This is a genomic window from Xylophilus rhododendri (assembly GCF_009906855.1).
Lineage (GTDB): Bacteria > Pseudomonadota > Gammaproteobacteria > Burkholderiales > Burkholderiaceae_C > Xylophilus > Xylophilus rhododendri.
Map to the genome: position 1 here is coordinate 4,382,741 of NZ_CP047650.1, position 112,184 is coordinate 4,494,924.

Annotated in this window: 107 protein-coding genes, 1 tRNA gene and 4 pseudogenes (2 of these 112 running past the window's edge); 74 read left to right on the forward strand and 38 right to left on the reverse strand. The window is 65.9% G+C overall.

All coding sequences use genetic code 11. The features are described from left to right. From GT347_RS20265 to GT347_RS27650, 25 genes are all read left to right on the forward strand, one after another. Window positions 1-182, forward strand: partial view of a DUF6651 domain-containing protein gene (locus GT347_RS20265; RefSeq protein ID WP_229722404.1) — the final stretch only. 622 nt of this gene lie to the left of the window's left edge; 182 of the gene's 804 nt are visible here — the last part of the coding sequence; the start codon falls outside the window, past its left edge; the stop codon is at window positions 180-182. A gap of 63 nt (window positions 183-245) precedes the next feature. After that, entirely contained in the window at window positions 246-1,568 is a 1,323-nt protein-coding gene (locus tag GT347_RS20270) for a P22 phage major capsid protein family protein (protein ID WP_160553918.1), read from the forward strand. A gap of 61 nt (window positions 1,569-1,629) precedes the next feature. Next, window positions 1,630-2,082, forward strand: coding sequence for a hypothetical protein (locus GT347_RS20275; RefSeq protein ID WP_160553919.1), 453 nt, complete (start codon window positions 1,630-1,632; stop codon window positions 2,080-2,082). Between the two features lie 70 nt (window positions 2,083-2,152). Then, the gene (locus tag GT347_RS20280) at window positions 2,153-2,575 is read left to right on the forward strand and encodes a hypothetical protein (protein WP_160553920.1); all 423 of its coding nucleotides are present in this window, start codon (window positions 2,153-2,155) and stop codon (window positions 2,573-2,575) included. Between the two features lie 35 nt (window positions 2,576-2,610). After that, the gene (locus GT347_RS20285) at window positions 2,611-4,347 is read left to right on the forward strand and encodes a hypothetical protein (RefSeq protein WP_160553921.1); all 1,737 of its coding nucleotides are present in this window, start codon (window positions 2,611-2,613) and stop codon (window positions 4,345-4,347) included. Between the two features lie 5 nt (window positions 4,348-4,352). Next, complete coding sequence (locus GT347_RS20290; protein ID WP_160553922.1) at window positions 4,353-4,880, forward strand: DnaT-like ssDNA-binding protein; 528 nt, start codon at window positions 4,353-4,355, stop codon at window positions 4,878-4,880. Further along, the gene (locus tag GT347_RS20295; RefSeq protein WP_160553923.1) at window positions 4,877-5,260 is read left to right on the forward strand and encodes a hypothetical protein; all 384 of its coding nucleotides are present in this window, start codon (window positions 4,877-4,879) and stop codon (window positions 5,258-5,260) included. Before GT347_RS20290 ends, GT347_RS20295 begins: the two co-directional genes overlap by 4 nt. Next, window positions 5,257-5,577: a hypothetical protein gene (locus GT347_RS20300; RefSeq protein ID WP_160553924.1), complete on the forward strand. Its 321-nt coding sequence runs from the start codon at window positions 5,257-5,259 to the stop codon at window positions 5,575-5,577. Before GT347_RS20295 ends, GT347_RS20300 begins: the two co-directional genes overlap by 4 nt. Next, the gene (locus GT347_RS20305) at window positions 5,577-5,966 is read left to right on the forward strand and encodes an HK97 gp10 family phage protein (RefSeq protein ID WP_160553925.1); all 390 of its coding nucleotides are present in this window, start codon (window positions 5,577-5,579) and stop codon (window positions 5,964-5,966) included. Before GT347_RS20300 ends, GT347_RS20305 begins: the two co-directional genes overlap by 1 nt. After that, complete coding sequence (locus GT347_RS20310) at window positions 5,963-6,397, forward strand: phage tail terminator-like protein (RefSeq protein WP_160553926.1); 435 nt, start codon at window positions 5,963-5,965, stop codon at window positions 6,395-6,397. Before GT347_RS20305 ends, GT347_RS20310 begins: the two co-directional genes overlap by 4 nt. A gap of 11 nt (window positions 6,398-6,408) precedes the next feature. Continuing rightward, the gene (locus tag GT347_RS20315) at window positions 6,409-6,594 is read left to right on the forward strand and encodes a hypothetical protein (RefSeq protein WP_160553927.1); all 186 of its coding nucleotides are present in this window, start codon (window positions 6,409-6,411) and stop codon (window positions 6,592-6,594) included. A gap of 96 nt (window positions 6,595-6,690) precedes the next feature. Then, window positions 6,691-7,158, forward strand: a complete 468-nt coding sequence (locus GT347_RS20320) for a phage tail tube protein (RefSeq protein ID WP_160553928.1) — start codon at window positions 6,691-6,693, stop codon at window positions 7,156-7,158. 106 nt (window positions 7,159-7,264) lie between these two features. Next, a complete protein-coding gene (locus GT347_RS20325) occupies window positions 7,265-7,681 on the forward strand; it encodes a hypothetical protein (protein WP_160553929.1) in 417 nt (138 codons plus the stop codon). A 77-nt stretch (window positions 7,682-7,758) separates the two neighbouring features. Further along, window positions 7,759-8,109: a hypothetical protein gene (locus GT347_RS20330; protein ID WP_160553930.1), complete on the forward strand. Its 351-nt coding sequence runs from the start codon at window positions 7,759-7,761 to the stop codon at window positions 8,107-8,109. Window positions 8,110-8,118: 9 nt separating this feature from the next. Next, complete coding sequence (locus tag GT347_RS20335) at window positions 8,119-10,995, forward strand: phage tail tape measure protein (protein WP_160553931.1); 2,877 nt, start codon at window positions 8,119-8,121, stop codon at window positions 10,993-10,995. After that, complete coding sequence (locus tag GT347_RS20340) at window positions 10,992-11,627, forward strand: hypothetical protein (RefSeq protein WP_160553932.1); 636 nt, start codon at window positions 10,992-10,994, stop codon at window positions 11,625-11,627. The genes GT347_RS20335 and GT347_RS20340 overlap by 4 nt, the downstream gene beginning before the upstream one ends. After that, a complete protein-coding gene (locus GT347_RS20345) occupies window positions 11,624-12,232 on the forward strand; it encodes a hypothetical protein (RefSeq protein WP_160553933.1) in 609 nt (202 codons plus the stop codon). The genes GT347_RS20340 and GT347_RS20345 overlap by 4 nt, the downstream gene beginning before the upstream one ends. Next, complete coding sequence (locus tag GT347_RS20350) at window positions 12,229-12,624, forward strand: DUF6950 family protein (RefSeq protein ID WP_160553934.1); 396 nt, start codon at window positions 12,229-12,231, stop codon at window positions 12,622-12,624. Before GT347_RS20345 ends, GT347_RS20350 begins: the two co-directional genes overlap by 4 nt. After that, window positions 12,612-15,707 (forward strand): phage tail protein, encoded by a 3,096-nt coding sequence (locus tag GT347_RS20355; RefSeq protein WP_160553935.1) that lies wholly within the window; start codon window positions 12,612-12,614, stop codon window positions 15,705-15,707. Before GT347_RS20350 ends, GT347_RS20355 begins: the two co-directional genes overlap by 13 nt. A 14-nt stretch (window positions 15,708-15,721) precedes the next feature. Continuing rightward, window positions 15,722-16,570: a hypothetical protein gene (locus tag GT347_RS20360; RefSeq protein WP_160553936.1), complete on the forward strand. Its 849-nt coding sequence runs from the start codon at window positions 15,722-15,724 to the stop codon at window positions 16,568-16,570. Window positions 16,571-16,573: 3 nt separating this feature from the next. Continuing rightward, window positions 16,574-16,969 (forward strand): hypothetical protein, encoded by a 396-nt coding sequence (locus GT347_RS20365; protein WP_160553937.1) that lies wholly within the window; start codon window positions 16,574-16,576, stop codon window positions 16,967-16,969. Next, on the forward strand, window positions 16,969-17,553 hold the full coding sequence (locus GT347_RS20370; protein ID WP_160553938.1) for a hypothetical protein: 585 nt from the start codon (window positions 16,969-16,971) through the stop codon (window positions 17,551-17,553). The genes GT347_RS20365 and GT347_RS20370 overlap by 1 nt, the downstream gene beginning before the upstream one ends. After that, entirely contained in the window at window positions 17,537-18,034 is a 498-nt protein-coding gene (locus tag GT347_RS20375; protein ID WP_160553939.1) for a hypothetical protein, read from the forward strand. Before GT347_RS20370 ends, GT347_RS20375 begins: the two co-directional genes overlap by 17 nt. Continuing rightward, window positions 18,031-18,516: a lysozyme gene (locus GT347_RS20380; protein WP_160553940.1), complete on the forward strand. Its 486-nt coding sequence runs from the start codon at window positions 18,031-18,033 to the stop codon at window positions 18,514-18,516. The genes GT347_RS20375 and GT347_RS20380 overlap by 4 nt, the downstream gene beginning before the upstream one ends. Then, window positions 18,513-19,013, forward strand: coding sequence for a lysis system i-spanin subunit Rz (locus GT347_RS27650; protein WP_229722405.1), 501 nt, complete (start codon window positions 18,513-18,515; stop codon window positions 19,011-19,013). The genes GT347_RS20380 and GT347_RS27650 overlap by 4 nt, the downstream gene beginning before the upstream one ends. 299 nt (window positions 19,014-19,312) lie before the next feature. On the opposite strand, the gene GT347_RS20390 is transcribed toward GT347_RS27650, so the two are convergent. From GT347_RS20390 to GT347_RS20410, 5 genes are all read right to left on the reverse strand, one after another. Further along, window positions 19,313-19,780, reverse strand: a complete 468-nt coding sequence (locus GT347_RS20390; RefSeq protein WP_160553942.1) for a hypothetical protein — start codon at window positions 19,778-19,780, stop codon at window positions 19,313-19,315. A gap of 1 nt (window position 19,781) precedes the next feature. Next, entirely contained in the window at window positions 19,782-20,609 is an 828-nt protein-coding gene (locus GT347_RS20395; protein ID WP_160553943.1) for a hypothetical protein, read from the reverse strand. A gap of 450 nt (window positions 20,610-21,059) precedes the next feature. Beyond that, the gene (locus GT347_RS20400; protein WP_160553944.1) at window positions 21,060-21,548 is read right to left on the reverse strand and encodes a hypothetical protein; all 489 of its coding nucleotides are present in this window, start codon (window positions 21,546-21,548) and stop codon (window positions 21,060-21,062) included. A gap of 744 nt (window positions 21,549-22,292) precedes the next feature. After that, window positions 22,293-22,553, reverse strand: coding sequence for a hypothetical protein (locus GT347_RS20405; protein WP_160553945.1), 261 nt, complete (start codon window positions 22,551-22,553; stop codon window positions 22,293-22,295). Between the two features lie 52 nt (window positions 22,554-22,605). Further along, the gene (locus GT347_RS20410) at window positions 22,606-22,956 is read right to left on the reverse strand and encodes a hypothetical protein (RefSeq protein ID WP_160553946.1); all 351 of its coding nucleotides are present in this window, start codon (window positions 22,954-22,956) and stop codon (window positions 22,606-22,608) included. 166 nt (window positions 22,957-23,122) lie between these two features. Between GT347_RS20410 and GT347_RS20415 the strand changes: the two genes are divergently transcribed. Then, window positions 23,123-23,302 carry a DUF3606 domain-containing protein gene (locus tag GT347_RS20415; RefSeq protein ID WP_160553947.1) on the forward strand — a complete coding sequence of 60 codons (180 nt, stop codon included), beginning with the start codon at window positions 23,123-23,125 and terminating at the stop codon, window positions 23,300-23,302. Further along, window positions 23,299-23,547, forward strand: a complete 249-nt coding sequence (locus tag GT347_RS20420; RefSeq protein ID WP_160553948.1) for a hypothetical protein — start codon at window positions 23,299-23,301, stop codon at window positions 23,545-23,547. Before GT347_RS20415 ends, GT347_RS20420 begins: the two co-directional genes overlap by 4 nt. Window positions 23,548-23,937: 390 nt before the next feature. Here the strand turns inward: GT347_RS20420 and GT347_RS20425 are convergent. Beyond that, window positions 23,938-24,022: transfer RNA gene (locus GT347_RS20425), tRNA-Leu, on the reverse strand. 41 nt (window positions 24,023-24,063) lie between these two features. Between GT347_RS20425 and cysM the strand changes: the two genes are divergently transcribed. The 3 genes from cysM to GT347_RS20440 are packed head-to-tail and all read left to right on the forward strand — an operon-like array spanning window position 24,064 to window position 25,793. Further along, window positions 24,064-24,966: a cysteine synthase CysM gene (cysM, locus tag GT347_RS20430; protein ID WP_160553949.1), complete on the forward strand. Its 903-nt coding sequence runs from the start codon at window positions 24,064-24,066 to the stop codon at window positions 24,964-24,966. A gap of 8 nt (window positions 24,967-24,974) precedes the next feature. Beyond that, window positions 24,975-25,538 (forward strand): NUDIX domain-containing protein, encoded by a 564-nt coding sequence (locus GT347_RS20435; RefSeq protein WP_160553950.1) that lies wholly within the window; start codon window positions 24,975-24,977, stop codon window positions 25,536-25,538. Between the two features lie 27 nt (window positions 25,539-25,565). Then, window positions 25,566-25,793, forward strand: coding sequence for a sulfurtransferase TusA family protein (locus tag GT347_RS20440; protein ID WP_160553951.1), 228 nt, complete (start codon window positions 25,566-25,568; stop codon window positions 25,791-25,793). Between the two features lie 80 nt (window positions 25,794-25,873). Here the strand turns inward: GT347_RS20440 and galU are convergent, their stop codons facing one another. The 6 genes and pseudogenes from galU to hemC all read right to left on the reverse strand — a co-directional run bounded on the left by galU (window position 25,874) and on the right by hemC (window position 34,025). Beyond that, entirely contained in the window at window positions 25,874-26,755 is an 882-nt protein-coding gene (galU, locus tag GT347_RS20445) for a UTP--glucose-1-phosphate uridylyltransferase GalU (protein ID WP_160553952.1), read from the reverse strand. A gap of 125 nt (window positions 26,756-26,880) precedes the next feature. Then, window positions 26,881-29,780: pseudogene (locus GT347_RS20450) on the reverse strand (valine--tRNA ligase). An 87-nt stretch (window positions 29,781-29,867) separates the two neighbouring features. Continuing rightward, a pseudogene (locus GT347_RS20455) lies at window positions 29,868-31,147 on the reverse strand (heme biosynthesis HemY N-terminal domain-containing protein). Window positions 31,148-31,153: 6 nt separating this feature from the next. After that, window positions 31,154-32,218, reverse strand: coding sequence for a uroporphyrinogen-III C-methyltransferase (locus GT347_RS20460; RefSeq protein WP_160553953.1), 1,065 nt, complete (start codon window positions 32,216-32,218; stop codon window positions 31,154-31,156). Further along, a complete protein-coding gene (locus GT347_RS20465; RefSeq protein ID WP_229722406.1) occupies window positions 32,215-33,018 on the reverse strand; it encodes a uroporphyrinogen-III synthase in 804 nt (267 codons plus the stop codon). Before GT347_RS20465 ends, GT347_RS20460 begins: the two co-directional genes overlap by 4 nt. 12 nt (window positions 33,019-33,030) lie before the next feature. Then, window positions 33,031-34,025 (reverse strand): annotated as a pseudogene (gene hemC, locus GT347_RS20470) (hydroxymethylbilane synthase). On the opposite strand from hemC, the gene ppc reads away from it, so the two are divergent. Beyond that, complete coding sequence (ppc, locus tag GT347_RS20475; protein ID WP_160553955.1) at window positions 34,000-36,954, forward strand: phosphoenolpyruvate carboxylase; 2,955 nt, start codon at window positions 34,000-34,002, stop codon at window positions 36,952-36,954. The pseudogene hemC and the gene ppc overlap by 26 nt on opposite strands. Window positions 36,955-36,960: 6 nt before the next feature. On the opposite strand, the gene GT347_RS20480 is transcribed toward ppc, so the two are convergent. Both GT347_RS20480 and GT347_RS20485 read right to left on the reverse strand, forming a co-directional pair. After that, window positions 36,961-37,455, reverse strand: a complete 495-nt coding sequence (locus GT347_RS20480) for a hypothetical protein (RefSeq protein WP_229722407.1) — start codon at window positions 37,453-37,455, stop codon at window positions 36,961-36,963. Next, a complete protein-coding gene (locus tag GT347_RS20485) occupies window positions 37,452-40,151 on the reverse strand; it encodes a GAF domain-containing protein (protein ID WP_160553956.1) in 2,700 nt (899 codons plus the stop codon). Before GT347_RS20485 ends, GT347_RS20480 begins: the two co-directional genes overlap by 4 nt. A gap of 211 nt (window positions 40,152-40,362) precedes the next feature. On the opposite strand from GT347_RS20485, the gene GT347_RS20490 reads away from it, so the two are divergent. Together GT347_RS20490 and GT347_RS20495 are read left to right on the forward strand one after the other, a co-directional pair. Next, on the forward strand, window positions 40,363-41,676 hold the full coding sequence (locus GT347_RS20490; RefSeq protein ID WP_160553957.1) for an MFS family transporter: 1,314 nt from the start codon (window positions 40,363-40,365) through the stop codon (window positions 41,674-41,676). A 111-nt stretch (window positions 41,677-41,787) separates the two neighbouring features. Next, on the forward strand, window positions 41,788-43,197 hold the full coding sequence (locus GT347_RS20495) for a mannose-1-phosphate guanylyltransferase/mannose-6-phosphate isomerase (protein WP_160553958.1): 1,410 nt from the start codon (window positions 41,788-41,790) through the stop codon (window positions 43,195-43,197). Between the two features lie 78 nt (window positions 43,198-43,275). Here GT347_RS20495 and rpoD read toward each other — a convergent pair whose 3' ends face one another. Together rpoD and dnaG are read right to left on the reverse strand one after the other, a co-directional pair. Then, window positions 43,276-45,678, reverse strand: a complete 2,403-nt coding sequence (rpoD, locus tag GT347_RS20500; RefSeq protein ID WP_160553959.1) for an RNA polymerase sigma factor RpoD — start codon at window positions 45,676-45,678, stop codon at window positions 43,276-43,278. Between the two features lie 282 nt (window positions 45,679-45,960). Beyond that, on the reverse strand, window positions 45,961-47,997 hold the full coding sequence (gene dnaG / locus GT347_RS20505; protein WP_160553960.1) for a DNA primase: 2,037 nt from the start codon (window positions 47,995-47,997) through the stop codon (window positions 45,961-45,963). Window positions 47,998-48,276: 279 nt separating this feature from the next. On the opposite strand from dnaG, the gene uppS reads away from it, so the two are divergent. From uppS to GT347_RS20620, 23 genes are all read left to right on the forward strand, one after another. Beyond that, window positions 48,277-48,981, forward strand: coding sequence for a polyprenyl diphosphate synthase (gene uppS, locus GT347_RS20510; RefSeq protein WP_229722932.1), 705 nt, complete (start codon window positions 48,277-48,279; stop codon window positions 48,979-48,981). A gap of 116 nt (window positions 48,982-49,097) precedes the next feature. Next, window positions 49,098-51,578: an SLBB domain-containing protein gene (locus GT347_RS20515; protein ID WP_229722408.1), complete on the forward strand. Its 2,481-nt coding sequence runs from the start codon at window positions 49,098-49,100 to the stop codon at window positions 51,576-51,578. Window position 51,579: 1 nt separating this feature from the next. Beyond that, window positions 51,580-52,782, forward strand: a complete 1,203-nt coding sequence (locus GT347_RS20520) for a Wzz/FepE/Etk N-terminal domain-containing protein (protein ID WP_229722409.1) — start codon at window positions 51,580-51,582, stop codon at window positions 52,780-52,782. A 4-nt stretch (window positions 52,783-52,786) separates the two neighbouring features. Further along, the gene (locus GT347_RS20525) at window positions 52,787-53,476 is read left to right on the forward strand and encodes a sugar transferase (RefSeq protein ID WP_160553962.1); all 690 of its coding nucleotides are present in this window, start codon (window positions 52,787-52,789) and stop codon (window positions 53,474-53,476) included. A gap of 36 nt (window positions 53,477-53,512) precedes the next feature. Then, window positions 53,513-54,508: a 2Fe-2S iron-sulfur cluster-binding protein gene (locus GT347_RS20530; RefSeq protein ID WP_160553963.1), complete on the forward strand. Its 996-nt coding sequence runs from the start codon at window positions 53,513-53,515 to the stop codon at window positions 54,506-54,508. Window positions 54,509-54,528: 20 nt separating this feature from the next. After that, window positions 54,529-55,302, forward strand: coding sequence for a glucose-1-phosphate cytidylyltransferase (gene rfbF / locus GT347_RS20535; protein ID WP_160553964.1), 774 nt, complete (start codon window positions 54,529-54,531; stop codon window positions 55,300-55,302). A gap of 1 nt (window position 55,303) precedes the next feature. Next, window positions 55,304-56,389 carry a CDP-glucose 4,6-dehydratase gene (gene rfbG, locus GT347_RS20540; protein WP_160553965.1) on the forward strand — a complete coding sequence of 362 codons (1,086 nt, stop codon included), beginning with the start codon at window positions 55,304-55,306 and terminating at the stop codon, window positions 56,387-56,389. An 83-nt stretch (window positions 56,390-56,472) separates the two neighbouring features. Next, the gene (gene rfbH, locus GT347_RS20545) at window positions 56,473-57,771 is read left to right on the forward strand and encodes a lipopolysaccharide biosynthesis protein RfbH (RefSeq protein ID WP_160555456.1); all 1,299 of its coding nucleotides are present in this window, start codon (window positions 56,473-56,475) and stop codon (window positions 57,769-57,771) included. Between the two features lie 5 nt (window positions 57,772-57,776). Then, on the forward strand, window positions 57,777-58,838 hold the full coding sequence (locus GT347_RS20550; RefSeq protein ID WP_160553966.1) for an NAD-dependent epimerase/dehydratase family protein: 1,062 nt from the start codon (window positions 57,777-57,779) through the stop codon (window positions 58,836-58,838). 34 nt (window positions 58,839-58,872) lie between these two features. Next, a complete protein-coding gene (locus GT347_RS20555) occupies window positions 58,873-59,712 on the forward strand; it encodes a transketolase (protein WP_160553967.1) in 840 nt (279 codons plus the stop codon). Further along, complete coding sequence (locus GT347_RS20560) at window positions 59,709-60,629, forward strand: transketolase family protein (RefSeq protein WP_160553968.1); 921 nt, start codon at window positions 59,709-59,711, stop codon at window positions 60,627-60,629. The genes GT347_RS20555 and GT347_RS20560 overlap by 4 nt, the downstream gene beginning before the upstream one ends. Window positions 60,630-60,715: 86 nt before the next feature. After that, the gene (locus tag GT347_RS20565; protein ID WP_160553969.1) at window positions 60,716-62,107 is read left to right on the forward strand and encodes a lipopolysaccharide biosynthesis protein; all 1,392 of its coding nucleotides are present in this window, start codon (window positions 60,716-60,718) and stop codon (window positions 62,105-62,107) included. 6 nt (window positions 62,108-62,113) lie between these two features. Continuing rightward, window positions 62,114-63,154, forward strand: a complete 1,041-nt coding sequence (locus GT347_RS20570; protein WP_160553970.1) for a glycosyltransferase family 10 domain-containing protein — start codon at window positions 62,114-62,116, stop codon at window positions 63,152-63,154. Window positions 63,155-63,213: 59 nt separating this feature from the next. Continuing rightward, on the forward strand, window positions 63,214-64,191 hold the full coding sequence (locus GT347_RS20575) for a glycosyltransferase family 2 protein (protein WP_160553971.1): 978 nt from the start codon (window positions 63,214-63,216) through the stop codon (window positions 64,189-64,191). Further along, entirely contained in the window at window positions 64,164-64,985 is an 822-nt protein-coding gene (locus GT347_RS20580; RefSeq protein ID WP_160553972.1) for a glycosyltransferase family 2 protein, read from the forward strand. Before GT347_RS20575 ends, GT347_RS20580 begins: the two co-directional genes overlap by 28 nt. Further along, entirely contained in the window at window positions 64,918-66,264 is a 1,347-nt protein-coding gene (locus GT347_RS20585; protein WP_160553973.1) for a hypothetical protein, read from the forward strand. Before GT347_RS20580 ends, GT347_RS20585 begins: the two co-directional genes overlap by 68 nt. Then, window positions 66,251-67,177: a glycosyltransferase gene (locus GT347_RS20590; RefSeq protein WP_160553974.1), complete on the forward strand. Its 927-nt coding sequence runs from the start codon at window positions 66,251-66,253 to the stop codon at window positions 67,175-67,177. Before GT347_RS20585 ends, GT347_RS20590 begins: the two co-directional genes overlap by 14 nt. A 47-nt stretch (window positions 67,178-67,224) precedes the next feature. Then, complete coding sequence (gmd, locus tag GT347_RS20595) at window positions 67,225-68,325, forward strand: GDP-mannose 4,6-dehydratase (RefSeq protein WP_160553975.1); 1,101 nt, start codon at window positions 67,225-67,227, stop codon at window positions 68,323-68,325. Further along, window positions 68,325-69,248: a GDP-L-fucose synthase family protein gene (locus GT347_RS20600; protein ID WP_160553976.1), complete on the forward strand. Its 924-nt coding sequence runs from the start codon at window positions 68,325-68,327 to the stop codon at window positions 69,246-69,248. The genes gmd and GT347_RS20600 overlap by 1 nt, the downstream gene beginning before the upstream one ends. Beyond that, the gene (locus GT347_RS20605) at window positions 69,245-70,408 is read left to right on the forward strand and encodes a DegT/DnrJ/EryC1/StrS family aminotransferase (RefSeq protein ID WP_160553977.1); all 1,164 of its coding nucleotides are present in this window, start codon (window positions 69,245-69,247) and stop codon (window positions 70,406-70,408) included. The genes GT347_RS20600 and GT347_RS20605 overlap by 4 nt, the downstream gene beginning before the upstream one ends. A gap of 14 nt (window positions 70,409-70,422) precedes the next feature. Then, a complete protein-coding gene (locus GT347_RS28090; RefSeq protein ID WP_160553978.1) occupies window positions 70,423-70,605 on the forward strand; it encodes a glycosyltransferase in 183 nt (60 codons plus the stop codon). 29 nt (window positions 70,606-70,634) lie between these two features. Continuing rightward, on the forward strand, window positions 70,635-70,886 hold the full coding sequence (locus GT347_RS20615; protein ID WP_160553979.1) for a hypothetical protein: 252 nt from the start codon (window positions 70,635-70,637) through the stop codon (window positions 70,884-70,886). A 207-nt stretch (window positions 70,887-71,093) separates the two neighbouring features. Further along, window positions 71,094-71,339, forward strand: a complete 246-nt coding sequence (locus GT347_RS20620; protein WP_160553980.1) for a glycosyltransferase — start codon at window positions 71,094-71,096, stop codon at window positions 71,337-71,339. Between the two features lie 477 nt (window positions 71,340-71,816). Here the strand turns inward: GT347_RS20620 and GT347_RS20625 are convergent, their stop codons facing one another. From GT347_RS20625 to GT347_RS20635, 3 genes are all read right to left on the reverse strand, one after another. Then, a complete protein-coding gene (locus tag GT347_RS20625; RefSeq protein WP_160553981.1) occupies window positions 71,817-74,669 on the reverse strand; it encodes a YjbH domain-containing protein in 2,853 nt (950 codons plus the stop codon). 31 nt (window positions 74,670-74,700) lie between these two features. Further along, complete coding sequence (locus GT347_RS20630; protein WP_229722410.1) at window positions 74,701-75,351, reverse strand: YjbF family lipoprotein; 651 nt, start codon at window positions 75,349-75,351, stop codon at window positions 74,701-74,703. A gap of 83 nt (window positions 75,352-75,434) precedes the next feature. Further along, window positions 75,435-75,698 (reverse strand): hypothetical protein, encoded by a 264-nt coding sequence (locus GT347_RS20635; protein ID WP_160553982.1) that lies wholly within the window; start codon window positions 75,696-75,698, stop codon window positions 75,435-75,437. A 230-nt stretch (window positions 75,699-75,928) separates the two neighbouring features. Between GT347_RS20635 and galE the strand changes: the two genes are divergently transcribed. Both galE and GT347_RS20645 read left to right on the forward strand, forming a co-directional pair. After that, window positions 75,929-76,948: a UDP-glucose 4-epimerase GalE gene (gene galE / locus GT347_RS20640; protein WP_160553983.1), complete on the forward strand. Its 1,020-nt coding sequence runs from the start codon at window positions 75,929-75,931 to the stop codon at window positions 76,946-76,948. Between the two features lie 9 nt (window positions 76,949-76,957). Continuing rightward, window positions 76,958-77,740: a YdcF family protein gene (locus GT347_RS20645; protein WP_160553984.1), complete on the forward strand. Its 783-nt coding sequence runs from the start codon at window positions 76,958-76,960 to the stop codon at window positions 77,738-77,740. On the opposite strand, the gene GT347_RS20650 is transcribed toward GT347_RS20645, so the two are convergent. Together GT347_RS20650 and GT347_RS20655 are read right to left on the reverse strand one after the other, a co-directional pair. Further along, window positions 77,734-78,033 (reverse strand): hypothetical protein, encoded by a 300-nt coding sequence (locus GT347_RS20650; RefSeq protein WP_160553985.1) that lies wholly within the window; start codon window positions 78,031-78,033, stop codon window positions 77,734-77,736. The two genes, GT347_RS20645 and GT347_RS20650, sit on opposite strands and share 7 nt — an antisense overlap. A gap of 83 nt (window positions 78,034-78,116) precedes the next feature. Next, window positions 78,117-79,694: an alkaline phosphatase D family protein gene (locus tag GT347_RS20655; protein WP_160553986.1), complete on the reverse strand. Its 1,578-nt coding sequence runs from the start codon at window positions 79,692-79,694 to the stop codon at window positions 78,117-78,119. A gap of 361 nt (window positions 79,695-80,055) precedes the next feature. Between GT347_RS20655 and rfbB the strand changes: the two genes are divergently transcribed. Genes rfbB through rfbC form a run of 4 tightly spaced genes read left to right on the forward strand, consistent with a single transcriptional unit; the run spans window position 80,056 to window position 83,451 of the window. Then, complete coding sequence (gene rfbB / locus GT347_RS20660) at window positions 80,056-81,120, forward strand: dTDP-glucose 4,6-dehydratase (protein WP_160553987.1); 1,065 nt, start codon at window positions 80,056-80,058, stop codon at window positions 81,118-81,120. Further along, a complete protein-coding gene (rfbD, locus tag GT347_RS20665) occupies window positions 81,117-82,004 on the forward strand; it encodes a dTDP-4-dehydrorhamnose reductase (protein WP_160553988.1) in 888 nt (295 codons plus the stop codon). The genes rfbB and rfbD overlap by 4 nt, the downstream gene beginning before the upstream one ends. A gap of 14 nt (window positions 82,005-82,018) precedes the next feature. Continuing rightward, window positions 82,019-82,906, forward strand: coding sequence for a glucose-1-phosphate thymidylyltransferase RfbA (gene rfbA / locus GT347_RS20670; protein ID WP_160553989.1), 888 nt, complete (start codon window positions 82,019-82,021; stop codon window positions 82,904-82,906). Then, window positions 82,903-83,451, forward strand: a complete 549-nt coding sequence (rfbC, locus tag GT347_RS20675; protein ID WP_160553990.1) for a dTDP-4-dehydrorhamnose 3,5-epimerase — start codon at window positions 82,903-82,905, stop codon at window positions 83,449-83,451. The genes rfbA and rfbC overlap by 4 nt, the downstream gene beginning before the upstream one ends. A gap of 19 nt (window positions 83,452-83,470) precedes the next feature. On the opposite strand, the gene fnr is transcribed toward rfbC, so the two are convergent. Further along, complete coding sequence (gene fnr, locus GT347_RS20680) at window positions 83,471-84,223, reverse strand: fumarate/nitrate reduction transcriptional regulator Fnr (protein WP_160553991.1); 753 nt, start codon at window positions 84,221-84,223, stop codon at window positions 83,471-83,473. A gap of 84 nt (window positions 84,224-84,307) precedes the next feature. On the opposite strand from fnr, the gene hemN reads away from it, so the two are divergent. Continuing rightward, window positions 84,308-85,741 (forward strand): oxygen-independent coproporphyrinogen III oxidase, encoded by a 1,434-nt coding sequence (gene hemN, locus GT347_RS20685; protein WP_160553992.1) that lies wholly within the window; start codon window positions 84,308-84,310, stop codon window positions 85,739-85,741. Between the two features lie 19 nt (window positions 85,742-85,760). Here hemN and GT347_RS20690 read toward each other — a convergent pair whose 3' ends face one another. Beyond that, the gene (locus GT347_RS20690) at window positions 85,761-87,518 is read right to left on the reverse strand and encodes an amino acid ABC transporter ATP-binding/permease protein (RefSeq protein ID WP_229722411.1); all 1,758 of its coding nucleotides are present in this window, start codon (window positions 87,516-87,518) and stop codon (window positions 85,761-85,763) included. After that, window positions 87,515-89,215, reverse strand: a complete 1,701-nt coding sequence (gene cydD, locus GT347_RS20695; RefSeq protein WP_160553993.1) for a thiol reductant ABC exporter subunit CydD — start codon at window positions 89,213-89,215, stop codon at window positions 87,515-87,517. Before cydD ends, GT347_RS20690 begins: the two co-directional genes overlap by 4 nt. A 122-nt stretch (window positions 89,216-89,337) precedes the next feature. Here cydD and GT347_RS20700 point away from each other — a divergent pair, with 122 nt between their 5' ends. From GT347_RS20700 to GT347_RS20720, 5 genes are all read left to right on the forward strand, one after another. Then, window positions 89,338-90,906: a cytochrome ubiquinol oxidase subunit I gene (locus GT347_RS20700; protein WP_160553994.1), complete on the forward strand. Its 1,569-nt coding sequence runs from the start codon at window positions 89,338-89,340 to the stop codon at window positions 90,904-90,906. 12 nt (window positions 90,907-90,918) lie between these two features. After that, window positions 90,919-92,064, forward strand: coding sequence for a cytochrome d ubiquinol oxidase subunit II (gene cydB / locus GT347_RS20705; RefSeq protein ID WP_160553995.1), 1,146 nt, complete (start codon window positions 90,919-90,921; stop codon window positions 92,062-92,064). A gap of 32 nt (window positions 92,065-92,096) precedes the next feature. Beyond that, entirely contained in the window at window positions 92,097-92,195 is a 99-nt protein-coding gene (gene cydX / locus GT347_RS20710) for a cytochrome bd-I oxidase subunit CydX (protein WP_160553996.1), read from the forward strand. 99 nt (window positions 92,196-92,294) lie between these two features. Continuing rightward, window positions 92,295-92,921, forward strand: coding sequence for an OmpW/AlkL family protein (locus GT347_RS20715; protein ID WP_160553997.1), 627 nt, complete (start codon window positions 92,295-92,297; stop codon window positions 92,919-92,921). Then, on the forward strand, window positions 92,921-93,994 hold the full coding sequence (locus GT347_RS20720; RefSeq protein WP_160553998.1) for a fatty acid desaturase: 1,074 nt from the start codon (window positions 92,921-92,923) through the stop codon (window positions 93,992-93,994). Before GT347_RS20715 ends, GT347_RS20720 begins: the two co-directional genes overlap by 1 nt. Here the strand turns inward: GT347_RS20720 and GT347_RS20725 are convergent. Together GT347_RS20725 and GT347_RS20730 are read right to left on the reverse strand one after the other, a co-directional pair. Continuing rightward, window positions 93,963-94,766 (reverse strand): VOC family protein, encoded by an 804-nt coding sequence (locus tag GT347_RS20725; protein WP_160553999.1) that lies wholly within the window; start codon window positions 94,764-94,766, stop codon window positions 93,963-93,965. The genes GT347_RS20720 and GT347_RS20725 overlap by 32 nt on opposite strands. A gap of 56 nt (window positions 94,767-94,822) precedes the next feature. Then, the gene (locus GT347_RS20730; protein ID WP_160554000.1) at window positions 94,823-95,761 is read right to left on the reverse strand and encodes a LysR substrate-binding domain-containing protein; all 939 of its coding nucleotides are present in this window, start codon (window positions 95,759-95,761) and stop codon (window positions 94,823-94,825) included. A 164-nt stretch (window positions 95,762-95,925) separates the two neighbouring features. On the opposite strand from GT347_RS20730, the gene GT347_RS20735 reads away from it, so the two are divergent. Next, window positions 95,926-96,717, forward strand: a complete 792-nt coding sequence (locus tag GT347_RS20735) for a transporter substrate-binding domain-containing protein (RefSeq protein WP_160554001.1) — start codon at window positions 95,926-95,928, stop codon at window positions 96,715-96,717. Window positions 96,718-96,724: 7 nt separating this feature from the next. On the opposite strand, the gene maiA is transcribed toward GT347_RS20735, so the two are convergent. Beyond that, window positions 96,725-97,402 (reverse strand): maleylacetoacetate isomerase, encoded by a 678-nt coding sequence (gene maiA / locus GT347_RS20740; RefSeq protein WP_160554002.1) that lies wholly within the window; start codon window positions 97,400-97,402, stop codon window positions 96,725-96,727. A gap of 240 nt (window positions 97,403-97,642) precedes the next feature. Between maiA and GT347_RS20745 the strand changes: the two genes are divergently transcribed. Then, on the forward strand, window positions 97,643-100,237 hold the full coding sequence (locus GT347_RS20745; protein ID WP_229722934.1) for a PepSY domain-containing protein: 2,595 nt from the start codon (window positions 97,643-97,645) through the stop codon (window positions 100,235-100,237). Here the strand turns inward: GT347_RS20745 and GT347_RS27655 are convergent. The 4 genes and pseudogenes from GT347_RS27655 to GT347_RS20760 form a co-directional block, all read right to left on the reverse strand. Beyond that, on the reverse strand, window positions 100,231-100,647 hold the full coding sequence (locus tag GT347_RS27655) for a winged helix-turn-helix domain-containing protein (RefSeq protein ID WP_229722935.1): 417 nt from the start codon (window positions 100,645-100,647) through the stop codon (window positions 100,231-100,233). The genes GT347_RS20745 and GT347_RS27655 overlap by 7 nt on opposite strands. Before the next feature lie 27 nt (window positions 100,648-100,674). Continuing rightward, window positions 100,675-100,962, reverse strand: a pseudogene (locus tag GT347_RS27660) (response regulator); the annotation flags it as partial. Window positions 100,963-101,074: 112 nt separating this feature from the next. Further along, complete coding sequence (locus GT347_RS20755; protein ID WP_229722412.1) at window positions 101,075-102,319, reverse strand: CoA transferase; 1,245 nt, start codon at window positions 102,317-102,319, stop codon at window positions 101,075-101,077. Further along, window positions 102,312-104,012 carry an acyl-CoA dehydrogenase family protein gene (locus tag GT347_RS20760; protein WP_160554005.1) on the reverse strand — a complete coding sequence of 567 codons (1,701 nt, stop codon included), beginning with the start codon at window positions 104,010-104,012 and terminating at the stop codon, window positions 102,312-102,314. The genes GT347_RS20755 and GT347_RS20760 overlap by 8 nt, the downstream gene beginning before the upstream one ends. A 161-nt stretch (window positions 104,013-104,173) precedes the next feature. On the opposite strand from GT347_RS20760, the gene GT347_RS20765 reads away from it, so the two are divergent. Next, window positions 104,174-104,494 carry a c-type cytochrome gene (locus tag GT347_RS20765; protein WP_229722413.1) on the forward strand — a complete coding sequence of 107 codons (321 nt, stop codon included), beginning with the start codon at window positions 104,174-104,176 and terminating at the stop codon, window positions 104,492-104,494. A gap of 22 nt (window positions 104,495-104,516) precedes the next feature. Here the strand turns inward: GT347_RS20765 and GT347_RS20770 are convergent, their stop codons facing one another. The 7 genes from GT347_RS20770 to GT347_RS20800 all read right to left on the reverse strand — a co-directional run bounded on the left by GT347_RS20770 (window position 104,517) and on the right by GT347_RS20800 (window position 110,027). Further along, window positions 104,517-104,840 carry a type II toxin-antitoxin system RelE/ParE family toxin gene (locus GT347_RS20770; RefSeq protein WP_160554006.1) on the reverse strand — a complete coding sequence of 108 codons (324 nt, stop codon included), beginning with the start codon at window positions 104,838-104,840 and terminating at the stop codon, window positions 104,517-104,519. Beyond that, complete coding sequence (locus GT347_RS20775) at window positions 104,837-105,109, reverse strand: type II toxin-antitoxin system Phd/YefM family antitoxin (protein ID WP_160554007.1); 273 nt, start codon at window positions 105,107-105,109, stop codon at window positions 104,837-104,839. The genes GT347_RS20770 and GT347_RS20775 overlap by 4 nt, the downstream gene beginning before the upstream one ends. A 126-nt stretch (window positions 105,110-105,235) precedes the next feature. Next, a complete protein-coding gene (locus GT347_RS20780) occupies window positions 105,236-106,576 on the reverse strand; it encodes a dicarboxylate/amino acid:cation symporter (RefSeq protein WP_160554008.1) in 1,341 nt (446 codons plus the stop codon). A 66-nt stretch (window positions 106,577-106,642) separates the two neighbouring features. After that, window positions 106,643-106,936, reverse strand: coding sequence for a hypothetical protein (locus GT347_RS20785; RefSeq protein ID WP_160554009.1), 294 nt, complete (start codon window positions 106,934-106,936; stop codon window positions 106,643-106,645). 711 nt (window positions 106,937-107,647) lie between these two features. Beyond that, window positions 107,648-107,998 carry a DUF3325 domain-containing protein gene (locus GT347_RS20790; protein ID WP_160554010.1) on the reverse strand — a complete coding sequence of 117 codons (351 nt, stop codon included), beginning with the start codon at window positions 107,996-107,998 and terminating at the stop codon, window positions 107,648-107,650. Next, complete coding sequence (locus tag GT347_RS20795; RefSeq protein ID WP_160554011.1) at window positions 107,995-109,644, reverse strand: PepSY-associated TM helix domain-containing protein; 1,650 nt, start codon at window positions 109,642-109,644, stop codon at window positions 107,995-107,997. Before GT347_RS20795 ends, GT347_RS20790 begins: the two co-directional genes overlap by 4 nt. Further along, window positions 109,641-110,027, reverse strand: coding sequence for a DUF3649 domain-containing protein (locus GT347_RS20800; protein ID WP_160554012.1), 387 nt, complete (start codon window positions 110,025-110,027; stop codon window positions 109,641-109,643). The genes GT347_RS20795 and GT347_RS20800 overlap by 4 nt, the downstream gene beginning before the upstream one ends. Window positions 110,028-110,304: 277 nt before the next feature. On the opposite strand from GT347_RS20800, the gene GT347_RS20805 reads away from it, so the two are divergent. The 3 genes in view from GT347_RS20805 to GT347_RS20815 are tightly spaced (at most 58 nt apart) and all read left to right on the forward strand, a layout consistent with a single transcriptional unit that may run on beyond the window. Beyond that, complete coding sequence (locus tag GT347_RS20805) at window positions 110,305-111,186, forward strand: isocitrate lyase/PEP mutase family protein (RefSeq protein ID WP_160554013.1); 882 nt, start codon at window positions 110,305-110,307, stop codon at window positions 111,184-111,186. Next, the gene (locus tag GT347_RS20810) at window positions 111,173-112,033 is read left to right on the forward strand and encodes an amidohydrolase family protein (RefSeq protein WP_160554014.1); all 861 of its coding nucleotides are present in this window, start codon (window positions 111,173-111,175) and stop codon (window positions 112,031-112,033) included. Before GT347_RS20805 ends, GT347_RS20810 begins: the two co-directional genes overlap by 14 nt. 58 nt (window positions 112,034-112,091) lie before the next feature. Next, window positions 112,092-112,184: the start of a tripartite tricarboxylate transporter substrate binding protein gene (locus GT347_RS20815; protein WP_160554015.1), read on the forward strand. Its footprint extends 885 nt past the window's final position; the window shows 93 of its 978 coding nt (coding positions 1-93); its start codon is at window positions 112,092-112,094; its stop codon lies off the right edge, out of view.

Here is a 112,184-nt window from a genome sequence, read left to right on the forward strand (position 1 = left end):
CCCACAAGGATCGGATCCTCAAGGGCTCGGGCGCCTCTGGCGGCGGCGCGCAAGGCAGCAATGGCCAAGGTGCTGGCGGCAAGAAGAGCATCACCCGAGCTCAGTTCAATGCCATGCCTCCGGAAGCCCAGCGGGCTGCGGCGGCCGAGGCGAACAAGGGCACCACAGTCATCACCGACTGACCTTTCCGTTTCTCAACCTCCCGGCCCGCCATGTGCGGGCTTTTTTGTTCCCGAAAGTCCGACATGAAAAACACGCTTTCCAAGCTGCGCTTCGGCGCCCTGGCACTAGCCGCATCCATCGCGGCCGTGCTACCCATGACCACCTACGCAGCCGCGGTGGGCCGGGTCTACAACGCGCTGGTCCTGCAGGTCACCGAGGCCAAGCAGAGCTTCGCGCTCGGCTCCAACACCCTGACGGGCCTGATCCCCACGCTATACGCGGCGCTGGACACCGTGGCGCGCGAGTTCGTCGGGTTCATCCCAGCGGTGGCGCGCGACAACCAGCTGGCGCGGGCGGCCAAGGGTCAGCAGGTCACCTCGTTCATTGCGCCGCCGGCCACCGCCGCCGACGTGGTGCCGGGGGTGACCGCGCCCAACGACGGCGACCAGGTCTTCGGCGCCTTCAACCTCACCATCAGCAAGTCCCGCTACGTGCCGGTCCGCTGGAACGGCGAGGAGCAGCTGGCGCTGAACAACGGTAACGGCGTCGGCCAGCAAGCCATGATCGTCCAGCAGTTTGCCCAGGCGTTCCGCACGCTGACCAACGAGATGGAAGCCGACATGGCCATGACCGCCTACAAGGCGGCTTCGCGCTCGACCGGCACTCCGGGCACCGCGCCGTTCGGCGTGGCCGGCGACCTGACCGACTTCTCCAACCCCGCCCAGATCCTGGACGTGAACGGTGCACCGATCGGCGACCGCGCCATGATCGTCAGCGCGCCGGCCATGAACAACCTGCGCGGCAAGCAGTCGGTGCTGTTCAAGGTCAACGAAGCCGGCACCGACGACCTGCTGCGCCGCGGCTCCATCGGCGAGGCCGAAGGCTTCCGCATCGGCTATGCGCCGGCCATCAAGCAGGTGGTCAAGGGCACGGGCGCCAGCTATGTGACCAGCGGCACCTACGCCGCTGGCGCGACCGCCATCACCCTGGCCACCGGTACCGGCACCGTCCTGCAAGGCGACCAGGTCACCTTCGCCGGCGACCCGAACGTCTACGGCGTCAACACCGGCCTCTCGGCTCCCGGCACTCTGGTGCTGAACAGCCCCGGCCTCCAGCAGGCGCTGGCCAACGGCGTGGCGATGACGGTGGGCAACAGCTTTATGCCGAACATCGCATTCCAGCGCAACGGCCTGATCCTGGCCACCCGTCTGCCCGCCGTGCCGGTCGACATCAACGGCGTGGCCAACGACATGGCCGACGACCGCATGGCGATCACCGACCCCTTCTCGGGCATCACGTTCGAGGTCTCGCTGTACCGCCAGTACCGCCAGATCAAGTACGAGATCGCGCTCGCCTGGGGCACGGGCGCAACCAAGTCCGACTTCGTCGCGCTGCTGCGCGGCTGAGCCCCACAGGCCTGTCGGGAGCCTCGCGCTCCCGATCGATTCTCACGTTCAAGGAATTCCGATGACCGACACCACCAAAGACGCCGACAAGGCCAACGAACAGGCGCTGAAAGCCCAAGCCGAAGCCGCCGAGCTGCAGCGCAAGGCTGACGAAGTCGCCGCGGGCACCACGCCGGAACAGAAGAAGGCCGATGCCGCTGCGCAGAGAGCCGACGACCTGCTGGCCAAGGCTGCTGAAGCCGGCGTCGTCGACGAGGCCGCCAAGGCTGTGCCCACCACCGCAGTCGATGCGGGTGTACTGGCGATCGTCCCGGCTGGAACCATGGCCGGCGACCACCGCGCCCAGAAGTTCGGCAACGACCCATCCAACCCCAAACCCGCCCCTGGCGTGGACATGGAGGCCGCCAAGGTCAAGCTGGTGATCCAGAAGCCGGAGCCCGAGGGCAAGGTCTTTTGCGAAGTGCCCGAGGCGATGGTCGGCGACTACGAGCGCGCCGGCTGGAACCGCGCCTGAGCGAAAGCCTGGGTTCGAGCGTCCTGGTGCGCCAGGGCGTTTTTGCACAGCCTTTTCATCGGAGGATCCCATGAGCGAGACCATCATCGAACAGCCCGCCGCCGGCTGCATCTTCATGTACCGCGGCGGCCAGCGCGCCGAGGTGAACGAGAACTCCATCGGGATCATGTCCGGCCTCGGCTGGGCGGAAACCGATGGGCCGGCCGCGCCGACGCGCGCCGAGTTGGATGTGGCGCTGGCTGCGCTGCCCGGCAACTACACAGACCCGGAATACGTGGTGAAGGGCATGCGTCAACACTTCGGCGAGCTCTTCACCGGCGAGGACGAAGCCAAGGTGCGGGAGCTCGTCACGGCGCCCGAGAAGAAGGCTTCCGACGGCCTCAAGGTCGACGAACTGAAGGCCGCCCTGGCCGCCCGCGGCGTCGAAATCCCCGATGGCGTCACTCTGAAGGCTGACCTGGCCGTGCTGCTCGACAACGCACCCGCAGCTTAAGCCGCCTGGCGGCAACCGAATCCGAAAGTCCACCCATGCCCACGATCAATACCGGCTCCCCCTTCACCAATACGCTGCGCGCGGGCGCAACGCTCATGGTGGCCGCGCCCGCTGGCGGCCTGGCGTTGATCGAGCGCACCACTGGTCCCGGTGTGGTCGAGAAGACGACCGTTTCGGCGGGGGCCAGCACGACCCTCGGCCCTTACCTGGGCACCTGCCAATTTAAGGTCACGTCGCTCGTGGGCGCCGTCGAGGTCACGCAGGGACAAGCTGATGCGGGCGGGGGCGGCGCTGGCTACACCGACGCCCAGGCCCTGGCAGCGGCAAGGGCGGGGATTGCCGCCAGTGTGCTCACTCAGGCGGATGTGGCAGTGGCGGCCCGAATTACCAAGGCGGCGCGCCAGGGCGGCCTGCGCCAAGGCAATCCGGTCATCACGGAATACGCCGAAGACGGCACAACCTTCGCGCGGTACATGGCGCCCAACGACAAGATCATCCAGCGCGGTCAATGCGTCTGGATTCCCGCGCCGACCGGCAGCTCTGGCGCTCCCGCCGCATCCGGCAACTACACCAATCTGGCGTACACCGGAGACGCCCAGTGCATCGTCGGCGAGATCGGCAGCCAGTCCGGCCCCGTGTGCCGCCTGACGGCCACGGTTGCCGGCGGCATCGACTGCCTCTACACCCTGCCCACCCCGATTGCGCCGCCCACTTATCGGGGAAATTTCTTCCTGGATGTCGTGCTGCGCGTGCCGCCGGAAGCGGTGGGCAACGGCATCGACATCGTGGTCGGCGGCGCTGATGGTGGCCGCCGGCGCTTCAAGTTCAATGCATCTGCCTTCAAGGGCGGGATTACCACGCTCCGCCTGTGGAACCCGAACCACGCCCCGAGTGATCTGGCTCAGCGCTACAGCTCCATCTCGTCCACCGACGAGTCGGCTACGCCTTTCTGGGATTTCACGTCGAACATCACCTACATCCGCATCTGGGGCCAGAACACTCCCATCAACACGTCGATTGATGTGATCGGCGCATGGACCCCGACCATCGTCAAGCCGCAAATCTGCCTCGAATTCGAGCTGGCCGAATTCGCCGAGTCTCCGGCCAACGTGCTGCGCTGGCTCAATGCTGGCCTGGGCGCATCGGTGCGCGCCACCTCGCTTCCGTCTGCGCGGACCACAAGCATCGTCGCTACTCTCAAGTCGTTGTATGACGCCGGAGCCGACATCTACAACGGCTCGCAATCCCGCACGTCGCTGAACGGCTCTAGCACCGAGGCCCTGCTGCGCTCTGAGATGGGCTTGGCCGCCGCCTGGATCGCCAGCAAGGGCTGGATTCGTGGCGCCGACACGTTCAGCACCATCGGTAAGAGTTCCGGCCCCGCTGCCCTGATGCGCAAGGTGGCGGCTCAGTTCAATATCCGGCGCGGCGACGATGGCAATTCGCGTGCGAACGTCTTCACGGCTGGTCCTGCTGGCTTCGACACTCCGATGCACATGCCGGCGCGGGGATACAACGGCCCGACCGTCTATATCAACTACGTCGAGGCTGCGAAGGCCACCGGCGGCATCCTGAAGAATTTCGTGCATGGCGTCACGGCTTACACGGGGGCGCTGCCGGTGCCCGATGCCGCCAACCCTATTGGCGGCGGCGGTATGTGGGCGCAAGACATGGACATTCTCATCCCGTATCTGCAAGCGCAAGTCGCTGCGGGCGAGATCGACGTCGTTGGCTGCGGTCAACTTAGCGCTTTCCTGGATGGCCTGGGTTGACCGCCATGCCCCTCACCGTCGATACCGGCGCCGGCAATCCGGCTGCAGACTCCTTCGTCAGCCTGGCTGACGCCACGGCCTACCACTCCTCGATAGGCAATACAGCCTGGGCCGATCTCGCCCCCGATGTGCAGGAGCAGCGCCTGCGCCGCGCCACTGCCTTCATGGAGCAGGCCTACCGCATGCGCTGGGCCGGCACCCGCGTCACGTCCACCCAGGCGCTGTCCTGGCCGCGAGCATGGGTGCCCATGCCCGACGCGCCGGGCGGCTACGGTTCCCTGCCGGCCTACTACCCGATCGACAGCGTGCCGGTGGCGGTGCAGCGGGCCTGTGCTGAGTTGGCGCTGAAGGCTGCGACCAGCAGCAGCCTGGCGCCGGACGTGAAGCCGCTGGCCACCCGCGTGAAGGTCGGCCCCATCGAGAAGGAGTACGCCGCCGGCAGCCGGCAGACGACACGCTACGGCGCGGTCGAGGGCATGCTAGCGCCGTTCTTTGCCACGTCGGGCGGCATGGTGCGGGTGGTGCGAGCGTGAAGGGCTGGCTCGATCGAAGCCTGATCGTCGGGCCGTACCTGACGTTGTGCCTGTCGGAGGTCGAGTTCCGGCGCGCAATGAAGCGTTGCACCGTCGCCGTTGCCGACCAGCCAGCCTGGATCCGCAACGACCAGTCGGACGCGACCGTGCACTGGCTGACCAACCCGAAAGGGTGCCTAGTCTGCATCGTGTGCGTCCGCCCGCGGGCTGACACGACCGGCATCCAAGTCGCCGCCATGCTGGTCCATGAGGCAGTCCACATCTGGCAGCGGTTCCTGCTGGACATCGGTGAGGACCAGCCCTCTGCCGAGTTCGAGGCCTATTCGATCCAGGCCATCTCGCAGCGCCTGATGGAAGCCTACGCGGAGCGCACGTCATGAGCGACTTCTACGATGACCTGGCGGCAACGGCGGTAGAGCTGTTGGAAGAACTCGGCCAGGAGATCGCCCTGGCGCGCGGCGGCCTGCGCTTCTCCGCTGCCGGCGTGGCCCTCGACTACGCCCAGCGCGACATCGACGGCAGCCGCATCAAGTGGGGTGATCGCCGCGTCTACGTGGCGCCGGACCTGGGTACGGCTCCCGTGTCGGGCGACCAGCTGCGGCTCGCCGACGGCACGGTGCTGCTGGTGATCGCTTCGCGGCCGCTGGCGCCGGACGGAACCATAGTGCTGCACGACGTGCAGGTCCGGGGCGCCTGATGACCTTCGCCGCGCAGATCGCCTTGTTTGCTTCGAAAACGAAACTGGGCATGGACACTGTCGTCCGCAAGGTCGCCTTCGACCTTGGCTCCGCGCTGGTCATCAAGTCGCCCGTCGATAGCGGGCGCTTCAAGAACAACTGGCAGATTGGAGTTGGGTCCGTGAATCTGGCCATCGATTCGGCCAACGACCCCAGCGGTGCGGCCGCGCTGACCCGCTTGGCGGCTTCCATCGCCACGGTGAAGGCTGGAGGCGTGCTCTACCTCACCAACTCGCTTCCCTATGCTCAGCGCCTGGAATATGGCTGGTCCAAGCAGGCTCCGGCCGGCATGGTGCGCACCACGACGGCCGAGTACGGCACCTACCTTCGGAAGGCCATCGCCTCATGAGCAATGCCGTCATCCGCGCCGAGTTCGAAGCGCGCCTTGCAGCATGGGCCGCCACCCAGGTGCCGCCGCTGGCCATCGCTTTCCAGAACCAGGCTTTCACACCGCCTGCGGCCGTATTCGGCAGCCCCGCCCCGACATACCTGCGCTGCTTCCTGATCCCGGCCATGACCGACAGCCTCACGCTGGCCGGCAATCACCGGCAGTACCGCGGCGTGTTCCAGGTCTCCATCGTGCTGGCGCGCGACGTCGAATCCACCGCGGCCGAAGCCTTTATCCCTGCGCTCGACGCGCTGTTTTCAGTGGCAGTGCCGGCCGTGCGCGCCGGGCTGCGGATCCTGGTGATGAAGCCCATGAGCGCCGCTGCCGCCATTTCCGAGGACGACCGCCAGGTCATCCCTGTTTCCTGCCGCTACCAAGTCGACACCGTTTGAGGACCACCACCATGACCACCCAGCTCCAAGCTCTGCACGCATTCACCAGCCCCGAGGGCGACTTTGCCGCCGGCGCCACGTTCGAAGTCGAAGACAAAGACCGCGTCAAATTCCTGATCGACGGCTGCTACGCCAAGCAGATCACCAAGACCGAGGCCAAGGCCATCGCCGAGGCTTCGACCGGCTCCGACGCCTGAAAGAACCCTGCCCGCGAGGGCAGCCACAGCCCGCTCGGCATCGTGCCCGGCGGGCTTTTTTATGCCCTCGCGGGCCTCCTTTGAAAGGCAAGCACCATGCCCTCCGCAGTTGAAACCGTCGCCGGCACCAAGATCGGCATTTCGGCGGCCGCGCCCGCAACCTTCGACGCCGCCGGCTACACCGCTCTGACGTTCTCCAACATCGGCGAGATCACCGATGGCGGCTCCCACGGGCGTACCTACGCCGAAGTGACCCACAAGCCGATCGGCAATCGCTCGACCCAGAAGTTCAAGGGCTCCTTCGACGAAGGGACCAAGACGATCCAGCTGGCCATCAGCCCCGCGGATCCTGGCCAGGTCCTGCTCAAGACGGCGCTGGCTTCCGATGCGCCGTTCTCCTTCCAGGTCATGTACCAGGGGGGCGACATCGACTACTTCCAGGCGCGCGTGCTGAGCTTCAGCAAGTCGGCGCCGAACGTGGATTCGATCCGCGCCGCCACCGTGCAGCTCTCGCTGACCACGTCGTCCACCGGCGTCGGCATCGTCGAAAAGCTGGCCACCTGATCACCGGGCATTCGCCCGCACCCCTACACCGGCCCGGCTGCTGTCGCTCTTCGCGGAGCGCGGTGGCTAGGCACGGGCATTTCCACTTCTCCGTGAAAGAATTCCCATGGATAGCTACGACATCGCCCTGCTGAACGGCGCCGAAACCACGTTCCGCGTCCCATTCCTTCAGTCCGCGCTGGGCGAGCCGAAGGTCGGCTTCATCATCGTCGGCAAGGACAGCCCGCAGTTCATCGAGTGCGAGAAGCGCATGCGCATCGAGAGCGTCAAGCGCCGCGCGCTGGCCGGCAAGCTTATCGACACCCGCACCGATGAAGGCGCGGCGGAGCTGGTCGGCATCAGCATCGAGAACGAGATCAGGCTGGCGGCCGCCGTGACAGTTGGCTGGTTCGGCTTCACCGACCAGAGCACCGAGGCGCCGTTCGACCCGGCACTAGCCCGCAAGGCGCTGGAGAAGCGCGCGGCCTGGCGCACGGCGATCATGCAGGCGCTGGAGAACGAGTCCAATTTTTTGCCCTCGTAGAGCGCGACCTGGCGCTCCACGTCAGGCAGCTCGCCTGGCTGCGCGCCGCGCTCGAGATCAAGAACGCGCCCAAAGGGTTGGAGCCCGAAAGCCGGCTCTCTCGAATCCTCGCCAAGGGCGACCAGCCGGAACTCCCGCCCGACCCGCTACCGGAGCTCACGGCCATCCTGATGGACGCCGGCCCGACGCAGCCGTCCGGCATGGGGCCTGTGCCGCTCACGGCCACCGAACTTCGCGCCTGGCAGCAGGGCACGGCCACCTACCTGACCCGGTGGGAGTTCCGGCTGGTGTTGCGCCTATCCGCCGAATACCTCGCAGAGCTGCAGCGGGCATCTGACCCCCTGCGGCCACCACCCTGGATCAACAAGCCAACGCCTGAGCGCCGCGTGAGCGTCGCAAAGCACATCCGCAACCTGCTGCGAGATTGAAGGACCGGGATGGACATCGCAACCCTGGGCTTGGCCGTCGACAGCCGGCCTGTCACCACCGCCTCCAGCGAACTCGACAAGCTGACCGCCGCCGCCTCGCGCGCCGAGCAGTCCGCCAACAAGTTCGCCGACGCTATCGACAAGGCTGGCGACAAAGCCGCCACCGGCACCAAACGTGCGAGCGCTGGCGCAAACGAGACCTCGGACTCCTTCCGCAACCTGATGGCCACCGGCGTGGCCAGCTATCTCGGCGGCTCGGTGGTGCAGGGCGCAATCGCTGCCGGGGAGGCACTGTTCAAGGCCAGTGTCTCGGCCCAAAACCTGCGGGTCAATCTCGACTTCGCCTCGGGCGGGAGGTCTGCCACTGAGATCGAGTACCTCCGCAAGGTCACCAACGGCCTGGGCCTCGAGTTCGCCTCGACTGCCGACGCCTATGGCAAGTTCGCCGCTGCGGCGCGCGGTACGACGCTCGAAGGCAAAGCCGCGCGCGACGTCTTCGAGTCCGTCGCCAAGTCGGCCGCGGTGATGGGCCTCAGTGCGGACCAATCCAGCGGTGTGCTGCTGGCGCTCCAGCAGATGATCAGCAAGGGCACCGTCCAGTCGGAGGAGCTGCGTGGCCAGCTCGGCGAACGCTTGCCGGGCGCGTTCCAGATCGCCGCCAAGGCGATGAATGTCACTACCGGCGAACTCGGGAAGATGCTCGAGCAGGGCCAGGTGGTCGCCGGCGACTTCTTGCCAAAGTTCGCAGCCGCGCTGAACGACAACATCGGCACCGCGTCCGAAAGCGCCGCCCAGAGGCTGGAGGCTTCCAGCAACCGGATGAGCAACGCCTGGGATCGACTCAAGCAGAACGTCGGAGATTCCGGCATCAGCAGCGCGCTCGCTTCGGGCATGGCCAAGGGCGCGGCATCGATCGATTACATCTCCATTTCGATGGAGAAGGCTCGGGCCAACGGCGCCGGCTTTGTCGGTCAGCTCTTCGCCATGGTCGGCGCCTACAACGACATGACCGACCCGGGGGAGCGCCTGACGAAGAACATGGCGGTCAACTCGGAAGCCATCAAGCTGAACGAGCAGCGGCTGAAAGACCTGCAGGCGCAGGCCGCCCAGGGCATCGACGTCAAGGTCAAGATGGACGATCTGCAGAAGTGGATCGACAAGCTGAAGCAGGCCCGCGTCGAGTTTGCCGCCTTCTCGCAGATGGGGCCCATCGAGGCTCAGTACCCGAGCCGCGGCAGCCAGGCGTCCTATGACCGCGACCAAAAGGCGATCGCCGACGAAACCAAGGCCTACCTCCAGCAGGATGCCCGGCAGACCCAAGCCCAGAAACGCGCTGAGGAAATCGAGAAGGCTGAAATCCGAGCCGGCGTGCTCATCAAAAAGCAGCTCGACGACCAGAAGGCCGTCAAGGCTATCCAGGATGCCCTGGTCGTCGAAGTCGCCAACATAAACGACAAGTACAAGGACAAGAAGCCATCGACGGCCGGCGCTGCTTCCCTGGAGCGCCAAGAGGTCGGCATCGACATCGACTCCTTCAAGCGGTCGATGGACAAGTACCTGGCAGAGTACGCCCGCGGCGAGCAGCTGCTCGACGCCCAGCGTTCGGCCGGCCTGATCGGCGAGAAGGACTACTACGACCAGAAGCGGCACTACATCGACCTGACCACCGAGGCCAAGGTCGACGAGATGGAGTCGGAGAACGGCCGATACGAGAAGGAAAAGGCCACCGGTGCGCGCCGCGTCGAGCTGCAGCGCGACATCCAGAACAACCTGCTCAAAATCGAAACGGTTCAGGCCGACGCGGCAGGCCGGAAGAAGGTGCTCGACCTGCAGGAGACGGCGTCCCTGGCCGCCAAGGCATCGGCCTATCTCTCGCTGCGCCAGGCTTCCGAGGGCTACCTGGCCACTCAGGAGCGCTCGCAGAACCGGACGCTGCAGGGCCTCACGCAGGGCGACACCACCGCGGCTTATCTTTCGGGCCGCAACCAGATCGACGACAAGTACGACCAGCAGCGGCGCGACGCACAAAACGCCCGTGCGATCGCGACGTCGGCCGGCGGCGGCGTGCTGACGTCCGATCAGACCAAGCAGTTCCAGGATCAACTCGACCTGATCGACGAGTTCCAGAAAAAGTCGATCCAGTCCTTCGACCGGTACTGGGGGACGCTGCAAGACCGGCAGGGCGACTGGGCCACGGGCGCCGAGCGGGCCTTCAACCGGTACTCCGAAGCCGGCGCGAACGTAGCGGGTCTCACCGAGACGGCATTCTCCAACGCCTTTACTGGCCTGGAAGACGCTCTGGTGACCTTCGCCACCACCGGCAAGCTGTCGTTCACCGGCTTGGCCAATTCGATCATCGCGGACCTTGTGCGGATCCAACTGCGCACCGAGGCCACATCGCTCATGAAAGGAGCTGGCGGGTTCGCCGGCCTGCTGAAGATGCTGGGCCTCGGCGGCAGCACGGTGGATTCGAACCCAGGCGGCGCGGCCAACATGATCGAGTTCGCCGACTACGGATATGCCGAGGGCGGCCCGACGCCACCGGGCGGCAAGTACAAAGCCGTCGGCATCGTGCACGCTGGCGAGAATGTCTGGAGCCAGGCCGACGTAGCGCGTGCCGGCGGTATGCAGGTCGTAGAGGCCATGCGCCTCGGCCGTCGTGGCTATGCGGACGGAGGCGCGGTCGATACCTCGTTTGCGTCTACTTCGGTTATTTCGGCACCTCCTTCCGGAACCGCATCAGCAGCAATCACGTATGCGCCGGTGATCAACATCGACAGCCGAACGGATCGAGCAGCCGTAGAGGCTTCAACCCAAAGGGCGCTGGCCGAGAACAACAAGCAATTCATGAAGCAGTTGCAGCGCATGGGAGTGGTCGCGGGATGAGCATCATCACTTTTCCGTCCGAATTCGGTCTGCAGGTGATGGGCCAGCAGTTCGGTGAACAACGGTTCGACCTCTCGTTCGGTTCTGGCGACACAGGCGCGCAGCAGCACCGGGTACTTGCGCCGCCGCGTTGGACGTGCGGACTCACGGCCGAGCAGCTCTTGGAGGCGCCGGCCGCCGCAGCGTGGCGCCGCCTTGTGCTGTCGCTGCAGGGCCGGGTCAACCAACTCGCGGTGAGCGATCTGCTCAATCATGTTCCTCGGGGCACGGCGCGTGGGAACTGGGTCGCTCAGTCCGGCGCTCTCCCAGGCGCTATGGGGATGTGGGTCGCGATGGGTGGCGATCAGGTCTACCGCACTCTGTTGGAGGGGGATTGGATCGGCGTAGGGCAAGACGCTGCAGGTCCTGCCCGTCAGCTGCTGCATGTCCAGGCTGACACGGCAGCCGATGGGGCTGGCAATGCGTACGTTCAGTTCGTGCAGCCTTTGCGCATTGCAGTCCAAGCCGGTGCTGCGGTTGTGTGGGACCGCCCAACCTGTCTCATGCGGCAGACCGGCACTGCCCGCGGGTGGAGCTCCTCCCAGGGCTTCCAGGGCGGTTTCTCGCTGGACCTCATGGAGTCCTGGGAATGACGGCCATCACCACCCCCGAATGGGACGCTACCGCGGCTGGCCCGACGCATGGCCTGCTCAACCTGGTGGAGATGCAATTCGTCTCTGGCACCCTGCGCCTCACCACATTCCCGGTCGATGTCCCGGCGATGGGCCAGACGTGGAAGGGCCTGGGCTTCCTCGGCGAGGTGGGCCAGCTGCATGAGTCCGAGGACGGTGCAGCAGAAAAACTGGACTTGACCCTCTCGCATGTCGCCGAAGCAAACCTCGCGCTTGCCCTTGGCAACACCAGCAACTACCAGGACCGCCCCGTGCGCGTCTGGGTCGCGCTGCTGGATGCCTCCACGCTCCAGATCGTCGGCGCGCCCATCCTGCGCTTCGCTGGCGTGATGGACCGCCCACGCATTGAGCGCGGCGACGGCAGCGCTGATGCCACCGGCAAGGTGGTGATGGAGTGCCTGACCGCCTCCTACAACCCGCGGCTGAACCCCGCCGCCCTGCGCATGAATAACGCGCAACACCAGGCCCGGCACCCGGGCGAGCGCGGCTTCGAACAGGTCGCGTCGCTAATCGGCACGCCGTTCGTGTGGCTCACCAAGGCCCAGCAGCAATACCTCGCGGGATGAGCATGCTCGATACCTTCCTCCATGAGCGCCGGGGTCGTGTGTTCGCCTGGGGCTCGCACGACTGCTGCACGTTCGCGGCGGACTGGGTGCTGGCCGCCACCGGCCGCGATCCGATGGCGGATCTGCGCGGCCTCGACTCGCCCCTGCAGGCCATGCGCCGGCTGCGCGACCTGGGCGGCTTCGTCGAGGCTGGCGTCAAAGCCATGGGCCCGGCGCTGCCCGGCCTGATGGCCCAGCGCGGCGACGTGGTGCTGGTGCGATCCGGCCGCCGGTTCGGCAGGGCCTCCGGCTATGCATTTGCCATCTGCACCGGCGGCCACCTGGCAGCGGCCGGTACGGACCGACTTCTGTTCCTAGCGATCACAGACGCGGAGGCGGCATGGCGCGTGTGATGCTTTTGCTGGGCCTGTCTGTACTGCCCATTGCTGCGCATGCAGACCCGATCACGCTGGTGGCAACGCTGGCGCCGGTCATTGGCGGCACCGCCGCCGCTTGGGTGGTTTCGAACGCCGCCCTGATCGCGGTGACGGGTTACGGCCTCTTCAATGCCGTAACCAGCCGCCGCAAGGCGCGACAGCTCGCCTCCGCGCAGCGGCAGGCCGCGCTGGATGGGCTGTCGGACCGGACCACCAATATCCTGAGCGCCGAGGCCCCGTGGCGCGTCGTCTACGGCCGGCCCGCGCCCGTGGGCTGCGCGATCGTCGCGGTGCTGACCTCGGGCGCGAACCAGGACCTTCGACACATGGTGTGCGTCTTCGCCGCCCATGAGTGCGACGCCATCGAGGAGGTCTACCTGAACGGTGTAGCGGTCGGCCCACTGCGCAGCGACGGCTGGGCCACCACTGGGACTTTCGTCGGGAACGCGACCGACGTGACCGGCACGGTCCCGCTGACCTTCAACGCCGACGGCTATGCCTACATGGCCGGCATCGAGGTGCTGGAGATCCTGGCCGTGTCGGCCTCGCTGAACCTCGTGGTGAGCGTTGTATCGGCTGCGCCGGAGGGCTCCATGCTGCTGTCCAGCATCCCCGGCTACACCGCCGCGGTGACCTATCGAGCCCGCACCGTGCGGCCCTATGTCAACATCCAGAAGCACCTGTCTCCCGGCGGCGTGGACACGGCCGATGCCTTGCTGATGTCGCTCCTGCCCACCCAGTGGACGGCGCAGCACCGGCTCAGCGGCTTCACCTACATCGTGCTGAGCCTGGACCTGTCCTTCCAGCAGTTCCAGAGCGGCCCGCCGACGGTGACCGCCCGCCTGCGCGGCAAGAAGCTCTACGACTACCGCACCGGCGAGACGGCCTTTCGGCGCAACCCCGCTCTGTGCCTGGCGGACTTCCTGCGCGCGGACTACGGCTACGGCTCCACGCCTGAGCAGATCGATATCGCGCAGGCCGTTGCATCGGCGAATGCCTGCGATGTCGCCGGCTATGCCGTGGACAACTACGCGGACGAGTACCTCTTCGGTGCAAGCCCGGCCTTCTACCTCTGCGACGGCAGCTTCACCACCGACCAGGACCGCGAAACCACCCGCCAGCAGATCGAAGACACGATGGCCGGCAGCAGCCACGAGTCGGGCGGCGTGTGGCGGATCGACGCCGGCGCCTGGAGCACGCCGGTCATGACCCTGACCGATGACGACATGCTCGCCCCACTGGAGGTATCGCAGGCCTGCAATACCGGCGCCCAGCGCTACAACGGCGCCCGCGGCACCTACATCAATGCGTCCGGCCTCGGCGTCTCGGAGGACTTCCCGCCGTACCAGAACGGTTCCTACCTGGCTGCCGATGGCCGGGACAAGTTCCAGGACCTGAGCCTGGCTTTTGTCGGCAGCAGCATCCGCGCCCAGGTTCTCGGATGCATCAAGACCGAGATCAGCCGCGGCGGGATGGTCGTCAAGGCCACGCCCAAGATGTCGGCGTGGAGGCTGCAGCCTGGCGATCGGGTGACGTTGACCAGCGGGATTTACGCCTTCACCAACAAGAACTTCCGGGTGCAGGACTGGGCGTTCTCCACCGCGGCGCCGGTGGCGCTGCAGCTGGTCGAGGACGAGCCCGGCTACTACGACCGATGGGAAGACGCGAGCACCGATCAGGCTCCGAACACGACGCTGCCGGACCCATTCCTGCCGCCGGCGCAACCGGTTTTTGTCGACGTCAAGAGCGGCACCGCGGCGCTGGCCAGGCAGGGCAGCACGGTCATCGTGCGCGTGTTCGTGCAGTGGCAGGCGGCACCTTTCGATGTGCAGCAGGGCGGCAAGGTACAGCTGCAGTGGCGCTACGCAGCCGCTACCGAAGCTGACTGGCAGCCCGCCGAGTTGCCCGGGTCTGCAACCAGCTCCTACCTGACGGGCATCGAGGAGGGCGCGGCCATTCTCCTGCGCGACCGTTTCGTCAACACGCTGGGTGTGCCGGGGCCCTGGGCGATCCGGGTGCACACGGTGGTGGGCAAGACCGAGCCGCCGCCGCAGGTGGACACCGTCGAGCTGTCCATCGACCGGGTGTTCTTCTCCGAGATCTCCCGGGCCGTGGTGCCGGACCTGGACGGCTACCTGGTGCGGGCGCTGCCCGGCACAGTGGCGCAGTGGTCCTTGGGCGTTCCGCTGCACACCGGTCTGGTGACCGACAGCCCTTGGCCTTACCCGCAGCGCCTCTACGGGGTGCAGACGGTGATGGTGGCCGCGGTGGACACCTCCGGCAACGTCGGCGCCCCTGGCTGGGACACGCAGGACTTTGGCCAGCCGGATGTCTCGCAGGCCATCCAGGTGGCCGATCTGGGAACAGGCACGGCTGCAGGCGACCCTTCGGCGGACTACTGGGCGATCGGCGCGGACTTCTGGGTGCGCGACGGTGCGAGCGACTTTTGGGGCGGCTCGGCCTATCTGCCTCTGGCGCTGGTGGGGCGTTTCTCGCCGGCGTACGGCGGCGGAAACATCACGCTCGATGTCGCCACGACGGGTAGCCGCACGCAGGTGGACTACCGCTTCGATGGCGGCACGGTCGGGGACTTCTGGGCAGGAGCTGACGGACAGGCCTCAGCCGACTTCTGGAGCGGCGACGGCGGGTATTGGGGCGTGCTGGGCGACTGGCAACCCTGGCTTGGCGAACTCGTCAGCGTGCGAGGGCAGGGGGTCTTGTTCCGCGTCTCGGTCGCTGGCGGACCGCAGGAAGGCAGCGTCTCAGTCTTTCGGGCCCACCTGGTCATGCCGCTGGTCACCCAGGTGTTCGGCGAGCAGGTGATCGGCCTCGGTGGGACCCGCCTGGCGCCTTCTGCCGGCCAGCCCGCTCGCAACTGGATCTCCATCACCAGCGTGATCCCGGCGGTCGCTGCCGACGGCGGCGCGGCTGTCACCTCCCGCTATCGCGACCGCAATCCCGCGCTCGGCCCTCTGGTCGAGCTTCTCGACGCAACCGGCGCCGCAGTCGCGGGCCGGGCATCCGCCGTGGTCCACGGCTACGAAGACGCAACTACTTGAACAAGGAGCCTACGATGGCACTTCCAACCGATGCAGCACTGTTTCCCGCCGGGCCGCTGCTGCCCGCAACGGCCAAGAGCCTCAGCAGGGCTTGGCTCGCCGCCAACCGAGACATCCTCGGCGAGATGACCTCGAAGCTGACCGTGCAGCAGTCGCTGGGCATTGGCGGGCGAAACAAGTTCATCAACGGGAACTTCGCGATCAATCAGCGTGGCATGGGCACCGGTGTCACGTTGGCGGCGGGGCAGTACGGGCATGACCGCTGGAAGGCGGGGTCCGCCGGCTGCCAGTACACGACTGCACCCAACGGCACGGACACCGATCTCAACATCACCTCCGGTGCGCTCGTCCAAGTGGTGGAGGCCGGGAGCGTCGAGCCTGGCACCTATTGCGTGAGCTGGGAGGGCTCTGCGCAGCTGTACCTGGGCGGCACGAGCTACGCGAGCAGTCCTTACATTCTTTCGAACGTCCCTGGCGGCGGCTCGATCGGGTTTCAGTTTTCGACGGGCAGCCTGGGTCGCGTTCAGCTGGAGCTGGCATCGGCGCCAACGCCTTTCGAACGCCGCGCCCTCGGAATCGAACTTGCGCTGTGCCAGCGCTACTACGAGACCGGCAAGCTGCTGCTCGGCGGCGCCTATCCCTCCGGCGGCGTGGGGGCGCAGGCCTACGGCGAGGCCCAGTTCAAGGTCACCAAACGCGCCGTGCCGACCATGACCCAGCTCGCCGCCTCCAGCTCGGCCAACGTGCAGTCGAACGCTTTCACATCCACCACCACCAGCAGCGCCTCGGTGTTCTGCACGCACGACGTGAACCCGGGGAATTTCAGCCTCTCGCTCTATTGGGCGGCCAGCGCGGAGCTTTAAGTCATGTACCAACGCACCCAGACCGATTCCGTCATCCGCCTGGCCGATGGCGCGCTCATCCCGGCCGACCAGGGCAATACCGACTACCTCGCCTACCTGGAGTGGGTGGAGGAGGGCAACGTCGCCGAGGCTGCACCCGAGGCGCCCATCGGCCCGGCGGTGCCGGCGGCCGTCACGCCGCGGCAGGCCCGGCTCGCCCTGCTGCACGCCGGCCGCCTGGCGGATGTGGCGGCGGCGATCGAGGCCCTGGCCGAGCCTCAGCGTACGGCCGCGCAGATCGAGTGGGAGTTCGCCAGCAGCGTGGAGCGGGCCTCGCCGCTGGTGGCCACGCTGGGCGCCGCGCTGGCGCTGGCCAAAGCCGATCTCGATGCGCTCTTCGTCGCTGCGGGAGGCATGTAATGCGCCACCTCGAATTCCCGACCTTCCGGGCCGCCTGGCGCCGCATCGTCGCCGCGGTCGCCACCAGCGTGCTCGGTGTGGCCATGCTCCACACCGCCGAAGATCTGCGCCGCTACGTGGCCCAGGCGCCCAGCTTCGTGCGCAATCAGGACCGCGCCGAGGTGCGGGTGCAGGCCATCTTCATCGCGGTGATCTTCCTGCTGCTGCTGGTCGAGCCGCTCTACTACGTCTACACCGTGCCGGGCGCCATGATCGCCAAGGTGGCCAGCACGGCGCCGTCGGAGTGGTGCATCACCGGCGCGTTCGGGCTGTGCTTCGCCTCGATGCTGCCGCACCTCTGGACGCTGCTCTTCCGGCCGGACCTTCTGGACCAGAAGGGCTACCGCATCGCGGCCACCTTCTCAGCGCTCGGGGCATCGGTCACCTGGATCGTGCTGGCCAACCTGGCTATCCCGATGGACGTGGGCGGCCTGGAATGGGCCTACGGCATCCGCGCCCTGGCCACGCTCTGCATCGCCGGCATCTACGCCTTTTCTGTGAACTCGCAGCAGCTGCGGGAGGTGATGTATGCGCCCCACGATTAATCTGGCCCTGATCGCCTGGCTGGCGGGCTACAGCACGCTGACCTGGGCCAGCAGCACCTACGCCCAGGACATCCTCGCCTTCGACTGGATGAGCCTGCTCTTCGCGGCCGCCTCCGGCCTGCTGGGCGGCGCGGCGCGCACGATCCTCACCATGATCTCGCCGCGCGCCCTGGTAGGCAACGTGGCGGTGCTGCTCATGAAGGATCTGATCGTCGCGCTATTCGGCGGCGCGGTTGTCTACATGCTGATCCAGGGCTACAACTCCTGGGCGGGCTCGCTGACCGTCGTCACGCTGCCGCCGATCGCCCGGGATCTGCGGGTGCTGCTGGTGGTGGCCGCAGGCTACTCGCGCGGCCGGTGGTTCGGGGTAGTGGACCGGTTCGCAACGGATGCGATCGCCAATGCCAGCCAGAAGCTGCGCGGCGGTGCTGCCGATGCGCCGCCGGTGGTGGCCACGCCGGACGCAGGAGGTGCGCCATGAAGACGTCTGCCGACGGCATCATCGTGATGCACGCCTTCGAGGGCTGCCGCCTGGCCGCCTATCCGGATCCAGCCACGGGTGGCAAGCCCTGGACGATCGGCTGGGGCACCACCGGGCCCGGCATCGGCCCCGGCATGGTCATCACCCAGCAGCAGGCTGATCAGATGTTCGCCGACCGCCTGACGCGGGAATTCGAACCGGGTGTCGAGGATGCCCTGCAGAACGAGCCCACGCAGCGACAGTTCGATGCGATGGTCAGCCTGGCCTACAACATCGGGCTGGCCAACTTCCGTGGCAGCTCGGCGTTGCGCTTCTTCAACCTCCTGCGGCCCGAGACGGCGGCGGATTGGTTCTTGCCCTGGAACAAGGCCAACGGCCAGGTGATGCTGGGGCTGAAGCGGCGCCGTGCCGCCGAGCGGGCGCTGTTTTTGGGCAAGTCTGCCGCCGAGGCTGTGGCCATCGGGAAGGCGGTGATGGCATGAACCCGCTCAATCTCATCGCCAAGGTGTCGCCGCCGGCCTGCCTGTGGATCGTCGGCGGCCTGATCGCCATCTCGGGCGTGCTGTACGTGCGCCTGCAGGTGGCCGAAAAGAACCTGGCGCAGTTCGAAGCCCGCACAGCCATGGCCGGCAGCACCGCCCAGCGGCAGATCAACGAGAAGCACGAGACCCAGGCCGCCGCTGTCGCAGCGTCCGACATCACCCGAACCCAGGAGCTATCCAATGCAAAAGCCGAAATCGACTCTCACCGCGCTCCTGTTGCCTCTGGTGCTGAGCGCGTGCGCGTCATCGCCGCGCGATGCCCTGCCGGTGGCGGTGACGTGCCCGCGGCCGCCGGCGCCGCCGGCTTGGACGATGCAGCCCCCGTCGAACTCGCCGCAGCTGGTGGACAGCTTGTTCTCGATCTCAAGGCCGCCATCGCTGCCGACCAAGTGAAGATCAGGGCGCTGCAGGACTACGTTATGGCCATCCAGAAGTAGTACGCTGGCAGCTATGGCGTCAAACTAAAAACGCAGGATGCAAACCAAAACAAGCCCCGCCTATATCCGTTGATTGAGCTGCTACGGCGATCACCAGCGCGCCGTTGCAAAGCTGGAGGGGCGTGCACCGACGGCGGATGAGAGCGCGGAGCTCATGCGGTTAATGGCACTGCGTGTTAGTGCGCTTGAGGCTTACCTTGCCGACCGAGCCATGGGACGGCCTACGCCTCAATGAAGCCCTCACCGGTCGGGCCGAGCCCGCTGGTGCGGGCCAGCTTGCTGGTGTAACTAACGGGTTGTCAGCTTGTGGGCGCAGTTGTTTTGGCGATTGCCTGATCTATCGTGATTAAGTCGTCACGAAGGGCGGCTATTGTTGTCGCGTATTTGGTTATTGAAAACCGCATCCAAGTTATATGATTTATTAATTCTTGTTTATTAATTTTTCCTTCGAAATAGGGGACTGCCGTCCTTAGCCTCACCAAATCGTTGAATATTTCGAAATTGCACATTGGCAGGCGCACGTTAATTTCATTGACCAGGGAAATTAGATCAAGCCTGTTTTTGCTGTCTTTCAAGGACGCCGTGGTTACTAGGAAAATAAAATAGTTATTGATATGTATGCTTGTTGTTTTATAGCTTATTTCATCTGCAACAAGCTGGAAATGCACAGTTTTGCCCGCAATGACGCTGCTTACGTTCATTTCCCGCAACTCGCTTTGTAGGGAATTGAAAACTGGTAAATTTTCTGAATTTATTTCGGTAGTCATTCTAAGCCGCAAGCGCTAACAAGCTGTAATTTTCCGAATCAAGTTCGTTTTCGTTTGGGGTTGCGGCAATAAGAATGTCGTATGAATACTGGTTCATAGGCAATTCACCGTCCCCCGGCCGTTTGCGAGCTATTTCTCCGTATTCAATCAAAGTAATAGAAATTGACCGTTCTCGGTCGTCATTATGAGTGGGTGCTACTGACGGCACCCTTGCCCGTTTCGAGGGTAGGTAGTTCTTCGGTACCGCTTTCAATGCACCCTTAATCAAGGCGGAGTGCTTCGTCTGTCCATTATTGTTAGTTATCGCATGCCACAATAATGGTCCGCTGAAAGCATCTCTAATCGTTATTGCGCCGCTTTCAAGCGCCGCCATGGTTGATGTATCGGTGGCTGCAATAATGTAATGCCTAAAATCCTGTTTAGAATTTTCGTGGCTAAGGTAGGTGATGAAATCTACGCCATTTGAGTTAAAGCTGAATAAGATTGGCAGATCTAATTCAATAAAAATTTTCTCGGGTTTAACATCCGAAAAATCAAAGATTGATTGTGATAATTCTTCAGTCTTCCAGGTCAACATATAGATCCTCTGGTACAAAAGAGAAGTTGGCGCATCGATCAATTCCCACATATGGCCACCAAGTGTGGTGCTGTGAAAAATTCTTCGTTGCAGTGTGCTGAATGACCCCGTCATGTGGGTGAAAATCAGCAGATATAATGTGTCGGCCGTTTGGATACTTATCGAACAGCTCAACGCAGGATTCGAGGGATGGAAATACTGACAGACCAAATCTAAGACATGAGGCGCGCGGATCCGCAGAATGTCGCTCATCGCGTTCCGCGAATGTTAGAAATCCATCGTCATCTGGATCAATTTGGCTGCACAACATATATATTCTTGTAATTTGGTTGCGGGGCTGGTCGGGGAAGGGGCATCCATCAGGGATGTTGGGGTCTAACTGCATGTTCCCAAGGTTGAAGCTCCAATGTGCAGCCAACTATGTGGGGGCATAGGAGAACCTGTCAAGATGTACGCGTGATGGCCATCAAACAAGGCTAACCCTACCATCGATCTACGGCGCCGGCTAGTATGCTCGGGAGCAGTCACACGCTAGCTAAAAAAGAGATTTTTGCGCTTCCTGGAAGAATCGCGCTGACCGAGAGACAAACTGTTCTATGGCGGCGAGGTGGCCATGATGCTCACGTCTGTGGTCTCCGGCAGATCCGGCGTGCGCAGCAAGGTGGGGAAGGGGATCCACGGCATTGCAGGCTCCAGTGATGGTCATTTGAAGATGTCGGGCGGGTCGTCGTTTGCGAACTCCGCCTGGAAGGCGGCGTTTTCGCGCTCCGCGCGCTCGTCGCGACGGAGGCGTTGCACCGGGGAGTCGACCCAAGTGAGATGGGGCCGATAGCCCTCCCGGATGCGCTGGTGCATGCGCAGCATCAGTTCGTGGCCCTGGGCCTCGTCTTGGCAGCAGATCCACGTCTGGTCCCATCGGTCAACCTTCGCCTTGGCGCTGGCTCGGTAATGCTCGATACCGATGATCTGCAGGAAGTCGAAGACGCGGTGGACGCGCGCCTGTTCGATCGGAGGTATCAGCTCGGTCTTGCGGTCGGCTGGATCGAGCAGCCGCGCCAGCATCACGCCGCGGGCATACAGGTCACGCGTGCCCTGGCCGAAGCGAACAAGGCCCTTCCTCGGACTCGCAGCAATGCGCTCGGGCGCCAGAGGGCGACCGTGATGGCGGGTTTGGTAAACAACAAAAAGCACTGTTCAAATATACAGTGCATGAATGTGAGCGAGCAACTCGGAGCAGGCGGTTGTGCTTGCTCCGTATCGTGGCCGCATCGGACTGTTGCGCGCCTGCAGCGCTGAGGACGCGCCTTCTGGTCAAGGCAGCAACCGGTCAGGTTGTTGAGGTACAAACGCCGCCTATGCCAAGCCGACAGCACCCCGCCTACCTTGCCTGGGCACGCGCCGATGAAGACCACAGACGCGCTGTCGCCGTCGTGGGAGAGCGCATCCCGACCGATAGCGAGTCCGAAAAAACGAAGAAGCTCGAAAGGGCGCGCGATGAGGCACTAATGGCCTATTTTGCGGAGCACCATCGGCCTATTTCCCAAGTGGCTTCCGAGCAGAGCCGCGCCGAGCACCATTCTTCAATTGAGCAGAGCGCGCCTTCTGGACGAGTTGCCCAGTAGCCTAAAGGCTTCGGCCGCAGCTACCCGGGAAACTCCCACCAATGAAAGATGTGAGCGGCAACAGCGATCAGGATGAATGCCGTGATCGCTGCAACAACCCATCGCGTCAACCGACGATCAAGCCAATTTTCTTTGGAGTCGTCATCGAGACGCTGCATAAACTTGGTGTCCATCCAACTCGGTCGCGACCGCCTGCCTTCTTGAGGTCTGCGGGGCGGGTTGGGTGCCATGCTTGGCAGTAGGACTCCACGCACCGCGAGTGTCGTTTCAAAACGTTTCTTCGCGTCCTGCGCGGCCTATTCGAGTCCGCTGTTCAGCGACGAAACGGGATCGACCTGGCTGCGGTGCGGCCCTCCGGCGTTAGCGCTGAGACGGCAGCACATCCGACAGGCAGCCAAGAAGCAGTCTCCGCAAATTCCGCCACGACTAAGCCGGCAGCGACGTACGCCCGAATCTGATCGACCTCTTCGGATGTGGTCGCGCAGTAGGGGAAGCGCTCGGTGGCCGCGATGCGTGCCAACAGGCCGAAAGCTTTTGCCAGCTTTGCGCCAGGCGTCAAAAAATCGTGGTGCATGCGCACATATTGCTATACGACGGAGTGCCGTGGCCAGCTCACATACAAATTTTCAGAATGGAAGTTCGGGCGTGGAATGCTGGATGGACTCGGGGTCCTGTCCGGAAATTCGATAGAAAGAAGGCTTGCCAGCTGGGAGGTCAATTCCCCGAAGCCTCTGAGCCATTTGACTCAGAAACGCCGCATTTAAAGCACCTGCTGCTTCGTCCTCGATCGCTGCGGAAAACAAATCCGCCACAAAAACAGCGTGGCGGTTGCCAAGGCCGAACTTTTTGTTGAGTAGGGCAATGGCGTCAAGCACCAACGGTTCCACTGAGCGTCGATGCACTGGATGATCACCAGCTGCAGAGCCAAGATCATCAAGTGCGCCCGCCAGCTCGCCGGCGGAAAACGGGTTGCTCATAGACAGATCTTAGGAGAGTCGAACAGGGCTAGCAACACGGTGATTGCCCGCGCTGCCTATCGGTTGATGAGGCACTTCGGAGATAGCGGCCATCGCGGGAAGCCGGCTTACAGCACTCGTTGATGCCTAGGGGTAGCGTGGCATTTCTTCCACGGAGATCCACACCATGAGCGACGACAAGAAAGCCACCGGCCAAGACCGAAAAGAGATCAGCCTCACCGAGGACTACGAAGTCCGCGACTGGACGAGGTCTTTGGGCTGCACCGAAGACCAGCTGCGCAAAGCCGTTGCCGCGGTCGGCAACTCAGCGGCAGCGGTGCGTGATTACCTGAGGAAGACATCATGACGTCGCATGCGCTGCAAGTGCTATCGGACGACCCTGGCCACTTCCGCTGGGTGGTGCTGCATGTCGATGGCGAGCGAGTGATCACCGAAATGGTGGCTGAGTGCTACGTCGGCAGCTATGAGGCTGCGCTGAACGCCGGCACGCTAGCGCTGGCGGCCGCTGACGAGCAGCCCTATGAGAATGAGGCGGCAGACCCGGTCGGCGATGCCGATTGCGTTGCATCCTCGCCTCGGACAGGCGCATAGGCTTGAGCCATGCCGCCCGAACCTCCGCCAGACTTCCGGCACAGCTGGGAGTCGGAAAGTCGGCTCCAAGAGCTAACAGCGCATAAAGAGGCGGGCGACCGCCGCTGGCTGGTTGTTCTCATCGGGGCGGTTGTTTGCCTTGTAGCCGCTGCTGTCGTCCTACTTTGGCACTTTTACGGTGTCACAGCGGTATAGGCACCTCCGGCTCGCCCAGCCCCCAGCGCACGACTTCATGCGCACGCGCCATCTAGTTTTTTAGCGAAATTTTCAGGCGATCAACGCGGCTAAGCGGCGGGGTCAAAAACGCAGATGCGGAACGTCGCGCAGAACAGATGCGGAACGCTTGAGGGTTTGTTGGCGCATGCAAACTCGGAAAGTGGCGCCATTGCGTGGTGCCCGGGGCCGGAATCGAACCGGCACGCCTTGCGGCGGGGGATTTTGAGTCCCCTGCGTCTACCAATTTCACCACCCGGGCGACGCTAAGAAGTCAGCCGGAAATTATGGCACAGTGCGTGCATGCAATACCCCACCATCGAAGACACCATCGGCAACACGCCGCTGGTGGCGCTGCAGCGTATCGGGGCCGCGGAGGCGGCCGTGTCGGGCAATGTGGTCATCGGCAAACTCGAAGGCAACAACCCCGCGGGCTCGGTCAAGGACAGGCCGGCGCTGTCGATGATCCAGCGCGCCGAGGAGCGCGGCGAGATCCATCCCGGCGACACGCTGATCGAAGCCACTTCCGGCAACACCGGCATCGCGCTGGCGATGGCGGCGGCGATCAAGGGCTACCGCATGCTGCTGATCATGCCGGAGGACCTGTCGGTCGAACGCGCCCAGACCATGAAGGCCTTCGGCGCGGAATTCATCCTCACGCCCAAGAGCGGTGGCATGGAATACGCCCGCGACCTGGCAGAACAGATGCAGCGCGACGGCAAGGGCCGGGTGCTCGACCAGTTCGCCAATCCCGACAACCCGCGCATCCACTACGAAACCACCGGCCCCGAGATCTGGGAGCAGACGCACGGCCACATCACCCACTTCGTCAGCGCCATGGGCACGACCGGCACCATCACCGGCGTGGCACGCTACCTCAAGGAAAAAAAGCCTTCGATCCGGATCATCGGCGCGCAGCCGGCCGAAGGCTCGCGCATCCCCGGCATCCGCAAGTGGCCGGCCGAATACATGCCGGCGATCTACGACGGCACGCTGGTGGATGAGACCGTGAATGTCGCCCAGGGCGATGCCGAGGAAATGTGCCGCCGCCTGGCCCGCGAGGAGGGCATCTTCGGCGGCATCTCCGCGGCCGGCGCCTGCTGGGTGGCCCAGCAGATCGCCCAGCGCGAGCGCAACGCCACCATCGTGTTCATCGTCTGCGACCGGGGCGACCGCTACCTGTCGACCGGCGTGTTCCCGGCCTGAGCGCGCCCATGCCGGCGTCCGATTTTCAGTTCTGCCCCCGCTGCGCCACGCCGCTGGCCCTGATCGCTGCCCTGGAGGACAGCGGCGAAACCTTGCGCCTGCGCTGCCCCGCCTGCGAATGGACCCACTGGAACAATCCCACGCCGGTGCTGGCCGCGGTGGTCGAGTACCGCGGGCAGATCCTGCTGGCGCGCAACGCGGCCTGGGCCAATCCGGAGATGTATGCGCTGATCACCGGTTTCATGGAGGCCGATGAGTCTCCGGAAGACGGCATCGGCCGCGAGGTGCGCGAGGAAACCGGCCTGATCGTCAGTCGCACCCAACTGCTGGGCGTCTGGGATTTCCAGAAGCGCAACGAGGTGCTGATCTGCTACCACGTGGTGGCCGACGGCGAGGTGCGGCTCTCGCCCGAGCTGGCCGATTACCGCCTGTACGACCCGGTCGATCTGCGTTGCTGGCCGGCCGGCACCGGCCATGCGCTGGCCGCCTGGCTGCGCAGCAAGGGGATAGAGCCCCAATACCGGGAATGGCCGCCCATCGTCCCCACGAGCCCGGCACCGCCGGCTGCCTAGAATGCGCGCTAGCGAAGGAACGACCCCATGGAAGTGAACAAGGAAATCGACACCCGCGGACTGAATTGCCCGCTGCCCATCCTCAAGGCCAAGAAGGCTCTGGCGGATATGCAGAGCGGCCAGCTGCTCAAGGTGGTGTCCACCGACGCCGGCTCGCTGCGCGATTTCCAGGCTTTCGCCCGCCAGACCGGCAACGAGCTGGTGGGGCAGGACACGGTGGGTGTCGAATACATCCACGTGCTGCGCCGGCGCTAGCCCGTTAACCCCGCTGCCCCGCCCCATGAAAAAAGGCCTGCTCGTGGAGCAGGCCTTTTGTTTGGGCGAAGCGGACAGGCTCAGAGCGGCAGCGCCTTGAGGTATTCGCGGAATCCCGGGCCGAGCTGCGGATGCGCCAGGGCCAGTTCCACGTTGGCTTCCAGAAAGCCTTCCTTGCTGCCGCAGTCGTAGCGGCGGCCGTCGTAGCGGTAGGCGAACACCTTCTCGCGGCGCATCAGCGCGGCGATGCCGTCGGTCAGCTGGATCTCGCCACCCACGCCGCGCGGCTGGGTGGCGATCTCGCGGAACACGCCGGGCGTGAGGATGTAGCGGCCGGCCACGCCCAGGCGGGAAGGGGCGTCCTGCGGGGCGGGCTTCTCGACCATGTGGCTCAGGTCCATCAGGCGGTCGTTGACCGGCGTGCCGGCGACGATGCCGTAGCGCTTGGTCTGCTCGTCCGGCACTTCCTGCACCGCCAGGATGGAGGCCTGCCATTCCTGGAACTGCTCCACCATCTGCTGCAGCACCGGCGGCTTGCCGACCATCAGGTCGTCGGCCAGCAGCACGGCGAAGGGCTCGTTGACCACCACGCTCTGGGCGCACAGCACCGCGTGGCCGAGGCCCTGGGCCTTGGCCTGACGGATGTAGATGCACTCCATGTCGTCCGGCTTGATGGAATGCACCATCGCCAGCAGTTCCTTCTTGCCGGCGGCTTCGAGCTCGTACTCGAGTTCGAAGGCGGTGTCGAAGTGGTCCGGGATCGAGCGCTTGCTGCGGCCGTTCACGAAGATCATCTGGCGGATGCCGGCGGCGTAGGCCTCTTCGACGGCGTACTGGATCAGCGGCTTGTCGACCACCGGCAGCATTTCCTTGGGCTGTGCCTTGGTCGCGGGCAGGAACCGGGTGCCAAGGCCCGCCACGGGGAAAACAGCCTTGGTGATGCGGGTGCGGGAAGAACTCATGCAGTCGATTCCTATGTCAAATCCGTGGCAAAAAACGCACGCATGCGAATAACTCGCAGATGCTAAACCATACGAGCATCGCAGTTACACACAAGTCTAGGTAACTTGAAGTGTCGCCGCGATATTCAACCGAGTCGTGACAACTGGGCCTGCAGCCGCTCGATGGTGGCCTTGAAATCGGCCAGGCGCTTGTGCTCCTGCTCGATCACCTGCGGCTTGGCCTTGGCGACGAAAGCTTCGTTGGCCAGCTTGGCATTGGCCTTGCCGACCTCGCCTTCGAGCCGCGTCACTTCCTTGGACAGGCGGGCCTTCTCGGCGGCCACGTCGATCTCCATGTGCAGGCACAGGCGCGATTCGCCGATCACCGCCACAGGTGCAGCCTGCGCCGCGGCGGCCCATTCGGCCTCGGCCTCGAACACCCGCACCTCGGAGAGCTTGCCCAGCGCCTGCAGCGCCGGTGCCGCTTCGCGCAGGAAAGCCGCGTCGCCGACTGCGAACAGCGGCAGGCGGGTGGAGGGCGAGACGTTCATCTCGCCGCGCAGGTTGCGGCAGGCGTCCACCACGGCCTTCAGGCGGGCCATATAGGCCTCGGCGGCGCTGTCAATCCGGTCGGAATCCGATTGCGGATAAGCGGCCACGCTGACCGAAGCCGCGCCCTCCGGCAGCCGGCCGGCCACCAGGGCCACCTTCTGCCAGAGTTCCTCGGTGATGAAGGGGATCAGCGGATGCGCCAGGCGCAGGATGGTCTCCAGCGTGCGGATCAGCGTGCGGCGGGTGCCGCGCTGGGTGGCCTCGTCGCCGGTCTGGATCTGTACCTTGGCGATTTCCAGGTACCAGTCGCAGAACTCGTTCCAGATGAATTCGTAGATCGCGCCGGCGACGTTGTCGAGACGATATTCGGCGAAGCCCTTGGCGACCTCGGCCTCGACGCGCTGCAGGGCCGAGACGATCCAGCGGTCGGGCTGGCTGAACTTCAGGTAGCCGTGGGCGCTGCCGCCGGGCTGGCAGTCGGCCTTGCTGTGCTGCTGCAGGCCGCAGTCGCGGCCCTCGCAGTTCATCAGCACGAAGCGGGTGGCGTTCCAGAGCTTGTTGCAGAAGTTGCGGTAACCCTCGCAGCGCTTGCTGTCGAAGTTGATGCTGCGGCCCAGCGAGGCCAGCGATGCGAAGGTGAATCGCAGGGCGTCGGCGCCGTAGGCCGGGATGCCCTGCGGGAATTCCTTCTCGGTGTTTTTGCGCACCTGCGGCGCCGTCTCGGGCTTGCGCAGGCCGGTGGTGCGTTTGCCCAGCAGCGGCTCAAGGGCGATGCCGTCGATCAGGTCGACCGGGTCCAGCACGTTGCCTTCGGACTTGCTCATCTTCTTGCCCTGGGCGTCGCGCACCAGGCCGTGGATGTAGACGTCGCGGAAGGGCACGCGGCCGGTGAAGTGGCTGGTCATCATGATCATCCGGGCGACCCAGAAGAAGATGATGTCGTAGCCGGTCACCAGCACCGAGGAGGGCAGGTAGAGGTCGTAGTCGCTGGTGCCGCCTGCCTGCGCGGACTGCTCGGCGGCGGGCCAGCCCATGGTGGAGAAGGGCACCAGGGCGGAGGAGTACCAGGTGTCGAGCACGTCCTCGTCGCGGGTCAGCGTCTTGCCCGGTGCCTTGGCCTGAGCCTCGGCTTCGTCGCGCGCCACGTAGACCTTGCCGTCCTCGTCGTACCAGGCGGGGATCTGGTGGCCCCACCAGAGCTGGCGGCTGATGCACCAGTCCTGGATGTTGTGCATCCACTGGTTGTAGGTGTTGACCCAGTTCTCGGGCACGAAACGCACCTGGCCGGAATCGACCGCGTCGATCGCCTTCTGCGCGATCGACTTGCCGGTGGCGTCGCCTTCGCCCACCTTGTTGACCGCCACGAACCACTGGTCGGTGAGCATGGGCTCGACCACCTGGCCGGTGCGGGCGCAGCGCGGCACCATCAGGCGGTGCTTCTTCACCTCGACCAGCAGGCCGAGCGCTTCCAGGTCGGCGACGACCTTCTTGCGGGCCACGAAGCGGTCCAGGCCGCGGTAGGGCTCGGGGCCTTGTCGTTGACGGTGGCGTCCAGCGTCAGGATGCCGATCATCGGCAAGCCGTGGCGCTGGCCGACGGCATAGTCGTTGTAGTCGTGCGCGGGCGTGACCTTGACCACGCCGGTGCCGAAGGCCTTGTCCACGTAGTCGTCGGCGATGACCGGGATGGTGCGGTCGCACAGCGGCAGGGCGATGCGCTGGCCGATCAGGTGGCGGTAGCGCTCGTCTTCCGGGTGCACCATCACGGCGGTGTCGCCCAGCATGGTCTCGGGCCGGGTGGTGGCCACCACCAGCGAGCCGGAGCCGTCGGCCAGCGGATAGCGGATATGCCAGAGCGAGCCGTCCTCTTCCTCGGACTCCACTTCCAGGTCGGACACGGCCGTCTTGAGCGTCGGATCCCAGTTCACCAGGCGCTTGCCGCGGTAGATCAGGCCCTGCTCGTAGAGCCGCACGAAGGTGTCGGTCACCACGGTGGACAGCTTGTCGTCCATGGTGAAGTACTCGTGCTGCCAGTCCACGCTGTCGCCCATGCGGCGCATCTGGGTGGTGATGGTGTTGCCGGACTGCTCCTTCCATTCCCAGATCTTGGCGACGAAGTTCTTGCGGCCCAGGTCGTGGCGGCTCTGGCCCTGCGCCTGCAACTGGCGTTCCACCACGATCTGGGTGGCGATGCCGGCGTGGTCGGTGCCGGGCACCCACAGGGTGTTGTCGCCGCTCATGCGGTGGTAGCGCACCAGGCTGTCCATCACCGTCTGGTTGAAGGCATGGCCCATGTGCAGGGTGCCGGTGACGTTGGGCGGCGGCAGCTGCACCGAGAAGGCGCCCTGGCCGGCCTTGGCCTCGCCGGTGCCGCGCCAGCCGGCACGGCCGTAGCCGCGTTCTTCCCACAGCGGCCCCCAGTGCGCCTCCAGGGCGGCGGGCTCGAAGGACTTGGAGAGGCTGTTGAGGCCGGGCTGCTGGATGTCTTCGCTCATGGCGTGTTCTTCAAATGAAAACGGCACCGAGCGGTGCCGTCGTGGCGGTCTGAAAGAGGCGGTTGCCGGTGATTTTAGGCGGCGGCGCTAATCGGAGAGTTCGGCGGCGCGCCGCCAGGCCGCGGCCGTGGCCTCGACATCGCCGCGCTGCTCGGCCAGCACGGCCAGCGCGCGCCAGGCGCGGCAGCGCAGGGCCGCGTGCGGCAGCTGGCGGCTGGCCTGCTCCAGCAGCTTCTGCGCCTTGCCCCAGAGCTGCAGCCGCAGGCAGGCGATGCCGGCCAGGTACTGCAGCAGCGGATCGCGCGGGTTCTGCTGCTGGGCGCTTTCGATGCGGCCCAGCCATTGCGGATCGACGTCGGACAGGCTGTCTTCCAGCGCCCGCACCAGCTTGATCTCCAGCGCCTCGGCCAGCGAGCCCGGCTGGCTCACCAGCGTTTCCCAGGCCGGCAGCAGCCAGGTGCGCGCCAGGGTGGCGTCGCCTTCGAGCTGGCGCAGGCGTTCTGCGGCATGCACGGCCAGTTCGGGCATGGCGCGTTCGCCGGCGTCGAGCGACTGCCAGAGCTTGAGCAGTTGGCTCACGTCGTGCGCCTGGTTGATCAGCTCGATCACCAGGCCGCGCACGATGCTGTGCGAGGCGGTGGAGGAGAAGGCGCGGTGCTTGATCAGCAGGCGCGCGGTTTCCAGCGCGGCCTGGGTCTGCTGCGCCAGGCGGGTGGCGCGCAGGCGGGTGCGCAGTGCCAGGGTGCGGCGGGCGGCGCCCTGCGGCAGCTGTTCCAGCAGGGCCAGCGCGGCGGGCGCATCGCGGTCCTGCAGGGCCCAACTGGCGGCGCGCAGCTGGGCGCCTTCGCGGGCTTCCTGCGCGGGGCGGACGGGTTGGTGGCGGTCTGCTCCAGCGCCTGCTGCAGGTGCCGTTCGCGCGCGGCGCGGTCCTGCAGCGCATGGGCGCTTTCGGCGGCGATCAGGTGGGCCAGGGCGCGCACCTGCACCGCATGGGCCAGCGGCTCGGCGGTGCCCACCAGGGCTTTTTCATGGCCGATGGCGGCTTCGGCCGCCTTGCGGGCGCGGATGAAGCGGCCGGCCGTCAGGTGCGACAAGCCGTCGAGCAGGGCCACGTGCATGGCACGTTCCTTCTGCTGCTGGCGCCAGCGGCCGGCCTGCACCGGCAGGTCCAGCAGCGCGGCCAGGGCGCGCAGGGCCACATGGACCAGGGTGAAGCCGCCGACCAGGATCAGCAGCACCAGGTTCAGCGAAAGATCGATGCGGTAGGGCGGCCAGAACACGGTGATCGTGCCCTGGTTGTTGCCGGCGAAAAGCGCCACCGCCACGGCAATGCCGAAGAGGGCGACGAACCAGAGGGCAGCACGCATGGCGGTCTACCTCCCGGCGGCGGCCGTGGCCAGGGCGGCGAGCGTCTCTTCCGGCTGCGGCAATGCGCCGCTGCTGACCTGCGCCTGGGCCTGCTTGAGCAGGTCGCCGGCGACGGCCACGCGGCGCGAAGTCGGCTCGAAATAACGCTGCAGCGCGAAGGCGGCGCCCGCCAGGTCGGAGCGGGCCGCGTCGGTCTGGCGCGCCAGCACGCCCAGGCGGGCATTGACCAGCTTGAGCTTCAGGTTCTCGCGCAGGAAGAAAGCCTGGTCGGGCGCCAGCAGCACGGCTTCGGGCTGGTCGATGCGGCTCACGCGCACCAGGCCGCGGGCTTCGTCGCGCACCGCGAACCAGGCCTGGCGCAGGGCGGCGCGCCACCACGGATCCGCGGCCACGTCGGGCGCGGGAACAGGTGCCGCGCTGCCGTGCATGGCGGCGGCCTGGGCCACCGCGTTCTGCAGCGGCAGCTCGTCGACCATACGCACCAGCTCGTCGAGCCGGTGCAGCAGGCCGGGCACATCGGTCACGCTGGCGGCGCGCACGCGCTCCACGTCGCGGGCGATGGCGCGCTGCACCGGCGCCAGGCGTGGCTGGGCGGCGCGGGCGATGCGCTGGTCGGCGCTGCGCAGGGCCGCCAGCAGGGGCTCGGCGCTGCCGGTGAGTTCGGCCTGCTGCTGGGCCAGGCGCAGGGCGGAGTCCACGTCCACCACCAAGGTGTCGTCCCGCGAGCGCGACAGGCTCTGCATCAGCTCTTCGAGCTGCGAGCGCTGCAGCGAGACTTCGGCCAGCCGGGCTTCCAGCACGCCGACGCGGGAGATGGAATCCTGCGCCACTTCCTGGGCCTGGCGCGCCATGGCGCGGGCTTCGATGGACTGGCCGCCGGCATCGGCGCTCTGCCGCGCCAGCTGTTCCTGGATGGATGAAAGGCGCTGCCACAGCGTGACCGAGGCGGCCAGCGCGAGCGCGGAAAGAATGCCCACGCCGATCAGCATGGGACGGGCCAGCGAAGGCTGCGCGGCGACGGGTGGGACCGGGGTCGCCGTGGGCGGATCGGGCAGGGGCACGGAACTCATCCGGCCGATTCTATAGACCGCTCCAGGGTGTGCAGCGCTTCGATCAGCCCATCGCGGCCCGGCGATGCCGCGATCACCCGCGCGAAGCCGGCCGCGCGGGCGGCGGCGGCGATGCGGGGATGGGTGGCGATGGCGCCGCCCAGGCGCAAGGCGGCTGCCGCCTGCGGCAGGAGCGCGAAAAGATGGGTGACGGCCTCGGAGTTGCTGAACACCCAGGCGCTGTCCGGACTGGCGAGCCGCGCGGCCTCGGCCGCCTGCGTGGCGGTCCAGGCCGGCGCGGCGCGGCTGTAGGCGGCGATGGTCGAGACCAGCGCACCGGCGCTGCAGAGCCGCTCGGCCATCCACGCGCGGCCATGGCCGGCCCGTGCGGGGTCGTCCTGGCCTTGCTCGGCGCCGCGCACGATGAGCGCGCCGTCACCCGGCGCGATGCGGTGGCCGGCGGCCTGCCAGAGGGCTTCGGAGTCCAGGCGTGGCGCGTCGGGCGGCGGCTGGTCGATGTCCGCCGCCGCCACGCCGCGCGCCAGCAGGACGGCGGCCGTGCCCGGCCCGGGCGCCCAGGCGCGTGTACCGGCCGGCCAGGCGGAGCCCTCGGGGGCCGCGTCGAAAAAATGCTGCACGGCGGCGGCGCTGACGAACATCACGGCGCGCCAGGAGCCCAGCCCGGCCCAGGCCTGAAGCAGCGCGGCGCGGCCAGGTTCGGCCAATGGATGGATCGCGATCAGCGGCAGCGCCACGGCATCGAAGCCCGCTTGCCGCAGCAGCCCGGACCACGACTCGCACTCGGCGGCGGGGCGGGTCACGATCACCCGCATTCAGCGGCCCTGCAGCGCCCCGCCGGCACGCAGCCGGGCAGCGGCCTGTTCGCCCAGCGCGGCGGCATCGGCGATGGTCTGCACCGGGCCTTCGGCGGCGGCTTCGATCAGCGGGCCGTCGCCCTCCACATCGCCCCAGGCGGCGCGCAGGCTCAAGGTGGAGCCCGACAGCGTGGCGAAGGCCGCCAGCGGCATCGAGCAGCTGCCGCCCATGGCGCGGCTGACGGCGCGCTCGGCGCTGGTGGTCAGCCAGGTCTCGCGGTGGTCCAGATGCGCCAGCGCCTCGGCCAGGTCGTGGCGGCCGGTGCGGATCTCGATGCCGAGCGCGCCCTGGCCGGCGGCGGGCAGCATCTGGGTGTCGGGGAGAAGACAAAACGCATGCGCGACTGCAGCCCCAGCCGGATCAGCCCGGCGGCGGCCAGCACGATGGCGTCGTAGCCGCCCTCGTCGAGCTTGCGCAGCCGGGTGTCGAGATTGCCGCGCAGCGGTTCGATGCGCAGGTCCGGCCGCAGCGCGCGCAGCAGCACCTGGCGGCGCAGGCTGGAGGTGCCGACCACCGCGCCCTGCGGCAGCGATTCCAGCGTGGCGTGGTGGTTGGAGACGAAGGCGTCGCGCGGATCCTCGCGGTCCATCACGCAGACCATCTCGAAGCCCTCGGGCAGGTCCATCGGCATGTCCTTGAGGCAGTGGACGGCGATGTCTGCGCGGCCGTCTTCAAGGGCCAGCTCCAGCTCCTTCACGAACAGGCCTTTGCCGCCGACCTTGCTCAGCGGGCGATCCTGGATGCGGTCGCCCTGGGTGGTCATGCCCAGCAGGCTCACCGTGTGGCCGCGTTCGCGCAGCAGGCCCGCCACATGTTCGGCCTGCCAGAGGGCGAGCCGGCTTTCGCGGGTGGCGATGACGATGGACAGGGCTTGGGAACTCACGGCGAAGAAAGAGCTGCAAAGAGCTGGGGCGGCGAAGCCGGCGATGCTAGCATTGCTGCAGCGCACCATAGAAGACCGTCCCAACACGAGGAGAACAACCGTGCAGCAGACCGACAAGGCCGCCCCGTCCCCCAACGCCAAAACGCCCGTGCGGCGCCGCAAGGACATCGAGCAGCCCCTGGTCGACGACATCCGCCTGCTCGGCCGCATCCTCGGCGACGTGATCCGCGAGCAGGACGGCCAGGCGGCCTTCGAACTGGTCGAGCAGGTGCGCAAGCTCTCGGTGGCCTTCCGGCGCGATGCCGACCACGAGGCCGACCGGGCGCTCAAGAAGCTGCTCAAGGCGCTGACCGCCGACCAGACGGTCATGGTGATCCGCGCCTTCACCTACTTCAGCCACCTGGCCAATCTCGCGGAAGACCGCCACTACATCCGCCGCCGCATCGAGCACGAACGCGCCGGCGACACCCAGGAAGGCAGCATCGACGTGGCGCTCGCCCGGCTGCGCTGGGCCGGCGTCTCGCCCAAGCAGCTGTCGCAGACGCTGGCGTCGAGCTACGTCTCGCCGGTGCTCACCGCCCACCCCACCGAGGTGCAGCGAAAGAGCATCCTGGATGCCGAGCGCGGCATCGCCCAGCTGCTGACGGCGCGCGACGAGGTCAAGGCGCGTGCCCAGTTCTCGGCTGCCACCAAGGATGCCCTCGCGCCGCGCGAGCTGGCCGCCAACGAGGCCCAACTGCGGGCGCGGGTGATGCAGCTCTGGCACACCCGGCTGCTGCGCTTTTCCAAGCTCACGGTGAACGACGAGATCGAGAACGCGCTGTCCTATTACGAGGCCACCTTCCTGCGCGAGGTGCCGCGCCTGTATGCCGGCCTGGAGCGCGAGCTGGGCGCTTATCCGGTGGCCAGCTTCTTCCGCATGGGCCAGTGGATCGGCGGTGACCGCGACGGCAATCCCAACGTCACCGCCGAGACGCTCGAATACGCGCTGCGCCGGCAGAGCGAGGTGGCCATCCGCTACCAGCTCACCGAGCTGCACCGCCTGGGCGCGGAGCTGTCGCTGTCGGCCCGGCTGGTGGACTTCAGCCCCGAGATGCAGGCCCTGGCCGGCAGCAGCCCCGACCAGAGCGAGCACCGCCTGGACGAGCCCTACCGCCGCGCCCTCACCGGCATGTACGCCCGCCTGGCCGCCACCCTGAAGCAGCTGACCGGCGGCGAGGCGGCCCGTCACGCCGTCGCACCCCAGAACCCCTATCTGCTGTCGGAGGAGCTGGTCGCCGACCTGCGGGTGATCGAGGCATCCCTGCTGGCTCAGCATGGCGAGGCCATCGCCCAGCAGCGCCTGAAGCCCCTGATCCGCGCGGCCGAGGTCTTCGGCTTCCACCTCGCCACGGTGGACCTGCGCCAGAGTTCCGACAAACACGAGGCGGTGGTCGCCGAGCTGCTGCAGACGGCCCGCCTCGAAGCCGACTACGCCGCGCTGGACGAGGCCGCCAAACGCAAGCTGCTGCTGTCCCTGCTCAACGACGCCCGCACCCTCCGCGTGGTGGGCATCGAATACTCCGACCTGGCGCGCAGCGAACTTGCCATCTTCGAAGCCGCCCGCACCATGCGCGAGCGCTACGGCAGGAACGCCATCCGCCACTACATCATCAGCCACACCGAGGCGGTGAGCGACCTGCTGGAAGTGCTGCTGCTGCAGAAGGAAGTGGGCCTCTTGCGCGGCACGCTCGACAGCGGCGCGGTCAACGACCTGATCGTGGTGCCGCTGTTCGAGACCATCGGCGACCTGCGCAGCGCCGCGCCCATCATGCGGGACTTTTACAGCCTGCCCGGCATCGCCGCGCTGGTGCAGAGGAGCGGCGGCGAGCAGGACGTGATGCTGGGCTACTCCGACAGCAACAAGGACGGCGGCATCTTCACCAGCAACTGGGAGCTCTACCGCTCCGGCGGGGCGCTGGTCGAGTTCTTCGACAGCATGGCGCTCGAAGGCCTGCCGGCCAACCCGGCGGAAGACCGGCCGGCCGTGCCCGCCACGCCGATCCAGCTGCGCATGTTCCATGGCCGCGGCGGCACGGTCGGCCGCGGCGGCGGCCCGAGCTACGAGGCCATCCTGGCCCAGCCCGCCGGCACCGTGCGCGGCCAGATCCGGCTGACCGAGCAGGGCGAGGTGATCGGCTCCAAGTACGCCAACCCGGAGATCGGCCGGCGCAACCTGGAGACCCTGGTCGCCGCCACGCTCGAAGCCACGCTGCTGCAGCCGGCCAAGCCGGCGACCAAGCAGTTCCTGGCGGCGGCCGACGAGATCTCCAGGGCCAGCATGGCGGCCTACCGCCAGCTGGTCTACGAGACCCCGCATTTCGCCGACTACTTCTTCGGCAGCACGCCGATCCGCGAGATCGCCGAACTCAACATCGGCTCGCGTCCGGCCTCCCGCAAGGCGCAGCAGAACATCGAGGACCTGCGGGCGGTGCCCTGGTCCTTCAGCTGGGGCCAGTGCCGGCTGACGCTGCCGGGCTGGTACGGCTTCGGCTCGGCGGTGGAGGCCTTCTTGGCCGACGGCGCCCAGCCCTCGAAGACCGAACGCGCCAGCCGCGTCGCGCTGCTGCAGCGCATGGTCAAGACCTGGCCCTTCTTCAAGACCCTGCTGTCCAACATGGACATGGTGCTGGCCAAGAGCGATCCGGCCCTGGCCGGCCGCTATGCCGAGCTGGTGCCCGACGCGCGGCTGCGCAAGAAGGTCTTCGGCATGATCGAGGCCGAGTGGAAGCGCACCAACGACGCGCTCAACCTGATCACCGGCGACAAGAGCCGGCTGGCGCACAACAGCTCGCTGGCGCGCTCGATCCGCCACCGTTTCCCCTACATCGATCCGCTGCACCACCTGCAGGTGGAGCTGATGCGGCGCTACCGGGCCGGGCAGGGCGACGACCGGGTGCAGACGGGCATCCACATCTCGATCAACGGCATCGCCGCCGGGCTGCGCAATACCGGCTGAGCCGCTTCAGAGATTGGAATCGTCGCGCGGCGGGCGCTGGCCGATCACCAGCTGCAGCCCGGCGCGCGGCGGCGCCAGCAGGCGCACATAGACGTCGGTGTCCGCATCGCTCCAGGCGGCATAGCGGCTGCTCGCGTCCTGCGACACACGCTCGGCGCCGTAGCGGCCGCGGCCCCAGGCGAGCAGGCTGTCGAAGGCGGCCGCGCCGCCGTCGGCCAGGGCCTGGGTGTCGGCCAGGAATTCGACGCGGCGCAGCGCGCCGCCAGCCAGGAAGAAGGTCTGCGTGCCGCTCAGCCCGGCCAACTGCGCGCCGCTCGATTGCCAGCCGCCGACCAGCCCGCCGCCCATGCGCTGCGGGCGGCGCACCCGTTCCAGCGAGGGCAGCACCGACTGCAGCTCATGCAGGCCCATGCCCAGGCGCACGCCAGGCGGCAGTTCCTGCGCCTGCGCGCCCAGCGCGCAGGCCAGCAGGGCGCCGGCCATCCAGTGCCGCAGTCTCATGCGCCGTCCACCATCGCACGCAGGCGCGCGGCGAGGTCGTCCATGGTGAAGGGCTTGGTCAGCAGGGCCATGCCGGGCTCCAGGAAGCCTTCGGACTGCACCGTGTTCTCGGCATAGCCGGTCATGAACAGCACCGGCAGTTCGGGCCGCTGCAGCCGCGCCGCATCCGCCACCTGGCGGCCGTTGAGGCCGGGCAGGCCGACGTCGGTGACCAGCAGGTCGATCGCCTGCGCCGACTGCAGGATGGCCAGGCCCGAAGGCCCGTCGGCTGCCTCCAGCGCCCGCCAGCCCAGTTCGCGCAGCGCTTCGACGATGAGGCTGCGCACGACCTCCTCGTCCTCGATCACCAGCACCGTCTTGCCGGCCTGCAGCGGCGCCTGCGCCTCGACGGCGGGCGGATGCTCGTCGTGCTCGGCCTGGCCCAGGTGGCGCGGCAGGTAAAGGCTGACGGTGGTGCCGGCGGCCGGTTCGCTGTCGATGCGCACATGGCCCTCGGACTGGCGGGCGAAGCCGTAGATCATCGACAGGCCCAGGCCCGTGCCCTGGCCGATCGGCTTGGTGGTGAAGAAAGGGTCGAAGGCATGGGCCAGCACGTCGGCGCTCATGCCGGTGCCGGTGTCGGCCACCCGCAGGCAGATGTATTCGCCGGGGCTCAGGTCCTCGCGGCCGGCGGCTTCGGCCGCCTCGATACGGGTGTTGCGGGTGGCGATGGTGAGCTGGCCGCCATCGGGCATGGCGTCGCGCGCATTGATGCAGAGGTTGAGGATGGCGCTTTCGAGCTGGTTGGCGTCGCAGCGGGTAGGCCACAGCTCGGGCTGCAACTGCAGCTCCAGGCCGATGCGCTCGCCCAGCGTGCGGCGCAGCAGCTCTTCCATCGACTGCACCAGCGGATTGGCCCGCACCGCCTTGGGCGCCAGCGGCTGGCGGCGCGAGAAGGCCAGCAGCCGGTGGGTGAGGGCGGCGGCCCGGCGCGCAGACTGGATGGCGCCGTCGATGAAACGCTGCAGGTCTTCCGTGCGGCCGGCGGCGATGCGCCGGCGCACCACCTCCAGCGATCCGGTGATGCCCTGCAGCAGGTTGTTGAAGTCGTGCGCGATGCCGCCGGTGAGCTGTCCCACGGCCTCCATCTTCTGCGACTGGCGCAGCTGCTCGTGGGCTCGCTCCAGCTCGCCGGTGCGCTCCTGCACCCGCTGCTGCAGGCCTTCCTGCGCCCGCTGCGCGGCCTGGAAGAGCCGCGCGTTGTCGATGGCGATGGCAGCCTGCGAGGCCATGCCCACGGCGATGCGCTCGGCCCTCGGCGTGAAGACATCGGCGCCCGGATGGCCGAAGAACATGCCGCCGATCACCTCGCCCGTGCGTGTGACCACCGGCAGCGCAAGGTAGCTGCGCACCGGCAGGTGGCCGACCGGCATGCCGGCGTGCGGCGCATTGTGGCCGTAGCGTGGATCCTGGGTGATGTCGGCCGAGCGGATCACCGCTTCGCCGCGGAAGGTGGTGCCGAAGAGCACGGTGGCGCGCGGCATCGGCATACCGGCGAAGCTCTCGCGCGGCACGCCGGAGAGGGCGTAGAGCATGTAGCTCTCGCCGGCGGCGTCGAGCACGTTGTAGAAGAAGGCGCCGAACTGCGCGCCGGTGAGTTCGCGGCAGGCGTCGATCACCCGCTGCACCAGCTTGTCGAGGTCGAGCTCGGCGGCCAGCAGCGCGCCGGTGTGGTTGAGGGTCTCCAGCGCCCGGCTCTCCTCGCGCAGGGCCTGCTCGGCGCGGGCGCGCTCCAGCGCGTCCCAGGTGCGCGAGGCCACATCCTCCACCGTGGCGACCTCCTCCGGCAGCCAGATGCGCGGCGTGGCCTGGTTGACGTAGAGCGTGGCGCGCAGCCGGCCGTCCTTGAGGAAGGGCACGGCGATCTGGCCGCGGATCTGCATGCGCTCCAGATGGGCTTGCACGTTCTCCGGCACGGTGGAGGCGTCCTCGAAGGTGGCGGTGCGGCCCTGCTTGAGCAGGGCGATGTTGCCGTCGCCGAAGGTGTGGAGCGGGTAGGGGCCGGCCAGCGAGGCCACGCCTTCGACCGCGTCGATCTCCAGCAGCACGCTTTTCTCGTCCTCGCGGATCGCGGCATAGCCGACGCGGCTGGCGCCCAGGTACTGGCGCAGCAGGCGCACGGCGGCCTCCATGATGGCGCGCGGATCGGCCAGCGGCCGCAGCGCATCCACGAAGGCCAGCAAAAAGGCCTGGCGCGAGGCGGCGGCGCGGTGGCTGGTGATGTCGATGGCGGTGCCCAGCGCCCGCACGCAGCGGCCCTGCGCATCGAACACGCCGCGGCCCTTGGCGGCCACCCAGCGCACCCGGCCGTCTTCCTTGCCGATGGTGCGGTACTCCACGTCGTAGGTGGCGCGGCGCGCCGGGTCGATGGCCGAGTCGAAGGCGGCAGCGGTGGCCTCGCGGTCGTCCGGATGCAGGCCGGCGTGGAAGTCGGCCATGCTGCAGGGAACCTCGGGCGAGATGCCGAACATGGCCTTGGTGCGCGGCGGCCAGGTCAGCACCTGGGTGCGCAGGTCCAGGTCCCATGTGCCGACCTCGGCGGCCTCGATGGCCAGCAGCAGCGCCTCGCGGCTGACCTGCTGGGCGCGCGCGGCTTCGTCCAGCTCCTGCGGCAGAAGGCTGGCGTCGGCGGGCTGGTCGGCGTGGGGCGGGCTCATGGGCATGCGCTCCGGGCGTCGTGGACGACGAAAGGAGGGCGCGCAATGGTAGCGCCCCGCATCACCGCGCAAACGCCCATGGCCGCGGAGGGGCCACGGTCATGAGGCGCACTGAAACGCTCGGGAAGTACCCAGGGGTTACCCTAGGTAACCGGCTGTCATGGCGGTCGGCGCAAGATCCTTGCCAAAAACCGACAACAACAGGATAGACATGAGTTCCCCAGCCTCCGCATCAGCCACCCCACCGCACTACACCGCCAAGGAGACGAGGGAGCGGGTCTTCGCCATCGTCGCCGCCTCGTCCGGCAACCTGGTCGAGTGGTTCGATTTCTATGTCTACGCCTTCAGTGCGTTGTACTTCGCGGCGTCCTTCTTCCCCAAGGCCGATCCGACGGTGCAACTGCTGAGCACCGCCGGCGTGTTCGCCGCGGGCTTTCTGATGCGGCCCATCGGCGGCTGGCTGTTCGGCCTGATCGGCGACAAATACGGCCGCAAGCTCTCGATGGTGATCTCGGTGGTGATGATGGGCGGCGGCTCGCTGCTGATCGCCTGCCTGCCCACCTACGACGCCATCGGCGTGGCCGCGCCGGCGCTGCTGCTGCTGGCCCGGCTGCTGCAGGGCCTGTCGGTCGGCGGTGAATACGGCGCCTCGGCCACCTATATGAGCGAGGTGGCGCTGCGCGGGCGGCGCGGCTTCTTCGCCTCCTTCCAGTACGTCACGCTGATCGGCGGGCAGCTGCTGGCGGCGCTGGTGATCGTGGTGATGCAGGGCTTTTTGTCGGACGCCGAACTGCACGCCTGGGGCTGGCGCATCCCCTTCGTGATCGGCGCGGTCACCGCGGTGGTCGCCATGCTGCTGCGCCGCACCCTGCGCGAGACCTCCACCGCCGAGACCCGCGCCAACAAGGAAGCAGGCAGCCTGGGCGCGCTGTTCCGCAACCACACGCCGGCCTTCCTGACGGTGCTGGGCTACACGGCCGGCGGCTCGCTGATCTTCTACACCTTCACCACCTACATGCAGAAGTACCTGGTGAACTCGGCCGGCATGTCGGCGCGCACCGCCACCGATATCATGACCTGGGCGCTCTTCGTCTACATGCTGATGCAGCCGCTCTTCGGCGCCCTGGCCGACCGCATTGGCCGGCGCAATTCCATGATGCTGTTCGGCGCTCTCGGCACCCTGGCCACCGTGCCCATCCTGCTGGCCCTGCAGTCGGTCAAGAGCCCCTACGCCGCCTTCGGCCTGATCGTGCTGGCTCTGGCCATCGTGAGTTTCTACACCTCGATCAGCGGCCTGGTGAAGGCCGAGATGTTCCCGCCGCAGGTGCGGGCGCTGGGCGTGGGTTTTGCCTATGCCATCGCCAACGCGGTCTTCGGCGGCACCGCCGAGTACGTGGCGCTCTACCTGAAGGACATCGGCTGGCAGCAGAGCTTCTACTGGTATGTCACGGCGATGATGGCGATCGCCTTCCTGGTCAGCCTGCGCCTGCCGAGGCAGCCGGACTACCTGCACCACGACCATTGAGGGCGGGTATCTCCGCCCCCGTCCAGGCTCGGGTCCCGGGGGAGGGCTGGCTATACTCGCGCGCACTTCCCGCCTTCCCCTCTCCCTCGCACTTCCGCCGAAGTCTTCCCGATGATTCCAGTCATTCTGTCCGGCGGCTCCGGCACGCGTCTCTGGCCGCTGTCGCGCTCGGCTTATCCGAAGCAGTTTCTCGGCGTGACCGAAGAGCGCACCCTGTTCCAGCTGACGCTGGCGCGGCTCGAAGGCCTGCCGGACGTACAACCGCCCCTCATCGTGGGCAACGAGAACCACCGCTTCATCCTGGGCGAGCAACTGCATGCACTGGGCATCAAGCCCCATGCCATCCTGCTGGAACCCGTCGGCCGCAACACGGCGCCGGCCATCGCCGCGGCAGCCGCCGCTGCCATGGCGGACGGCGCCGACCCGCTGCTGCTGATCCTGGCCGCCGACCATGTCATCGGCGATACGCAAGCCTTCCAGCAGGCCGTGCGGATCGGCATTCCGGCGGCCGAGTCCGGTGCCATCGTCACCTTCGGCATCGTGCCGACCTCGCCAGAGACCGGCTACGGCTATATCCAGGTGGCCGAACGCCTGTCGGGCGACCATGCCATCCCGGCAACCGCCTTCGTGGAAAAGCCCGACCTGGCCACCGCGCAGAAGTACCTGGCCGACGGCCGCCACCTCTGGAACAGCGGCATGTTCCTGTTCAAGGCCTCGGTGCTGATGGCGGAACTGGACCGCTTCGCGCCCGCCGTGGCCGAGGCCGCCCGCTCGGCCGTCGCCAAGGCCCGCGCGGACCTCGACTTCCTGCGCCTGGACAAGGACGCCTTCAGTGCCTCGCCCGAGGACTCCATCGACTACGCGGTGATGGAGAAGTCCGACAAGGTGCAGGTCGTCCCCATGTCGGCCGGCTGGAGCGACGTGGGCGCCTGGAACGCCGTATGGGACGTGGCCACCAAGGACCCGCAGGGCAACGCCACCCGCGGCGACGTGCTGCTGCACGGCGTGAACCACAGCTATGTGCATGCCGACCATCGTCTGGTGGCGGTGGTGGGCCTGGACGACGTGGTGGTCGTCGAGACCTCGGATGCGGTGCTGGTAGCGGCCCGCGGCGCGGTGCAGGACGTCAAGAAGATCGTCGACAAGCTGAAAGCCGGCAAGCGCCCCGAAGCCGGCCTGCATCGCGAGGTGTTCCGGCCCTGGGGCTCCTACGACTCGATCGACCAGGCCGACCGCTACCAGGTCAAGCGCATCACCGTGAACCCGGGCCAGAAGCTGTCGGTGCAGATGCACCACCACCGCGCCGAGCACTGGGTGGTGGTGTCGGGCACGGCCAAGGTCTGGCTGGGCGACAAGGAAGTGCTGCTCACCGAGAACCAGTCGACCTACATCCCGGTGGGTGTGATTCACGCGCTGGAGAATCCGGGCAAGATTCCGCTGGAGCTGATCGAGGTGCAGTCCGGGCCCTATTTGGGCGAGGACGACATCGTGCGCTTCGAGGATCGCTACGGCCGGGCCTGATCCGCCAGTCCACAAAGAAAAAGCCCCGTGCAGCGATGCACGGGGCTTTGTCGTTCAAGAGGCCCGAAGGCCGGCCGCTTACAGCGTATCGATGAAGCTGCGCAGCTTGTCGCTGCGGCTCGGGTGCTTCAATTTGCGCAGTGCCTTGGCCTCGATCTGGCGGATGCGTTCACGCGTCACGTCGAACTGCTTGCCCACTTCTTCCAGCGTGTGGTCGGTGGACATCTCGATGCCGAAACGCATGCGCAGCACCTTGGCTTCGCGCGGGGTCAGGCCGTCGAGGATGTCCTTGACCACGTCGCGCAGGCCGGCCTGCATGGCGGCGTCGATCGGGGCGGTGTTGGCCTGGTCCTCGATGAAGTCGCCGAGGTGGCTGTCGTCGTCGTCGCCGATCGGCGTTTCCATGGAGATCGGCTCCTTGGCGATCTTCATGATCTTGCGGATCTTGTCTTCCGGAATCTCCATCTTGGCCGCCAGGATGGAGGCGTCCGGCTCGAAGCCGAACTCCTGCAGATGCTGGCGCGAGATGCGGTTCATCTTGTTGATCGTCTCGATCATGTGCACCGGGATGCGGATGGTGCGCGCCTGGTCGGCGATCGAGCGGGTGATGGCCTGGCGGATCCACCAGGTGGCGTAGGTCGAGAACTTGTAGCCGCGGCGGTATTCGAACTTGTCCACCGCCTTCATCAGGCCGATGTTGCCTTCCTGGATCAGGTCCAGGAACTGCAGGCCGCGGTTGGTGTACTTCTTGGCGATCGAGATCACCAGGCGCAGGTTGGCCTCGATCATTTCCTTCTTCGCGTCACGCGAAGAGGACTCGCCGGCGTTCATGCGCTTGTTGATGTCCTTCAGTTGCGTCAGCGGCACCACCACACGCGACTGCAGGTCGATCAGCTTCTGCTGAAGTTCCTGCACCGGCGGGATGTTGCGGGTCAGCACCGTGCTCCAGGGCTTGCCGGCGGCGGCCTGCTTCTCGACCCACTTCAGGTTCAGCAGGTTGGGCGGGAAATCCTTCACGAAGGTTTCCTGCGGCATGCCGCACTTCTCCACGATGATCTTGCGCAGTTCGCGTTCCTTCTTGCGCACGTCCTCGACCTGGGCGCGCACCAGGTCGCACAGCTTCTCGATGGTCTTGGCCGTGAAGCGGATGGTCATCAGCTCCTCGGAGATCTGCACCTGGGCCGACATGTACGAGGCGCCGCCGTAGCCTTCCTTGTCGTAGATGGCGTGCATCTTCTCGAACAGCTCGCGCAGGCGGTCGAAGCGGGAGAGGGCGTCGCGCTTCAATTCTTCGAGCTTCTTGGTCAGCGCCTTGGAGCCGCCCTTGCCGTCGTCGTCGTCTTCCTCGTCGAACTCGTCGAAGTCTTCCTCGGCCACGTAGTCGTCGGCCTCGTTCGGGTTCGAAAAGCCATCGACCACGGTGGAGATGACGACCTTGCCCTCGCGGATTTCCTCGCCCATGCGCAGGATCTCGGCGATGGTGGCGGGCGATGCGGAGATCGCCTCCATCATGGCCATCAGGCCGCCTTCGATGCGCTTGGCGATCTCGATTTCGCCTTCGCGGGTCAGCAGCTCGACCGTGCCCATTTCACGCATGTACATGCGGACCGGGTCGGTGGTGCGGCCGAATTCGCTGTCCACGGTGGACAGGGCGGCTTCGGCGGCTTCTTCGGCTTCTTCTTCCGTGGCGCCGGTCTGCGCGGTGTTGGTCACCAGCAGGGTCTCGGCATCGGGCGTCTGCTCGTACACCGCCACGCCCAGGTCGTTGAGCATGGTGATGACGACTTCCAGGGTTTCCTGGTCGACCAGCTTGTCGGGCAAGTGGTCGGAGATTTCGCTGTGCGTCAGGAAGCCGCGGGTCTTGCCGAGCTTGATCAGGGTCTTCAGGCGCGAACGGCGCTTGGCCATGTCTTCTTCGGACAGGACGGTCTCGTCCAGCCCGAATTCCTTCATCAGCGCGCGCTCCTTGGCCTTGCTGATCTTCATGCGCAGCGGCTTGACCTTCTCGACCACGCCGGCGGGGGTGGCGGCGACTTCGGTCTCGGCTTCGACTTCACCTTCGAGGTCGGCTTCGATGTCGGACATGTCGGCATCGTCCACGGCCGGTCCGCTCGATGCGGCGGCGGTGGTGGCGGCCTTGGGCTTGCGGCCGCGCTTGGCGGGGGCCGGTGCGGCGGCGGCGGCGCCTTCGGTGGCGGCGGCCGCGGCGGCCTTGGGCGGGCGGCCCGGCTTCTTCTTGGTTTCGGTCGAAGCGGCGGCTGCCTTCAGGATTTCGTCGGCGGCGGCCTTGAGCGATGCTTTGGTGGACACGGGTTGCGGGGCTTTCTTGTCGGCGGCTGCGGAGGTTTTGGCAGGCTTGGCGGTCTTTGCGGACTTGGCCGGAGCCTTGGCTGCGCTGCTGGCTGTGGGTTTCACCGTGGTCACGGCATTCTTGGCCGGGTGGGTTGGCTGGGCAGACTTCGCGGGCTTTTGAACAGGCATGAACACCTCAACTCAAAAAATTCACAACACAAAGAAAACTGGGGCGCCACGGCCCGGCGGAGGAGAAACGAGATGGCGGGAACAGACATCGGCGAATGAATGTTCCGCCACCCGTAGGTGGGGGAGGCTTCCCCCGACGACAAGGGTGTGGGCGATCATTTGGTGTGCAGCCCTTGCGGTGAGATTGGCCAGTCGCGCGCTGTGGCGTCGGTGGGCCGGATCCGGAGGTACTGCTGTCGCTCTTGCCGTCAGCAACCTGACATTATAGCTTCTACGCGAATTTCAAGAGGCCTTTGGTGCCGATTCCAGTGCCAATCGGCGCGAATGCAGGCTGCGATAACGCTCCAGCGCACCCGGGTCGGTGCCGACCTCGGCGATCGCCGCCGTCTCCTGGGCCTTGAGCGATTCGACCTGCATGCGCACCACGCAATCGCGCAGCTCGCCGCGCAGTTCGCCGGTGTTGGTCTCGAAACCGGCCTGCGGGCCCTGCATCACCTTCAGCGCCAGGTTTTCGCTGGCATGGCCCTGCAGGGCCTCGCGCAGTTCCGGCCAGGCCTGCGGGCCGTGTTCGTGGAACTGGCCTTCGAGCCAGACGAAGAGGGGGCCGTGCGGCGGCGGCAGGGCGCTCAGCAGTTCGCGGTCGTCGTGGCCCAGGGTGTCCAGCGCTTCGGCGTCCAGCAGCAGCAGGCGCGCGGCGGTGTCCGGGCGGTTCACGCCGGGCGTGCGCGGGCCGCGGCCGGGCGGCTCGGCATAGGGGTCGACCGGTTCGGGGCGTTTCCACTTGCCGTCCGGGGTACGGGTCCAGCGGCTGGCGCCCGGCTTGGCGTCGCGCCGCTGGCCGCCGGCCGGCGCAGAGCCGTGCTCCGCATGGCCGTGGCCATGGCTGGCATCGGCCAACTCATAGAGATCCGGCAGCAGGTCGTGCGGCATGTGCGGCGGCATGTCGGGCATGTCGCCATCGAAGGCCGGTGCGTGCTCGGGCGGGCGCCGGTCGCCGCGCTGCGGCTTGCCCCAGAGACTGGCCAGTTCCTGGGAGTCGAGATGGACGGCGGTGGCGATGTCGCCGAGCAAGGCCCGGCGCAGCGCGCCGTCGGGCATGGACATCCACAGCGGCCGTGCCTGGCTGGCCATGCGGGCGCGGCCTTCGGCGGTGTCGACATCGCAGTCCTCGCGCGCCGCATCCAGCAGGAAACGGCTGAGCGGCACGGCGGACTCGACCATGCGTGCGAAAGCCTCCTGGCCCTCGGCGCGGATGAAGCTGTCGGGATCGTGCTCGCTCGGCAGGAACAAGAAGCGCACCGCACGCACGTCGGTAGCGAAGGGCAGGGCGGCTTCCAGCGCCTTGCGGGCCGCGCGCCGGCCGGCGTTGTCGCCGTCGAAGCTGAAGACCACCGTATCGGTGAAACGAAACAGTTTCTGCACATGCTCGCTGGTGCAGGCGGTGCCCAGCGTGGCCACGGTGTTGGCAAAACCCAGCTGCGCCAGGGCGACCACGTCCATATAGCCCTCGGTCACCAGGGCGTAGCCCTTCTCGCGCACGGCGGTGCGGGCCTCGAAGAGGCCGTAGAGTTCGCGGCCCTTGCTGAAGACCGGTGTCTCGGGCGAATTGAGGTATTTGGGTTTCTCGTCGCCCAGCACCCGGCCGCCGAAGCCTATGCATTCGCCCTTCACATTGCGGATCGGGAACATCACCCGGTCGCGGAAGCGGTCGTAGCGCTTGCGCTGGGATTCGGGAACGTCGTCTGCCGCTTCACCGGCGATGACCAGGCCGCTCTCCACCAGCAGGGGGTCGTCGTAGGCGGGGAACACGCCGGCCAGCGCCCGCCAGCCTTCCGGCGCGTAGCCCAGCCCGAAGCGCTGCGCGATCTGCCCCGACACGCCCCGGCCCTTGAAATACTGGATGGCCCGCGAGGACTTGCGCAGCTGCTGGCGGAACGCATCGCCAGCCTTTTCCAGCACCTCGAAAAGCGTCACCTGCTTGGCGCGCTGCGCGGCCAGGCGTTCGCGTTCGCCGGCGGCGATGTTGTCCTGCGGCACCGTCATGCCGGCCTGCTGGGCCAGGTCCTGTACCGCCTCGACGAAGCTGGCGCCGGTGTATTCGGTCAGGAACTTGATGGCGTCACCGCTCACTCCGCAGCCGAAGCAGTGATAGAACTGCTTGACCGGGCTGACCGAGAAGGATGGCGACTTCTCGTCGTGAAAAGGACACAAACCCATGAAGTTTGCGCCCGCTTTCTTGAGGGTGACGTGGCGGCCGACGACCTCGACCACGTCGGTGCGGGAGATCAGGTCCTGGATGAACGATGCTGGAATGGCCACGTCGTGGATTATCCGGTGAGGGGATAGACGGACCACGTCCGGGAGGGTCAAGTCCATTAGACTACGCGCCTGCCGAAATATGACGTTGCCGCGATATTGCGTTAACAAACACGAAACGCTCGGCCAAGCCTGTGCAGGGTCACAGAAGCTGCCGCCGCCCTCAGAAAGTCCAGAAATCAGATGAAGCACCACGGGGTGGATCGGTCCCAATCGCCTGGGGACACCGCGTCTGCCGCCGGTGTTCGCGACAGCGCCATCCCGCGCCATGTGGCGATCATCATGGACGGCAACCGGCGCTGGGCCACGCAACGCGGCCTGCCCCAGATGATGGGCCATGCCAGCGGCGCCAGGCGCATCCGCCCGCTGGTGGAGCGCTGCATGGCGGCGGGCGTGGAATGCCTCACCCTGTTCGCCTTCAGCACCGAGAACTGGCGCCGTCCCGAACAGGAAGTCTCGGGCCTGACCAAGCTCTTTTTGCGCTATCTGCGCAAGGAAGCCGGCGACCTGCACCTGCGCGGCATCCGGCTGAAGATCATCGGCGACGTCAGCCGTTTCGAGCGGCCGCTGTGCCAGCTGTTCGAAGAAGTGGAGCTGCTCACCCGCGACAACATAGGCCTGACCCTGACCGTGGCCGTCAACTACGGCGGCCGCTGGGATGTGACCCGCGCGATGCGTGCCTGGATGACGGCCAACCCCGGCGCCTCCCCGGAAACGCTGGACGAAGCGGCGCTGCAGCCCTACTTCAGTACCGGTGACATGCCCGACCCGGACCTGCTGATCCGCACCGGCGGTGAAGTGCGCGTGAGCAACTTCATGCTGTGGCAGATGGCCTATACCGAGATGTATTTCACGGAGACCCTGTTTCCTGCGTTCACCGTTCAGCGCCTGGACGAATCGCTTGTATGGTTCGCCGGTCGCAACCGGCGTTTCGGTGCTTCGGATCCGCCGCCGCGGGAGCCGGGCCTGCGCAGCGCTTCGGCCTGAGGCGTGCGTTTCTTTGTATTCACTTCGTTCGCGACTGACGGTCCACCCCACCTGATGCGCCCTGCGCCGGCTGCGTCCGGGGACCTGTTTTGCACGTCATGACAACCAATCGATCCATGCCCCAGCTTCTGCGCCGCCTTCTCGCGGCAGGTTTGTGCCTGTCCATTGCCGTGGGGCCTGCACACGCCCAGTTCTACCTGGGTACCTTCGGCAATACCGGGCCGACGAGTGGCGCCACGAGCGGCACGTCGTCCGGTACCGGCGCGGCGTCGTCGGTCGGCGCAGGAGCAGGAGCCGGAGCAGGCACGGGTGCCGGTTCGGCGGCAAATGCCGCCGGTGCCGATGCACCTGGCCAGGGTGGCAGCCGGCTCGATTCCAGTGCCCGCTCCCTGAGCAGGGGCGCCCGCAGCAGCGCAGCCGACAGCGGCGACCAGCAGACGCAGCCGCTCGACGACTCGATCAATACCCGTGGCGATTCGCGCCGGGCCCGCACGCCAGCCAAACCCAGCCAGTTCCAGCAGTTCGTGGAACAGGCCACCGGCCGGCTGCTGCCGATCTACGGCAGCGAGCTTTTCGACACGCCCAAGGTCGCCTACGTGCCGGACGGCAATTCGGCCGCGCCTTCGAGTTATGTGCTCGGCCCGGGCGACGAAGTGCGGCTGCAGGTCTGGGGCGGCGTCGATTTCGACGGCACCCTCACCATCGACCGCAACGGCCAGGTCGCCATTCCGCGCGCCGGCGTGGTCACGCTGGCGGGTGTGCGTGAAAAGGACGTGGAGAGTGCCCTGCGCGCCCAGCTCGGCAAGACCTTCACCAATTTCGACCTGAACGCCAACCTCGGCCGGCTGCGCAGCGTGCAGGTCTACGTGGTGGGCCAGGCGCAGCGGCCCGGCACCTTCACCCTGTCGAGCCTGAGCACCCTGGTCAACGCGGTGTTCGCCAGCGGCGGCCCCAACGCCAACGGCAGCATGCGCAACATCGAGCTGCGCCGCGGCGGCAGCAAGGTCACCACGCTGGACCTCTACAACTTCATCGGCTCCGGCGACAAGAGCGGCGATGTGGCCCTGCAGGCCGGCGACGTCATCGTGATACCGCCGGTGGGGCCGCGCGTGGCGATCACCGGGGCGCTCGACCAGGCGGCGATCTACGAGCTCAAAGGTTCGCAGACTTCGCTTAGCAGCATCCTGGCACTGAGCGGCGGCGTGCCCACGCTGGCAGCCACCTCCAAGGCGCTGGTCGAACGTGTCGTGCCCGGCCAGAACCCGCCGCGTCAGGTGCAGGACGTGAAGCTGGATGCGCAGGGCCTGGGCCTGCCGCTTCAGGACGGCGACATCGTGACCCTGCTCAACATCAGCCCCGCGTTCGCCAACGCGGTCACGCTGCAGGGCAATGTGGCGGCGCCGCTGCGCTACCGCTGGTTCCCGGGGATGAAGCTGCGCGACCTGATTCCAGAGAAGGATGCGCTGATCACGCCCAACTATTACCAGCGCAAGAACTTGCTGGTGCAGACGCTGGATGGCGATCGCGGCATCCAGGCGATCGATGCGACCGGCACGGCAGGTGCGGATGTCGATTCGGCACGCAAGGCTGGCGCCACTCTTAGCGACCGCGTGCGCAGCATGGTCGATCAAATCAACTGGGACTACGCCGTCATCGAGCGCCTGGACCGTGATCAACTGAAGACGACCCTGATTCCCTTCAGCCCCGGCAAGCTGCTGCTGAGCGGGGACGAAAGCCAGAACCTGGAACTGCAGCCGGGCGATGTGGTCACCGTGTTGAGCCAGAAGGACCTGAAGCTGCCGGTGCTGCGCCAGACGCGCCTTGTGCGGCTCGAAGGTGAAGTGGCCGCTGCGGGTCTGTACGAGGTCAAGCCTGGCGAAACGCTGCGCCAACTGATCGAGCGTGTCGGCGGGCTCACGCCGCAGGCTTATGTTTTCGGCACTGCCATTGACCGCGAGTCGGTGCGCAAGAAGCAGCAAGAGAACCTGGACCAGTTGATCCGCCGGCTGGAGTCGCAGCAGCAAAGCCAGATTTCCTTCCTGATCGCCAACCGCACGAACGTCGATGCGGTCGTGCTGCAGCAGCAACAGCTGCTGGCGCGTTCGCAGATCCAGAGCCTGCGCACCTTGCGCAGCGACGGACGCATCGCGCTTGAACTCGATCCCAAGCAGCAAACTGTCGTGGCGCTGCCGGACCTGCCGCTGGAAGACGGTGACCATATCCTGGTGCCGTCCACACCTGGTTTCGTGAGCGTGACCGGTGCCGTCAACAACGAGAACGTATTCATCTATCGGACCGGCAAGACCGTGGCCGATGTGGCGCAGGCCGCCGGCCTGCGCGAAGAGGCGGATCAGGACCAGATGTTCGTACTGCGTGCCGATGGCAGCATCGTGACTCGCGGCGATGCCGGCGGCGGTTTCTTCGGCGGCGGCTTCGACAAACTGGCGTTGATGCCGGGCGACACGCTCGTGGTTCCGGAGAAGCTCGATCGTGAGACCACCCGTAATTTCGTGGTCCGTCAGCTGAAGGACTTCACCCAAATCCTGTCCCAGTTCGGACTGGGCATCGCGGCCATCAAGGTCATCCAGGGTCTCTAAGGTGGCGAACGAATTTCAGAACAGGGTGGCGCTGGACGATACGCTGGCGCAAGACGAGCCCGGTCGTGACTTGATCGACCTGCTGCAGGTTGTGGCGGACAACCTGCGTTTGCTGGTGCTCGCACCGGTGGGTGTGGCGGTGCTGGCTTTTGCGGTGACGTTCGCGATTGCTCCGACCTACACCGCCATCGCCACTTTTTTGCCGCCTCAGCAGCAGCAGAGCATGGCGTCCAGCGTGCTGCAGTCGCTTGGTTCGCTCGGCGGCCTTGCAGGTGCCGCCACGGGTTTGAAAAACCCGACGGACCAGTTCGTGTCATTCCTCAAGAGCAATGCGGTCGAGGATGAACTGGTTCAGCGCTTTGGGCTGATGGATCGGTACGAGGCCAAGTTCAAGGGCGATGCGCGCAAGCAGTTGGAGAAAAACACGCGCATCGCAGCCGGTAAGGACAACATCGTGACGGTGGAGTTCGACGATCACGATCCGGCCTTCGCCGCCCAGGTAGCGAATGCCTACCCCGAGGAATTGACCCGCCTGCTCGGACGCCTGGCCATCACCGAGGCGCAGCAGCGCCGCGTTTTCTTCGGAAAGCAGCTTGCGGAGACCAAGGACAGGCTCGTCGCGGCCGAACAGGCGCTTGCAGCAACCGGAGTCAGCGTCGCCACCCTCAACGCCAATCCCGCCACGGCGCTCGAAGGGCCGGCGCGGCTGCGCGCGCAGGTGACCGCACAGGAAGTCAAGCTTGCGTCCATGCGCAGTTTCCTGACCGAGGCCGCGCCCGAGTTCCGGCAGGCGCAGGCCGAGCTGGCCGCACTGCGCAAGGAGCTGGCTCGCGCTGAAACGGCGCAGCCCGCCAGCAGTACGAACGGGGTCGCCGGCGGTAATGACTACATCGCCAAGTACCGCGACTTCAAATACCAGGAGACACTGTTGGAGTTGTTTTCCCGCCAGTACGAACTGGCCCGGGTGGACGAAAGCCGGGAGGGCGCCGTGGTCCAGTCCCTGGATGCGGCACAGCCGCCCGAGCACAAATCTAAGCCCCGCAGGGCCATTGTGGCGGCCGTAGCGGGTGCTGGCAGCTTTCTGCTCCTCCTGATCTTCATCTTTGCGCGCCGGAGCTGGCTCGATGCAAGGGCGGATGGTCAATCGGCCGAGCGCATTGAACGGTTGAGTGCGTCCTGGCGGCGCGCCTTGGGTCGAGGATAGGCCGATGCGGCGATCCGAAGAAGAGACGCAGCACCAGATGATCGCTGCCAAGGATGCGTGGGGCGAGCAGGAAGGTTGGGGAAAACGGGCCGCCAAGCGTGGCGTCGATATCGTGGGCGCCCTGCTGTTTTTCACTTTGTTCAGCGGCATCTTTATCCTGATCTGGTGGACTGTGCTCGCAACCACCGGCGGGCCGGCGACCTACAAGCACCGCCGGGTCGGCCGCGATGGCCGTGAATTCGATTGCCTGAAATTCCGCTCGATGGTGACCAACTCGGCCGAAGTGTTGCGCGATCTGCTGGAAAACGATCCGCAGGCGCGCGAGGAATGGACCACCACCTTCAAGCTGCGCCGCGATCCGCGCATCACACGCTTCGGCGCGTTCATCCGCAAAACCAGTCTCGACGAACTGCCGCAGTTCTGGAACGTCCTGCGCGGCGACATGAGCATCGTCGGACCACGTCCGGTGGTGCAACTGGAACTGGACACCTATTACGGGCCGTATGCGCAGGCCTACTGCAAGATGCGTCCGGGCATCACGGGCCCCTGGCAAGTGAATGGCCGCTCCAACACCACCTATGCGGAGCGTGTCGCCATGGACGCCTCGTACGTGCGCAACTGGACCCTTCTGGGTGACCTGAGCCTGATCGCCAGAACCGTCGGTGCTGTCTTTTCGGGGCGCGGCTCCTACTGATGCCATGTACCTGATCCTTACCCGGAGGAGCGGCGGATGACGCAGGTGGTCCTCGCAAACGACAAACGCTTCGAGGCCACGGCCCCGACCACGATCCTGGACGCTGCGCGCGCGGCCGGCATCGTCTTGGAGCACAGCTGCCGCACCGGCCGCTGCGGTACCTGCAAGGCGCGTGTCGTGCGGGGCCGCACCGAGTCCGTCGGCGACGACAGCGGCCTGAGCGATGCCGACCGCCAGACCGGCCACATCCTCACCTGCACCAGCGCCGCGATCGACGAGGTCCACCTGGACATCGATGACGTCAGCCTGTTGGCGGACTTCCCCAGCCGGACCACGCCCTGTCGCATCGATGCGCTCGACCGGCCGGCCGTAGACGTCCTGCGCGTCCTGCTGCGCTTTCCGCCGAAGGCCGCACCGCGTTACCTGCCCGGCCAGTATGTGGACGTCATCGGCCCTGGCGGCGTGCGCCGCAGCTACTCGGTGGCGAATGCCCCATCGGCCGATGGCCGCCTGGAACTGCATATCCGCGCGGTCCCCGGCGGCGCGCTCAGCGCCTATTGGTTCGGTGCAGCCAAAGCCGGAGACCTTCTGCGCCTGGAAGGCCCCAAGGGAAGTTTCTTCCTGCGCGACGTGGCCGGCCTGGACCTGGTCTTCCTGGCCACCGGCACCGGCATCGCACCGGTCAAGGCCATGCTGGAAGGCATGGCGGACCGCGTCACGCCGGGCCTGCCGCGCTCGGTCACCGTGTTGTGGGGCGGCCGGCATGCCGTCGATCTCTATTGGCAGGTGGCCGCCGGGGGTGTCGAATCCCTGGAATATGTGCCCGTGCTTTCGAGGGCGGGCGATGACTGGCAGGGCGCGCGCGGTCACGTCCAGCAGGCCCTGCTCGACCGGCAGCCCGACTGGTCCCGGACCATGGTGTATGCCTGCGGCTCGGCCGCCATGATCGCCAGCGCGTCGGAGCAACTGGTCGCAGCGGGTCTGCCGCCCCGGCGTTTCTTATCGGACGCCTTCGTCAGTTCATCCATTTAATTTCTAGCAAGCAGGAAAAAATGAAGGCAGTGATTCTGGCCGGCGGCCTCGGTACTCGCTTGAGCGAGGAGACCGCCACCCGGCCCAAACCCATGGTCGAGGTCGGCGGCAAGCCCATCCTCTGGCACATCCTCAAGACCTACGCGCACCATGGTGTGAACGACTTCGTCATCTGCTGCGGCTACAAGGGCTATGTCATCAAGGAGTACTTCGCCAACTACTTCCTGCACATGTCCGACGTCACCTTCGACATGAGCCACAACAGGATGGAAGTCCACCACAAACGCGCCGAGCCCTGGTGTGTCACCCTGGTGGATACCGGCGACGACTCGATGACAGGCGGGCGCCTCAAGCGCGTCGCCGACTACGTCAAGGACGAGGAAGCCTTCTGCTTCACCTACGGCGACGGCGTGGCCGACGTCGACATCGGCAAGACGATCGCTTTCCACAAGCAGCACGGCAAGGCGGCCACCCTGACCGCCACGTACCCGCCCGGCCGCTTCGGTGCTTTGGACATGGAAAATGGCAAGGTGCGCAGCTTCCGGGAAAAACCCAAGGGCGACGGGGCCATGATCAACGGCGGCTACTTCGTTCTTTCCCCCAAGGTGCTGGGCTATCTCGCCGACGATTCCACCACCTGGGAGCAAGAGCCCCTGAACCGCCTGGCCGAGGCCGGCGAACTGATGGCCTACGAGCACCACGGCTTCTGGCAGCCGATGGACACGTTGCGCGACAAGCACCTGCTCGAAGACCTCTGGGCTTCCGGCAAGGCGCCCTGGAAAGTCTGGAGCTGACGTGGCGGGCCTGGTCGATCCCGATTTCTGGCGCGGCAAGCGTGTCTTCCTGACCGGTCACACCGGCTTCAAGGGAAGCTGGCTGTCGCTGTGGCTGCAGTCCATGGGCGCGGTCGTGCACGGCTTCTCGCTGGCACCGCCTACCCGACCTGCCCTGTTCGACGAGGCCCGTGTCGCAGTCGGCATGGAGTCGACCATCTCCGACATCCGCGACCTAGCCGCTGTACGCGCCTGCATGCACGCTTTCCAGCCGGAGATCGTGCTGCATATGGCCGCGCAGCCGCTGGTGCGCCTGTCGTATGCAGAGCCGGTCGAAACCTATGCCACCAACGTCATGGGCACGGTACATGTGCTAGAAGCTGCCCGGTCGGCCGGCACGGTCAGGGCCATCGTCAGCGTGACAACCGATAAATGCTACGAGAACCAGGAGTGGGTTTGGGGCTATCGGGAAGACGAGCCCATGGGCGGGCACGATCCCTACAGCAACAGCAAGGGCTGCGCCGAACTCGTGACCAGCGCCTACCGGCGTTCCTTCATGCAGAAGGAGGGTATCGCCCTGGCCTCCGCCCGCGCGGGCAACGTCATCGGCGGTGGCGACTGGGCGCTGGACCGCCTGGTCCCCGACATCCTGCGTGCCTTCCAGGAAGACCGCCCTGTGGTCATCCGCAACCCCAATTCCACCCGGCCCTGGCAGCATGTTCTGGAGCCGTTGTCGGGCTACCTGGTGCTGGCCCAGCGCCTGTTCGGCGACGGCCAGGCTGTGGCGGAGGGCTGGAACTTCGGCCCGCGCGACGAGGATGCCCGCCCTGTGCAGTGGATCGTGGAGCAGATGGCCCGACAGTGGGGTGAAAATGCCCGCTGGCAACTCGACGGCGCCGACCATCCGCACGAGGCCGGCTACCTCAAGCTGGATATTTCCAAGGCACGCCACCGCCTCGGCTGGCAGCCGCGCTGGACCTTGGGCCAAGCACTGGAGCACATCCTTCACTGGCACCAAGCCTGGCTGGGGCAACAAGACATGCGCAGGACCTGCGAAACGCAGATCGCGCAGTACATGACATCGATGAAAAAGGAATCTCTCTCGTGAACGCTCCCGTGATCCCCATCACACCGATCGACGACCAGCCGGCGGCCAGCGCGCCTGCTGCACCCACTCCTGCGACCGCTGCCATCCGCGCCCAGATCGCTGAACTGGTACAGCAGTACGCCGACATCGCCCACGCGCCCAAGCCCTTCGTGCCGGGCGAATCGGTGGTGCCGGTATCGGGCAAGGTGATTGGCGCTTCCGAGCTGAAGATGATGGTCGAGGCATCGCTCGACGGCTGGCTCACCACCGGCCGCTTCAATGCGGCCTTCGAGCAGCGCCTGGCCCAGTACCTGGGCGTGAAGTACCTCATCACCGTCAATTCGGGCTCCTCGGCCAACCTGGTCGCTTTCTCGGCGCTGACCTCGCCTCGCCTGGGCGAGCGCGCTATCCAAAGGGGCGACGAAGTCATCGGCGTCGCGGCCGGCTTCCCCACCACCGTCAATCCCATCCTTCAGTTCGGCGCGGTGCCCGTCTTCGTGGACGTGGACCTGGCCACCCACAACATAGATGCCAGCCTGATCGAGCAGGCCATCACGCCCAAGACCAAGGCCATCATGCTGGCCCACAGCCTGGGCAATCCCTTCAACCTGGACGTCGTCACCGCCCTCTGCAAGAAGTACAACCTGTGGCTGGTGGAAGATTGCTGCGACGCCCTGGGCGCCACCTACAACGGCCAGATGGTCGGCACCTTCGGCGACATCGGCACGCTGAGTTTCTATCCCGCCCACCACATCACCATGGGCGAGGGCGGTGCGGTCTTCACCAACAACCCCGAGCTGAAGCTGATCGCCGAGTCCTTCCGCGACTGGGGTCGCGACTGCTACTGTCCGCCCGGCAAGGACAACACCTGCAACAAGCGCTTCTGCTGGCAGCTGGGCGAACTGCCCGAGGGCTACGACCACAAGTACACCTACAGCCACCTGGGCTACAACCTGAAGATCAGCGACATGCAGGCCGCCTGCGCGCTGGCGCAGATGGACCGGGTAGATGAATTCGTGCAGGCGCGTAAGGACAACTTCGCCTATCTCAAGGCCAAGCTGCAGTCCTGCGCCGAGTTCCTCGAACTGCCCGAAGCCACGCCGGGCAGCGATCCGTCCTGGTTCGGGTTCCTCTGCAAGCTCAAGCCCGAGTCCAGCGTGAAGCGGGTGGATCTGCTGGCCTATCTGGACCAACAGAAGATCGGCACCCGATTGCTGTTCGCTGGCAATCTGGTTCGCCAGCCCTACATGATCGGGCGCGAATTCCGGGTCGCAAGCAGCCTGGAGAACACAGACAAGATCATGAACCAGGCGTTCTGGATCGGCGTGTACCCGGGCTTGACCACCGAGCACCTGGACTTCATCGTGCAGAAGATCGAAGAGTTCTTCGGCATCGGCTTCTGAACACCATGCCGCACGCCGCGCTGCGCCCGCCCTTCGAAAGCGACCTGGAGGCCGTCACCGATGCCATCGGCGCGGCCGACTGGGCGCAGCTGCGCGGCCGGCATGTCTTCCTCACCGGCGGCACGGGCTTTGTCGGCAAGTGGCTGCTGGCGAGCCTGTTGCACGCCGGGCGCAGATTTGCCCTGGATTGCCGCATCACGGTGCTCAGCCGCAATCCGCAGGCGTTCCGCAGCGAAGCCCCCTTTCTTGCCCAAGCGCCCGGCGTCAGCTTGCTGCAGGGCGATGTCCGCAGTTTCGCGTGGCCCGATCAGCGATTCGATCTCGTGATCCACGCCGCCACCGATGTGGTCGCCTCGGCCACGCCGCTCGAAACCTTCGACACCTGCGTGCAGGGAACCCGGCGGGTGCTCGACCTGGCCGTGCAGGCCGGCGCGCAGCGCGTGCTGCTGGTCAGCTCGGGCGCCATGTACGGGCGCCAGCCGGAGGGACAGGAAGGCGTTCCGGAATCCTGGCTGGGTGCCCCCGATATCCGCGACGCACGCTCGGCCTACGGCGAAGGCAAACGCGCCACTGAATGGCTGGGCGCCGCCTATTCAAAACAGCACGGGCTGGATGTGCGGGTGGCACGCTGCTTCGCCTTCCTCGGCCCCTACCTGCCGCTGGACAAGCATTTCGCGCTCGGCAACTTCCTGCGCGACGCCATGGCCGGCCAGCCCATCGTCATCCAGGGCGACGGCACCGCACTGCGCAGCTACCTCTATGCCGCCGACATGGCCGCATGGCTGTGGGCGATCCTCCTGCGTGGCGAGCGCGGCGGCACCTATAACGTCGGCGGTGGCGAGGCCGTGTCCATCGCGCAGTTGGCGCGCCGGATCGCGCAGGCCCTTGCCTCGCCGTCGGCCGTCACGGTCCAGGGCCAGGCAGGCGGCGGCATGGCGCCGGACCGGTACGTGCCCGACACCCGCAAGGCGCTGGGCGCGCTCGCGCTCGGCGTGCCGCTCGCGCTCGACGAGGCCATCCGCCGCACCGCGGCCTGGCATCGTGCCGCAACGGACCTGCCGGCCTGAGCCACCGCCCCCTTTATCCCCATCGAGTCATCCCATGCAAGACACCCTGCAAGACCCGGCCCGCACCGGCGGTCGCTTCGACCCGGCGCAGCTGCGCAAGACCGTGCTCGACATGGCCTTTGCCGGCTCCACCGTGCACATCGGCTGCGCCTTCTCGCTGATCGAGATCCTGGCCGTGCTCTACCGCAAGCACCTGCGCTATCCGGGTAACGATCCCCGGGCCGCCCTGCGCGACTACCTCGTATTGAGCAAGGGCCACGGCGTGATGGCGCAATACGCCTGCATGTACGAAATGGGATGGCTGCAGCGGCAGGACATCGACCGTTATTTCGCCGACGGATCGGACCTCAAGGGCCTGTCGGATTCGCGCATTCCCGGCCTGGAGGTGACTTCGGGCTCCCTCGGCCACGGTTTCTCCGTCGGCGTCGGCCTGGCGCTGGGCGCCAAGCTGCGCAAGACCGACCAGAAGGTCTACGTCATCGTGGGCGACGGCGAAATCAACGAAGGCCCGATCTGGGAGGGCATGCTCTTCGCCGCCCACCATGGCCTGGACAACCTGGTCGTGATCATCGACGAAAACGGCTTCCAGGCCATGGGCAAGACCGAGGACGTCCTGCGCCTGGGCAACCTGCAGGCGAAGTTCGACAGCTTCGACTTCGACGCCGTCAACGTCGATGGCCATGACGAAGACGCGCTGGACGCCGCCATCGGCAGCCTGCTGGCCAACGGCAGCGGCAAGCCCAAGGCCATCGTCGCCAAGACCGTCAAGGGGCGCGGCGTCGGCTTCATGGAACACGACAACATCTGGCACTACACGCGCCTGAACGACAAAACCTATGCCGACGCCGTCGCGGCGCTGGGAGAAAAACTTTGAGAGCCGCCTTTTCCGACACCCTGGTGGCGCTGGCCAAGGCCGATCCGAACGTGCTGCTGCTAACCGGCGACCACGGCTACGCGCTGTTCGACGCCTTTCGCGCCCAGTGCCCGGACCAGTACATCAACGCAGGCATCGCCGAGCAGAACATGGTCGGCATGGCGGCTGGCCTGGCGCGCGCGGGTTTCCGGCCTTTCGTCTATGGCCTGGCTGCATTCGTGCCGGTGCGGGTGGTGGAGCAGATCAAGCTCGACATCGCGCACGACGATCTGCCGGTGGTGCTGTGCGGCGATGGGGCGGGTTTTGTCTACAGCCATCTGGGCACCAGCCATCAGTCGACCGAGGACATCGCGTGCACGCGGGCGATTCCGGGGTTGACGATCTATTCGCCTGCGGACCGCTTTGAGCTGGCTGCCTGTATGGAACAGGCGTACGCACAGAAAGGGCCAGTCTATATGCGCATGGGCAAGGCCGACTTGGGCGATGTTCACACTTTGCCACCCGCTCTGCCAATGAATCAGTTTCAGCCGGTCGCGCGCGGACTCGGCCCTGTCACCTTCATCGCCACCGGCTCGATGGTGCGCACTGCTCTCGACATCCAGGAGGCGGGCTATCCGGACGCCGCTGTCTGGAGCGTTCCGTCCATCAAGCCGATTGACGAAAACCAGCTCGTCGAGATCGCCAGGGGCAGCCGGCTGCTTTGCGTACTGGAGGAGCATTCGGTGATTGGCGGACTGGGAGCTGCAGTGGCCGAAGTCTGCTCTATCCACCATCCCGTGCGTGTCCTGCGCATCGGCGTGAACGACCGCTTCTCGCACCATTGCGGCAGCTACAAATATCTGCTGCAGGAGCACGGACTTGACCTTTCCGCAGCCCGGGCCGCCGTCGATCACGCCGTCGCCAACCTGCAGCCCTGAAAGCCGGCCTGCGGGTCGCTCCGAAGACCGCCCTCCAAAGCACGACAAACAATATTTTGGGACGCATTCTTTTCGTTCTGGCCCGGGTGACCCAGATCTTCCTGATGTTTGCCACATTGAAGATCGGCACCAGCATGCTGCCGCCAAGCGAGATGGCGGTCGTCTTCATGCTCACTTCGGCTGTCGCCATCGTGTCTGCACTGCTAATCAATCCGGTGGGCATGTTCATGAACCGGCGCATGCATGCATGGCACGAGGCAGGCAGCCTGACGCGGTATTTCCACCTGTTCTATGTAGCCGTGGCGATGGTCGGCCTGCTGTGCCTCGCAGCTGCGGCGTGGGGCCTGCCTCTTTACAACGGTGTTCACGGCCGATCGGTGCCGATGCTGGCCGGATTGATAGCCGCCAGCCTCGTCACGCTCTCGATCAATTCGACTGCGATCTCCGGTCTCAATCTGCTTGGCCGCACCCGCGAGTTTCTCTTTCTCAGTGCAGGTACGGCTGCCCTGTCGCTGGCTTGTGCATTCGGATTTGCAAGCACATTCGGTAAGTCGGCAGAACATTGGTTTCTGGGGATCATCGTCGGCCAGGCCATCGTTGGAATGCTGGCGGCAAGGTCCTTTCCTGCCATCGCTACGCCACGTAAAGCCAGCCCTGTGCTGGAGCGCAGGAAAGTCCGAAGCCTATTCGCTTTTGCCTGGCCCATCTCGATTGCCGTCGGACTAGCATCCATCCAGGCTCAAGGTTACCGGCTACTCGGCGGCAACTTTATCGCTATGACCGATCTTGGTCTGGTGGCTGCTGGCGTCGGGGTCAGCGTCGCCATCATGTCGTCTGTTGAGTCGATCCTGTCGTCCTACCTAATGCCTGCGTTCTACAGAACTATCGGCGCCAGCACCCCCGACGCGCAAATGCAGGCATGGGCGGCTTATGCGCGCGTCGCCATACCGATCTTTGTGGTGACCGGATGCTATCTCGCCATCGTGGCTCCGGAGCTTGTCGGCCTATTCATGGGCCCCGCCTACGCCGACGCGGGACAATATGTCTACTGGGGCGTCATCGCGGAGGTATGCCGCGTCGTCGCATATACCTTCGCCATGGTTCTCCATGCAAAATTCAAGACCCGCGCCCTGATCGTGCCAGCTTTATGCGGCGCTTTTACTGCGCTCGCTACCTTCCTCCTGCTCGCACGGCCATTTCAAGGGCTCGGCGTCGGCATATCGATAGCCGCCGCATCCGCCGCGGCTGCATGGGCGACCTTCCTTGCCGTAAGGAAAGAAATCCGCAATCTTCTTAATGTGCACTTATTTTGGCCAGTGCCGCTGGGTGCAGCGGGCATATACGTTACTGCCTTAGGTCTCAAAGCAGAATCCGGTCATGCAACTATGTTTTCGCAAATCCTTGTCGTTGGAATATGCGGTCTGCTATATCTGGCAGTGTTGTTCGCGATGGGCCGGCGTAGTATAAAAAACACCTAAGAGAAAATGTCGACCAGCATATATATCGACCCATCCTACCCATCGTTTCTCGATGGTCAACTTTTTAACGCGCAAAACTCGGTATTGAATCGTGATGATCAATTGCTGCCGTTTATACGCGTTAAAGAAATGCTCGAATCGCGTAACGTTCGCGTGGCGACTGCCGACCACATTGTTGACCATAGTTCAAGCATCAGCGGCTTGGATAAGCCGAAATACTATTCCCTCGGGATTGCATCGAGATTTGAAAGTATTGAAAAAGAAGGTTTGGCAGAACTTGACGCTTTTGTCATCATGGAGCCTCCGATTGTTGCTCCACATCTGTATAAAATGCTGCCACGACTTTCTGCAGTATTCAACCGGGTCTATTTGCATAATACGGTCGGTGATGGGTATAGCATGGAAGGCGTCAATGCCGGGACGCTCCGCAAGTTTTACTGGCCATTGCCGTACGACGGTGTGCTCAGTCAACATTGGAGCCGCTCCGACCGACTGCCACGTGCCGTGGTGATTAATGGAAATCACAAGGCTTGGGGCAAACCCAACGAGCTTTACAGCACACGAATTTCAGCAATGGTGGAGCTGTCGAAATTTGATTGCATCGATCTTTACGGTATGGGATGGAGCAAGTGGTGGGATCGCCGGTCCCTGTGGCCTGCGTATTTTCTTAATAGAAGAGCGCTGATGAAAATCTACAAGGGGCATTGTGCATCCAAGTATGAAGTTTTGGCTGCTTATGATTTTTGTCTGTGCCTGGAAAATATGCACATGCAAGGTTACATAACTGAAAAGATTTTTGATTGTTTCTTTTCGGGGGCAATTCCAATGTATGCAGGAGCTCCGGACATCGCCAACTACATCCCTAGCGACTGTTTTATAGACCGTCGACATTTCGCTTCATGGACTGATATGTGGCGCTTCGCGTCGGCGTTAAGTGCCAAGGAGAAGTGTGTGTATCGGGAGAATGCCAAGAATTTTCTTGAATCGGAGCGGGCTACGCCTTTCTTTCAGTCAATCGACAATGTCGTTTGCGGGTGGCACAAATAATGGCTCGGCCTGCATCGAATTCGCCCGAGCTCGTTACCATTTGCATACCGACATTTAATGTGTCAAGTACTATAAGGCAGACGGTCGAGAGCTTATTAAGCCAAACTTACCAAAATTTCATAATTCATATAGTTGATAATGCATCAACCGACGAAACTGTCGCTATTGTTGAAAAAATCGGTGATCCTCGACTGATTGTTCACAGGCACGACGCCAACATTGGTGCCGAAGGTAATTTTACGCGCTGCATGAAATTGGCCGGCGGGTCCTACACTTGTATTTTTCATGCGGATGATGTTTATTCAAATGAAATGGTCGAGACCCAGGTGTTGTGGCTTAATGCTAACAAACACATCGAAGCGGTTTTTTCTCAAGTCGAAACGATCAATGACGGTTCCATGGTGACGGGACATATAGACATGATTCCGGCTATCAATGCGGGAGAGGTGCGGGAATATTCGTTTCTTGAATTATTCAAAGGCCTTCTGCGATATCGCAACCGCTTGGTTATTTCAAGCTTGATGGTGCGAACATTCGTTTTCACGGACTATATTTTAACTTGGGGTGATGGTCGATTTAAATCCGCTTCAGATGTGGATATGTATTTGCGTTTGGCGCGACGGTGTGCAATTGGTGTCATCGGTCGCCGCCTTATGCAATACCGCATTGGTCAAAACCAGTTTTCCCATAAGATTCGTAACCGTCTCACGCGACCAGATTTTTTTCTAGTGATGGATGCATACCTTCACGAAAACAATGCACTGTTGACACAATCAGATTTTGACCACTATCGATGGCTGGATCGACATGATAGAGTCGCGCGCGCGCTGAATGCTGCCTCTCAGGGAAACACGGATCTCGTCAAGCAACTTCTTGAAAACTGCCTGTCGGTTGATGCGTTGCGTGCCGCATTTTCGGGCCGCACAGGCTCTGTGACATTGCTCGCCGCGATTATTTTAAAGTCAATGTCTAACTTAGGACTTCTTAAGTATTCAGGAGAACTCATCCGTTGGGCGAAAGCAAAAAAATGGAATTGATGTCGACAGTTGCTTTAGAAACCAGCGAGGAGCCGCTGACAATTTCCGTTGTCATGCCGGTAAAAGACCGATTCGACTTGGCAGAAATCTCTATCCGTGCTGTTTTGAATCAAACCTCGGCTATCACGCAGATAATAATTGTGGACGATAGCTCAGCCGTACCGGTCGAGGAGTATTTTTCTGCTTTGATTAAGGACATAAGGACCAAGGGCGTCGAAGTAATCTGCCTTAGAAATGAGCTTAACCAAGGCGTTTCTGCTTCGCGTAATCGAGGTGTGCAATGCTCCACTGGTGCTGTTGTATGCTTCTGCGACTCAGACGACTTTTGGATTCCCCATAAGGTAGCCCATGTGCGTCATGTTTTTATGGAGCCAGAAGTGATTTTGCATTACCATGCTTTTACCTGGTTTTGCGGTACGCTGAAAATATTTTCCATATTGCCGCGAGCACGACTCCAGCGGCTTCCAAAAGCACTCATGGTGATATTTTCATTTCTCAACCCTTCATGCTTAAGTATTCGCAGGGAAGCTTTTGCTGAAGGTTTCGATGAAAGCATGCGTTATCACGAAGACCTTGATTTCGTTCTTCGTAAGTCCCTTCAAATCCCCGTTCATTTTTCTAACTTTCCATTGATGATAATGGGGCGTCCGCCAGGATCGCAGGGCGGTGCAACGGAAAACGGCAGAGCAATGCGCCTGGGTGCTATTGATGCTTTGGCACGATATCGTGGAAAAGGATTACTTCGCTTTATTGCAAATGCCAAACAGGGTTTTCATCGGCGAAAGCTGCGGTGAAAAACAGTTTATTTTTGCACGTCACGAATGGCTTTCGATGAAACAGCGCATCAGCTTCCCTTGGAAAAGCCCAAGTGCTGTATGGTTTGTCTTTGCACCCTGGATTTTAGTCATTTTTCTGTACTGGCTCGATCTCACCATCTTTAGCGAAGCTTCAATTGTGAGAGTGCTTCGGGCTTTGGCCCCAGGGCTTATTCCCACTGCCTTGGTGCTTTTACTTTTTGCGCTGTTCAATCTGGTTTCAACGGCATTTAAACGGAGGCCTGAACCCGAGGCAATCATCACCGTTGATCTCGGCCATGCTTATAAAATGAATCGGGTGTTGCTGAAAGTGTTCTACGCCATTTTGGTATTGGAATTTTTATACTTCGGTCAGATTCCATTGATTTCCATGATGCTTGGGTCCGATGTCACGCATTTTGATTTTGGTATACCGGGTCTCCATGGTTTGTTGTACGCGATCGGTGCTGCGGTAGCAACCATATCGTTTTCTTTGTATCTCCTCACTCAACAGCGTAAATATCTTTTTCAGGTTTTTATGGTGTTACTCGTTTTTTTGCTGCTGGTTACCCGGAAAATGTTTTTGGTTGTCGGTCTGCAAATGCTTATTCTTTACATTGGACTCGTAGGTTGGCGTCGCATTGGTCTGATATCTCTTTGCATCCTTGCGGTAGTTTATATTTTCGGATTTATTGGAGATATACGAACGGGCCGGGAGCAGTTTCTTGATTTGGCCGGTTTGAAAGTGGATTATCCAGAATGGTTGCCCTCCGGTTTTATCTGGGTGTATATTTACGGCATTACGCCGATCGCGAATTATGTCAATATGACTGAATTATTGACGCCTACGTTTAATTTTGTCGATTTGTTTTCGTGGGCCATTCCGCCGCGTATTTTATCTGCATTGTTCGGAGTAGAACTAATCGGAGGATTTGAAAACGATTGGCAGGTGTCTGGCGCCTTTAATGTGGCAAGCGGATTTGCAAATATTTTCCCCACGCTTGGAGGACAGGTTGGCATAATAATTTTTGCCACATTTGTGGGGCTGCTCATCGGATACTTTGCGAAGGTAAAGAGTTTTTACCACATGCTGTCGCTGTGTACTATCTACGCGTCTAGTGTTCTCATGGTATTCAATAATAATCTTATGTCTCTCAATGTGGCGTTTCAGTTCGTTGTGTATCTGATTTGCTCTCGTTTGGCATCCTCTAGCGCGAGGGGGCAAACCAGATTCATCAATGGTTCGTCATCCACCGGACGACATCATGTCAAAACATAAGCCAAAGATAGTCGTTCTGATGGCGACATTTAACGGTGAGCAATGGATAAAAGAGCAGATTGATTCAATTGTGGTCCAGGAGAATGTAGATGTCTCAATTTATGTTTCCGACGATCATTCTTTGGATGCTACGTTGGAAATAGTTAATGGTTTGGTGGGCACGGCGTCTCTTACATTCCTAGCCAAGGCTGATGCCAGCGGTTCCGCCGGTTCCAACTTCCGTCGCCTGTTTCGCGATGTCGACGTATCATCTTTTGATTATGTTGCATTAGCTGACCAGGACGATGTGTGGCATCCGCTCAAACTGATAGAAGCCGTTACCGTCATGGCGCGCGACCGGAGTGCGGGGTATTCCGGCGCTGTCGATTCGTTCTGGCTCGACGGGCGACGCAAGGTAGTGCGCCAAAACGGGCACATGCGGGCAGGCGATTTCCTTTTCGAGGGTGCCGGGCAGGGATGCACCTTTGTTGTGCGGGCGGACCTGTTTTTGCTTGTGCAGGATTTCCTGCGGCGGCACCATGAATTGGCCGAATCGCTGCACTACCACGATTGGCTTATTTATCTGCTGGCGCGCGCCCACGGGCTGCGGTGGACTTTCGATACGCGCGCCTGGATCGCTTACCGGCAGCATGGTAGTAATGAGATCGGATCGCGCGGCGGATGGCGTGGGGCGCGGTCACGCCTCGCAAAGATTCGGAGCGGCTGGTACCGGACGCAGATTGCCGCAGCTATGCAAGCCTACTTGGCTGCGGATCCTGCGAATGTTTTTGTGCAGCGTGCACAGCGGGTTTTTTCGCAGCCAATGTCGTTGGGACGGCGCTTGCAATTCGCAAAGCTTTCGGTGCTGCATGGGCGACGGCGCAAGTCGGATCGCATCGTGGTGCTGGTCGCTGCGTTGATGGGTTGGATTTGACTACCTTGCGTCGCGTTGAATTGATTGATTTGAACATAGGGAGAAACATGAAACGAGCATTGATTACGGGCGTGACGGGACAGGACGGCGCTTATCTGGCCGAACTGCTGCTGACTAAAGGTTACGAGGTCCACGGCATGAAGCGCCGTACATCGCTGTTCAATACTGATCGGATTGATCATTTGTTTCAAGACCCTCATAAATCCGATGGCCGGTTTGTGCTTCACCATGGCGATATGACGGATTCGTCCAGCCTGACGCACATCATCCAGAAGGTCCAGCCGGACGAAATTTATAACCTGGCCGCTCAATCGCATGTTGCGGTCAGTTTTGAGGAGCCAGAATACACCGCAAATTCAGATGCGCTTGGCGCATTGCGGATATTGGAGGCGATCCGTATCCTGGGCTTGGAGAAAAAAACCCGTTTTTATCAAGCTTCGACATCCGAGTTGTACGGCTTGGTACAGGAGACCCCTCAAAAGGAAACTACGCCCTTTTACCCCCGTAGTCCCTACGCAGTGGCCAAACTGTATGCGTACTGGATCACGGTAAACTACCGGGAGGCTTATGGAATTTATGCATGCAACGGCATCTTGTTCAACCATGAAAGTCCGAACCGGGGCGAAACTTTTGTCACTCGTAAGATTACGCGCGCGTTGGCGCGTATCAAGCTCGGCCTCCAGGACTGCCTTTATCTTGGCAATTTGGACGCCATGCGCGATTGGGGTCATGCGAAAGACTACGTCGAGATGCAGTGGATGATGCTGCAACAGGAGCAGCCAGAGGATTTCGTCATCGCCACGGGTGTGCAATTCAGCGTTCGTCAATTCGTGGATGCGGCCGCAGGCGAATTGGGCATGGAAGTACGTTGGGAGGGAGAGGGTGCGGACGAAAAAGGTTATTGGACCAATCCCCAGGGCGGGGCCAGGGCGGAGCCGATTGTCTCCGTCGATCCGCGTTACTTCCGCCCGACCGAAGTGGAAACGCTTTTAGGCGATCCTTCCAAGGCGAAAGAAAAACTTGGATGGACGCCGAAAATAACGTTTGCTGAGTTGGTAGCGGAGATGGTGCGAGAAGACTTGAAGTCCGCCGAGCGTGACGAGCTGGTCAAAAAGCACGGCTTCAGCGCATTTGATTATCACGAGTGATGCGAATTCTTCTGACCGGGGGGCGCGGCATGGTGGGCCGCAACTTCCTTGAACATGCGAGCGTGGCAGCGCATGAAGTATTGGCACCGACCAGCGCGGAACTGGACCTGACCGATGCACATTCCGTGCATCAGTGGTTCGCACGCCATAAGGTCGATATGGTCGTACACGCCGCCGGCAGGGTGGGCGGAATCCAAGCCAACATGCGGGAGCCCGTCGCGTTTCTTTTGCAAAACCTGGACATGGGGCGCAATGTGGTTGGCGCTGCACGGCAGGCGGGCATCAAGCACTTGCTGAACCTCAGCAGTTCTTGCATGTATCCTCGTTATGCGGAGAGTCCCTTGCGCGAAGATCTGGTATTGCAAGGAGAACTGGAACCGACCAACGAGGGTTATGCGCTGGCCAAAATTATTACCATGCGCCTTTGCGAATACATCTCTCGTGAGGATCCGGCATTCGCGTATAAAACCCTGATTCCTTGCAACATCTACGGCAAATACGACAAATTCGACCCGGTGCACTCGCACATGGTGCCAGCCATCATTCACAAGCTGCATCAGGCGAAGCTGGCCGGCCGCACCTCCGTCGATATATGGGGCGACGGCAATGCACGCCGGGAATTCATGTATGCGGGCGACCTGGCTCGCGCGATGTGGAGTGCGGTTGAACGTTTCGATTCCTTGCCGTCCGTCATGAACGTCGGACTGGGAAGTGATTTGAGTGTCAATGAATACTACGCCGTCGCTGCTGCTGTGGTTGGATACGAAGGTGCTTTCGATCATGACTTGTCCAAACCAGTCGGCATGAAGCGAAAAACAGTTGATATCACCACGGCCCAAAATTGGGGGTGGCATGCAGCAACTACGCTGGAAACCGGCCTTTCTCTTACCTATGCGAATTACTTGGAGCAGACCAGTCCATGAATGACATTAAATATCCTCTTGCCACGGCCACCTGGGACGACGCCGAATATGACGCCATTCAACGGGTCGTGAAATCCGGCATGTTCACCATGGGCTCTTGCGTACAGGAGTTCGAAAAGCTGTTTGCTGACTATTCTGGTAGTCGTTATTGCGTCATGGTGAATTCAGGGTCATCCGCTAATTTGCTCATGGTGGCGGCGCTTTTCTATACCAAGACAGGACGCCTGCAGCCCGGTGATGAGGTCATTGTTCCGGCCGTTTCCTGGAGTACGACCTACTATCCTTTGCATCAGTATGGTTTGAAGCTGCGTTTCGTGGATATCGATGTCGAGACGCTGAACTATGATCTGGACCAGCTTGCGGCCGCGATTACAGATCGCACGCGCTTGATTATGGTCGTCAACTTGCTGGGAAATCCCAACGATTTTTCCCGAATTGAGCGGCTTACCCAGGGGCGCAATATTCGCATGATTGAGGATAATTGCGAATCGATGGGCGCTGAATTCAAGGGCAAAAAGGCCGGAACCTTTGGGGTGATGGGTAGTTACAGTGCCTTTTTCTCGCATCATATCTCGACGATGGAAGGCGGGATGGTTACGACTGATGACGAGGAGCTCTTCCACATAATGCTTTCCTTGCGGGCCCATGGTTGGACTCGCAATCTTCCCAAATTCAATCAGGTGACCGGCGAAAAGAGCGATGATCCGTTCAAAGAGTCATTTAGATTCGTGCTGCCCGGCTATAACCTGCGCCCGCTTGAAATGTCGGGCGCAATTGGCATTGAGCAAGTCAAGAAGCTGCCTCGGCTTATCAGCGAACGCCGGAAAAATGGCGCCTTGCTTCAAGCTGCCATGGCAAATCATCCCGATGTCATGATACAGAAGGAAATCGGCCAGAGCAGCTGGTTTGGATTTAGCCTGGTTGTCCGCCCTGGCTCGGATCTCACGCGCGAATCCTTATTGAAGCGGCTTAATGCGGCAGGTTTCGAATGCCGACCGATTGTGGCCGGGAATTTCGCCAAGAATGAAGTTGTTAAATATTTCGACTCCGATACCTTCGGCGAGTTGAAAAATGCCGATCACATCGACTCTCACGGTTTGTTCGTCGGAAACCACCATTATCCCGTTCATGAAGCGGTGGCTGCATTGAAAGCCATCTGATCAAAATGTCAGCAATGCCGCCATTACTGAGCGATCGCCTGACTGTCTGTCTCTTCGCATGGAACGAGGAGCAGCGCATCCTGCGCAGTCTGGAAAATTTCCGCGGGCTATTTCGGGTGCTTGTCGTCGATAACTGCAGTACGGATAGAACCGCTGAAGTGGCGCGCGGCGCAAGCTACGAGTTGACGGTCATTTAAAATCCAGGTTTTATAGAACGCCAGAGGTGATGGACCGCGTTCTAGCGGCCTGTAAAACCGGTTGCCTGTTTATCGCTTCGCTCAGTGAGTTCATACCGCTGCCCTTGGTGAAAAATTATGCCGAAGTCGCCGATAGTGGTTCGCACGATGTAGTCCGGTCTTTTCGTGAAACCATTACTGCGAGTCTTTGCGGTGCCGTTCAGTGGGCGGCCCAAAAAGGCGCCAGCCTGGAGAGCTTCGATTTTTCAGGCGAGGTGCAGTTGATTATCAGGGGAACCTAGTGCATGATAGAGGCCGCATCTGCGTCGCAGATGCCCGGGTTTTAAGGCTCGTTGAAAATCCGAACATGCACTTCTATAAGTTCCACGACTACGACTGGTCGTACACTGAATATAAACATCGACGCTATAACGACGTGCTGGCCCGTCAGATCAACGTTTTCTCCTTATTTTTCGGTCATCGTCGCCACTTACAATGCTGAGCGCACGGTGATTCGTGCATTGAAAAGCTTGCTCGACCAAACGGAGAAGCCGGAAATCATCGTGGTGGATGGAGCATCTCGTGATAACACCGTTCCAATGATTTGGCAGCATTTTTCCGAGGCTCAGGTAAAAAATAGTATCCGAGCCGGACTCGGTAGTTTTCGACGCATGGAACAAAGGCGTCCGCATGGCTTCCGGCAATGGTTGATTTTTATCGGTGCGGATGACTATATGCGGATACTGGCAGTCTGAAGGCGCTAAGGAATGGACTGGACGAGGCTGAAGCCGACCTTGAGCTAGCGTATGGTCGGGTGGAGTTGGTCGACGATCAGCATCGAATCGTTGCAAGCGAAAACGGTCCTTGGTCCGAAAATGGATCCCGCTTGCGGGTAAATATGCCGTTCACGCATACCGGTACGGCGCATAAGCGGCCCATGTTTCAAAATCGTGAATTTAGTCCGGAATTTCGTATTGCCGGTGATTACCATTTCCTATATCCGTCACTTGCGCGGCGTGACCCGCTTTTCATACCGTTGTATGTGGTTCGAATGGGCGATGGTGGGCTGTCGAACAGTCCAAAAAATCGTATACGGTTGATCAAAGAAATCAAGCGGGTGCAACGCGAAAACCACGTGCGGAATCGGCTTGGCGAGCGCGTCTACCTCATGCAAAGTTGATGTATTACCAGTTGCGCGCTGCTATCGGCGCCTGAGGTATGCGCTGGAGTGCTCAGTCTGCCGGTTGGGCTGGCCGATAATCGAACGCGCGTGGGCTGCGGGTGTTGGTGAGTCCATACAGCGTTTGCGATCTCGACAGCTTGGCTCCACCGTCGCGCAGCAGCGGCTGCCACAGAATCGTGCCGTTCGCGGACGATGATTTCGGCAGGATCGCGTCGAAAGGAAAGCTCACGAAAATTCCTTTATCGAAACTCCCTTCGCCGAACTGCGCCGACGACACGTTGGTTTTGGTCGCGTACGCACCAATCGACACTCCATTTGCAAATCGGCGGCTGATTTCGAGTGTCGCGCCGCGGTCGCGAGCAAGGTACTGTCCCACGCTAAGGTTGACCTGTAAATCATTCCAGCCGGTTTCCCAGTAAACCGTGGCGTGCCCGGTATTGACCTCGTATTCGCGGAAATCGAAGCGTTGGTCGAAGCCGCGTTGGCGCACCCGGTTGACGTCCACTCCGAATGCAAGCGGGCTGGCGCGGCGGCGGTACATATATTCGCCTCCCAAGCCGCCGTACATCGATTCCAGCAGGCCACCGTAGGCCATGACGAAATGGTTTTCGCCCCATTGCTCGGCGTGCGTGAGCTGCAGGTTGCTGACAGTGAAGCGCGAGGTCGTCACGTATTCGCGAACTTGGGTACGAACGCGTGGCAGATCGCTGGGCGCGGTGTATTTGAACTTGTCGTAGTTGTCGAGCAGGCGCATGTTCACGCCCCCGGTGAGCCAGGTGTTGGACGTGACACGGTATTCGGCAGCGCCTTGAACGCCGATCTGGTACAGCAGGAAGCTGTCTGGCCCGCCCAGCGACTGCCATAGGCTGGGACTCAGTCCGCCGCGGAGGCGGCCGTTGTCGCTGGTCCACAGCATTTGGCCGTCGCGGTCCTGCACGGCGGTGGGCGCACCCAGCGGGGCATTGCTGAAAGCGATGTTGTGTTCGCTTCGCTGCGCCGGCGACAAGCCTTGGGTGTGCAATGCCACCCAATCCGCCCTACGGATGCTCTTGCCCCCCATGCGCATGCCGTACTCGCTGAATTCGATGGAAAACCGCCGGATCGAAGCGGGCGCGTCGCGGTGTAGCACCGCCGTCATGCGATCCAGCCGGGCCTGCAGATAGGCGGCGCGGGGGAAGCTCAGGCGTACCAGCAGGGTGTCGCCGCGGCGGCTGATGGCGTCTACCGCCCAGCCGGTCTGGGCCTCGATGTCGGCGGCTGTGCGGCTCCAGGCGGGATCACCTGCCGGCATGCGGTCGGTGACTGCCGGGGTGGGCGGGTCGAGCAGCTTGGGCTGCGCAAGGGTGTCCAGTCCGCCATGGAAGGTCACGCCGAACATGGCGCGGTTGCCTCGCTCGATACCGGCGGTGAGGTCTACCGCTTCCGAATAGCGGTAGACGGCGCCGGCATTGACCGGCAGCCGTTGCTTGATGGGATTGTTGAAGGGCTCGCGCTCATAGGCGTTTCCGTCGTACTCCAGCTTGAGGATCAGCGGCTTGATGGGCGTCTGCCACTGCACGCCGCCAAACAAGCTGGTGGGGCCCCGGAAATAGGCTTTGTTGTTGGTGGTGCCTGTGGTGGTGGAACCCGGGCGCGTGTCGAACTGTTCGCTGATCAGGCCGAAGGGATTGCGCAAGTTGCCCCGCGCGCCCAGGTAGCCCCAGCCCAGGCCCAGGCTCCAGTCCAGGTCACCCGTGCGCTTGTTGGCGACGAAGTATTCGCCTGAAAACAAGCCCGTGCCACCCAGATCGCGTGCGCCGATGGCCAGCTCGGGAATCCATCTCGATTCCTTCCAAAGCCGCACCTTGGCGTCTACGCTTTTGTCCTTGTACGACTGGCTGCTGATGACCAGGCTGGGGTCGTAGAGCTGGTTGCTCACTTGCGAGTAGCGGAAGCCGCCTTCCAGCCAGTCCAGCGGCTGGAGCATCACCGTGGCCCGGGTGTAGGGCTGGATATGGCTGTAGGTGAAACGGGTTTCGCCGGCGGGGGCCATGCGTGCCGTCGGTGTCTGCAGCAGGCCGATTTCGCCCCAGTCGCTGGCTGTCAGCGGCAGGTCGCGCTGACGCGAGGCGGAAATGGACCGTTCGCTCTCGGGCGGAGCGCCGACGGGCCGGCCGGCACCGTCCGCGGCCAGACCCTGGGTAGCGAGGAGTTGGATCAGGTCGTCGGAAAAGCCATCCGGCAAGCCGCTGCTGCGCGCTGGCGCCCAGATCCATGCACCTGCGGCGGGCGGATTCTGCGCCTGGGCGTTCCAGGTGCCAGCGCCGTAGCGGAAAGTGCGGCCGTCGGGCTGCGCGATCCAGACGATGTCGCGCTGATCCGGGTCTTCCACGCAGGCGCGCAGGTAGTCCAGCGCCATCACGCCTGCGCGGTAGGGAACCTGGCACAGGGCGCCGTCGTCCAGTACCACCGTGGCGGTGGTGGGGCGAGGCGGTAGTTTCACGCGCTGGCCGGGCTGAAGCACCGGGTCCTGGTCCGGATTGGCTTGCAGCCAGCGGTCGTCCGGATTGCCCACCACGGCACGCCCGGTGACGGGCAGCGCACCCACCCATCGGGACAACGAGATTCCGGTGGGCGCCTTGTCAGCGCGCAAGGCGGACAGTTGCCGGGTGATCCGGTCCTTCAGTGCATGCTGGTCCGGCTTTTCCTCCGGCACGTACCACTGCAGGCCGATGGGATAGCTGTTCTGTCCGGTCCGCTGCCGTTGCAGCCAGGCGCTCAGCCTTTCACCTGGAACGATTTCAGCCGTGTCGGTGGCAGCCAGGGCGGGCGTTGCAAGCGTTGCCGCGCAACCCAGGGCGATGGCGCAGCGGCAAGCCAGGCCCACTGCGCTGGGCGCGAAAAAGGAATGAAGCCTGGACAAGATCTACTCGCAAAAGCCAAGGGCGGGGCGGTCAGGAGGCCGTAAGGCGGGTGGGGGTGGCCGGCCAGATCTGCGTGGTGATGCAGAAGTCTGGCGACAGGCATTGTTCGGAATACACGACCCGTTCCTGCTGGCTGGACAGATCGACGGCGAAACGCGCCGCCGGCAAGCCGGAGGCCAGGCCCTGGGGCACTGTTCGTTCCTCGAACCACTGCAAGCTTTCCGGAGCGAGGTTCTTCAGCGAGGAGGAGGCAGGCGGGGCGATCGGCGAGACCCACACCTCTTCCCGCACGTCTGTTGCATAGCCGGGCATTACGTCCCGCAGACGCCGATAGCGGGCACCACCCGCAAGCGCACTTCGCCAGCTGGGTGCGCCGTCGAAGCGAACCGAGTGCCAGTCGGTTTTCAGGCCGCCCGTGCCGGCGATCCGGCCCTGCCACAGGCGGACGGCTTCCTTGCTGGCGCTGTACCAGACTTCGGTCCCAGGCCCGGGTGTCGCGTCGGTGTAGCCCAGCACCAGCAAGGCGACATTCTTTCCGGCAGTGACCCGTAGATAGCGGTAGGCCGGATTGAGCACGGCAGTGTCGGCAGCCGGTGGCGAGAACAGCGAACGTGCGGCCTCGATGCTGGCGCTAGTACTGGTCGAGCAAGCAGCCGATGCCAGGACGAAGCCCAGGGCCACAAGCGGGCCCGCAAATGACAACGGGGGCAAAGCCCGGCCTGAACCGGGTTTTGCCCCCGCACGCGCTGGCGCGCGGTGCACTATCAGCGGGTGCCGGTGGTGCCCGAGGTGCCGGTCACGGGAGTGTTGCTGTCGCCGGACGACGAAGCAGCGGCCGCAGCGACTGCAACTGCAAGTGCACCCGCGGCGACGGCACCGACGGACACGCCAGCAATGCCGGCGGTAGTGGCAGCGCCGGCACCGGCACCGGTGGTGCCACCGGTGGCAGCAGCCTGGGCATTAGCCAACAGGGGAGCGGCCACGAGACCGGCGGACAAAACAATGGCGAGCAGTTGGCTGGACTTCATGGCGCTTCCTTAAAGAATGGGGGACGATAGTTTTTATCGTAACACGGCTATCGGGCAGACGCACTGTTGGTACAAGGATACTAAACCCAACTCCTTTTAGCCACCTCCGTCATGCCATGCCGTTGCGTCATCCGTCGCATCTTCGGCGCGCCGGCCGGTAGACTTACTTCTCCAACTGCACCACCCGAAGGCCACCAGGCACTGCAGCGGGCCTCGTCCAGAAAGATCCCTTGACCCCCTCCGTCCTCCTCACCGGCGGCGCCGGCTACATCGGCAGCCACACCTTCCTGGCCCTGCACGCCGCTGGTCTCAGGCCGGTCGTGCTCGACGACTTCTCCAACAGCCAGCCGGAAGTGCTGCGCCGCCTCGCTGAACTCAGCGGCGCTCCGGTCGTCTTCGAGCAGGCCAGCATCTTCGACGACGCAGCCGTGGCCCGCCTGGTCGAGCAGCACGACATCGGCGCCGTGATCCATTTCGCCGGCTTCAAGGCCGTCGGCGAAAGCGTGGCCGATCCGCTCAAGTACTACCGCAACAACATCGCCGGTTTCGCCGCGCTGCTCACCACGCTGCAGCGCACCGCCTGCCGCAAGCTGGTTTTCTCGTCCAGCGCCACCGTCTACGGCGATCCGGCCACGGTGCCGATCACCGAATCCTTCCCGCGCCAGCACACCAATCCCTACGGTCACACCAAGCTGGTCAGCGAGGACATGCTGGCTGCGCTGGCGGCCTCCGATCCGTCCTGGCGTTTCGGCGTGCTGCGCTACTTCAACCCGGTGGGCGCGCATCCCAGTGGCCGCATCGGCGAAAGCCCCAACGGCATTCCCAACAACCTGATGCCTTTCGTGTCTCAGGTGGCGGTGGGGCAGCGGCCTTTCCTGCAGGTGTTCGGCGACGACTACCCCACGCCGGACGGCACCGGCGTGCGTGACTACATCCATGTCTGCGACCTGGCCGAAGGCCATGTGGCCGCGGTCAACCATCTGCTGGCCGGCCATGAGGGTTTCACCGTCAACCTGGGCACCGGCAAGGGCAGCAGCGTGCTGGATCTGGTCAAGGCTTTCGAAAAAGCCAGCGGCCGGCCGATTCCCCACCGCATCGTGGCGCGCCGGCCGGGCGACGTGGCGGCCTGTTATGCCGACCCTACGGCGGCCCGGGCGCTGCTGGGCTGGTCGGCCCGTCTCGGCCTGGAAGACATGTGCCGCGACAGCTGGCGCTGGCAGGAGGCCAATCCGCAGGGCTACGGTGCCTGAGCCGGGCGCATGTTCTTCGTCGTCTCCAAGCTGCTGAGCGCGCTCACCCAGCCGCTTTCCTGGGTGTTCCTGCTGATGCTGGCCGGTCTGTGGCGCGGCCGGCGGCAGGCCGCGCGCGGCCGCGCCATGCTGTGGACGGGCCTGCTGCTGATCCTGCTGCTGGGCTGGCTGCCCCTGCCGGATCTGCTGCTGCGTCGCCTGGAGCAGGCCCAGCCGGTGCCTGCCGCGCCGGGTGATCCGCAGTGGGCTGCCTATGCCGGCGTGGTCGTGCTCGGCGGCGCTTTGGAGAACGCGTATGTGCGCGATGGCAACGGCCAGGTGGCGCTCAACGGAGCCGCCGAACGCATGACCATGGCGATCGCGCTGGCCCGCGCGCATCCGCGGCTCAAGATCGTGTTCACCGGCGGCGACGGCACCTTGCTGCGGCAGACCGAGTCCGAGGCGGCTCAGGCGCGCCAGTATTTCCGGGAGATGGGGCTGGCCGACGGGCAGGTGCTGTTCGAATCAGCCTCGCGCACCACTTACGAGAACGCGCTTTATTCGGCGCAGCTGCCTGGCATGGACATTCACCGGCCCTGGCTCCTGCTGACCTCGGGCTGGCATATGCCGCGTTCGCTGGCGACGTTTCGCAAGCTGGGATGGACGGTCACGCCCTACGCGGTCGATTACCTGGCCGGAAGATCCACGCCCTGGACGCAGTACGCCATGGTGAAGTCGCTTTCGCACTGGCAGATCGCCGTGCACGAGACCATCGGGCTGTGGGCCTACGGCCTCTCCGGCCAGGCTCAGTGAGCCGAACGTAGTCCGCCGTGCGGCTGCGCCGGGCTGCCGGCGGGCGTCTCGCGCGCCGCGCCGGAGCGGATGAAGTTTCCCCTTGCGGCCCCCAGGCGCCGCATGGAGCGCAGGCTACGCACATGCAGCGCGAACAGATGCTGGCGCAGGCCGCGATGCGGCAGGGCCATGGCTTGCGTCGCTTCTTCCATTTCCCGGTCGGCGCGGCTGGCCGCGCAGCACATGCTCATGAACAGCACGCCGAGTGCCAGCCAGACAGCCAGGGCTGCAAGCGCTATCGAAAGGTTGTTCATTGCGGGTCTCCTGTCTCGTTATCGACGCGAAACCCGGTTATACGCGGGGCCTGGCGCGACGGCATCCCCGTGGTTTCCAGATGTCAACGCGGCTGGATGATTGCGCGGCCATCCTCGACGACGAACTGCGCCAGGGTTTGTACCGGGCTCGCCGCGTCCTCGATGCGGTCGACCGTGCGCAGCCGGGTCTCCCAGGTTTTCGGGGTCAGGTCGACCAGGCCATAGCCGCGTTTTTCGCTGTTGGCGAAAACGATGTGGGGATTGCGTTCCAGGATGGAGGCGATGCGGGCCGGCGAGGCGCCTGAGGGTGAGCTGATCGAGGTGCCGCAGAACTCGGTGGCGATCGGGTCCGACACCTTCGGGTCCGCCGCGTGCACATTGCAGACGTAGTTCTGGTGGATGTCGCCGCCCACGAAGACCGCATTGCGCGGCGGGTTCGCCTTCAATGCCTGCAGCAGGCGGGCACGCGCTGCCGGGTAGCCGTCCCAGGTGTCGGTCGGCACCGGGGCGTCGGCCGCGCCGTAGCGGCGGGGCGAGAACAGGGTCTGCTGCGCGATCACGCTCCAGCGGGTGCGGCCGTCGCGGGCGTCGTCGGCCAGGCCCTCGGCCAGCCAGTCTTCCTGCGCCCGGCCGAGCAGCGTGCGTTGCGTCGCCTGCAGCTCGGCGCAGGCGCCGGGCCGCACGCTGCCGCGGATGCCGCCGCCGGGCTTGTCTTCCCGGCAGGCCTGGGGATCACGGAACTGGCGGGTGTCCAGCAGATGGAAACGCAGCAGCCGTCCGAAGTCCTGGCGCTCGTGGACGCGCAGCGCTTCCGCGCCGCCCAGCCCGCCCAGGCCGCGGACCAGGGTGCGCGCCGGCAGTGGCATGTTCTCGTAGAAGGCCTGGTAGGCGGCGGCGCGCTGCGCCGCGAAGGCTTCGGGCGCCGCATGGCCGACGGTGGCGGCGTAGTCGTTCTCCACTTCGTGGTCGTCCCAGGTGACGATCCAGGGGCAGGCCCGGTGGGCGGCGCGCAGGTCGGGGTCGCTCTTGTGCAGGGCGTAACGCTCACGGTAGTCCTCCAGCGAACGTGCGCGGCGCAGGGTGTGGCCGCGCGCCAGCGTGCGGCCTTGCAGGTCGCGCGGCAGTGCGTTCTCGTAGATGTAGTCGCCCAGGAAAACGACCAGGTCCGGCGCCTGCTCGGCCGCATCGCGCCAGGCTGCGTAGTAGCCGTTCTCCCAGCGCTGGCAGGAGGCATAGACGAAACGCAGCCGCTCGGGCATGGCCTCGGCCGCCGGCGCGGTGCGGGTGCGCGCGGTTTCGCTGACCGCATCGCCGAGCATGAAACGGTAGAAGTACCAGCGATCGGCGGTCAAGCCCTGCACCTCGACATGCACCGAGTGGCCCAGCTCGGCCACGGCCTGCGCGCGGCCGCTGGCGGCGATGCGGCGGAAGTTCGCGTCGTGCGCGATCTCCCAGCGCAGTTCGGCCGGCGCCAGCGGTGAGGGCAGGGCAGCCGGTGCGATGCGGGTCCACAGCACCATGCCGCCGGGATGGGGTGCGCCGCTGGCAACGCCCAGGGCGAAGGGGTCGGCGGCGGAGCCGCGGCCGGCCCAGGCGCCGCTGATCAGGAGGCTGCCGCTCGATGCGCCGAGCGCGTAGCGCAGGAGTTGTCGTCTGTCCATCGCGGCATTCTGCCGAGCCGGCGAGCTGATGGATGACCGCCTGTCTGTCGGTCTTCGAGATGGCGGGATCTCAACTGACATGACGTCTGGCTCCATCGCTGCTTTAATGGGGCATCGTCCATCGCAGCCAACGATCCGCCCGAATGTCCAAGACCTTCCGCCACGATCCCGAGCCCCGAATGAAACCCCGTGCCCTCAAGCGGCAGCGACAACGGGAAGCGATGGCGCCGCCAAGAGCGGCCGAGTACCCCCAGCCGGAGCCGGCGCCTTTGTGGAAGCCTATGGGTTAGGTCCCGTTCGACCGGGATAAGCCGCAAACCTTCTATGGAACAATGAGGGTCATTGACATGGAAGGTTTGACATGATTTTGGTAACGGGCGGAGCCGGTTTCATCGGTTCCAATTTCGTGTTGGATTGGCTGGCAGGCAGTGATGAAGCCGTCGTCAACGTCGACAAGCTCACCTACGCAGGCAATCTGCGCAATCTCGATGCCGTGCGGTCCCATGCTGGCCACGTCTTCGTGCAGGCCGACATCGGCGATACGGCGGTTATCTCGCAGCTGCTGCAGCAGCACCGCCCGCGCGCGGTACTCAATTTCGCGGCCGAATCTCATGTCGACCGTTCCATCACCGGCCCGGCCGCCTTCATCGAAACCAATGTGCTGGGCACCTTCCGTTTGCTCGAAGCGGTGCGCGAATACTGGTCGGCCCTGCCCGAGGCCGAGCGCGCCGCCTTCCGTTTCCTGCATGTATCGACCGACGAGGTCTACGGCACCCTGTCCGCGCAGGATCCGGCCTTCACCGAGACCAAGGCCTACGAGCCCAACAGCCCGTATTCGGCCAGCAAGGCCGCCAGCGACCACCTGGTGCGTGCCTGGCACCACACCTACGGCCTGCCGGTGCTGACCACCAACTGCTCCAACAACTACGGCCCCTTCCACTTCCCGGAAAAGCTGATCCCCCTGATGATCGTCAACGCCCTGGCCGGCAAGCCGCTGCCGGTGTATGGCGACGGCATGCAGGTGCGCGACTGGCTCTTCGTGAAGGACCACTGCAGCGCCATCCGGCGTGTGCTCGAAGCCGGCGTGACGGGCGAGACATACAACGTCGGCGGCTGGAACGAGATGCCCAACATCGAGATCGTGCGCCGCGTCTGCGCGCTGCTCGACGAGCTGCGCCCGCGCGCGGACGGTGTCTCCTACGCCACCCAGCTCACCTATGTGAAGGACCGTCCCGGCCACGACCGCCGCTACGCCATCGATGCCCGCAAGATCGAGCGCGAACTCGGCTGGAAGCCGGCCGAGACCTTCGACACAGGCATCCGCAAGACCGTCGAGTGGTACCTCGCCAACGGTGAGTGGTTGGCCGATGTGCAGAGCGGCGGCTACCGCGATTGGGTCTCGACGCAATACGGGCAGGCAGCATGAAGGTCCTGTTGTTGGGCAAGGGCGGCCAGGTCGGCTGGGAGCTGCAGCGCGCCCTGGCGCCGCTGGGCGAAATCGTGGCGCTCGACCACGACAGCACCGACTGGTTCGCCGACTTCAGCCAGCCCGCCCGGCTGGCCGAGACGGTGGCCGCGATCCGGCCCGACGTCATCGTCAATGCCGCCGCGCACACTGCCGTGGACAAGGCCGAGTCCGAGCCCGAACTGGCCCGCCGCATCAACGCCGAAGCCCCCGCCGTGCTGGCGCGCGCCGCGGCCGGGCTGGGCGCGCTGCTGGTCCACTATTCCACCGACTATGTCTTCGACGGCAGCGGGGATGCACCGCGCGACGAGTCGGCGCCCACCGGACCGCTGAGCGTCTACGGCCAGACCAAACTCGAAGGCGAGCAGGCCATCCAGCAGGCCTGCCCCAAACACCTGATCTTCCGCACCAGCTGGGTCTACGCCGCACGCGGCGGCAACTTCGCCAAGACCATGCTGCGCCTGGGCCGCGAGCGCGATCGCCTCACCGTGATCGACGACCAGATTGGCGCGCCCACCGGCGCAGAACTGCTGGCCGATGCCACCGCGCATGCGATCCGCGCCACCCTGGCCGATCCGTCCAAGGCCGGCCTCTACCACCTGGTGGCGGGTGGCCAGACCAGCTGGAACGGCTATGCCCGTTTCGTGCTGGAAACGGCACGCATGCTGGGCATCGAGATCAAGGCCACCGACGTCGAGGCCGTGCCGACGACCGCCTTCCCCACCCCCGCCAAGCGGCCGCTCAATTCGCGGCTGGACACGGGCAAGTTCCAGCGCACTTTCGGCCTGGCCCTGGCGCCCTGGCAGTCCGGCGTGGAACGCATGCTGCGCGAAACCCTTTCCTGAAACAGGCACCTCCCATGACATCCCGCAAAGGCATCATCCTGGCAGGCGGCTCCGGCACGCGGCTGCATCCGGCCACCCTGGCGATCAGCAAGCAGCTGCTGCCGGTGTACGACAAACCGATGATCTACTACCCGCTCAGCACCCTGCTGCTGGCCGGCATCCGCGACATCCTGATCATCAGTACCCCGCAGGACACCCCGCGCTTCCAGCAGCTGCTGGGCGATGGTTCCCAGTGGGGCATCAACCTGCAGTACGAAGTGCAGCCCAGCCCCGACGGCCTGGCCCAGGCCTTCATCATCGGCGAGAAATTCCTCGCCGGCGCCCCCGCCGCGCTGGTGCTGGGCGACAACATCTTCTACGGCCACGACCTGCAGCAGATGCTGGGCGCGGCCGACGGCAACGGCGAATGCGCCACCGTCTTCGCCTACCACGTGCAGGACCCGGAGCGCTACGGCGTGGTCGCCTTCGACGAGAGCGGCAAGGCCGTCAGCATCGAGGAAAAGCCGGCCAAGCCGCAAAGCAACTACGCCGTCACCGGCCTGTACTTCTACGACGCCGACGTGGTGCGCATCGCCAAGGACGTCAAGCCCAGCGCGCGCGGCGAGCTGGAGATCACGGCCGTCAACCAGGCCTACCTCGAAGCCGGCAAGCTGCGGGTGCAGATCATGCAGCGCGGCTACGCCTGGCTGGATACCGGCACCCACGAGAGCCTGCTCGAAGCCGGCCAGTTCATCGCCACGCTCGAGCGCCGCCAGGGCCTGAAGATCGCCTGTATCGAGGAGATCGTCTGGCGCCAGGGCTTCATCGATTCCGCCCAGTTGGAAAAGCTCGCCCAGCCCTTGAAGAAAAGCGGCTACGGCCAGTACCTGCTGCACGTGCTGCAGGAAGGGGTGCGCGCATGAAGGCCACGCCCACCGCCATCCCCGAAGTGCTGGTGATCGAACCCAGGGTCTTCGGCGACGCCCGCGGCTTCTTCTTCGAGAGCTTCAACCAGGCCGCCTTCGACGAAGCCGTAGGCCACCACGTGGACTTCGTCCAGGACAACCATTCCCGTTCCGCCAAAGGCGTGCTGCGCGGCCTGCACTACCAGATCCAGAAACCGCAGGGCAAGCTGGTGCGGGTGGTGCGCGGCTCGGTGTTCGACGTGGCGGTGGACATCCGCCGTTCGTCGCCCACCTTCGGCCGCTGGGTCGGCGTGGAGCTGACCGAGGACAACCACAAACAGCTGTGGGTGCCGCCCGGCTTCGCCCACGGCTTCGTGGTCACCAGCGAATCGGCCGACTTCCTCTACAAGACCACCGAGTTCTACGCGCCCCAGCACGAACGGGCGATCCTGTGGAACGACGCGGAACTGAAGATCGAATGGCCCGAACTCGGCATGGCGCCGCTGCTGTCGGGCAAGGATGCCGCGGCCAGCACCTTCCAGGCGGCCGAGACCTTCGCCTGAGATCCGGCGCGGGCGCGCCTCAGCGCCCGCTGTCCACCAGTTGGCTCAGCACCTCGGGCTTGAGCACCCGCACCTGCCGCTGGCGCACTTCCAGCACGCCGTCGTCCTGCAGCTTGGAGAAGGTGCGGCTCACCGTCTCCAGCTTCAGGCCCAGGTAGCTGCCGATCTCCTCGCGGGTCATGCGCAGCACCAGGTCGGAAGCGGAGAAGCCGCGCGACTGCAGCCGTCGCGTGAGGTTGAGCAGGAAGGCGGCCAGCCGTTCCTCGGCGCGCATGCTGCCCAGCAGCAGCATCACGCCCTGGTCGCGCACGATCTCGCGGCTCATGATCTTGTGGAACTGGCGCTGCAGCGGGGTGAACTCGCGCGACAGGGTCTCCAGCTGCGAGAAGGGGATCACGCAGACCTGCGAATCCTCCAACGCCACCGCGTCGCAGGCGTGTTTGTCGGTGCAGATGCCGTCGAAACCGAGCAGCTCGCCGGCCATCAGGAAGCCGGTGACCTGGTCGCGGCCGTCGGCGGCCGACACACAGGTCTTGAAGAAACCGGTGCGCACCGCGTAGAGGCTGGAGAAGGGGTCGCCCGCGCGGAACAGGGTCTCGCCGCGCTTGACCGGGCGGCGGCGGTCCACCAGCGAATCCAGGCGCTGCAGGTCTTCCTCGGCCAGGACGACCGGCAGGCACAGCTCGCGCAGGTTGCAGTTGGAGCAGGCCACCTGGAGCGCCTGGCGCGTGGGGGTGGGAACGGCTGAAAGGGCGGTGGAGTCGGTGGACACGGGTGACAAGTATGCACGCGGGCGTTTCCACGGCGCTTGATCCAGATCAAGTCACCGGGACGGCGGCGCGGGCACATTGGCGCGATGTCCGCCGTCACCATTCCCCTGGCCGCCGGCCGCACCCGCGCCGCGCCGCCCGTCCTGTCGCCCGAGCTGCTGGCACGCATGGGCGCGCCCGGGCCGCGCTACACCTCCTATCCGACCGCCGACCGCTTCGTCGAAGCCTTCGGCCCGGACGACTACCGCCGCGCCCTGGCCGCCCGCTCGGCCGGCCCCGGCGGCGCCGCGGTGCAGCCGCTGTCGCTGTACCTGCACATCCCCTTCTGCGAGTCGATCTGCTACTACTGCGCCTGCAACAAGATCGTCACCCGCCAGCACGACCGCGCCGCCGAATACCTGCTGGCGCTGGACCGCGAGGTGGCCCTGCACATCGAGGCGCTGGGCGCGCGGCCGCGGGTGTCGCAGCTGCACCTGGGCGGCGGCTCGCCGACCTTTCTGTCCGACCTGCAGCTGGCGCGGGTGGTGTCCACGCTGCGGCGCGCCTTCAGCTTCGAGGCGGATGCGGAAATGGCCATCGAGGTCGATCCGCGCACCGTCGATCCGGCCCGGCTGGAACGCCTGGCCGCGCTGGGCTTCAACCGGCTGTCGCTGGGTATCCAGGATTTCGATCCGCAGGTGCAGCGCGCGGTGCACCGCGAGCAGGGCTTCGGGCAGGTCGAGCTGCTGATGCGGGCCGCGCGCCCCCTGGGCTTCCGCTCGATCAGCGTGGACCTGATCCTGGGCCTGCCGCAGCAGACGGCAGCGAGCTTCGGCCGCACGCTGGAGCAGATCCAGGCGCTGCGGCCCGACCGCATCGCGCTCTATTCCTACGCCCACCTGCCCGAACGCTTCAAGCCGCAGCGCCGCATCGCGGCCACGGCCCTGCCCACGGCGGCGACCAAGGCGGCCATGCTGGGCGAGGCCATCGCCGTGCTGGCCGCGGCCGGCTATGAACACATCGGCATGGACCATTTCGCGCTGGCCGGCGACTCGCTGGCCGTGGCCCGCCGCCGCGGCCGGCTCAACCGCAATTTCCAGGGCTATACCGACCAGCCCGACGGCGACCTGATCGGCCTGGGCGTCTCGGCCATCGGCCGTGTCGGCGGCTGCTACAGCCAGAACGCCAAGACACTCGACGAGTACTACGACGCCCTGCGCCAGGGCGTGCTGCCGGTGGTGCGCGGCCTGGCGCCCACCCGCGACGACCTGGTGCGGCGCGCCATCGTGATGGCGCTGATGTGCCAGGGCGAGCTGGATTTCCAGGCCCTGTCGGATGCCTACCTGATCGACATCCGCTCGGCCTTCGCCGCCGAGATCGCGGCGCTTCAGCCGCTGGCCGAACAGGGCCTGCTGAGCCTGGACCGCGACGGCGTCTGCGTGAGCGAGCTGGGCTGGTTCTTCGTGCGGTCGATCGCCAGCGTGTTCGACCGCTACCTGCAGGCCGACACGGCGCGCGCCCGGTATTCGCGGGTGCTCTGAAACCCGGGTCGCCGGCGCCTCAGGAGGCGGTCGGCGAGAGGCGCGACAGGGACAGGCCGCCGATGTTGTCCGAGAAGGACAGCACCACGTCGCAGGCCATCACCACCCCCGGCCGGTGGCTCACCGTCAACAGGCCCTGGCCGCTGCGTTCCAGCCGGGCCAGCAGGCGTTCCATCACCAGCGATTCGGTGGCCACGTCCAGTCCTTCGGTGGGCTCGTCGAGCAGCAGCCACGGGGCCTTGCACAGGTAGGCACGGGCCAGCGCCAGGCGGCGGCGCTCGCCGCCGGAGAGCAGGGCGCCGTCCTCGCCGATCCAGCTGTCCAGGCCCTGGGGCAGGGCGCTCACGCGTTCGTCCAGGGCGGCGTCGTGCAGGGCATCCCACAGAGCCACGTCGCTCACGGTATCGGCGGCGATGGCGAGGTTCTCGCGCACCGTGCCGGCGATCAGCGAGGCATCCTGCGGCAGCCAGGCAAAATGGCGGCGCAGCGTTGTCGGTGCCAGCGTGGCGGCATCGGTACCGGCGATGCGGATGCGGCCCGGCGTGGCGGGACGCAGGCCGAGCAGGGTCTCGACCAGGGTGGTCTTGCCGCAGCCCGAGGGGCCGACGATGGCCACGCGGGCGCCGGCTTCCAGCGGGGTGTCGGGCAGCAGCGGCAGTTCCAGCGGGCCGGCCTGGATGGCTTCTCCGTCCGGGCCGGCGGCGCTGCCGGCCGAGAGCCAGTCTTCGAGCCGTTCGGCGCCCTGTGCCGCATCGGCGGCCTGCAGCCGCGCACGCAGCCAGGGCGCGAGGCCTTCGATGGCCATGGCGGCCGACAGGCCGGCCAGCGCCGTCATCGGCGCGCCCTGGCCCAGCGCGAGCGCCATGGAGAGCACGGCGCAGGTGCCGGTCGCGGCGGCCAGCAGCAAATCGAGACGGCCACCGTCGATCGCCTGCCGCCGCTGCGCCGTCCGCAGCCGGCGGCCCTGGCGCAGGGCACGGTGCGCGGCCCAGGCTTCCAGCCCGTAGCAGCGCAGCTCGGGGCCGGCGGCGGCCAGCAGGGCCATCTCGTCCTTGAGGCCGGCCGTGGCGGCGCGGATCGCACGGGCCGTGGCCTCGCGGCGGCGGCAGATGCGCCGTGCCAGCAGCAGCACGGCCAGCGCGCAGCCGGCGATGGCCAGCGCGCAACCCCAGCCCACGATGGCGGCCAGCGCCAGCCCGCAGGCCAGCGCCGCGCCGGCGGCCCAAGGGGCGGGCTGGCGCATCAGGCGGTCCTCGATGGCGGCCACGTCCTGCATCAGCACGGTGGTGGCTTCGCCGCTGCCCAGCGACAGGGCACGGGGGGCCGGCGCCCGGGTCACGGCGCCGAACAGCGCCTGCCGCACCGCCGCCATGGAGCGCAGGGCCGCGCCATGGCCGAGCAGGCGCTCGCCGTAGCGGCCGCCGGTGCGCACGATGGCCAGCAGGCGCACCGCCGCGCTCGGCAACAGGTAGTTGAAGGCCTGCGCGGCGGCCACGCCGGCCAACCCGGCGCCGGCCGCCGCGGCCAGGAACCAGCCGGAGACGCCGAGCAGCGCCACGGCGGCCAGGCCGGCCAGTGCGGCGCAGAGGGCGGCCCGGCGGAAGTCGCGCCGGTACAGGCGGCGCTGAACGGCGAGCAGGGAATCGAGTGCGGGATGCTTCATGCGGTGCGCTCCAGCCGGGCCGGTCAGTGCGGCGCAGAGGGCGGCCCGGCGGAAGTCGCGCCGGTACAGGCGGCGCTGAACGGCGAGCAGGGAATCGAGTGCGGGATGCTTCATGCGGTGCGCTCCAGCCGGATCACCACATCGGCGATCGCGGCCAGTTTCTCGCTGTGGGTGGCGATGAGGGTGGTGCGGCCGCAGCGGCTGGCGGCGATGGTGGCGATCAGCGCGTCTTCGGCGGCCGCGTCTAGGTGGGCCGTGGGTTCGTCCAGCAGCCAGACCGAGGCCGGCTTGAGCAGCGCGCGCGCCAGCGCCAGCCGGCGCCGCTCGCCGCCCGAAAGGCCGGCGCCGCGGGTGTCGATCGGCGTCTGCAGCCCGTCGCGGCGCCGGGACAGCAGATGCTCCAGCCCGGCCGAGCGCAGGGCATCGACCATCGCCTGCCGTGTCGCCCCCGGCCAGGCCAGCGCCAGGTTGTCGGCCAGGGTGCCGGGCACGACCAGCGTGGTCTGGCCGACCCAGGCGGCCTGCGAGGCGATGCCCTGGCTGTTCTCGCCCGAAGGCAGCCGCTGCCCGCCGATGCGCACCTGCCCGCCCGACAGCGGCGCCGCGCCCAGCAGCAGCCTCAGCACGCTGCTCTTGCCGCTGCCCGAGGGGCCGAGCAGGGCGACCGTCCGGCCGGCCGGCAGATCGAAACTCAGGCCGCGCACGGTGGGCCGGGGCTGGCCGGGGTAGTGGATGTCGACGTTCTCGAAGCGCAGGGCCGGCGCGGTCACCAGCGGGTCCATGCAGCTGGCGGGCGGCAGCTCGGCGGCCAGCGGCGCCAGGCGATCCGCGGCGGTCGCGGCGGCCTGCCGGTCGTGGTAGGCCGCGGCCAGCCGGCGCATCGGCGCATAGAACTCCGGCGCCAGCGCCAGCACGAAGAAGGCACGGGCCAGGTCCAGCTTCTCAGGCACCGGAAAGGGCAGCAACCCCAGCAGCTGGAAGCCGCAGTAGACGGCCACCAGCGCCACGCACAGCGCACCGAAGAACTCCAGCACCGCCGACGACAGAAAGGCCAGCCGCAGCACCCGCAAGGTACGCGTGGCCACGTCCTGCGCCGCGCCATGCAGCAGCGCCGACTGCCGCGCCTCGGCCCGAAAGGCCAGCACCACCGGCAGCGCCCGCAGCCGGTCGGCGAACAGGCCCGACAGCCGCGACAAGGCCGCGAACTGCCGTGCCGATTCCCCCGCCGAGGCCATGCCGGCAAAGGCCATCAGCACGATGAAGGGCACCAGGGTCGCCACCAGGATGCCGGCCGTGACCGGGCTGGCGCAGGCGATGGCGGCCAGCACGATCAGCGGTGCCAGGCTGGCCGCGCGCCGGGCGGGGATGAAGCGAGCGAGATAGCCGTCGATCGCGTCCACCTCGTCCACCGCCAGCTGCATCAGCCGCCCGCCGGTACCGGCCAGGGCGGGCCGCGCCAGGGCGCCGTGCACCACCCGCTGGCGCAAGGCCAGCCGGGCCGTGCCGGAGACCTCCGTGCCCGCCCGCGCGGCCAGCAGCGCGATCAGCCCGCGCAGGCCTGCCGAGGCCGCCGCCAGCACCAGCCAGGGCAGGGCGGCGATGCCGGAAGAAGACCCGGCCACCGCCGCCACCGTGCCCGCCAGCCCGCCGGCGAAACCGATGGCCGCCACCGTGTCGGCCAGCAACAGCGCGGTCGGCCTCCGCAGGCCGGCGGCGCTGGCCTGCTCCAGTTCGCCCAGCAGCCGCGGGCCGGGCAGCACGGCGTCGTTCGCGCCCGCGCGTGAGTGCAGTGAATGCGGTGAGTGGTCCATGCGCCGCACTATGGATCGGCCTTCCGCCCGGCTCCTTGATCCAGATCAAGCCGCCGCGACGCTCACCGCACCAAGATCGGTTCGACTGAGCAAACGTCCGGCCCGTGCCGGCAAACATCCCGATGGAAACCGGAATCGTCGACCTCTCGCGGCTGCAGTTCGCACTGACAGCCCTCTACCACTTCCTCTTCGTGCCGCTCACGCTGGGCATGACCTTCATGCTGGTGATCATGGAGGCCGTCTACGTGATGACCGGCCGCCCGATCTGGCGCGAGATCACCCGCTTCTGGAGCAAGCTCTTCGGCATCAACTTCGCCATCGGCGTGGCCACCGGCCTGACCATGGAGTTCCAGTTCGGCACCAACTGGTCCTACTTCTCGCACTATGTCGGCGACATCTTCGGCGCGCCCCTGGCCATCGAGGGCCTGATGGCCTTCTTCCTCGAAGCCACCATGGTCGGCGTGATGTTCTTCGGCTGGGACCGGCTCTCCAAGGTGGCGCACCTGATCGTCACCTTCCTGGTGGCGCTGGGCAGCAACCTGTCGGCGCTGTGGATCCTGGTGGCCAACGGCTGGATGCAGAACCCGGTGGGCGCCGAGTTCAATCCGGAGTCCATGCGCATGGAGGTCACCGACTTCGTCGCCGTGCTCTTCAACCCCATCGCCCAGGCCAAGTTCGTGCACACGGTGAGCGCGGGTTATGTGATCGCCTCGGCCTTCGTGCTGGGCGTGTCCTGCCTCTACCTGCTGCGCGGCCGCCATGTGGCCATCGCCAGCCGTTCGATGACCGTGGCCGCCGCCTTCGGCCTGGCCGCCTCGCTGTCGGTGGTGGTGCTGGGCGACGAGAGCGGCTATGCCCTCACCGACAACCAGAAGATGAAGCTGGCCGCCATCGAGGCCGCCTGGCACACCGAGCCGGCGCCGGCCGGCATCACCCTCTTCGGCGTGCCGGACTTCGAGAACCGCACCACCCGCTATGCGGTGGAGATCCCCTGGATGCTGGGCCTGATCGCCACCCGCAGCTTCGACGGCCAGGTGGCCGGCATGTCCGAGCTGGTGCTGAAGGCGGAAGAACGCATCGCCTCGGGCGTGCAGGCCTACGACGCGGTCGAACGACTCAAGCTGGCGCCGCAGGACACCCAGGCCCGCGCGCAGTTCGAACAGCACAAGCGTGACCTGGGCTACGGCCTGCTGCTCAAGCGCACGCTGGACGACCCGCGCAAGGCCACGCCGCAGCAGATCACCGCCGCCGCCTGGGACACGGTGCCCAGCGTGCCGCTGATGTTCTGGAGCTTCCGGCTGATGGCCTTCATCGGCTTCGCCATGATCGCGCTCTTCGCCACTGCCTTCGTGCTCTGCTCGCTGCGTCGCCACACCCGCGCGCGCTGGTTCTGGAAGCTGGCGGTGCTGGCGCTGCCGCTGCCCTGGCTGGCCGCCGAACTCGGCTGGATCGTCGCCGAAATGGGCCGCCAGCCCTGGGCCATCGACGGCGTGCTGCCGACCTTCCTGGCGCCGTCTTCGCTCAGCCGCGCGCAGCTCTGGGTCACGCTCTTCGGCTTCACCGCGCTGTATGGCGGCCTGGCCGTGATCGAGGTGCGGCTGATGGTGGCCGCCATCCGCGGCGGCCCGCACCGGCACGAACCGGACACCCCGCCGCCTGGCCGCATTCCCGCCACGCCGCTGACCGCCTGAAGGAGAAACGTCATGGCCTTTTTCGATATCGAGACACTGCGTGTCATCTGGTGGGTGCTGCTGGGCGTGCTGCTCATCGCCTTCGCCGTCACCGACGGCTACGACCTGGGCGTCAACACCCTGCTGCCCTTCGTGGCGCGAAGCGACGTGGAGCGCCGCATGGTCATCAACACCGTGGGACCCAACTGGGAGGGCCACCAGGTGTGGTTCATCCTGGGCGGCGGCGCCATCTTCGCGGCCTGGCCGTTCGTGTATGCGGTGAGCTTCTCGGGCTTCTACATCGCCATGTTCCTGGTGCTGTCGGCGCTGATCCTGCGGCCGGTGGGCTTCAAGTACCGCGGCAAGAAGACCGACCTCGCCTGGCGCGCACGCTGGGACTGGGCGCTCTTCATCGGCGGCTTCGTGCCGGCCCTGGTCTTCGGCGTGGCCCTGGGCAATGTGCTGAGCGGCGTGCCCTTCCGCTTCGACAGCGACCTGCGGGTGTTCTACCTCGGCAGCCTGCTCGGCCTGTTCAGCCCCTTCGCGCTGCTGAGCGGCCTGCTGTCGGTGGCCATGCTGGTGCTGCATGGCAGCAACTGGATCGCGCTCAAGGTCGAACCGGGCCCTGTGCACGAACGTGCGCGCGCCTACGGCTTCATCGCCGGTGCGCTGACGCTTGTGCTGTTCGTGCTGGGCGGACTGTGGGTGGCGCAGGGCGGGCTGGGCTTCCGGCTCGCCGCCGCGGCCGACCACTTCGGCCCCTCGAACCCGCTGCGCTCGGCCGCGGTCGCCGCGCCCGGCGCCTGGCTGGACAACTACCGCGCCGCGCCGGCCACCGTGCTGGCGCCGGTGATCGGGCTGCTGGGTGCGCTGCTTGCGGTGATCGGCAACCGGGCCCGCCGCGAGTGGCTGGCCTTCGCCGGATCGGCCCTGGCCTGCGCCGGCATCGTCGCCACCGTGGGGGTCTCGATGTTCCCCTTCATCCTGCCTTCCAGCGTCGATGCCCGTTCCAGCCTGACGGTGTGGAACGCATCCTCCACCGGCCACACGCTGGGCATCATGCTGTTCTGCACGGTGGTCTTCCTGCCGCTGATCCTGCTCTACACCGGCTGGGCGCTGCGGGTGATGCGCGGCCGTGTGACGACCCGCGAGGTCGGCCTCAATCCCGACTTCTACTGAACCATCCCGAACCTCAAGAACGGAGCTTTCTCATGTGGTATTTCTCCTGGTTCCTCGGCCTGGGCCTGGCCGTCGGCTTCGGCATCCTCAACGGCATCTGGCACGAGTTCCATCTGCCTGAAGAGGGCTGATCCGGCCGCGCCTTGATCTGGCGCAAGGTCCGAAAACCCGCTCCGGCTTCCAATGAAGACACAGCAAAAACTGTCTTCAAACCCCAAGGAAACCGGAGCATGTCCCCCAAGAAATTCATCCCCGCCGCCGCAGCCCTCGTCTGCCTGCTGGCACCCCTGGCATCGCAGGCGCAAGACAGCGCCGCACCAGGCCCCTGGATGGTCCGTGCACGGGCGGTCTACCTCGATCCGGCCAACCACGACGACACCGGCCTGGACCTGTCGATCAACAGCAAGACCATCCCCGAGATCGACATCTCCTACTTCTTCACGCCCAACTGGGCGGCCGAGCTGGTCCTCACCGTGCCGCAGAAGCACGACATCCGCTCGGGCGGCAGCACCATCGGCTCGCTCAAGCACCTGCCGCCCACACTCACCGCGCAGTACCACTTCACCAACCTGGGCGCCTTCAAGCCCTACCTGGGCGCCGGGGTGAACTACACGCGTTTCTCCAGCGTGAGCTTCTCGCCGGCGGTGGCCGCGGCATTGCAGCCGAGCATCGACAAGAGCAGCGTCGGCCTGGCGCTACAGGCCGGCGTGGACTTCGACCTGGGCCACAACCTGGTGCTGAACTTCGACATCAAGAAGCTGCAGCTGCGCACCGATGTCAGCTCTTTCGGCAACCGCGTGGGCGAGTTCAGGGTCGACCCCTGGCTGGTGGGCGTCGGCCTGGGCTGGCGCTTCTGATGCAGGCCGGGCAAGAGGATCTGCCGCCGGTGCCGCACCGGCGTGAATTGCGGGAGTGGATGCTGCCGATCACCCGGCCCAGCACGGCGCGGGCCATGGCCCTGGTGGTGCTGGATTTCGTGCTTTATGCGGCCTGCATGGCGGCCATCGTCTGGCTGCGCAATCCCTGGCTGAAATGCCTGGCGGGGCTGGCTTGCGGCTTCGTCATCGGGCGCCTGTTCATCCTGGGCCACGATGCCTGCCACCAGAGCTTCACGCGTCATCGCCGCTTCAACCGCTGGCTGGGGCGGCTGCTGTTCCTGCCCTCGCTCACGCCCTACAGCCTGTGGGAGGTGGGGCATAACGTGGTGCATCACGGCTATACCAATCTCAAGGGTTTCGACTTCGTGTGGGAGCCCTGTTCGCCGGAGGAATACCAGGCCCTGCCGCGCTGGCGGCGCGGGCTGGAGCGGGTGTACCGCAGCGGCTGGGCGCCCTGGCTGTACTACCTGGTGGAGGTGTGGTGGGCGCGCATGCTGTTCCCCTCGCGGCGGCGCATGCCGACACGGCGGGCGGTGTTCACGCTCGATGGGCTGCTGGTGACCGGCTACGGTCTGCTGTGGATGGCCGCGCTGGTCTGGGCCGCGCAGGCCACCTCGCAGTCGGTGGGCTGGATGCTGGCCGGCGGCTTCGTGCTGCCCTTCCTGTTCTGGAACGCCATGATCGGCTTCGTCGTGTATGTGCACCATACCCACCAGGAGGTGGTCTGGCACACCGACAAGAAGAGCTGGGCCGCGGCGCAGCCCTTCGTCTCGACCACCGTGCACATCACCTTCCGCTCCGCCATGGGCAGCGCCCTGCACCACATCCTGGAGCACACGGCGCACCATGTGGACATGGGGGTTCCGCTGTACCGGCTGAAGAAGGCGCAGGCCCTGCTGGAGTCGCGCCTGAAGGGCCGCATCGTGGTGCAGGCCTTTTCCTGGCGCTGGTATTTCGCGACGGCCCGGGCCTGCAAGCTCTATGACTTCGCCGAGCAGCGCTGGGTGGGCTTCCTGGGCGTCACAGCCCTTCGAAAACCAGCAGGCAGTTGAACTGCACGAGGCGCACGGCCAGGCCCGAGCCGTCGCGCCGGAAGCGGATCGCCTCCTGCGAGGCCGGCAGCAGCGCCTCCACCGCCGCCAGGTCGCGGCAACGCAGGTGGATGGCGCCGAGGAAACTGCCGCGCCCCAGTCCGTCGCAGGCCAGCGCCCCATGGCGCTGGAGATAGGTGGCGCGGCCCACGAACTCCACCCCGAACTCGTCCGAGGCCTCGCCCAGCCAGGGCGCGAACTCGCCGAACACCTCGGCGGGGTCGTCGGCCACCACCACCAGGCGCGACAGCGCGAAGGCGCCGTTGGCATGGCCCATGTACTCCGGCAGCCAGACCAGCTCCGGCGTCAGGTGCTGGCAGTAGTAGAGCCGGCCGGCCTCGAAGGTGCCCGGCCGGGTGCGCAGGGTGCGGAAACGTACCTCCTTTTGCACCCCGTTCCGCTCGATCGGCCGGACCAGCGGCTGCACCGGCAGCACCGGCAGGCCCTGGGCCAGGAGCACGTCGTGCAGCGCGTCGGCATCGGCCGTGTCCAGCACCAGGGCATCGATGCCCACCGGCGCGTCCAGCACCTCCTGGCGCTGCAGGCCGCCGTCGTTCGGCACGCCCAGTAGCTCCAGGTAGGAGCCTTCGAACAGGATCACATGGTTGATCGAGCCCAGCGAATGCCGGCCCATCGGCGAGAGCGTGAAACCCAGCTGCTGGAACAGGGCGGCGGCGCCCGCCAGGTCGAAGCGGGTGGTGACCACCAGATGGTCGAGATGCAATGCGGTCATGGCAAGGCGTGGACGGGAGGAGGGCGCACCTTAGCAGGCCCCGCCGCCCCGTGGCCTCACGCGCCGGGCACCGCCAGGCCGGGCTCCGTGCCGGCGGCGAAAAGCATGGACCCGGCCTGCCGGCGCAGCCAGGCGCGGAAGGCCGCCAGGGCCTGGTCGTGCCGGCGCGCGCTGGGCAGCACGAACCAGTAGCCCTGGCGGCTCTCGAAACCCAGGGCCAGCACCTGCACCAGTTCGCCGCGCTGCAGTTCCTCCTGCACCAGGGCGCGTGGCACCAGGGCCAGGCCCATGTCCATGGCGGCGGCCTTGAGCAGGGTGGAATAGAACTCGTAGCGGATGGTGTGGGCCGGCCGCTCCGGCGCCGGCCGCAGCACCCGCTGCAGCTCGGTCCAGGCGTGGGGCACCTCGAAATGCTCCAGCAGGGTCAGGCCGCGCAGGTCGCCCCGGGCCAGCGCGGCGCCGCTGCGTTCGCGCAGCGCGGGCGACATGACGGCGATCATGTCGCGGCCGAAGAGGTAATCGGCCTCGCAGCCGGCCCAGTTGCCGCTGCCGAAACGGAATTCGGCATCGGCGTCGAGCTGGCCGAAACTGCCGGCGGCGATCTGGTTGGTGAACTGCACGTCGAAGTCGGGGAACTCGCGCTGGAAGGAGGCGAAGCGCGGCAGCAGCCAGCGGTCGCCCAGGATGTGCGGCATGCGCAGCGTGAGCGAGGTGCGCGGCGAATGCGCCAGCGCCAGCTGCTCCGAGGCGGCGGCCAGGCCGCCCAGCAGCGGCGTGATGCGCTGCAGGTACCAGGCGCCGGCATCGGTCAGCACCAGGCCGCGGTTGAGCCGCACGAACAGCGGCACGCCGAGCAGCTCTTCCAGCGCGCGCAGCTGCTTGCTGACGGCGCCCTGGGTCATGCACAGCTCGTCGGCGGCCTGGGTGCAGTTGAGGTGGCGCGCGGCGACTTCGAAGACCCGCAGCGCGGTGGTCGAGGGAATGCGGTGGCGCATGGCGTGGAGGTGATCTGCGGAGCTGGCTGTTGCATCGCAAGGATCACGCCAGCCGACATTCCGCCACGGAATCGCAGGCGGAAATATTGTCGTTTGGCAGGCGGGGAACGGCGCCCGACACTGGCTTTTCCTTCTTCCATCCGCTTGCCGCCACAGGCCCTGCCATGAACCTCCCACGACGAAGCCTCTCCCTCAGCCTGGTCCTGGCAGCCCTGCTGTCCGCCGGGGCCGCCCAGGCGCAGAACGCGCTCGAGAACATCCAGAAGACCAAGGTGCTGCGGGTCGGCATCCCGGCCGATTTCGCGCCCTACGGTTCGGTCGGCATCGACATGAAGCCGCAGGGCCTGGACATCGAGATGGCCCGGTACGTGGCCGACAAGCTCGGCGTGAAGCTGGAGATGCAGGCCATCACCACCCAGAACCGCATCCCCTATCTGCAGACCAACAAGCTCGACCTGGTCATCTATTCGCTGGGCAAGACGCCCGAGCGGGAGCAGGTGATCGACTTCTCCTCGGCCTACGCCCCCTACTACATCGCGGTGTATGCAGCCAAGTCCATGTCGGTGAAGAGCCCGGCCGACATGGTGGGCAAGTCGGTGGCGACCAACCGCGGCACCACCGACGACCTGGAGCTGACCAAGGTGGCGCTGCCCGGCACCGACATCCGCCGCTTCGAGGGCAACGACGCCACCATCGGCGCCTTCGTGGCCGGCCAGACGCAGCTGATCTCCACCGGCTCGCCGGCCGCCGAAGTGGTCAAGCAGCGCAATCCGCAGATGAACCTGGAGCTGAAGCTGCCGCTGAAGACCTCGCCCTGCTTCATCGGCATCGCCAAGGGCGAGGATGCGCTGCGCCTGCGCATCAACGAAATCATCGCGCAGGCGCGCAGCAGCGGCGAGGTCGATCGCCTGTCGAAGAAGTGGCTGGGCCTGCCGGCGGGCGACCTGCCGATCTGACCGAGCCTCAGGCCGAGGGCGCGCCCGCCTGCCAGCGCGGATCGGCCTTGGCGAAGGCCTCCATCTGCTCGCAGCGCGCCATGATGCGCATCACCGTGGGGATGCCCTCGACCTCGATGCGGAACACCCGCATCACCACGATGATGCTGGCCAGGCAGATGTCGGCCATGGTGACGCTGTCGCCATGGCAGAAGTCGCCGGTTTCCGGCTCCTGCGCCAGGCGCTGCTCCAGCGCGCGCAGGCCGGTGCTGAACCACTGGATCTGCCAGGCGCGCCAGGCGGCGTCGTCGAAGCCGCCGGTGCCGGTCAGGTACTTGCGCACCCGGGGCGTGATCAGCGGATGGGTGTCGCCCGCCAGCATCGCCGCCAGCGAACGCACCCGGGCACGTGCATGGGCGCCCTGGGGCAGCAGGGCGGGGGTGGGGTAGAGCTCGTCGAGGAACTCCAGGATGGGCAGCGACTGCGTCAGCGGCAGCGGCGAGGCGCCCGGGCCGTGGTCGATCAGCGCGGGAATCGCGCCCATGGGATTGATCTTCAGGAAGGCCTCGCCGCGCTGCTCGCCGGCGTCGAGGTCCACATTGGTCTCCTGGACGGCGATGCCCTTGAGGTTGAGCGCCACCCGCACCCGGTAGGTGGCGGAAGTCCGCCAATAGGAAAACAGTTCGAAGCGTGCGCTGCTGCTCATGGTGGGATGCCCTGGGACCGTGGAGCTGGCGATTGTGATGCCTCCGCCGGCAGTCGAGATGGCTCGATACAATGAGAACCATTCTGATTAAGCCGCGACGGCGGACCGCCCCAGTTCCATGCTCCGCATCCTCTTTTTCCAGTCCCCGTCCACCGAGCATGCCGTCGCCGCCGCCAGGTCGGCGATGGTGGCCCGCTGATGCAGGGCGCGCACGCGGCCCGGCGTTCCTGGCTCCGCTTGCTGCCTGGCCCGCGCCAGGTGCTGTTCCAGCTGCACTGGTTCTTAGGCATCACCGCGGGCACGCTGCTGCTGGTCATCGGCCTGAGCGGGGCGCTGCTGAGTTTTCGCGAGGAGATCGTCGATGCGATCACGCCCGGCGGCCGCCACGTGCCGGTGGCCGAGCGGCCCATGCTGGCGCCGGCCGAACTGCTCGAAGCCGTGCGCGCCGCCCACGACGGCCGTGCCATCGGCACGCTGACCCTGTCGTCCGAGGCCGGCCATGCCGCGCGTGTGCTCTTCGCGCCGCCGCCCGGCCAGCGCCGGGGCGAGACCATCCACGTCGACCCCTACACCGGCGCCCAGCTGCCGCCGCTGCGCGCCGAGCCCTTCTTCGAATGGGTGGAGAGCCTGCACCGCTGGCTGCTGCTGCCGCGCGAGGCCGGGCGGGTGGTGGCGGGCATCCTGGCGGCCAGCCTGCTGTTCCTGTCGCTGTCGGGCCTGTACCTGCGCTGGCCGCGCCGCGCGCTGCAGTGGCGCGCCTGGCTGACCTTCGATACCGCCCTCAAGGGCCGCTCCTTCCTGTGGGGACTGCATTCGGTGGCCGGCACGCTGGCGCTGGTGTTCTATGTGATGTTCACGCTGACCGGGCTGTACTGGGCCTACGACTGGATCCGCGATCCGATCGACCGCGCCGCCGGCGACCCGCGGCCGCCGCGCACGGCCCAGCCGCCAAGGCCCGCCGGCATGGAGGCCAAGGCCAAACCCCGGGCCGATGCGCCGCCGGCCGATATCCGCGCCGCCTGGCAGGCTTTCGAACGCAAGGCGGCCGAGTCCGGCGGCTGGGCCGAGGCTGGGGTGCGGGTGCCGGCGGCCGGCGCCAAACAGCTGCAGATCACCTGGCTGGCCCACGGCGCCAGCCATGAGCGGGCGCGCGACCGCATGACGATCTCGCTGCCCGCGGCCGAGATCACCCAGGACGAGCGGCATGAAGCCAAGACCGCCGCGCGCCAGGCGCTGACCGTGATCTACCCGCTGCACCTGGGCACCTATTTCGGCCTGCCGGGCCGCATCCTCAACACGCTGGCGGCGCTGATGCTGCCGCTGTTCACCATCACCGGCTGGATGCTCTACCTGGACCGCCGCCGCAAGAAGCGGGCGGTGGCGCACGAGCAGGCGGCGCTGATCGCCGGTGCCATGCCGGCGCCCCGGGGCGACGAGCCGCCGGTGCTGGTGGCCTATGCCAGCCAGACCGGCACCGCCGAGGGCATCGCCCTGCGCAGCGCGGCCCTGCTGCGCGCGGCGGGCGTGGCGGTGACGGTCGCCCCCCTGGCCGAGCTGGACCCGGAACGCCTGCGCCACCACCGCCGCCTGCTGCTGGTGGCCAGCAGCTTCGGCGAGGGCGAGGCGCCCGACAGCGCCCGCCGCGCCGCCCGCCTGCTGGCGGCGACGGCCGCGCCGGCGCTGGCCCATCTGCGCTACGGCCTCTTGGCGCTGGGCGACCGGCACTACGCCCGCTTCTGCGGCTTCGGCCATGCGCTGGACCATGCCCTGGAGTCGGCCGGCGCCACCCGGCTGTTCCCGACGATCGAGGTGGACGACGGCGACCCCGCCGCGCTGGCGCAGTGGAGCCGCGCGCTGGCCGCCGATTTCTCCCTGGGCGACGCCACCATGGCGCCGGACCAGACGCTGCCGCTGCAGCGCTGGCAGCTGGTCGAGCGCTGCCTGCTCAACCCGGCCAGCGTGGGCGCGCCGCTCTACCGCATCGACCTGCTGCCGCTGGCCGGTGCGGCGATGCAGTGGCGGGCGGGCGCATTGGTCGAACTCATGCCGCGCCATGCCGACGAAGCGGTGCGGCCGATGCTGGCAGCAGCCGGCTTCGATGCCGACGCACCGGTGCGCCACGCCGGCCGCGGCACCACCCTGGCCGAGGCGCTCGCCGCCAGCGTGCTGCCCACGCCGCAGGCCCTGCAGGGCGCGGCCGGCCGGCCGCAGGCGCTGGCCGATGCGCTGGAGCCGCTGGCACTGCGCCGTTATTCGGCGGCCTCGCTGCCCCAGGAAGGCCGCTTGCGCCTGCTGGTGCGCCAGGCCCGCCACGAGGGCGGCCTGGGCCTGGCCTCCGGCTGGCTGACGGCCCATGCGCCGCTGCATGGCGAGATCTCGCTGGCGGTGCTGCACAACCCCGCCTTCGCACCCGTGGACGACGACGCCCCGGCCCTCTTCATCGGCAACGGCTCGGGTTATGCCGGCCTGCGTGCCCACCTGCTGGCGCGCATCGCCGCCGGCCGGCGCCGCAACTGGCTGCTGTTCGGCGAACGCCAGCAGGCGCACGACGCCTTCTGCGCCGACGAGCTGCAGCAGTGGCAGGCCGAAGGATGGCTGGAGCGCTGCGACCTGGTCTTCTCCCGCGACCAGCCCGAGCGCCTCTACGTACAGGACCGCCTGCGCGACCAGGCCGAGCTGCTGCGCGGCTGGATGGACGAGGCGGCCTGCGTGTATGTCTGCGGCAGCCTCTCCACCATGGCGGTGGGCGTGGAGGATGCGCTGCGCGACATCCTGGGCGAGCCGGCGCTCGAAGCCCTGATCGAGTCGGGCCGCTACCGCCGCGACGTCTACTGAAGGCGGCCGTCGGCGCCCGCCAGGCGCTCCAGCCGGTAGCCCTGGCCGTAGATGGTCTTCAGGCGCAGGCCGTGCTCCGGCTGGCGAAAGAGCTTGTTGCGCAGCCTGTACATATGGCTGTCGAGCGCACGCGAACGCATCTCCTCGCCGCTGGCGCCGCTGTACTCCAGCAGGTGCGAGCGCGACAGGGTCGAGCCCAGGTGCTGGAACAGGGCCAGGGCCAGGCGGTACTCCCGCTCGGTCAGCACGATGCGTTTGGGGCCGGCCTTGCGGGCCAGCTGCAGGCTGGTGGAGCTGCGGTCGAAACTCCAGTTGCCGAACTCCACCTGCGGCGCCTTGGCCGAACCGCTGCGGCGCTGCAGCAGCCGGGTCACCCGGGCACCGAATTCGAGCGGCTTGACGGGCTTCACCAGATAATCGTCGGCGCCTTTGCCGAGGGCCCGGGCAATATCCTGATCGGAATGCCGCGAATTCAACATGATGACCGGAACTTCACTTTTCTGGAAATTACGCAGCCATTGCAACAAATCGATGCCATCCATGTCCGGCGCTTTCCACGCCAATATCAGCAGATCGTAGGTTTCATGGCGCAGCGCCGCCCGCAGCCGGGCGCCGGAGTTGAAAACGCTGGGCGAAACGACGGCGTCGCCTATCGAGATTTTCGACAAGATATTCGTCAGCACGGTCCTTTGTTTTCCGTCTTCATCGAGTATGGCGACCCGCACGGTTTTCCTTTCCCACGAGCCACGGGACTGAGATATTCAAATGTTATTTCAGTATTCCGCCACGCCGCGACGTGAATCCATGGTCTGTATGGACCCGTGTAGCGCAGCGGGTTCAGGCGGTGCGGACCAGGCCCCGGTCGATCAGCGCGCCGATGGCGGCGCCGTCCAGTCCCAGCACCTCGTGCAGCACCTCCTCGGAGTGCTGCCCCAGGCGGGCGGCGGGGCGGGCATCGCTGCGGCCCAGCTCCGAATAGTCCAGCGGCAGGCCGGGCGCCAGGGTGCGGCCGGCGCCGGGCTGCTCGATGTGCTGGAAGAGCGGGTTGGCGGTGGAGCATTCCGCGTCCTGCGCCACCAGTTGCTCCACCGTCTGGTAAGGCCCCCAGCAGACGCCGTTGGCATCGAAGGCGGCGGTGACCTCGGCCTTGCTGCGCGCCGCCACCCAGGGGCCGACCAGCTCGGCGATGTGGCGGCGGGCGACGAAACGCGCGCCTTCCTGCGACAGGTCCAGGCCCAGGCGCTCGCCCAGCGCATCCATCGCCGGCTGCAGGCCGCAGGCCTTGCACAGTCCGCGCCACTGGCGGCCGGTCAGGCCCACGATCATCAGGTGCTCGCCGTCGCGGCAGGCGAAGTCGCCGCCGAAGGCGCCGAACAGGTCGTTGCCGATGCGCTGGCGCGGCCGGCCGCTCTCGGCCTCGGCGATGAAACCCAGGTTGCCCAGCGTGGCCAGGCCCACGTCCTGCAGCGCCAGCTTCACATGCTGGCCGCGGCCGGTCTTCCTGCGATGGCGCTCGGCGCCCAGGATGCCGAGGGCGGCGAGGTATCCGGTGCCCACGTCCCAGGCCGGCATCACATGGTTGACCGGCCGCAGCCCGTTGGCCTGCGCATCGCCGGTGAACAGGGGCACGCCCAGCCGGGCATTGACGGTGTAGTCCACCTGCGAGCCGCCGTGGCGGTCGCCCGAGAGCGTCAGCTGGATCAAGTCCGGCCGAAGCGCGCTCAGGTCCTCGTAGGAGAGGAAACCGCGCGGCGGCAGGTTGGTCAGCAGGATGCCGGCGTCCTCGCCCGGCGCGGCGATCAGGGCCATGGCCAGTTCGCGGCCTTCGGGCTGGGCGGTGTCGATCACCACCGAGCGCTTGCCCTTGTTGAGGCCGGTCCAGAACAGGCTGGTGCGGCCGTCGTCGGCCAGCGGCCAGCGGCCGATGTCCAGGCTGCCGCCGGGCGGATCGATGCGGATCACGTCGGCGCCGAACTGCGCCAGCGTCAGCCCGCCCAGGGGCGCGGCGATGAAGGCGGTGGCCTCGACCACCCGCAGGCCGTCGAGGATGGGCAGCACGGCCGGTGCGCTGGGCTCAGACATGGCGGCCATCCTTGAGTGCGGCTTCGAGCATGCTGCGCGCGATCACCTTCAGCGCCAGCGTTTCCTCGGCGCCCTCGAAGATCGACAGCACCCGGGCATCGACGAAATACCGGCTGGCCGGCGTCTCCTCGGCATACCCCATGCCGCCGTGGATCTGCAGCGATTCGCGGCTGAGGATCTCGGCCGAGCGGCAGGCATAGAGCTTGACCAGGCTGGCCTCCATGCGGCCCTGGCCGGCCTCCAGCAGGCGGCCGACGGCATAGGTGAGATGCCGGCTGGCCGCGAGCCGGCCGGCCATGCGGGCGAACTTGACGCGGGTCAGCGCATAGGAGGCCAGCGGGGCGCCGAACACCTGGCGGTCGCCTGCATGGCGCACGGCGGCCTTCAGCGCGGCGCGCATCACGCCGCAGGCCCGCGCGGCGGTCTGCATGCGGCCGCCCACCATGCCGGCCATGGTGAAGTAGAAGCCGCGGCCCCGGCCGGCCGCGCCGCCGACCAGGCCGGCATCGGGCACGAAGAAGTTCTCGAAGGCCAGGTCGAAGGAATGCATGCCGCGGTAGCCGATGGTGGGGATGGCGCGGCCGCTCAGCCGGCCGCCATCGCCGGGCTGGTCGAAGACGAAGTCGTGGCCTTCGTACGAGGGCTTTTCCACCAGCAGCAGCGACAGGCCCTTGTGGCCGGCGCCGCGCTCCGGCTCCGTACGGGCCACCACCATCAGCAGGCCCGCCTTGCCGGCGAAGGTGCACCAGGTCTTGGCGCCGTCTAGCCGCCAGCCGCCCTGGCAGGGCGTGGCGCGCAGGGTGAGCGAGGCGACATCGGAGCCGTGGTCCGGCTCGGTGATGGCGATGGCGCACAGCGGCTCGCCCCGGGCGATGCGCGGCAGCCAGCGGGCCTGCTGTTCGGGCGTGCCGCCGGCCAGCAGGGCGCGGGCCAGGATCTCGGGCCGGGTGATCAGGCTGCCGGCTGCGGCCAGCGAGGCTTCGGACAGGGCTTCCGTCACCGCGATCATGGTCAGCGCGTTCTCGCTGCCGTCCGGTGCGCTGCCGCCGTGGGATTCGGGGATGGCCAGGCCGAACACGCCCATCTCCCGCAGCGGCTGCAGCAGGCTCTCGGGCACGGTGAGGTCCTGGCGGTGGATGTCTTCGGCCAGCGGCACGACCACCTCGCGGGCGAAGCGCAGGAAGGCGTCCTGCGCCATGGCGGCATCGGCCTCCAGCGCGATCGGGGCGATGTCGCCGCCCTGCAGGGCGACCGCATGGCCGACGGCGCCCAGGCTGGCATGGCTGCCGGCGTGGCGGCGCAGGGCGGCGAGTTCGGGCGAGGTGATCAGCGCATCGACCTCTTCGGCGTCCAGGCCGCAGTCGGCGAACAGGCCTTGCAGCCGCACCAGCGCGGCGGGCAGGGTCTCGATGCCGTGGACGACGGCCAGGTCGGCGTCCAGGCCCGATCCGCCCCTGGTGGCCAGCAGCAGGTTCTCGGCGGCCAGCAGCTCGGCGCCGGTCCAGGCGAGTTCGTAGCTGGGGGACTGGTAGTCGTCGAGCGGGGCCACGTCGAGCCCGCCCTCGCGCGAGCACAGGTGGGCCAGCGTTCTAGTGGCCTGGTCGAGCAGGCGGCGGGCTTCGGCCAGCAGCGGCGCGAGGACCGCGGCGGAGGCTGCCGGCGGGGCAGGGGGATCGGGAAGGTCGCGGACCATGGCGGGGCTTTCGGGTGGATGCGGTACATGCACTGCCGGCGGCGCGGCCGGCGCGAAACATCGACCTTAGCGCGCACTGCGAGGCCGCGGTACCGGGCCAGCCCGCAGTCCGGCCAGCCGACAATGGCGTTTTTTGCCGCGCCTCCGGGCGCCCGACCTTCATGCGACCGTGCATCCGCAACACCGCGCTGCCCTTGCTGCTAAGCACCCTGGCGGCCGGTGCCGCGCATGCCCAGACCGGGCTGGCCCGCGACAACGGCTGCCTGGTCTGCCACTCGGTGCAGCGCAAGGTGGTGGGCCCCGCCTTCGAGGACGTGGCGCGGCGCTATGCGGGCGATGACGGCGCCGTCGAGCGGCTGACGCAACGCGTCCTGCGCGGCAGCGTCGGCCAGTGGGGCACGCAGGCCATGCCGGCCAATGTCGGCACCTCGCCGGACGAGGCGCGCATCCTGGCGGCCTGGGTGCTGACCCTGGGGCGCTGAGCGGCCGGTGGGGAGAAAAAGCTCAGAGACCCCGGACCAGCCGTCTCAGCAACAGACCCTGCAAATCGCGCCTGGTATCGCACACGACGTAGATGTACGCGACCTCGTCCTGGACCTCGTAGATGATCCGGTTCATGCCAGCCAGCACCTGGCGATACGCGGCGATGTTGAGGCTCTCGAACTCCGGCAGCAGCCGACCGGCCCTGGGTTCCGCGGCGATCAGGGCCACGGCCTTTTTGATCTTGGCGAAGCTGGAGCGCCATGTGCCAGGACCGAAGTCCTTGAGGATGTAGCGCCTGAGCTCCTGCAAGTCCGCTTCTGCAGACTCCAGGAAAACGACCTTCATTCGAGGTCCTGGCGATCCATCTCGGCCAGCACATCGTCTGCCGAGCGGAACTTGCCTTCCTCGATTTCACGCTTGCCAAGCGCCAGGATCTTCAGCAACGCGAGGGTCTCCTGATGCTCTTCGTAGGACCGTACATCCACCACGACGAGCCTGGCTTCGCCGTTCTGAGTGATCAGCATCGGCTCGCGGCTTTGCGTGAGGTCCTTGACGATGTCGGCCGCGTGGCTCTTCAAATAGCTGATGGGCTTGATCTGGGTGGAGAACTTCATGACGGACCTGTCTGTCGATCAAAGACCGATTATGGTTTGAATTCGGTCCGAATGGTTCCATCCAGAAAAGACAAAGGCCGCTGCCAGTTGCCCGGCAGCGGCCCGATGTCTCACATCAGCCGAGGCTCAATGCGGCTTGGGCGCCACCCGCGCCTCTTCCAGCACCTCGGGCTCCTGCGCCTCCACCCAGGTCTCGTTGTTCAGCCCGGCGTGCAGCCGTTTCTCGTCGAGCGCGCCGGTCCACTTGGCCACCACGATGGTCGCCACGCCGTTGCCGACCAGGTTGGTCAGGGCGCGGGCTTCGGACATGAAGCGGTCGATGCCCAGGATCAGCGCCAGGCCTGCCACCGGCACATGGCCGACGGCCGACAGGGTGGCGGCCAGCACGATGAAGCCGCTGCCGGTGACGCCGGCGGCGCCTTTGGAGGTCAGCAGCAGCACGGCCAGCAGGGTCAGCTCCTGCATCAGCGTCAGGTCGGTGTTGGTGGCCTGGGCGATGAACACCGCGGCCATGGTCAGGTAGATCGAAGTGCCGTCCAGGTTGAAGGAGTAGCCGGTGGGAATCACCAGGCCCACGGTGGCCTTGTTGGCGCCCAGGTTCTCCATCTTCTCCATCATGCGCGGCAGCGCCGATTCGGAGGAAGACGTGCCCAGCACGATCAGCAGCTCTTCCTTGATGTACTTGATGAACTTCCACACCGAGAAGCCGTGGAAGCGCGCGATCAGGCCCAGCACCACGAAGACGAACAGCAGGCAGGTGCAATAGAACACCGCCATCAGCTTGCCCAGCGAGAACAGCGAGGCGATGCCGTACTTGCCGATGGTGAAGGCCATGGCGCCGAAGGCACCGATGGGCGCCAGCTTCATGATCATGTTGACCATGCCGAAGAGCACCTTGGAGCCCTTCTCGATCACGTCGAACACCAGCGTGCCGCGGCCGCCGAAGCGGTGCAGGGCGAAGCCGAACAGCACGGCCACCAGCAGCACCTGCAGCACCTCGCCCTTGGCGAAGCCGTCGACGATGGTGTTGGGGATGATGGCCATCAGGAAGTCGACCGTGCCCTGCATCTTGCTCGGGTCGGTGTAGGCGGCGATGGCCTTGGTGTCGATGGTGCTGGGATCGATGTTCATGCCGGCGCCCGGCTTGAGCACATTGATCAGCACCAGGCCGACGATCAGCGCGATGGTGCTGACCACCTCGAAGTACAGCAGCGCCAGGCCGCCGGTCTTGCCGACCTTCTTCATGTCCTCCATGCCGGCGATGCCGACCACCACGGTGCAGAAGATGATCGGCGCGATGATCATCTTGATCAGCTTGATGAAGGCGTCGCCCAGGGGCTTCATCGCTTCGCCGGCGTGGGGGTAGAAGTGGCCCAGCAGCACGCCGATGATCACCGCGGTGATGACCTGCAGGTACAGGGATTTGTAGAGCGGCGGCTTGGCCACCGTGGGGTTCAGGGACGTCAAGGGAAACCTCGATTTCAAAACAATGCGCGCGATTGTCAGTCAGCTTATGAAAGCAAGGGATAACCCTTAGGGGTTTGCCGAGGCGCTCTTCTTGCGGAAGCTGGTCTCCATCTGTTCGCATTCGGAGAGCTTGTTGCGCTGCTCCATGGCGGAGCCGCTGGTGTTGCGCCGGGCCTCGTTCCAGCATTCGTTGACCTTGTCGCGTTCGGTCTGCTGCTGTTCGCTGCTGGGGCCGCCGCGCTGCAGCAGGCCGCAGATCACCAGGACGACCAGGACCACGCCGGTCAGGGCCGCGGGGGAGGGGGGCCAGCGGCGTTTGGCTGCTTCTGCTTCCGGCGGGGTGGGGGCTGGCGGGGGCATGGGTGGCGTCCTTTCGTCGCTGCTCTGTCGGCATGGGGTGACGGCTGGTCACTATATGCGGGTGCGGCTTTTGTGCATTCTTCACTATTCTTTTTGGGGGGCGTGGCCTTTGGCCTGTTTGCTTCTTCTCCTGGTCGGAGGGCGGAGCTGGGGGCTTGCGCGCCCCCAGACCCGCGGTAACTTTCTTTCTGCTGAAAGAAAGTCACCAAAGAAAAGCTCAGCGGTCTTTCGCCCGCAACGGGCCTTCGCTGCGCTCGGCCTCTGGAATGTGCCATCCGACGCTCTTGAGGTGACAGTTTGGCCATGCCTGACAGGCGTTACGGGCCTTGCCTCCGGCTGCGGGCAAGGCTGGCAGGATGACCAACAGCCCCCACCGCACTGACGGCGCGGGCAATCCGTCGCGCGTGCATCGCCAGTGCCTTCAATCAACACCGCGTTCCTGCTCGCTTTGCCCGCAGCCGGAGGCAAGGCCCGGAACGTGGAAGCCCGCACGGCCAAACCGTCACGGCCAGAGCGTTCGATGGCACATTCTTCAGGCCGAGCGCAGCGACGGCCCGTTGCGGGCGAAAGACCGCCGAGCTTTTCTTTGGTGACTTTCTTTCAGCAGAAAGAAAGTTACCGCGGGTCTGGGGGCGCGCAAGCCCCCAGCTCCACCCTCCGCCCAGGAGAAGAAGGAGACAGGCCGAAGGCCACCAAAAGAGAGCCGCCCCTTCACCCCAAAGCCACCAAAAAAGCCCCACCCCCCAAAACCAAAGCCACCCCCATGGCCCGCAGCAAAACCCGAGGCGCATAACTGAGCACAAGCACGGTCACCACCGCACTGACAGTGAGCAAACCGCACCACAGCACCAGCCCCTGACCAAGCCCGCGCAAGGCCCAGCAAGCCAGCAGCGACAGGAGCAGCGCCAGGCTGCCTCCGCCCCGCAGCCAGGCACGCCAGCGCCCCGGCTCGCGCCCGCGGCCGAAGCTGTCCTCGTAGTGCCGGTCCATCGCCAGGCTCAAGGCGCAGAACCCGCCCAGCGATGCGGCCAGGGCCGCGGCCGATCCGAACAGCGGATTCATGGCGCGGCTCCCAGCTCACCGGCGCCGGCTGACGCAGCCGCACGCGCCGGCGCCGCCCTGGCCTTGGCGGCGGCCTTGCGTTTGCCCACATGCCACGCCGCACCGGCCAGGGCCAGCCCCAACCCCAGGCAGACCAGGTCGAACCCGGCGACCGCCCACAGCCCGTTGGCCATCGCCATCACCAAGTTGCCCGGTCCGGTGAAGGCATTGAGCAGCGGCACGCAGGCGAACAGCACGGCCCCCAGCCACAGCTGGATCTGCCACATGCGCCGCGAGGGCCAGGCCAGCCCGGCCACCGCCGCCACGCCCCAGGCGGCGAAGAAGCAGGTGATCTCCTCCTGCGGCCGACCCGCGATGCCCACCGGCAGCAGCCGGTTGGCCCAGAAATAGGTGGCGAAGGCGATCGGCAGGCCGGCGATGGCCGCCACGTTCAGCCCGTCGACCAGGCGCAGGCCGAAGCCGACACGGCCGCCGGCCTTGAGCGCCTTGGCGTATTTCTGCCGCTCCTTCACGCCCCACAGCAGCAGGCCGGTGGCCACCATCACGCAGCCGCCCAGGCCCGAGAGGAAGAACAGCCCGCGCATCAGCGGATTGGAGAAATGCGCCAGGTGCAGGCCATAGAGCACGCCGCGCGTCTGCACCGCGCCGCCGGGCGTGTCGCCATTGGCCTGCTGCAGCTCGCCGGTCACGCCGTGGAAGACCATCGAGGGCTGGTCGCTGGACATGTCCTGGCCGTCCTGCTTCGTGATGGTGATGACGGCATTGGCGTCGTTGGGATTGGTCACCACCAGGCGGCCCACCTGCGCGCCCTCGCCCCAGTGCTGGCGCGCCTGCGCCATCAGCGGCGCGATCGCGGCCAGGGTGGCCGGCTGGCCGGCCGGCTTCTCGTTGCGGGCGGAGAAGGCCGGGAACATCTCGGCGTTGAAGGCCTTGGTGTCGCCCTGGTAGGCCGCCTGCAGGGCCGAGGGCATGTACATGAACATCAGCGTGACCAGGCCGGTGTAGGTGATCATCAGGTGAAAGGGCAGCGCCAGCACCGCGGTGGCGTTGTGCGCGTCCAGCCAGCTGCGCTGGCCCTTCTTTGGCCGGAAGGTGAAGAAGTCCTTGAAGATGCGTTTGTGGGTGACGATGCCGCTGAGGATGGCCACCAGCATGAACATGGCGCAGAAGCCGACGATCCAGCGCGCCCAGATCGCCGGCATGTAGTGCAGGTCGTAGTGCAGGCGGTAGAGGAACTCTCCGCCCCGGGTTTCGCGGGCGCCGGTGGAGGGCTCGCCGGTGGCGGGGTCGAGGTTCACGCTTTTGAAGGCCGCGCGCCGCGGGGCCGCCTCGCCGGGCCTGGGCGGCTGCGGTTTGGGGTTCCAGAACATGCGGTCCATCGGCTCGCGTTCGGTGGGCAGGCTGATGAACCAGCGCTGGGCGTCCGCGCCGTGCTTCTGCAGGTAGTCGACGGCCGCCTGCGCCGCGCGCTCGGGCGACACCGGCTCGCTGGCGGCGCGGTGCAGCTCGGGCTTCATCCAGAAAGTGATCTCGTCCTTGAAGTACGAGGAGGTGCCGCCGCAGAACACCAGGAACAGCACCCATCCCACCAGCAGGCCCGACCAGGTGTGCAGCCAGGCCATCGATTGGCGAAAACCTTCCTTCATGCGCCTGCTCCCGGGTGGCCCAGATAGAAATACGCGCCCAGCACGGCGCCGAGCACCGCCGCGGGCAGCGCCAGGCCGAGCGCGGCGCGCCAGGCCGTGCGGGCGGCGAACACCCACATCACCGCGCAGGGATAGACCACGAAGGCCAGCAGGGTGGCGGTGACCGTGGCTTCGAGCCGGGTGGCCGGCAGCACCAGCGCCAGCACCGCCGCTGCCAGGGCCGAGACCGCGTAGCCGCCGAGGATGGCCGTCAGCGCGCGCATGGCCACGCCGAAGCGGTAGCGCAGGCCCTCGCTGCCGGCGGACAGCCAGCGGTGGCGGGTGGAGGCCGACGCATCGGCCAGGCGTGCGGCGGAAGAGGGATGGGCGGGAGCCTGGGTCATGGAAAACGGGGGGCGGGGCAGGACGCCGTGCGAACGGGTCACCACTTAACGAGAATGATTCCCATTGTAGCGGAGCGCCAAGCTTTGCCCGTCACCACAAGCATGGGCGGCTGATCGCTGGCAGGGCTTATGGCTGAAAGCAGGCGTCTGGCAGGAGGTTCACCCGGAATAAGGCGATTTGCATAAGCGGCACTTATGCAAATCACGCCCCGAACCTTCTTTCAAGCCCGCGCCGCCCTCCCTAAACTGGCGACCCTATTCCTGGAGACCTAGAAAAATGGACCAACACTCACGCCACCCCGGAACCCAGCTGCGCCAGGCCCTCGAAGCACGCCGCGGCCTGCTGGTGCCGGGCGCCGGCAATGCCCTGGCCGCCCGGGTCATCGAAAGCCTGGGTTTCGAGGCCGTCTACCTCAGCGGCGCGGGCCTGACCAACAACTTCTACGGCATGCCCGACCTGGGTTTCGTCGGCCTGGAAGACATCGCCCGCCACACCGCCGCCATCCGCGACGCCGTGCCCCTGCCGCTGATCGTCGATGCCGACACCGGCTTCGGCAATGCGCTCAACGTACGCCACACGGTGCGCACCCTGGAGCGGGCCGGCGCCAACGCGATCCAGCTGGAAGACCAGGTGATGCCCAAGAAATGCGGCCACTTCTCCGGCAAGGCCGTCATCGGCCAGCAGGAGATGGTGGGCAAGATCAAGGCCGCGGTGGATGCCCGCCAGCATGGTGACTTCCTGATCATCGCCCGCACCGATGCCCGCGCCATCCACGGCCTGGACGATGCCCTGGACCGCGCCCGCGCCTTCGCCGAGGCCGGCGCCGACGTGACCTTCGTCGAGGCCCCCACCGGGATCGACGAACTGCGCCGCATCGCCGCCGAACTGCCGGTGCCGCAGGTGGTCAACATCGTCATCGGCGGCAAGACGCCCGCGCTGCCCGCCGCCGAATTCGGCGCCATGGGTTTCGGCCTGGTGCTGTATGCCAACGCCGCACTGCAGGGCGCGGTGCGCGGCATGACCAATGCGCTGAGCCGCCTGCAGCGCGACGGCGAACTGCCGGAAGACCCGGAACTGGTCGCCACCTTCGCCGAGCGGCAGTCGCTGGTGCAGAAGCCGCTCTTCGATGCCCTGGACGAGAAATATGCCGGCAGCTGAGATCAGCGCCGTCGATTGCCACGCCCATGTTTTCGAGACCTCCCTGCAGCTGGCGGCCGGGCACCGCCATGCGCCCGAAGCCGACGCCCTGACCGACGACTACCTGCGCCTGCTCGATGCCCATGGCATCTCGCACGGCGTGCTGGTGCAGCCGAGTTTCCTGGGCACCGACAACCGCTACTTCCTGGCGGCGATCGCCCGCCATCCGCGGCGCCTGCGCGGCGTGGCGGTGGTCGATCCGGCCACGCCGCTGGCCGAGCTGCGCGCCCTGAAGGATCAGGGCGTGTGCGGCGTGCGCGCCAACCTGCTCGGCCTGCCGATTCCCGATTTCTCCTCGCCGGACTGGCGCGGCCTGCTCGGCCATATCCGCGAGCTGGACTGGCACCTGGAACTGCACCGCGACGCCTGCGACCTGCCGCAGCTGCTGCAGGCCCTGCTGCCAAGCGGCTGCCGCCTGGTGGTGGACCACCTGGGCCGGCCCGACCCGGCGCTGGGCACGGCCGACCCCGGCTTCGCCGCCCTGCTGCGCGCCGCCGACAGCGGCCGGGTGTGGGTGAAGCTCTCCGCCGCCTACCGCAGCGCCCGCGCGCCGCGTGCCCCGCTGACCGAGCGCCATGCCGATCTGGCAGAACAGGACGCCGCATCGGCCCGCGCCAGCGCCGCCGCCCTGCTGGCCGCCTTCGGCCCCGAGCGCCTGGTCTGGGGCAGCGACTGGCCGCACACCCAGCACGGCGAGTTCATCGACTTCGGCCGCAGCCGCGCCCTGCTCACCGACTGGGTGCCCGCACCCGCGCAGCGCTGCCGCATCCTGGTGGACACGCCCTGCGAACTCTTCGGCCTGCGCTGAAAAGCCCGCTCCATAATTCCGACCGTTTTCATCACAGCCTTCCAGAAGCGAGACTCACATGACCCATCCCATCCTGCGCCGCACCGCCCTGGCCGCGATCGCCGCCACCGCCTGCGCCGCCGCCGTGCCGGCCTTCGCCCAGGACAGCTGG

What these genes read in the sequence shown, in the direction of transcription:
- gmd (WP_160553975.1), top strand. Translation starts at nt 67,225, where the DNA reads ATGAAACGAGCATTGATTACGGGCGTGACGGGACAGGACGGCGCTTAT.
- rfbA (WP_160553989.1), top strand. Translation starts at nt 82,019, where the DNA reads ATGACATCCCGCAAAGGCATCATCCTGGCAGGCGGCTCCGGCACGCGG.
- GT347_RS20360 (WP_160553936.1), top strand. Translation starts at nt 15,722, where the DNA reads ATGGCACTTCCAACCGATGCAGCACTGTTTCCCGCCGGGCCGCTGCTG.
- GT347_RS20690 (WP_229722411.1), bottom strand. Translation starts at nt 87,518, where the DNA reads ATGAAGCATCCCGCACTCGATTCCCTGCTCGCCGTTCAGCGCCGCCTG.
- cydD (WP_160553993.1), bottom strand. Translation starts at nt 89,215, where the DNA reads ATGGACCACTCACCGCATTCACTGCACTCACGCGCGGGCGCGAACGAC.
- GT347_RS20700 (WP_160553994.1), top strand. Translation starts at nt 89,338, where the DNA reads ATGGAAACCGGAATCGTCGACCTCTCGCGGCTGCAGTTCGCACTGACA.
- GT347_RS28090 (WP_160553978.1), top strand. Translation starts at nt 70,423, where the DNA reads ATGCCGCCATTACTGAGCGATCGCCTGACTGTCTGTCTCTTCGCATGG.
- rfbB (WP_160553987.1), top strand. Translation starts at nt 80,056, where the DNA reads ATGATTTTGGTAACGGGCGGAGCCGGTTTCATCGGTTCCAATTTCGTG.
- GT347_RS20325 (WP_160553929.1), top strand. Translation starts at nt 7,265, where the DNA reads ATGGATAGCTACGACATCGCCCTGCTGAACGGCGCCGAAACCACGTTC.
- GT347_RS20525 (WP_160553962.1), top strand. Translation starts at nt 52,787, where the DNA reads ATGCGGCGATCCGAAGAAGAGACGCAGCACCAGATGATCGCTGCCAAG.
- GT347_RS20460 (WP_160553953.1), bottom strand. Translation starts at nt 32,218, where the DNA reads ATGAGTTCCGTGCCCCTGCCCGATCCGCCCACGGCGACCCCGGTCCCA.
- rpoD (WP_160553959.1), bottom strand. Translation starts at nt 45,678, where the DNA reads ATGCCTGTTCAAAAGCCCGCGAAGTCTGCCCAGCCAACCCACCCGGCC.
- GT347_RS20315 (WP_160553927.1), top strand. Translation starts at nt 6,409, where the DNA reads ATGACCACCCAGCTCCAAGCTCTGCACGCATTCACCAGCCCCGAGGGC.
- GT347_RS20290 (WP_160553922.1), top strand. Translation starts at nt 4,353, where the DNA reads ATGCCCCTCACCGTCGATACCGGCGCCGGCAATCCGGCTGCAGACTCC.
- GT347_RS20515 (WP_229722408.1), top strand. Translation starts at nt 49,098, where the DNA reads ATGCCCCAGCTTCTGCGCCGCCTTCTCGCGGCAGGTTTGTGCCTGTCC.
- GT347_RS20320 (WP_160553928.1), top strand. Translation starts at nt 6,691, where the DNA reads ATGCCCTCCGCAGTTGAAACCGTCGCCGGCACCAAGATCGGCATTTCG.
- GT347_RS20805 (WP_160554013.1), top strand. Translation starts at nt 110,305, where the DNA reads ATGGACCAACACTCACGCCACCCCGGAACCCAGCTGCGCCAGGCCCTC.
- GT347_RS20570 (WP_160553970.1), top strand. Translation starts at nt 62,114, where the DNA reads ATGTCGACCAGCATATATATCGACCCATCCTACCCATCGTTTCTCGAT.
- cysM (WP_160553949.1), top strand. Translation starts at nt 24,064, where the DNA reads ATGCAATACCCCACCATCGAAGACACCATCGGCAACACGCCGCTGGTG.
- GT347_RS20300 (WP_160553924.1), top strand. Translation starts at nt 5,257, where the DNA reads ATGAGCGACTTCTACGATGACCTGGCGGCAACGGCGGTAGAGCTGTTG.
- GT347_RS20755 (WP_229722412.1), bottom strand. Translation starts at nt 102,319, where the DNA reads ATGTCTGAGCCCAGCGCACCGGCCGTGCTGCCCATCCTCGACGGCCTG.
- GT347_RS20600 (WP_160553976.1), top strand. Translation starts at nt 68,325, where the DNA reads ATGCGAATTCTTCTGACCGGGGGGCGCGGCATGGTGGGCCGCAACTTC.
- GT347_RS20760 (WP_160554005.1), bottom strand. Translation starts at nt 104,012, where the DNA reads ATGGTCCGCGACCTTCCCGATCCCCCTGCCCCGCCGGCAGCCTCCGCC.
- ppc (WP_160553955.1), top strand. Translation starts at nt 34,000, where the DNA reads ATGCTAGCATTGCTGCAGCGCACCATAGAAGACCGTCCCAACACGAGG.
- GT347_RS20655 (WP_160553986.1), bottom strand. Translation starts at nt 79,694, where the DNA reads ATGGACAGACGACAACTCCTGCGCTACGCGCTCGGCGCATCGAGCGGC.
- GT347_RS20380 (WP_160553940.1), top strand. Translation starts at nt 18,031, where the DNA reads ATGAAGACGTCTGCCGACGGCATCATCGTGATGCACGCCTTCGAGGGC.
- GT347_RS20410 (WP_160553946.1), bottom strand. Translation starts at nt 22,956, where the DNA reads ATGAGCAACCCGTTTTCCGCCGGCGAGCTGGCGGGCGCACTTGATGAT.
- GT347_RS20490 (WP_160553957.1), top strand. Translation starts at nt 40,363, where the DNA reads ATGAGTTCCCCAGCCTCCGCATCAGCCACCCCACCGCACTACACCGCC.
- GT347_RS20395 (WP_160553943.1), bottom strand. Translation starts at nt 20,609, where the DNA reads ATGAGCGACATTCTGCGGATCCGCGCGCCTCATGTCTTAGATTTGGTC.
- GT347_RS20495 (WP_160553958.1), top strand. Translation starts at nt 41,788, where the DNA reads ATGATTCCAGTCATTCTGTCCGGCGGCTCCGGCACGCGTCTCTGGCCG.
- GT347_RS20725 (WP_160553999.1), bottom strand. Translation starts at nt 94,766, where the DNA reads ATGACCGCATTGCATCTCGACCATCTGGTGGTCACCACCCGCTTCGAC.
- GT347_RS20735 (WP_160554001.1), top strand. Translation starts at nt 95,926, where the DNA reads ATGAACCTCCCACGACGAAGCCTCTCCCTCAGCCTGGTCCTGGCAGCC.
- GT347_RS20715 (WP_160553997.1), top strand. Translation starts at nt 92,295, where the DNA reads ATGTCCCCCAAGAAATTCATCCCCGCCGCCGCAGCCCTCGTCTGCCTG.
- cydX (WP_160553996.1), top strand. Translation starts at nt 92,097, where the DNA reads ATGTGGTATTTCTCCTGGTTCCTCGGCCTGGGCCTGGCCGTCGGCTTC.
- GT347_RS20550 (WP_160553966.1), top strand. Translation starts at nt 57,777, where the DNA reads ATGCCGCACGCCGCGCTGCGCCCGCCCTTCGAAAGCGACCTGGAGGCC.
- GT347_RS20765 (WP_229722413.1), top strand. Translation starts at nt 104,174, where the DNA reads ATGCGACCGTGCATCCGCAACACCGCGCTGCCCTTGCTGCTAAGCACC.
- GT347_RS20650 (WP_160553985.1), bottom strand. Translation starts at nt 78,033, where the DNA reads ATGAACAACCTTTCGATAGCGCTTGCAGCCCTGGCTGTCTGGCTGGCA.
- uppS (WP_229722932.1), top strand. Translation starts at nt 48,277, where the DNA reads ATGGACGGCAACCGGCGCTGGGCCACGCAACGCGGCCTGCCCCAGATG.
- GT347_RS20370 (WP_160553938.1), top strand. Translation starts at nt 16,969, where the DNA reads ATGCGCCACCTCGAATTCCCGACCTTCCGGGCCGCCTGGCGCCGCATC.
- GT347_RS20635 (WP_160553982.1), bottom strand. Translation starts at nt 75,698, where the DNA reads ATGAAGTCCAGCCAACTGCTCGCCATTGTTTTGTCCGCCGGTCTCGTG.
- GT347_RS20420 (WP_160553948.1), top strand. Translation starts at nt 23,299, where the DNA reads ATGACGTCGCATGCGCTGCAAGTGCTATCGGACGACCCTGGCCACTTC.
- GT347_RS20365 (WP_160553937.1), top strand. Translation starts at nt 16,574, where the DNA reads ATGTACCAACGCACCCAGACCGATTCCGTCATCCGCCTGGCCGATGGC.
- GT347_RS20810 (WP_160554014.1), top strand. Translation starts at nt 111,173, where the DNA reads ATGCCGGCAGCTGAGATCAGCGCCGTCGATTGCCACGCCCATGTTTTC.
- cydB (WP_160553995.1), top strand. Translation starts at nt 90,919, where the DNA reads ATGGCCTTTTTCGATATCGAGACACTGCGTGTCATCTGGTGGGTGCTG.
- GT347_RS20605 (WP_160553977.1), top strand. Translation starts at nt 69,245, where the DNA reads ATGAATGACATTAAATATCCTCTTGCCACGGCCACCTGGGACGACGCC.
- GT347_RS20390 (WP_160553942.1), bottom strand. Translation starts at nt 19,780, where the DNA reads ATGACTACCGAAATAAATTCAGAAAATTTACCAGTTTTCAATTCCCTA.
- GT347_RS20280 (WP_160553920.1), top strand. Translation starts at nt 2,153, where the DNA reads ATGAGCGAGACCATCATCGAACAGCCCGCCGCCGGCTGCATCTTCATG.
- GT347_RS20405 (WP_160553945.1), bottom strand. Translation starts at nt 22,553, where the DNA reads ATGCACCACGATTTTTTGACGCCTGGCGCAAAGCTGGCAAAAGCTTTC.
- GT347_RS20340 (WP_160553932.1), top strand. Translation starts at nt 10,992, where the DNA reads ATGAGCATCATCACTTTTCCGTCCGAATTCGGTCTGCAGGTGATGGGC.
- GT347_RS20785 (WP_160554009.1), bottom strand. Translation starts at nt 106,936, where the DNA reads ATGCCCCCGCCAGCCCCCACCCCGCCGGAAGCAGAAGCAGCCAAACGC.
- GT347_RS20590 (WP_160553974.1), top strand. Translation starts at nt 66,251, where the DNA reads ATGTCAAAACATAAGCCAAAGATAGTCGTTCTGATGGCGACATTTAAC.
- GT347_RS20775 (WP_160554007.1), bottom strand. Translation starts at nt 105,109, where the DNA reads ATGAAGTTCTCCACCCAGATCAAGCCCATCAGCTATTTGAAGAGCCAC.
- GT347_RS20305 (WP_160553925.1), top strand. Translation starts at nt 5,577, where the DNA reads ATGACCTTCGCCGCGCAGATCGCCTTGTTTGCTTCGAAAACGAAACTG.
- maiA (WP_160554002.1), bottom strand. Translation starts at nt 97,402, where the DNA reads ATGAGCAGCAGCGCACGCTTCGAACTGTTTTCCTATTGGCGGACTTCC.
- GT347_RS20275 (WP_160553919.1), top strand. Translation starts at nt 1,630, where the DNA reads ATGACCGACACCACCAAAGACGCCGACAAGGCCAACGAACAGGCGCTG.
- GT347_RS20720 (WP_160553998.1), top strand. Translation starts at nt 92,921, where the DNA reads ATGCAGGCCGGGCAAGAGGATCTGCCGCCGGTGCCGCACCGGCGTGAA.
- GT347_RS20730 (WP_160554000.1), bottom strand. Translation starts at nt 95,761, where the DNA reads ATGCGCCACCGCATTCCCTCGACCACCGCGCTGCGGGTCTTCGAAGTC.
- GT347_RS20335 (WP_160553931.1), top strand. Translation starts at nt 8,119, where the DNA reads ATGGACATCGCAACCCTGGGCTTGGCCGTCGACAGCCGGCCTGTCACC.
- GT347_RS20350 (WP_160553934.1), top strand. Translation starts at nt 12,229, where the DNA reads ATGAGCATGCTCGATACCTTCCTCCATGAGCGCCGGGGTCGTGTGTTC.
- galU (WP_160553952.1), bottom strand. Translation starts at nt 26,755, where the DNA reads ATGAGTTCTTCCCGCACCCGCATCACCAAGGCTGTTTTCCCCGTGGCG.
- GT347_RS20795 (WP_160554011.1), bottom strand. Translation starts at nt 109,644, where the DNA reads ATGAAGGAAGGTTTTCGCCAATCGATGGCCTGGCTGCACACCTGGTCG.
- GT347_RS20770 (WP_160554006.1), bottom strand. Translation starts at nt 104,840, where the DNA reads ATGAAGGTCGTTTTCCTGGAGTCTGCAGAAGCGGACTTGCAGGAGCTC.
- GT347_RS20480 (WP_229722407.1), bottom strand. Translation starts at nt 37,455, where the DNA reads ATGAGACTGCGGCACTGGATGGCCGGCGCCCTGCTGGCCTGCGCGCTG.
- GT347_RS27650 (WP_229722405.1), top strand. Translation starts at nt 18,513, where the DNA reads ATGAACCCGCTCAATCTCATCGCCAAGGTGTCGCCGCCGGCCTGCCTG.
- GT347_RS20375 (WP_160553939.1), top strand. Translation starts at nt 17,537, where the DNA reads ATGCGCCCCACGATTAATCTGGCCCTGATCGCCTGGCTGGCGGGCTAC.
- GT347_RS20435 (WP_160553950.1), top strand. Translation starts at nt 24,975, where the DNA reads ATGCCGGCGTCCGATTTTCAGTTCTGCCCCCGCTGCGCCACGCCGCTG.
- GT347_RS20345 (WP_160553933.1), top strand. Translation starts at nt 11,624, where the DNA reads ATGACGGCCATCACCACCCCCGAATGGGACGCTACCGCGGCTGGCCCG.
- GT347_RS20415 (WP_160553947.1), top strand. Translation starts at nt 23,123, where the DNA reads ATGAGCGACGACAAGAAAGCCACCGGCCAAGACCGAAAAGAGATCAGC.
- GT347_RS20555 (WP_160553967.1), top strand. Translation starts at nt 58,873, where the DNA reads ATGCAAGACACCCTGCAAGACCCGGCCCGCACCGGCGGTCGCTTCGAC.
- GT347_RS20270 (WP_160553918.1), top strand. Translation starts at nt 246, where the DNA reads ATGAAAAACACGCTTTCCAAGCTGCGCTTCGGCGCCCTGGCACTAGCC.
- hemN (WP_160553992.1), top strand. Translation starts at nt 84,308, where the DNA reads ATGTCCGCCGTCACCATTCCCCTGGCCGCCGGCCGCACCCGCGCCGCG.
- GT347_RS20800 (WP_160554012.1), bottom strand. Translation starts at nt 110,027, where the DNA reads ATGACCCAGGCTCCCGCCCATCCCTCTTCCGCCGCACGCCTGGCCGAT.
- rfbF (WP_160553964.1), top strand. Translation starts at nt 54,529, where the DNA reads ATGAAGGCAGTGATTCTGGCCGGCGGCCTCGGTACTCGCTTGAGCGAG.
- GT347_RS20530 (WP_160553963.1), top strand. Translation starts at nt 53,513, where the DNA reads ATGACGCAGGTGGTCCTCGCAAACGACAAACGCTTCGAGGCCACGGCC.
- GT347_RS20615 (WP_160553979.1), top strand. Translation starts at nt 70,635, where the DNA reads ATGGACCGCGTTCTAGCGGCCTGTAAAACCGGTTGCCTGTTTATCGCT.
- GT347_RS20285 (WP_160553921.1), top strand. Translation starts at nt 2,611, where the DNA reads ATGCCCACGATCAATACCGGCTCCCCCTTCACCAATACGCTGCGCGCG.
- GT347_RS20645 (WP_160553984.1), top strand. Translation starts at nt 76,958, where the DNA reads ATGTTCTTCGTCGTCTCCAAGCTGCTGAGCGCGCTCACCCAGCCGCTT.
- rfbD (WP_160553988.1), top strand. Translation starts at nt 81,117, where the DNA reads ATGAAGGTCCTGTTGTTGGGCAAGGGCGGCCAGGTCGGCTGGGAGCTG.
- GT347_RS20485 (WP_160553956.1), bottom strand. Translation starts at nt 40,151, where the DNA reads ATGAGCCCGCCCCACGCCGACCAGCCCGCCGACGCCAGCCTTCTGCCG.
- GT347_RS20355 (WP_160553935.1), top strand. Translation starts at nt 12,612, where the DNA reads ATGGCGCGTGTGATGCTTTTGCTGGGCCTGTCTGTACTGCCCATTGCT.
- GT347_RS20310 (WP_160553926.1), top strand. Translation starts at nt 5,963, where the DNA reads ATGAGCAATGCCGTCATCCGCGCCGAGTTCGAAGCGCGCCTTGCAGCA.
- GT347_RS20440 (WP_160553951.1), top strand. Translation starts at nt 25,566, where the DNA reads ATGGAAGTGAACAAGGAAATCGACACCCGCGGACTGAATTGCCCGCTG.
- GT347_RS20790 (WP_160554010.1), bottom strand. Translation starts at nt 107,998, where the DNA reads ATGAATCCGCTGTTCGGATCGGCCGCGGCCCTGGCCGCATCGCTGGGC.
- rfbC (WP_160553990.1), top strand. Translation starts at nt 82,903, where the DNA reads ATGAAGGCCACGCCCACCGCCATCCCCGAAGTGCTGGTGATCGAACCC.